This is a genomic window from Thermoanaerobacterales bacterium, assembly GCA_030019475.1.
GTDB lineage: Bacteria > Bacillota > Desulfotomaculia > Desulfotomaculales > JASEER01 > JASEER01.
This window is the reverse complement of record JASEER010000002.1, coordinates 1-107,345: the sequence shown is the minus strand read 5'-3', so window position 1 is coordinate 107,345 and position 107,345 is coordinate 1. Positions and strand designations below refer to the sequence as shown.

97 protein-coding genes and 2 pseudogenes are annotated in these 107,345 nt (G+C 64.0%); 28 read left to right on the top strand and 71 right to left on the bottom strand.

The window, feature by feature from the left end; all coding sequences use genetic code 11:
- On the bottom strand, window positions 1-548 hold a 548-nt coding region (locus tag QMC81_01040; protein ID MDI6906057.1), incomplete at its 3' end, for a hypothetical protein.
- A 284-nt stretch (window positions 549-832) separates the two neighbouring features.
- On the opposite strand from QMC81_01040, the gene yedE reads away from it, so the two are divergent.
- Together yedE and QMC81_01030 are read left to right on the top strand one after the other, a co-directional pair.
- Window positions 833-1,921 (top strand): YedE family putative selenium transporter, encoded by a 1,089-nt coding sequence (yedE, locus tag QMC81_01035; protein MDI6906056.1) that lies wholly within the window; start codon window positions 833-835, stop codon window positions 1,919-1,921.
- Window positions 1,902-2,120 carry a sulfurtransferase TusA family protein gene (locus tag QMC81_01030; protein MDI6906055.1) on the top strand — a complete coding sequence of 73 codons (219 nt, stop codon included), beginning with the start codon at window positions 1,902-1,904 and terminating at the stop codon, window positions 2,118-2,120. Before yedE ends, QMC81_01030 begins: the two co-directional genes overlap by 20 nt.
- A gap of 125 nt (window positions 2,121-2,245) precedes the next feature.
- Here QMC81_01030 and QMC81_01025 read toward each other — a convergent pair whose 3' ends face one another.
- The 13 genes from QMC81_01025 to QMC81_00965 form a co-directional block, all read right to left on the bottom strand.
- Window positions 2,246-3,412 carry an amidohydrolase gene (locus QMC81_01025; GenBank protein MDI6906054.1) on the bottom strand — a complete coding sequence of 389 codons (1,167 nt, stop codon included), beginning with the start codon at window positions 3,410-3,412 and terminating at the stop codon, window positions 2,246-2,248.
- A 31-nt stretch (window positions 3,413-3,443) separates the two neighbouring features.
- The gene (locus QMC81_01020) at window positions 3,444-4,178 is read right to left on the bottom strand and encodes a gamma-glutamyl-gamma-aminobutyrate hydrolase family protein (protein ID MDI6906053.1); all 735 of its coding nucleotides are present in this window, start codon (window positions 4,176-4,178) and stop codon (window positions 3,444-3,446) included.
- 156 nt (window positions 4,179-4,334) lie between these two features.
- Complete coding sequence (gene glnA, locus QMC81_01015; protein MDI6906052.1) at window positions 4,335-5,669, bottom strand: type I glutamate--ammonia ligase; 1,335 nt, start codon at window positions 5,667-5,669, stop codon at window positions 4,335-4,337.
- 89 nt (window positions 5,670-5,758) lie between these two features.
- Window positions 5,759-6,496, bottom strand: a complete 738-nt coding sequence (locus QMC81_01010) for a hypothetical protein (protein ID MDI6906051.1) — start codon at window positions 6,494-6,496, stop codon at window positions 5,759-5,761.
- A 201-nt stretch (window positions 6,497-6,697) separates the two neighbouring features.
- A complete protein-coding gene (locus QMC81_01005; GenBank protein MDI6906050.1) occupies window positions 6,698-8,296 on the bottom strand; it encodes a glutamate synthase-related protein in 1,599 nt (532 codons plus the stop codon).
- Window positions 8,293-9,396, bottom strand: a complete 1,104-nt coding sequence (locus QMC81_01000; GenBank protein ID MDI6906049.1) for a glutamine amidotransferase family protein — start codon at window positions 9,394-9,396, stop codon at window positions 8,293-8,295. Before QMC81_01000 ends, QMC81_01005 begins: the two co-directional genes overlap by 4 nt.
- Before the next feature lie 23 nt (window positions 9,397-9,419).
- Window positions 9,420-10,748 carry a glutamine synthetase family protein gene (locus QMC81_00995; GenBank protein MDI6906048.1) on the bottom strand — a complete coding sequence of 443 codons (1,329 nt, stop codon included), beginning with the start codon at window positions 10,746-10,748 and terminating at the stop codon, window positions 9,420-9,422.
- 132 nt (window positions 10,749-10,880) lie between these two features.
- Complete coding sequence (gene glnA / locus QMC81_00990; protein MDI6906047.1) at window positions 10,881-12,212, bottom strand: type I glutamate--ammonia ligase; 1,332 nt, start codon at window positions 12,210-12,212, stop codon at window positions 10,881-10,883.
- Between the two features lie 161 nt (window positions 12,213-12,373).
- The gene (locus tag QMC81_00985) at window positions 12,374-12,958 is read right to left on the bottom strand and encodes an ANTAR domain-containing protein (protein MDI6906046.1); all 585 of its coding nucleotides are present in this window, start codon (window positions 12,956-12,958) and stop codon (window positions 12,374-12,376) included.
- A gap of 235 nt (window positions 12,959-13,193) precedes the next feature.
- Window positions 13,194-14,774 (bottom strand): FMN-binding glutamate synthase family protein, encoded by a 1,581-nt coding sequence (locus tag QMC81_00980; protein MDI6906045.1) that lies wholly within the window; start codon window positions 14,772-14,774, stop codon window positions 13,194-13,196.
- A gap of 175 nt (window positions 14,775-14,949) precedes the next feature.
- Window positions 14,950-16,275 (bottom strand): type I glutamate--ammonia ligase, encoded by a 1,326-nt coding sequence (glnA, locus tag QMC81_00975; GenBank protein MDI6906044.1) that lies wholly within the window; start codon window positions 16,273-16,275, stop codon window positions 14,950-14,952.
- Window positions 16,276-16,451: 176 nt separating this feature from the next.
- A complete protein-coding gene (locus QMC81_00970) occupies window positions 16,452-17,030 on the bottom strand; it encodes an ANTAR domain-containing protein (protein MDI6906043.1) in 579 nt (192 codons plus the stop codon).
- 175 nt (window positions 17,031-17,205) lie between these two features.
- On the bottom strand, window positions 17,206-18,318 hold the full coding sequence (locus QMC81_00965) for a transposase (protein ID MDI6906042.1): 1,113 nt from the start codon (window positions 18,316-18,318) through the stop codon (window positions 17,206-17,208).
- Window positions 18,319-18,507: 189 nt separating this feature from the next.
- On the opposite strand from QMC81_00965, the gene QMC81_00960 reads away from it, so the two are divergent.
- The gene (locus QMC81_00960) at window positions 18,508-19,779 is read left to right on the top strand and encodes an MFS transporter (protein MDI6906041.1); all 1,272 of its coding nucleotides are present in this window, start codon (window positions 18,508-18,510) and stop codon (window positions 19,777-19,779) included.
- On the opposite strand, the gene QMC81_00955 is transcribed toward QMC81_00960, so the two are convergent.
- From QMC81_00955 to QMC81_00880, 16 genes are all read right to left on the bottom strand, one after another.
- The gene (locus QMC81_00955) at window positions 19,776-21,419 is read right to left on the bottom strand and encodes an NAD+ synthase (GenBank protein ID MDI6906040.1); all 1,644 of its coding nucleotides are present in this window, start codon (window positions 21,417-21,419) and stop codon (window positions 19,776-19,778) included. The two genes, QMC81_00960 and QMC81_00955, sit on opposite strands and share 4 nt — an antisense overlap.
- A gap of 112 nt (window positions 21,420-21,531) precedes the next feature.
- A complete protein-coding gene (gene glnA, locus QMC81_00950) occupies window positions 21,532-22,956 on the bottom strand; it encodes a type I glutamate--ammonia ligase (protein ID MDI6906039.1) in 1,425 nt (474 codons plus the stop codon).
- A gap of 319 nt (window positions 22,957-23,275) precedes the next feature.
- Window positions 23,276-24,031: a type 1 glutamine amidotransferase gene (locus tag QMC81_00945; GenBank protein ID MDI6906038.1), complete on the bottom strand. Its 756-nt coding sequence runs from the start codon at window positions 24,029-24,031 to the stop codon at window positions 23,276-23,278.
- A gap of 327 nt (window positions 24,032-24,358) precedes the next feature.
- Entirely contained in the window at window positions 24,359-25,018 is a 660-nt protein-coding gene (locus tag QMC81_00940; GenBank protein ID MDI6906037.1) for an ATP-binding cassette domain-containing protein, read from the bottom strand.
- Between the two features lie 3 nt (window positions 25,019-25,021).
- Entirely contained in the window at window positions 25,022-25,702 is a 681-nt protein-coding gene (gene modB / locus QMC81_00935) for a molybdate ABC transporter permease subunit (GenBank protein MDI6906036.1), read from the bottom strand.
- Window positions 25,703-25,769: 67 nt separating this feature from the next.
- Entirely contained in the window at window positions 25,770-26,570 is an 801-nt protein-coding gene (modA, locus tag QMC81_00930; GenBank protein MDI6906035.1) for a molybdate ABC transporter substrate-binding protein, read from the bottom strand.
- On the bottom strand, window positions 26,543-27,421 hold the full coding sequence (locus QMC81_00925; protein ID MDI6906034.1) for a homocitrate synthase: 879 nt from the start codon (window positions 27,419-27,421) through the stop codon (window positions 26,543-26,545). The genes modA and QMC81_00925 overlap by 28 nt, the downstream gene beginning before the upstream one ends.
- Window positions 27,422-27,435: 14 nt before the next feature.
- The gene (locus QMC81_00920) at window positions 27,436-28,257 is read right to left on the bottom strand and encodes a radical SAM protein (GenBank protein MDI6906033.1); all 822 of its coding nucleotides are present in this window, start codon (window positions 28,255-28,257) and stop codon (window positions 27,436-27,438) included.
- Window positions 28,241-29,527, bottom strand: coding sequence for a nitrogenase component 1 (locus QMC81_00915; GenBank protein MDI6906032.1), 1,287 nt, complete (start codon window positions 29,525-29,527; stop codon window positions 28,241-28,243). The genes QMC81_00920 and QMC81_00915 overlap by 17 nt, the downstream gene beginning before the upstream one ends.
- A gap of 73 nt (window positions 29,528-29,600) precedes the next feature.
- Window positions 29,601-31,082, bottom strand: coding sequence for a nitrogenase component 1 (locus tag QMC81_00910; GenBank protein ID MDI6906031.1), 1,482 nt, complete (start codon window positions 31,080-31,082; stop codon window positions 29,601-29,603).
- Window positions 31,073-32,527, bottom strand: coding sequence for a nitrogenase component I subunit alpha (locus tag QMC81_00905; GenBank protein MDI6906030.1), 1,455 nt, complete (start codon window positions 32,525-32,527; stop codon window positions 31,073-31,075). The genes QMC81_00910 and QMC81_00905 overlap by 10 nt, the downstream gene beginning before the upstream one ends.
- A complete protein-coding gene (locus QMC81_00900) occupies window positions 32,514-32,921 on the bottom strand; it encodes a P-II family nitrogen regulator (protein ID MDI6906029.1) in 408 nt (135 codons plus the stop codon). Before QMC81_00900 ends, QMC81_00905 begins: the two co-directional genes overlap by 14 nt.
- Before the next feature lie 22 nt (window positions 32,922-32,943).
- Window positions 32,944-33,255 (bottom strand): P-II family nitrogen regulator, encoded by a 312-nt coding sequence (locus tag QMC81_00895; protein ID MDI6906028.1) that lies wholly within the window; start codon window positions 33,253-33,255, stop codon window positions 32,944-32,946.
- 55 nt (window positions 33,256-33,310) lie between these two features.
- Window positions 33,311-34,135, bottom strand: a complete 825-nt coding sequence (gene nifH, locus QMC81_00890) for a nitrogenase iron protein (GenBank protein MDI6906027.1) — start codon at window positions 34,133-34,135, stop codon at window positions 33,311-33,313.
- Window positions 34,136-34,311: 176 nt separating this feature from the next.
- A complete protein-coding gene (locus QMC81_00885; GenBank protein MDI6906026.1) occupies window positions 34,312-35,724 on the bottom strand; it encodes an ammonium transporter in 1,413 nt (470 codons plus the stop codon).
- 144 nt (window positions 35,725-35,868) lie between these two features.
- Window positions 35,869-36,204 carry a P-II family nitrogen regulator gene (locus QMC81_00880; GenBank protein MDI6906025.1) on the bottom strand — a complete coding sequence of 112 codons (336 nt, stop codon included), beginning with the start codon at window positions 36,202-36,204 and terminating at the stop codon, window positions 35,869-35,871.
- 355 nt (window positions 36,205-36,559) lie between these two features.
- Between QMC81_00880 and asnB the strand changes: the two genes are divergently transcribed.
- Window positions 36,560-38,404, top strand: coding sequence for an asparagine synthase (glutamine-hydrolyzing) (asnB, locus tag QMC81_00875; GenBank protein ID MDI6906024.1), 1,845 nt, complete (start codon window positions 36,560-36,562; stop codon window positions 38,402-38,404).
- A gap of 144 nt (window positions 38,405-38,548) precedes the next feature.
- Window positions 38,549-39,694 (top strand): PRK06851 family protein, encoded by a 1,146-nt coding sequence (locus QMC81_00870; GenBank protein MDI6906023.1) that lies wholly within the window; start codon window positions 38,549-38,551, stop codon window positions 39,692-39,694.
- A 73-nt stretch (window positions 39,695-39,767) separates the two neighbouring features.
- On the opposite strand, the gene QMC81_00865 is transcribed toward QMC81_00870, so the two are convergent.
- Window positions 39,768-40,760 (bottom strand): NADH:flavin oxidoreductase, encoded by a 993-nt coding sequence (locus QMC81_00865; protein MDI6906022.1) that lies wholly within the window; start codon window positions 40,758-40,760, stop codon window positions 39,768-39,770.
- Between the two features lie 299 nt (window positions 40,761-41,059).
- Between QMC81_00865 and QMC81_00860 the strand changes: the two genes are divergently transcribed.
- Window positions 41,060-41,659 (top strand): VTT domain-containing protein, encoded by a 600-nt coding sequence (locus QMC81_00860; protein MDI6906021.1) that lies wholly within the window; start codon window positions 41,060-41,062, stop codon window positions 41,657-41,659.
- Between the two features lie 38 nt (window positions 41,660-41,697).
- Here the strand turns inward: QMC81_00860 and QMC81_00855 are convergent, their stop codons facing one another.
- The 9 genes from QMC81_00855 to QMC81_00815 all read right to left on the bottom strand — a co-directional run bounded on the left by QMC81_00855 (window position 41,698) and on the right by QMC81_00815 (window position 51,299).
- Complete coding sequence (locus tag QMC81_00855; GenBank protein ID MDI6906020.1) at window positions 41,698-42,729, bottom strand: hypothetical protein; 1,032 nt, start codon at window positions 42,727-42,729, stop codon at window positions 41,698-41,700.
- The gene (locus QMC81_00850; protein MDI6906019.1) at window positions 42,713-44,923 is read right to left on the bottom strand and encodes a DUF1156 domain-containing protein; all 2,211 of its coding nucleotides are present in this window, start codon (window positions 44,921-44,923) and stop codon (window positions 42,713-42,715) included. The genes QMC81_00855 and QMC81_00850 overlap by 17 nt, the downstream gene beginning before the upstream one ends.
- An 8-nt stretch (window positions 44,924-44,931) precedes the next feature.
- On the bottom strand, window positions 44,932-45,609 hold the full coding sequence (locus tag QMC81_00845) for a hypothetical protein (GenBank protein MDI6906018.1): 678 nt from the start codon (window positions 45,607-45,609) through the stop codon (window positions 44,932-44,934).
- A gap of 71 nt (window positions 45,610-45,680) precedes the next feature.
- A complete protein-coding gene (locus tag QMC81_00840; protein ID MDI6906017.1) occupies window positions 45,681-46,007 on the bottom strand; it encodes a metalloregulator ArsR/SmtB family transcription factor in 327 nt (108 codons plus the stop codon).
- Window positions 46,008-46,068: 61 nt separating this feature from the next.
- Complete coding sequence (locus tag QMC81_00835) at window positions 46,069-46,521, bottom strand: cytidine/deoxycytidylate deaminase family protein (GenBank protein MDI6906016.1); 453 nt, start codon at window positions 46,519-46,521, stop codon at window positions 46,069-46,071.
- 63 nt (window positions 46,522-46,584) lie between these two features.
- The gene (locus QMC81_00830; GenBank protein ID MDI6906015.1) at window positions 46,585-47,517 is read right to left on the bottom strand and encodes an ABC transporter permease; all 933 of its coding nucleotides are present in this window, start codon (window positions 47,515-47,517) and stop codon (window positions 46,585-46,587) included.
- Window positions 47,514-48,596: an ABC transporter permease gene (locus QMC81_00825; protein MDI6906014.1), complete on the bottom strand. Its 1,083-nt coding sequence runs from the start codon at window positions 48,594-48,596 to the stop codon at window positions 47,514-47,516. The genes QMC81_00830 and QMC81_00825 overlap by 4 nt, the downstream gene beginning before the upstream one ends.
- Window positions 48,593-50,122 (bottom strand): ABC transporter ATP-binding protein, encoded by a 1,530-nt coding sequence (locus QMC81_00820; GenBank protein MDI6906013.1) that lies wholly within the window; start codon window positions 50,120-50,122, stop codon window positions 48,593-48,595. The genes QMC81_00825 and QMC81_00820 overlap by 4 nt, the downstream gene beginning before the upstream one ends.
- A 61-nt stretch (window positions 50,123-50,183) precedes the next feature.
- Window positions 50,184-51,299 carry a BMP family ABC transporter substrate-binding protein gene (locus QMC81_00815; GenBank protein MDI6906012.1) on the bottom strand — a complete coding sequence of 372 codons (1,116 nt, stop codon included), beginning with the start codon at window positions 51,297-51,299 and terminating at the stop codon, window positions 50,184-50,186.
- Window positions 51,300-51,642: 343 nt separating this feature from the next.
- Here QMC81_00815 and QMC81_00810 point away from each other — a divergent pair.
- Window positions 51,643-51,837, top strand: a pseudogene (locus QMC81_00810) (DUF1540 domain-containing protein).
- A 65-nt stretch (window positions 51,838-51,902) separates the two neighbouring features.
- On the opposite strand, the gene QMC81_00805 reads toward QMC81_00810, so the two are convergent.
- Window positions 51,903-52,757, bottom strand: coding sequence for a LysR family transcriptional regulator (locus tag QMC81_00805; GenBank protein ID MDI6906011.1), 855 nt, complete (start codon window positions 52,755-52,757; stop codon window positions 51,903-51,905).
- A 139-nt stretch (window positions 52,758-52,896) separates the two neighbouring features.
- Between QMC81_00805 and selD the strand changes: the two genes are divergently transcribed.
- The 5 genes from selD (at window position 52,897) to QMC81_00780 (ending at window position 57,868) form a co-directional block, all read left to right on the top strand.
- Window positions 52,897-53,946 carry a selenide, water dikinase SelD gene (gene selD / locus QMC81_00800; GenBank protein ID MDI6906010.1) on the top strand — a complete coding sequence of 350 codons (1,050 nt, stop codon included), beginning with the start codon at window positions 52,897-52,899 and terminating at the stop codon, window positions 53,944-53,946.
- Window positions 53,947-54,004: 58 nt separating this feature from the next.
- A complete protein-coding gene (locus QMC81_00795; protein ID MDI6906009.1) occupies window positions 54,005-55,372 on the top strand; it encodes a radical SAM protein in 1,368 nt (455 codons plus the stop codon).
- Window positions 55,365-56,162, top strand: coding sequence for a methyltransferase domain-containing protein (locus QMC81_00790; protein MDI6906008.1), 798 nt, complete (start codon window positions 55,365-55,367; stop codon window positions 56,160-56,162). The genes QMC81_00795 and QMC81_00790 overlap by 8 nt, the downstream gene beginning before the upstream one ends.
- Window positions 56,155-57,276, top strand: coding sequence for a DUF2892 domain-containing protein (locus QMC81_00785; protein ID MDI6906007.1), 1,122 nt, complete (start codon window positions 56,155-56,157; stop codon window positions 57,274-57,276). Before QMC81_00790 ends, QMC81_00785 begins: the two co-directional genes overlap by 8 nt.
- Window positions 57,277-57,550: 274 nt before the next feature.
- The gene (locus QMC81_00780) at window positions 57,551-57,868 is read left to right on the top strand and encodes a DsrE family protein (GenBank protein ID MDI6906006.1); all 318 of its coding nucleotides are present in this window, start codon (window positions 57,551-57,553) and stop codon (window positions 57,866-57,868) included.
- Window positions 57,869-57,905: 37 nt separating this feature from the next.
- On the opposite strand, the gene QMC81_00775 is transcribed toward QMC81_00780, so the two are convergent.
- The 3 genes from QMC81_00775 to QMC81_00765 are packed head-to-tail and all read right to left on the bottom strand — an operon-like array spanning window position 57,906 to window position 60,121.
- Complete coding sequence (locus tag QMC81_00775; protein ID MDI6906005.1) at window positions 57,906-58,877, bottom strand: sulfite exporter TauE/SafE family protein; 972 nt, start codon at window positions 58,875-58,877, stop codon at window positions 57,906-57,908.
- Between the two features lie 18 nt (window positions 58,878-58,895).
- The gene (locus QMC81_00770) at window positions 58,896-59,714 is read right to left on the bottom strand and encodes an extracellular solute-binding protein (GenBank protein ID MDI6906004.1); all 819 of its coding nucleotides are present in this window, start codon (window positions 59,712-59,714) and stop codon (window positions 58,896-58,898) included.
- Window positions 59,711-60,121: a helix-turn-helix transcriptional regulator gene (locus QMC81_00765; protein MDI6906003.1), complete on the bottom strand. Its 411-nt coding sequence runs from the start codon at window positions 60,119-60,121 to the stop codon at window positions 59,711-59,713. Before QMC81_00765 ends, QMC81_00770 begins: the two co-directional genes overlap by 4 nt.
- Window positions 60,122-60,287: 166 nt before the next feature.
- Here QMC81_00765 and QMC81_00760 point away from each other — a divergent pair, with 166 nt between their 5' ends.
- Together QMC81_00760 and QMC81_00755 are read left to right on the top strand one after the other, a co-directional pair.
- Window positions 60,288-60,677, top strand: coding sequence for a helix-turn-helix transcriptional regulator (locus QMC81_00760; protein MDI6906002.1), 390 nt, complete (start codon window positions 60,288-60,290; stop codon window positions 60,675-60,677).
- Window positions 60,678-60,704: 27 nt separating this feature from the next.
- The gene (locus QMC81_00755) at window positions 60,705-60,896 is read left to right on the top strand and encodes a hypothetical protein (protein MDI6906001.1); all 192 of its coding nucleotides are present in this window, start codon (window positions 60,705-60,707) and stop codon (window positions 60,894-60,896) included.
- Between the two features lie 123 nt (window positions 60,897-61,019).
- On the opposite strand, the gene ccsB is transcribed toward QMC81_00755, so the two are convergent.
- Both ccsB and QMC81_00745 read right to left on the bottom strand, forming a co-directional pair.
- Complete coding sequence (gene ccsB / locus QMC81_00750; protein ID MDI6906000.1) at window positions 61,020-61,826, bottom strand: c-type cytochrome biogenesis protein CcsB; 807 nt, start codon at window positions 61,824-61,826, stop codon at window positions 61,020-61,022.
- Between the two features lie 16 nt (window positions 61,827-61,842).
- Window positions 61,843-62,037, bottom strand: coding sequence for a hypothetical protein (locus QMC81_00745; protein MDI6905999.1), 195 nt, complete (start codon window positions 62,035-62,037; stop codon window positions 61,843-61,845).
- Window positions 62,038-62,236: 199 nt separating this feature from the next.
- Between QMC81_00745 and QMC81_00740 the strand changes: the two genes are divergently transcribed.
- A complete protein-coding gene (locus QMC81_00740; protein MDI6905998.1) occupies window positions 62,237-62,926 on the top strand; it encodes a Crp/Fnr family transcriptional regulator in 690 nt (229 codons plus the stop codon).
- A gap of 174 nt (window positions 62,927-63,100) precedes the next feature.
- Here the strand turns inward: QMC81_00740 and QMC81_00735 are convergent, their stop codons facing one another.
- Together QMC81_00735 and QMC81_00730 are read right to left on the bottom strand one after the other, a co-directional pair.
- A complete protein-coding gene (locus QMC81_00735; protein MDI6905997.1) occupies window positions 63,101-63,490 on the bottom strand; it encodes a metallopeptidase family protein in 390 nt (129 codons plus the stop codon).
- Between the two features lie 241 nt (window positions 63,491-63,731).
- A complete protein-coding gene (locus QMC81_00730; protein ID MDI6905996.1) occupies window positions 63,732-64,895 on the bottom strand; it encodes a hypothetical protein in 1,164 nt (387 codons plus the stop codon).
- A gap of 118 nt (window positions 64,896-65,013) precedes the next feature.
- Between QMC81_00730 and QMC81_00725 the strand changes: the two genes are divergently transcribed.
- Window positions 65,014-66,348 (top strand): AAA family ATPase, encoded by a 1,335-nt coding sequence (locus QMC81_00725; GenBank protein ID MDI6905995.1) that lies wholly within the window; start codon window positions 65,014-65,016, stop codon window positions 66,346-66,348.
- A gap of 88 nt (window positions 66,349-66,436) precedes the next feature.
- Here the strand turns inward: QMC81_00725 and QMC81_00720 are convergent, their stop codons facing one another.
- Window positions 66,437-67,453, bottom strand: coding sequence for a VanW family protein (locus QMC81_00720; GenBank protein ID MDI6905994.1), 1,017 nt, complete (start codon window positions 67,451-67,453; stop codon window positions 66,437-66,439).
- Between the two features lie 889 nt (window positions 67,454-68,342).
- Here QMC81_00720 and QMC81_00715 point away from each other — a divergent pair.
- The 6 genes and pseudogenes from QMC81_00715 to adhE all read left to right on the top strand — a co-directional run bounded on the left by QMC81_00715 (window position 68,343) and on the right by adhE (window position 76,689).
- Window positions 68,343-68,777 carry a hydrogenase iron-sulfur subunit gene (locus QMC81_00715; protein MDI6905993.1) on the top strand — a complete coding sequence of 145 codons (435 nt, stop codon included), beginning with the start codon at window positions 68,343-68,345 and terminating at the stop codon, window positions 68,775-68,777.
- Window positions 68,774-69,763 (top strand): 4Fe-4S dicluster domain-containing protein, encoded by a 990-nt coding sequence (locus QMC81_00710; GenBank protein ID MDI6905992.1) that lies wholly within the window; start codon window positions 68,774-68,776, stop codon window positions 69,761-69,763. Before QMC81_00715 ends, QMC81_00710 begins: the two co-directional genes overlap by 4 nt.
- 6 nt (window positions 69,764-69,769) lie before the next feature.
- Window positions 69,770-71,797, top strand: a complete 2,028-nt coding sequence (fdhF, locus tag QMC81_00705) for a formate dehydrogenase subunit alpha (protein ID MDI6905991.1) — start codon at window positions 69,770-69,772, stop codon at window positions 71,795-71,797.
- A 28-nt stretch (window positions 71,798-71,825) separates the two neighbouring features.
- On the top strand, window positions 71,826-72,725 hold the full coding sequence (locus QMC81_00700; protein MDI6905990.1) for a formate/nitrite transporter family protein: 900 nt from the start codon (window positions 71,826-71,828) through the stop codon (window positions 72,723-72,725).
- A 36-nt stretch (window positions 72,726-72,761) separates the two neighbouring features.
- A complete protein-coding gene (locus QMC81_00695; GenBank protein MDI6905989.1) occupies window positions 72,762-73,322 on the top strand; it encodes a hypothetical protein in 561 nt (186 codons plus the stop codon).
- Between the two features lie 691 nt (window positions 73,323-74,013).
- Window positions 74,014-76,689, top strand: a pseudogene (adhE, locus tag QMC81_00690) (bifunctional acetaldehyde-CoA/alcohol dehydrogenase).
- On the opposite strand, the gene era reads toward adhE, so the two are convergent.
- The 13 genes from era to cooS all read right to left on the bottom strand — a co-directional run bounded on the left by era (window position 76,679) and on the right by cooS (window position 89,035).
- Window positions 76,679-77,599: a GTPase Era gene (gene era / locus QMC81_00685; protein ID MDI6905988.1), complete on the bottom strand. Its 921-nt coding sequence runs from the start codon at window positions 77,597-77,599 to the stop codon at window positions 76,679-76,681. The pseudogene adhE and the gene era overlap by 11 nt on opposite strands.
- Window positions 77,600-77,658: 59 nt before the next feature.
- Window positions 77,659-78,048 carry a cytidine deaminase gene (gene cdd / locus QMC81_00680; GenBank protein MDI6905987.1) on the bottom strand — a complete coding sequence of 130 codons (390 nt, stop codon included), beginning with the start codon at window positions 78,046-78,048 and terminating at the stop codon, window positions 77,659-77,661.
- A complete protein-coding gene (gene ybeY, locus QMC81_00675) occupies window positions 78,045-78,521 on the bottom strand; it encodes an rRNA maturation RNase YbeY (protein MDI6905986.1) in 477 nt (158 codons plus the stop codon). Before ybeY ends, cdd begins: the two co-directional genes overlap by 4 nt.
- Window positions 78,502-80,655 (bottom strand): HDIG domain-containing protein, encoded by a 2,154-nt coding sequence (locus QMC81_00670; GenBank protein MDI6905985.1) that lies wholly within the window; start codon window positions 80,653-80,655, stop codon window positions 78,502-78,504. Before QMC81_00670 ends, ybeY begins: the two co-directional genes overlap by 20 nt.
- A 9-nt stretch (window positions 80,656-80,664) precedes the next feature.
- Window positions 80,665-81,636 (bottom strand): PhoH family protein, encoded by a 972-nt coding sequence (locus tag QMC81_00665; GenBank protein ID MDI6905984.1) that lies wholly within the window; start codon window positions 81,634-81,636, stop codon window positions 80,665-80,667.
- Window positions 81,637-81,663: 27 nt separating this feature from the next.
- Complete coding sequence (yqfD, locus tag QMC81_00660; protein MDI6905983.1) at window positions 81,664-82,890, bottom strand: sporulation protein YqfD; 1,227 nt, start codon at window positions 82,888-82,890, stop codon at window positions 81,664-81,666.
- A gap of 35 nt (window positions 82,891-82,925) precedes the next feature.
- Entirely contained in the window at window positions 82,926-83,207 is a 282-nt protein-coding gene (gene yqfC / locus QMC81_00655) for a sporulation protein YqfC (protein ID MDI6905982.1), read from the bottom strand.
- A gap of 108 nt (window positions 83,208-83,315) precedes the next feature.
- The gene (gene rpsU, locus QMC81_00650) at window positions 83,316-83,492 is read right to left on the bottom strand and encodes a 30S ribosomal protein S21 (GenBank protein ID MDI6905981.1); all 177 of its coding nucleotides are present in this window, start codon (window positions 83,490-83,492) and stop codon (window positions 83,316-83,318) included.
- An 89-nt stretch (window positions 83,493-83,581) separates the two neighbouring features.
- The gene (locus QMC81_00645; GenBank protein MDI6905980.1) at window positions 83,582-83,926 is read right to left on the bottom strand and encodes a histidine triad nucleotide-binding protein; all 345 of its coding nucleotides are present in this window, start codon (window positions 83,924-83,926) and stop codon (window positions 83,582-83,584) included.
- Between the two features lie 130 nt (window positions 83,927-84,056).
- Window positions 84,057-85,400: a tRNA (N(6)-L-threonylcarbamoyladenosine(37)-C(2))-methylthiotransferase MtaB gene (gene mtaB, locus QMC81_00640; protein MDI6905979.1), complete on the bottom strand. Its 1,344-nt coding sequence runs from the start codon at window positions 85,398-85,400 to the stop codon at window positions 84,057-84,059.
- 81 nt (window positions 85,401-85,481) lie between these two features.
- Window positions 85,482-86,231, bottom strand: coding sequence for a 16S rRNA (uracil(1498)-N(3))-methyltransferase (locus QMC81_00635; GenBank protein MDI6905978.1), 750 nt, complete (start codon window positions 86,229-86,231; stop codon window positions 85,482-85,484).
- A 2-nt stretch (window positions 86,232-86,233) separates the two neighbouring features.
- Complete coding sequence (gene prmA, locus QMC81_00630) at window positions 86,234-87,094, bottom strand: 50S ribosomal protein L11 methyltransferase (GenBank protein ID MDI6905977.1); 861 nt, start codon at window positions 87,092-87,094, stop codon at window positions 86,234-86,236.
- A gap of 84 nt (window positions 87,095-87,178) precedes the next feature.
- On the bottom strand, window positions 87,179-89,035 hold the full coding sequence (gene cooS, locus QMC81_00625; GenBank protein ID MDI6905976.1) for an anaerobic carbon-monoxide dehydrogenase catalytic subunit: 1,857 nt from the start codon (window positions 89,033-89,035) through the stop codon (window positions 87,179-87,181).
- Between the two features lie 160 nt (window positions 89,036-89,195).
- Between cooS and QMC81_00620 the strand changes: the two genes are divergently transcribed.
- Entirely contained in the window at window positions 89,196-89,966 is a 771-nt protein-coding gene (locus QMC81_00620; GenBank protein ID MDI6905975.1) for a carbon monoxide dehydrogenase, read from the top strand.
- On the opposite strand, the gene dnaJ is transcribed toward QMC81_00620, so the two are convergent.
- The 5 genes from dnaJ to hrcA all read right to left on the bottom strand — a co-directional run bounded on the left by dnaJ (window position 89,956) and on the right by hrcA (window position 96,341).
- Window positions 89,956-91,092, bottom strand: coding sequence for a molecular chaperone DnaJ (gene dnaJ / locus QMC81_00615; GenBank protein MDI6905974.1), 1,137 nt, complete (start codon window positions 91,090-91,092; stop codon window positions 89,956-89,958). The two genes, QMC81_00620 and dnaJ, sit on opposite strands and share 11 nt — an antisense overlap.
- A gap of 126 nt (window positions 91,093-91,218) precedes the next feature.
- Window positions 91,219-93,066 carry a molecular chaperone DnaK gene (gene dnaK / locus QMC81_00610; protein MDI6905973.1) on the bottom strand — a complete coding sequence of 616 codons (1,848 nt, stop codon included), beginning with the start codon at window positions 93,064-93,066 and terminating at the stop codon, window positions 91,219-91,221.
- A complete protein-coding gene (grpE, locus tag QMC81_00605) occupies window positions 93,066-93,728 on the bottom strand; it encodes a nucleotide exchange factor GrpE (protein MDI6905972.1) in 663 nt (220 codons plus the stop codon). Before grpE ends, dnaK begins: the two co-directional genes overlap by 1 nt.
- Window positions 93,721-95,292, bottom strand: a complete 1,572-nt coding sequence (locus tag QMC81_00600) for a TCP-1/cpn60 chaperonin family protein (protein MDI6905971.1) — start codon at window positions 95,290-95,292, stop codon at window positions 93,721-93,723. Before QMC81_00600 ends, grpE begins: the two co-directional genes overlap by 8 nt.
- A gap of 20 nt (window positions 95,293-95,312) precedes the next feature.
- Window positions 95,313-96,341, bottom strand: a complete 1,029-nt coding sequence (gene hrcA, locus QMC81_00595; GenBank protein MDI6905970.1) for a heat-inducible transcriptional repressor HrcA — start codon at window positions 96,339-96,341, stop codon at window positions 95,313-95,315.
- A 219-nt stretch (window positions 96,342-96,560) separates the two neighbouring features.
- Between hrcA and QMC81_00590 the strand changes: the two genes are divergently transcribed.
- Window positions 96,561-97,577 carry a response regulator gene (locus tag QMC81_00590; protein MDI6905969.1) on the top strand — a complete coding sequence of 339 codons (1,017 nt, stop codon included), beginning with the start codon at window positions 96,561-96,563 and terminating at the stop codon, window positions 97,575-97,577.
- Here QMC81_00590 and QMC81_00585 read toward each other — a convergent pair.
- Window positions 97,547-97,900 (bottom strand): Hpt domain-containing protein, encoded by a 354-nt coding sequence (locus QMC81_00585; protein MDI6905968.1) that lies wholly within the window; start codon window positions 97,898-97,900, stop codon window positions 97,547-97,549. The genes QMC81_00590 and QMC81_00585 overlap by 31 nt on opposite strands.
- Window positions 97,901-97,951: 51 nt before the next feature.
- Between QMC81_00585 and QMC81_00580 the strand changes: the two genes are divergently transcribed.
- The gene (locus tag QMC81_00580; GenBank protein MDI6905967.1) at window positions 97,952-100,207 is read left to right on the top strand and encodes a CHASE4 domain-containing protein; all 2,256 of its coding nucleotides are present in this window, start codon (window positions 97,952-97,954) and stop codon (window positions 100,205-100,207) included.
- 4 nt (window positions 100,208-100,211) lie between these two features.
- On the opposite strand, the gene hemW is transcribed toward QMC81_00580, so the two are convergent.
- Together hemW and lepA are read right to left on the bottom strand one after the other, a co-directional pair.
- Complete coding sequence (gene hemW / locus QMC81_00575) at window positions 100,212-101,345, bottom strand: radical SAM family heme chaperone HemW (protein ID MDI6905966.1); 1,134 nt, start codon at window positions 101,343-101,345, stop codon at window positions 100,212-100,214.
- Between the two features lie 5 nt (window positions 101,346-101,350).
- Window positions 101,351-103,159 (bottom strand): translation elongation factor 4, encoded by a 1,809-nt coding sequence (lepA, locus tag QMC81_00570; GenBank protein MDI6905965.1) that lies wholly within the window; start codon window positions 103,157-103,159, stop codon window positions 101,351-101,353.
- Between the two features lie 267 nt (window positions 103,160-103,426).
- Here lepA and QMC81_00565 point away from each other — a divergent pair, with 267 nt between their 5' ends.
- The 3 genes from QMC81_00565 to QMC81_00555 all read left to right on the top strand — a co-directional run bounded on the left by QMC81_00565 (window position 103,427) and on the right by QMC81_00555 (window position 105,712).
- The gene (locus tag QMC81_00565; GenBank protein ID MDI6905964.1) at window positions 103,427-104,350 is read left to right on the top strand and encodes a hypothetical protein; all 924 of its coding nucleotides are present in this window, start codon (window positions 103,427-103,429) and stop codon (window positions 104,348-104,350) included.
- Between the two features lie 57 nt (window positions 104,351-104,407).
- The gene (locus QMC81_00560; GenBank protein MDI6905963.1) at window positions 104,408-105,256 is read left to right on the top strand and encodes an HIRAN domain-containing protein; all 849 of its coding nucleotides are present in this window, start codon (window positions 104,408-104,410) and stop codon (window positions 105,254-105,256) included.
- 174 nt (window positions 105,257-105,430) lie between these two features.
- A complete protein-coding gene (locus tag QMC81_00555; protein MDI6905962.1) occupies window positions 105,431-105,712 on the top strand; it encodes a hypothetical protein in 282 nt (93 codons plus the stop codon).
- A 1,218-nt stretch (window positions 105,713-106,930) separates the two neighbouring features.
- Here QMC81_00555 and QMC81_00550 read toward each other — a convergent pair.
- A partial coding sequence (locus QMC81_00550) for a PD-(D/E)XK motif protein (protein MDI6905961.1) occupies window positions 106,931-107,345 on the bottom strand: 415 nt, incomplete at its 5' end.

The window sequence follows — 107,345 nt, the reverse complement described above, 5'->3', positions numbered from 1 at the left end:
TGAAAGATGGACGCTCCTCCGGCCGCCGCGGCGCGCACGGCGGCGGCCAGCGGGCGGCCGGCGGTGTCCCCCGCCCCGCCGATGACGTAAAGCGCCGGGGCCGACAGGCGCGCGGCGATGCTCCGCCCCGCGTCCCGCCCGGCGTAATCCCGCTCCAGGCCGTATACGGCAAAACGCAGGGACTTCAGGTCATGCGCCAGGGCCGCGTCAAAGCACCGCGCCAGTTCCTCGAGGACGCGCAACGCTTCCTGGACGCGCTTGAAGTTTGCTCCTTCCAGGTCATCGCGCGGTTCACCCTCCCGGGCCGGCGCCCCCGGGTCGGCGGCGACGTCCCGCGCCTGCAACAATGCCGGGCGCCCGCCGGGAAGGCGGGCTTCCAGCCGCGCCACCCGGTGGCGGAGGTCCTTCACCGCCCGGGCCAGGTCCGCATCGCCGAACGTGAAGCGGGCCGTCTCCTCCAGGACCCGCAGGCCCTCGCGGGCCCGGTTCAGGTTGGCGTCGGCGATGCGGAGCAGTTCTTTTTGCTCTGCCAGGGAAATAAAAATCACCCCTCTGTAGGGGTCTGGTTCAAAACCCGGCCGCCGTTATCTTTATCCTACCATCTATCCGCAAGTTTTTTCGCTGGCGCCCCAAGATTCTCCTGCCAACCCGGGTGTGCAAGAGGCAAATGCCTGGTGGGCCCTCCCTTCATAACAAAATTTAATCGATCGGATGAAGGATTGTCATTATTGATAGCTAAAGGAAGACTTATTCAGCCCTCCCCGGGAGGTGGTCAAGAGGCGGATATATTTCGGAGGCAATTTAAAGTGTAAGCACGAAAGGAGACTTTAGGATGCGTGGGAAAGCGGCAATTGTGGTCACGGGCCTGGTCGTCGGGGCGCTGGCGATCATCCTGATGGTGGCCGGCAACCCCGCGAATATGGGGGTCTGTATCGCCTGTTTCCTCCGGGATATCGCCGGGGGCCTGGGCCTCCACCAGGCGGCGAAGGTGCAGTACATAAGGCCCGAAATCCTGGGCATCGTCCTGGGCGCCTTCCTCACCGCCCTCGCCACGAGGGAGTTTAAAGTCCTGGGCGGGGCCAGCGCCCTGACGCGCTTTGTCCTGGGGTTCGCGGCGATGATCGGTTTCTTGATTTTCCTCGGCTGCCCCCTGAGAATGGTCATCCGTCTCGCCGCAGGCGATCTCAACGCCCTGGTGGGCTTCGTCGGGCTCGCCGCCGGCATCGCTCTGGGGGTCTTCTTCATCGGCCGGGGCTTCACCCTCGGACGGGCCAGGGCCCAGGCGCCCAGCAACGGCTACGTGTTTCCCCTCCTGGTGGCGGGGTTGTTGGTCCTCTTCCTCGCCGTACCGTCCCTTTTCTTCTTGAGCAAGGAAGGGCCCGGCGCCCAGCACGCCCCTCTGCTTCTTTCCCTGGCTGCGGGCCTGCTTGTGGGGGCACTGGCCCAACGGTCACGGCTTTGCTTTGTGGGCGGCATCCGCGACTTCCTGATGTTCCGTGATACCTACCTTCTCACCGGAATGATCACCATCTTTCTTACCGCCCTCGTCGGCATGCTGATCATCGGCAAGTTCCACCTTGGCTTCACCGGGCAGCCCATCGCCCATAACGACGGGCTTTACAACTTCCTCGGCATGGCCCTGGCCGGGCTGGCTTCCACCTTGCTGGGGGGCTGCCCTCTGCGCCAGCTCGTCTCGGCGGCCGAGGGCAACACCGACTCCGCCATAACGGTCCTCGGCCTGATAGCCGGGGCGGCCTTCGCCCATAACTTTAAGATCGCGGCGGGACCCACGGGGGTACCGGTGGCCGGGCAGTACACGGTTTTCATCGCCCTGGCCGCGGTCCTCATCATCGCTTTCGGCTTCAGTGTGGTCAAGGCCAGCGTACAAGGGAGGGTAGCCGGTGAACAAGCCTCTCGTTGATACCCGGGGCCTTGTATGCCCCGAACCGATGCTGATGGTGAAAAGGGTACTGGATGGAATGAACAGCGGAGTTATGGAGGTCCTGGCCGACACCGCGGCCGCGCGGGAGAACATTAAGCGCCTGGCGCAGTCCCGCGGCTGGCGGGTCGAGATCGGTCAGCAGGGAGAGGACATCCTGTTGACCCTGAGCCGGGACTGAAACCAGCCGGCGCTCCTTACGCAGGATGCTAAAGGGCGGGTTGCACAGCGACCCGCCCTTTGCACTCCGGTGCCGGTCGATGGACATTCGGCGGCGGCATGGCACCGCCCTTCACACGGCTCGCCTTAACGCGGCTCCCACGCCACGCGGCCACAGATGAAGACCTTCTCGACCCTCGTGCGTACGTCGAACGGGTCGCCGCTCAGGATAACCAGGTCGGCCTGCTTGCCGGGGGCAACGCTCCCCAGGCGGTCATCGAGCCCCAGGATGCGGGCGGCGTTCAGCGTAACGGCCCGCAGGGCGGTCTCCTCGTCCAGCCCGCCGCGCACGGTCAGCATTGCCGCCAGGCCCAGGTACTGGATGGGCACCACCGGGTGGTCGGTCATGATGGCGAAGGTCACCCCCGCCTCGGCCATAATGCGCGCCGTCTCAAGGGATAGCCCGGCCATCTCCGGCTTGGCGCGCTGGGTAATGATCGGCCCGAGGACCACGGGGACGCCCTCTTTGGCCAGCAGGTCGGCGATCCGCCAGCCCTCGGTGGCGTGTTCGATGACCATTGAAAAGCCGAACTCCCGCCGGATGCGCAGTGCGGTGGCGATGTCGTCGGCGCGGTGGGCGTGCAGCCGCAGGGGGATTTCCCCCCGCAGGACACGGGCCACCGCCTCATGTTTGAGGTCAGGAGCGGGCGGCTCCCCTTGCCCGGCGGCCGCCCGCTCCTGTTTGTGCAGGTACTCCCGCGCCTGGACCAAGGCCGCGCGCAGGAGAGCCGCGCTGGCCATGCGGGTGCGGGGCATCTTCTTCTCCGTACCGTAGACGCGCTTCGGATTTTCCCCCAGGGCGGCCTTCAGCCCCGCGGGCTGGCGGAGAACCATCTCGTCCACCACCCGTCCCGCCGTTTGCAGCACGGCCATCTCGCCACCGATGATGTTCGCGCTGCCGGGGGCGACGCAGGCGGCGGTCACCCCGCCGGAGAGGGCGTCGGTGAAACCCAGGTCGGCCGGGTTGACGGCGTCGATGGCCCGCAGCTGGGGCGTGAGCGGGTCGGTGCTCTCGTTCGTATCATTGCCCTCGTCCCGGAAAATTTCCTCGTGCACTCCGAGGTGACAGTGGGCGTCGATCAGCCCGGGCATGACCACCCGCCCCGCGGCGTCGATGACCTCCGCCCCCGGGGGGACAGGCAGGTCCGGCCCGACGGCGGCGATCCGCTCGCCGTCGACCATTACGGTGCCCCGGTCGAGGGTTGTCCCCTCCATCGTTAAGACTCGTCCATTTATGATCGCCAGCGGGGACATCGCTTTCTCTCCTCCTTCTCACGTTGCCATCCTAGTTTTCCCCGCCGTTTCCCGTATTCCTCCTTTTGCGGGCGGCGTCTGCAAAAGCCACGAAGAGGGCCCGCTGCGCCGGTTCCTTTTCCCACATAGCCTCGGGATGCCACTGCACCCCGAGCACAAAAGCGAGGCCTGGAGCCTCAAGGCCTTCAATAACCCCGTCCGGGGCCACGGCGCTGACGGTCAGACCCGGCGCAGTGTCGCGCACGGCCTGGTGGTGGAAGCTGTTGACCCGCTGAGCGGTTGTCCCGAGGATACGGGCCAGCAGGGTCTGCGGCCGGATCTCCACCCCGTGGGTGGGGTACCAGCGCGGGGCGTCCTGGCTGTGCTTGAGCGGGGCGGGCACACCCTCCGCGATGTCCTGTAATAGGGTGCCCCCGGCGGCGACATTGAGCACTTGCATCCCCCGGCAGATGCCGAGGACCGGGATCCCCCGCGCCAGTGCCAGCCGGGTCAGGTCCAGTTCGAAGCGGTCGCGCTCCGGCGCAATCGTCCCCAGGCCGGGGCGCGGCTCCTCACCGAAGTGCCACGGGTCCGGATCCCCGCCGCCGGAAAGGAGCAGCCCGTCCAGCCTGCCGGCCAGGTTATCGACCGCGGCGCTCGCCGGAGGCAGGAGGACCGGCGTCCCGCCGGCGGCGGCCACGGCCCGCCAGTAGGCGTGGGGCAGGAAGAGGCGCCCCGCGGTCTCGTCCTCGGGGCAGGTGATCCCGATGAGGGGCAAGAAAAGCACCCCCTTGTCTTGTTGTAGTTGTTCACCGACCTTCTCAAAAATAAATACACACCCCGGCAAGAGGTGTGCACTAAAACCCCGATCAATTTCGCGCCCGCAGGGCGCTGATTTCGGCCGCGAAGCGGCCTGGTTTCGGCGGCGCCGGCCGCCTGATTTCTAAAACTTCGTCAGATACTCCTCCAGTTCCCAGGGGTGAACCTGCACCCGGTAGCGGTCCCACTCGATCCTCTTCGCCTCCAGGTAGCGGGTAAAGACGTGCTCCCCGAGGGCGCGGTGCAGGAGTTCGTCCCGCTCCAGCTCGTCGAGCGACTCCCTCAGGTCCTCCGGCAGGTTCCCGATACCGTTCGCCCGGCGCTCACCTTCGTTCATGTGGTAGATGTTACGGTCACAGGGCGGCGGCGGTGCGATCCGGTTCTTGATCCCGTCGAGGCCGGCCTGCAGGCAGACCGCCAGGGCAAGGTAAGGATTGCAGGACGGGTCCGGGCTGCGCAGCTCGATCCGCGTCGACGACCCGCGCTTGGCCGGGATGCGGATCAGCGGGCTGCGGTTGCGGTAGGACCAGGCGATGTAAACCGGGGCCTCATAGCCGGAGACCAGCCGCTTGTAAGAGTTGACCGTCGGGTTGAGGATGGCCGCCATCCCCCGGGCGTGTTGCAGGATACCACCGATATAGGAGAGGCATTCAGCCGAGAGGCCGCTTTCGGTGGCCGGATCATAGAAGGCGTTCTGCCCGTGGCGGGCGAGCGACTGGTTGAGGTGCATCCCCGAGCCGGCCGTACCGAACAGGGGCTTGGCCATGAAGGTGGCGTGCAGCCCGTGGCGCTGAGCCACCGTGCGGACCACCGACTTGAAGGTCACGATCTTGTCGGCGATATCCAGGGCATCGTCGTATTTGAAGTCGATCTCGTGCTGCCCGGGGGCGACCTCGTGGTGTGAAGCCTCGATTTCGAACCCCAGCTGCTCCAGGGTCAGGATTATGTCCCGCCGGGCTTCCTCCCCAAGGTCCACGGGCGCCAGGTCGAAGTAGCCGGCGCGGTCGTGGGTATGGGTGGTCGGGTTTCCGTCCCGGTCGACGTGGAAGAGGAAGAACTCCGCCTCCGGGCCCACGTACATGGTGTAGCCCAGGGCCTCGGCCTCGGCGATGGCACGGCGCAGAACGTAGCGCGGGTCGCCTTCAAAGGGCGTGCCGTCGGGATTGTAGATGTCGCAGATCAGCCGCGCCACCGTCCCCCTTCCGTTGCCGCCCTCCGGGAAGATCACGAAGGTGTTGGGGTCGGGGCGCAGGTACATGTCCGACTCCTCGATGCGGACGAAGCCCTCGATCGACGAGCCGTCGAACATCAACTCGTTGTTCAGGCACTTGTCCAGTTGCTCGACCGTGATGGCGACGTTCTTCAGCACCCCGAAGATGTCGGTGAACTGCAGGCGAATGAACTTGACCCCGTGCTCCCGGGCCAGCGCACGCACATCGTCCGGCGTGAGATTGTTCACGGTTCCATCTCCTCTTCCCGTAGAATTGGCATCGCGCCAGGATGGTCCAGGCTTTTCCCGTTTATTCCGTACGTACTATAACATGATTATCAGGTGGCGTACAGACGTCCGTATGGACGGTGGGATACGGGCAGCAGCTTGACGAACTGCTCCGCGCGAAATGGGGCCGGGTCGACGCCGAAACGCCGGCCGAACTCTTCCAGGAGGCCTTTCAGGCGGGCTTCGTCCCCCTGGTCCAGGTCAAAGACTTTCACCTCGCGGCCCAGCCCGTGTTCCTGGACCTCGCCGCGCAAATAGATGACCCCGCCGTGCATCCCCGTGGCCAGGTAGCGCCCGGCCGGCGGCTCCCCGGGGCGGCGGTCCAGCCCGAGGACGACAATGATCCCGCCGGCCATGTACTCCCCCAGGAAGTCTCCCGCGGTGTTCCCGATGACGATCGCCGGCACATGTTTGCCGAAGGCCTTCATGTGGATCCCGACACGGTAGCCGACCCGCCCCCGGACCAGGAGAAGGCCGCCGCGCATGCCGTAGCCCAGTACGTCCCCGGCGTCGCCGTTGACCGCGATGAGCCCCCCGTTCATAGTGTTGGCGATCCCGTCCTGGCCGTTGCCTTCCACCAGGATTTCCGGGCCGTTCATAAAGGCCCCGAGGTCGTTGCCGGGGACACCACGGATACGGATGGTGATATCCCCTTCAAGGCCGGCGCCGATGTAGCGCTGGCCGCATACGTTCTCAAGGATAAACTCCCTTTTCCCCTCCGCCACGCCCCGCCGGATGAGTTCGTTTAAAAGGCGGTAGTGCATCCCGGCGGCGTCGATGTGTTCCACGGTCGACGTCCCCTTGTTCCGGGGTGCCGGCGAGGGCGCTTTATTAGATGTCGCCGTTAAGGAAACCGGCATGGTCCATCACTCCCTCCTCGATCGGCCATTAACCACTATCCGTTTCGGCCCCGCAGGTGCGCTGACCACGGCGTGCAGCGGCGAATGTTGCCCGGCCGCCCGACAGCGGGCGCGGGCGGCTCTGCGCCCCTACTGTGTCCCGGCGGCCTTGACGCCCAGGACACTCATCTCATGCTCGTGCAAATTGATCGCCCGCAGGCGCAGGCGGTTGCCGCGCAGGCTCTCGATGGCGTTCAGGCCCAGGGCTCCGAGGATCTCCTTCAGTTCCAGGGACCAGCCGCGGAGCAGGTTGGCCAGTCTCTCCCCGGCCTCCTCCGGGTCCAGGTGGGTGGTCAGCTCGGGACGCTGGGTGGCGATCCCCCAGCTGCAATTGCCGGTGTAGCACTTCTGGCAGACGTGGCAGCCCATGGCCACCAGGGCGGCCGTGCCGATGGCCACGGCGTCGGCCCCCAGGGCGATGGCCTTGGCCACGTCGCCGCTGTGGCGGAAGCCGCCGGCCGCCACCAGGGAAACGCGGTTGCGGATCCCCTCCTGGCGCAGCCGTTCGTCGACCGCCGCCAGGGCCAGTTCAATCGGGATGCCCACATGGTCGCGGATAACCATCGGGGCCGCCCCGGTACCGCCGCGAAAGCCGTCGATGGTGATGATGTCGGCTCCCGCCCGGGCGATGCCGCTGGCGATGGCGGCCACGTTGTGCACAGCGGCGATCTTCACCGAGACCGGCTTGGTGTAGGCTGTGGCCTCCTTCAGGGCGTAGATGAGCTGCGCCAGGTCCTCGATGGAGTAGATGTCGTGGTGCGGCGCCGGCGAGAGGGCGTCGCTGCCCACGGGGATCATACGTGTCGCGGAGACGTCGGCGGTGACCTTTTCGCCGGGCAGGTGCCCGCCGATGCCCGGCTTGGCGCCCTGGCCGATCTTGATTTCCAGGTAGGCGGCGCGCCGGAGGTAATCGGCGCTCACCCCGAACCGGCCCGAGGCGACCTGGACAATGATGTGGTCCTGGTAGGGATACAGGTCCTCGTGCAGGCCGCCCTCGCCGGTATTCATCAACGTGCCGCAGGCCTTGGCCGCCCGCGCCAGGGCCTTCTGGGCGTTCAGGCTGATGGCCCCGAAGGACATGGCCGAGAAAATGATCGGCGTGTCGATCTGTACCTGGGGACCCACCGACGTTTCCAGGCCGATCTTTCCGTCGGGACCCTCGCGTACGGTCAGGGCGTCCGGCCGCCCGCCCAGGTAGGTTCGCAGTTCCATCGGCTCACGCAGGGGGTCGATGGAGGGATTGGTCACCTGGCAGGCGTCGAGAAGCAGGTGGTCAAAGTAATTAAAGTAGGCCTTGTCGTTGCCGCTCCCGGTGAGGACCATCCCCCCGGTCTCGGCCTGCAGCCAGATGTTCTTCAGGTGATGCGGCTCCCAGTGATGGTTGGGCTTGTAAGCCAGGGGGTTCGGCTCGACGCTGATCGCTCCCTCGGGGCAGCCGGCCACACACCAGTGGCAGTAGACGCACCTCCTGCTGTCGGCGACCACGTGGTCGGCGGCGTACTCCGAAACCCGTGCAAAGACCTGCGCCAGTTCCTCGGCGCTCTCCTTGAAGAGTTCGGCCGAGCGCGCCCAGATGCTTGAGGCCATGGAGAGGACCCCGAAGCCACAGCCCTTCACGCAGCGGCCGCAGCGCCGGCAGCGCGCATGGTCGATCTTCACCAGGTACTCGGGGGGTGTGTAGCTCCTCATTGAGCAACGCCTCCTTGCAGTTCAACGATAATCGGTTCTCCGCCCCACACGGCGCGGACCTCGTCCGGCTCTCCCAGGATGTCGCACAGGGCGCTTTGCTCGCTGGCCATCAGCACGAAATCACCCTTCCGCGCGTATATCAGGGGGCGAAGCTTGATGCGGTCGTTCAGCCCGATCATCCCCCGGCTGTGCGAGACGATGAAACTGAAAGGGCCGTTGATCAGGGCCGGACCGTAGACCTGCCGCAGCGCGGTGAAGAGTTCCCTCTCGTCCGGGGGCATGCGGTCAATTTCCTGCCAGAAGGGAGAGGCCAGAGCACGGCATACCAGGGACAACGGCAGGCCCTGCCGCCGGTGCAGGAGGTCGAAGAGATAAGCCACGACCTCGGTGTCGGTCTGCAGTTCCAGGCGGTAGCCGAACATCTCCACGTAGCGCCGGTTGGTCCCGTAGGACGAAACCTCTCCGTTGTGCACCACCGACCAGTCCAGGAGATTGAAGGGATGGGCGCCGCCCCACCAGCCGGGTGTGTTGGTCGGGAAGCGTCCGTGCGCCGTCCACATGTAGGCTTCATATTCATTCAGGCGGTAGAAACGGGCTATGTCCTCCGGGAAGCCGACGCCCTTGAAAACGCCCATGTTCTTACCCGAGGACACGATGAAGGCGCCCGGCACCCGGTTGTTAACCCGCATCACGAAGCGGGCCACAAAGTCCCGGTCGTCCGCCGCCCCTTCCTGTTCCACGCGGCCTTCCTTTGCCGCCACGAAATAGCGCCACAGAATCGGCGGGTCGGTAATGGCCGGCACCTGCCGGGTGGGGATGGGTTCCGCCCGGTGGACTTCAAAGTCGCGGTTAATGTAAGTTTCCGCCTCAAGCCGCGCCTGCTCCGTTTCGCACAGGACGTGCAGGGCATACAGGTCCGCGAACTCGGGGTAGATGCCGTAGGCCGCGAACCCCCCGCCCAGGCCGTTGGAGCGCTCATGCATGCAGGCGATGGAGCGGGCGATGGCTTCGCCGTTGATCCGTTGTCCCTGTACGTTCAGGATGGCGCTGACCGCGCAGCCTGACGGGATACGGACCTTCCCTTCGCGCAGTGTCTGCATAAATCTCTTCTCTCCCCCCACCCTTAGAATTTGGTAAGATACTCCCGCTGCTCCCAGGGATGAACCTGTATCCGGTAACGGTTCCATTCCGCCTCCCGGGCGGCTAGAAACCGGCTGTAGATATGTTCGCCGAGGACGTCACGGACCAGGGGATCCTGCCGCATCAGATCCAGTGCCTCCCGGAGGTCTTCCGGCAGGCGTTCGATCCCCCGTTCCCGGAGCGCGGCGTCATTGAAAGCGCATAGGTTTTCTTCACAGGGCGGCGGCATCGTCTCCCCGTTCAGACCATCAAGCCCGGCGGCAAGGACAACGGCCAGCGCCAGGTAGGGGTTGCAGCACGGGTCGGGACTGCGAAGTTCCAGCCTGGTCAATTCGCCCCGTGGGGCCGGCACCCGCACCAGGGGACTCCGGTTTTCGAAGGCCCAGGTGACACACGTGGGGGCCTCGAACTCCGGCACCAGCCTCTTATACGAGTTAGTCAGCGGGTTAGTGACCGCCGTGAATCCACGGGCGTGCCGGAGAAGGCCTCCCAGGTAGTGCAGGGCTTGACGGCTCAACTCATCCGGCGCGTAAGGATCGTGGAAAACGTTTTGCCCGCCCCGGAACAGAGACTGGCTGATGTGCATGCCGGAACCCGCCGCGCCGGAGAGAGGTTTCGGCATAAAGGTGGCATGCAGGCCGTGCCGCTGGGCGACCGCCCGGACCACCAGGCGGAAGGTGACGATCTTGTCGGCCATGGCCAGGGCCTCATCGTAACGGATACGGATCTCGTGCTGGCCCGGGGCAACCTCGTGGTGGGACGCCTCAACCTCAAAACCCATCTGTTCCAGGGTAATGATGATCTCCCGGCGGGCGTTTTCACCCAGGTCCGCCGGGGTAAGGTCAAAGTAGCCGGCCCCGTCGTGCGTGGTCAGGGTCGGTCGCCCGGCAGCGTCCAGGTGAAAAAGGAAGAACTCCGCCTCCGCCCCGACCATGAACCGGTAACCCAACTCCGCGGCCTGGGCCGTCATCCGCCGCAACACCTGCCGCGGATCGCCGGGGAAGGGTTTGCCGTCCGGAAGGTAAACATCACAGATCAGGCGGGCCACCCCTCCGTTACGCGGGCGCCAGGGGAAGACGGCGAAAGTGGCCGGATCCGGTACAAGGTACATATCCGACTCCTCGATGCGGGCGAAACCCTCGATGGACGAACCGTCGAACATGAACTCGCCGCCCAGGGCCTTTTCCAGCTGCTCGGCGGTGATGGCCACGTTCTTCAGCACGCCGTCCGGATCGGTGAATTGCAGCCGGATGAACTTTATCCCCAGATCCTTTACAAGCTCTTGCACATCCTCGGCCTTTTGGGGCTTCATCGGCACTTGACATCGCCTCCTCAAAGGCTGGCCGTCTTCACGGGTGAAGAAGAGTCCTCACCGGGGACCACCGTCCCCGGCGAGGACCAGGAGGATGGTAATGCGGGGTTCCCCGCCACCATCTCTTTGAACCTAGAATCTCTCCAGATACTCCGCTATCTCCCATGGGTGGACCTGGACCCGGTAGGCGTCCCACTCTTGCCGCTTCAGTTCTATAAACTTCGTATAGATGTGTTCGCCCAGAGCGGCCTTGATCACCTCGTCCCGGCTCAGTTCATCGAGGGCCTCGGCCAGGCTGCCCGGCAGGCTGGCCACCCCCATCGCGGCGCGCTGCTCGGGCGTCAGGTGATAGATGTCCACCCCCAACTTCTCCGGCGGCTCGATCTTGTTCTTGATCCCATCGAGCCCGGCGGCCAGGGCGGCGGCAAAGGCCAGGTAGGGATTGCAGGCCGGGTCGGGATTGCGCAGCTCGACCCGGGTGGAACCGCCGCGCTTGGCGGGAATACGGATCAAGGCGCTCCGGTTGCCCTGCGCCCAGGCCAGGTAAACCGGGGCCTCGTAGCCGGGTACCAGGCGCTTGTACGAGTTCACGGTGGAGTTCGTCAGCGCAGCCATGCCGCGCGCGTGCTTCAACAAACCGCCCACGAAGTAAAGCAGATCCTTGCTCAACTGGTCGGGCGCCCCCGGATCGAAGAAGGCGTTCCGCCCCCCTTTGGCCAACGACATGTTGACGTGCATTCCCGAGCCGTTGATACCGAAGATCGGCTTCGGCATGAAGGTGGCATGCAGCCCGTGCCGCTGGGCGAGAGTGCGCACGACGAACTTGAAGGTCACCACTTTGTCCGCCACGTCGATGGCGTCGGAGTGTTTGAAGTCGATCTCATGCTGGCCCGGCGCCACTTCGTGGTGGGAGGCCTCGATCTCAAAACCCATTTCTTCCAGAGACATCACCATTTCCCGGCGGGCGTTTTCGCCCCTGTCCACCGGGGAAAGATCGAAATAACCGGCCTTATCCTGGGTTTCAAGCAGCGGGCGCCCATCCGGGTCCACGTGGAAGAGGAAGAACTCCATCTCCGGACCGACCTGCATCGAGTAACCCATCTTCCGCGCCTCGGCCAGGATCCGCCGCAGGCACTGCCGGGGACAGCCCGCGAAGGGACTGCCGTCCGGGTTATAGACGTCACAGATCAAGCGCGCCACCGCGCCGTCCCTGGGACGCCAGGGGAAGATGGCGAAGGACCGGGGGTCGGGCCGCAGGTACATGTCCGACTCCTCGATCCGGGCGAACCCGTGGATCGACGAGCCGTCGAACATCAACTCCCCGTCCAGGGCCTTGTCGAGCTGTTCCAGGGGGATGGCCACGTTCTTCAGGACACCCATAATGTCCGTGAACTGCAGGCGGATGAACTTGACCCCAAGCTGGCGGCATTTCTCCAGGATCTCCTGTTTGGTCGTCTGTTCCATAGCCGCAAAACCCCTCTTTCTTACTTGATTTCGCCTCCTGAAAGCGCCCCGGGAAAAGGCAGGCCTTCAAAGGGGTATACACTACCCGCTTCAAAGGCCCCATTGCCATCCTGGAGGATACGTCCTTGTGTCCGCCAGGGTTACTGTATAGGTTTGTGATCCTAGAATCCGATATTGTGGGCGAGGATGATGGCCTCGGCCACGGCGCGCATCGAGATGCGTTTGTTCATGCTTTGTTTCTGCATCCGGCGGAAGGCTTCGTTCTCCGAGAGCCCCATGGTCTGCATCAGGATGCCCTTGGCCCGCTCGATAATCTTCCGCGTCTCGAGGCTGTCCTTCAGGGCGCTGACCTCGGCCTCCAGGCGCATCCGTTCCCTGTAGTTGGCCAGCGCGATTTCCACCGCCGGGATGACGGTGGCCTCGTCGAGTGGCTTGACCAGAAACCCCTGCGCCTGGGCCTCGACCGCTTTTCCCAAGGTGGACTGGTCGTAGGTCGCGCAGGTGATGACCACCGGTGCCAGCTTATCGTCGTGAACAATGCGCGCCAGTTCCAGGCCGCCCATCCCGGACAGAAAGGCCTCGGTCACCACCAGGTCGGGCTGTCGGGAGCGGATGAGCTTCAAGGCGGTGATGCCGTCCTCCGCTTCCCCGATGACCAGGAAATCGGCCTTGACAAGCATTGCCTTCACGTGCTGGCGCCAGTGTGCGTCAGGGTCAATAACGACTACTCGCTGCTGCCTCGGCACAAGGCCTACCTCCTGTTCAGAGTATAGACGGCCGCGGTGCCGTTCAAGCAAAAATGCCCCCGCCGGCCTGTGAAGGCCGAAGAGGGCACCATTGCCGCTCCGGACACACCGTTGTGTCCAGCTTTTGTGAGTTACTTTTACAGTATACGTGTCAACTGACCAAAGAGCAAGGGGTTTTGCCTTGCACCAATAAAAGTATACATTATGCAAGCACTAGCCACTGTTATGGGCGCTTTTAGCCCAGGATTTCGTCGACTTCCTCGCTGTCGACATCCATTATGTAAGGAATGCCGGTGATCCGCGCCGCTTCCGGCGTCAGGGCCGCGAGGTCCTCGCGCTCGATGTGGCGCAGCGCGAACTTGCGCGCCCCGCACATAAGCTGCTTCAGGCCCTGGGACAGGCGCTCCATGTAGGTGTAAACGCCGACCGCGCCCACCGGCAGGCGGTCAAAGTCGGCACCGAGCTTGCTCTTGAGATCGGCGGCCCCGAAGAAGATCTGCTCCACCTGGTCGCCGTACTTCTGGTACTCGGCCGGCACCTTCCCCGCCCGCACCGAACGGCCGACGGTCTTGCCGACCATGGCCGCCGCCAGCGGCGAGCGGGCCATGCCGATGGCCTTGACGTACGGGGCGCTCAGGGCAAAGCCTTTGAACATGTGGTCCTCCAGGGTCAGGCCGCCCGCGATGGCCACCGGCGGAACGTAGGCGCCCTTCACCGCCAGGCGGTCGCAGTACTGCGTCAGGAGGGCCTGGATGTAAAGGGTCGGCAGACCCCATTCGTTCATCATCCGCCACGGGCTCATCCCGGTGCCCCCGCCGGCACCGTCCACCGTCAGGAGGTCCAGCCGGGCGTCGGAGGCGTACTTCACGGCACGGGCCAGGTCGGCCGGCCGGTAGGCGCCGGTCTTCAGGAAGACGTACTTCGCTCCTGCCCGGCGGAGCTGCTCCACCCGCTCCATAAAGGATTCATAGTCGACCATCCCGATCCGGGAGTGGCGCTCGAACTCGTTGAAAGCTCCGGCCTTAAAGGCCTCCTGCACAGCCGGGTCCTCCGGGTCGGGGAGGACAATGTAGCCGCGGCTCTTTAACTGCAAAGCCCGCTCCAGGGAGTCGAGCTTGACTTCCCCGCCGATGTCCTTGGCGCCCTGGCCCCACTTCAGCTCGACGGCCTCAATGCCGAAACGCTCCATGCAGTACTCCTGGACTCCCAGGCGGGTGTCCTCGACGTTGGCCTGAACGGCGATGAAACCTTCCTTGCCGTTATACCAGTCGGTGAAAGCCCGGATCCGGGCCTCCATCGCCGGCGAGTGAACAATGCGTTCGTCCTTGATCTCGGCGTTGGGGTCCATGGCGCAGACATTCTCGCCGATGACAATGCCCAGGCCGCAGACCGCCGCGCCCGCGGCGAGGTGCTCCCAGTTGTTGGCCGCCACGTTGGTGGAGCCCATGGCCGCGATGACCACCGGGAGCCGCAGCTTAAGTTCCTTGTCCGCCCCCAGCACCGTCGTAATGTCCACAGCCGGGAAAATGGCCTTGTCGGGATCGGCCTCAATGCCGTGCGCGCCCACGGCGGTGCCCATGATACTGAAATGAGAATAGTCCACCGGGTAGTTCTTCTGGGCCGCCGAGGTCGTCTTGCCGAAGGGCTGGGGATAAAGGACCTCCTTGCCCCGGACGGCGGACTTGCCGACCTCGCAGAACCCGACGCAGCCGTCCAGGCAGGTCACGCACATCCCACTCATGGGGCACTGGCTGCTGCCGGTGCGCAGCTTGGTCTGCGTCGCCGCAGTGGCATTGGTGCCAACGCTGAAGTTCATGATTCTACCATCCTCCTGAAAAAACATGGAATAGAAAAAAGAAACTCTATATTTCTTCTCTTCTTAACTATTTGACCAGGCAGTCAGCTAAGCGAAGAACACCCCCTTTCCGTATAACTCGTTCTTCCAGGCAGGGCTTCCCGGAACGTGCCACCGGACGCCCCGGGTCTCGCCTCTAGAACCTCGTCAGGTATTCTTCGATCTCCCAGGCATGTACCTGGCGCTGGAAGCGCTCCCACTCATCCCGCTTGTGGGTGGTGTATCTTTGGTAGATCGTCTCCCCCAGGACCCCGCGGATCACCTCATCGGACGCCAGGGAGTCCAGGGCCTCGCCCAGGTTGCGCGGCAGGCCGTAGTCCCTGATCTGCGCGGCCAGGGTGGCGCCGTCCCCATCGGGCAGGGGCTCCGGCGCCGGGATGGCGTTTGTTATCCCGTCGAGGCCGGCGGCCGTGATGGCGGCAAGCGCCAGGTAGAAGTTGGCCGTCGAATCCGGACTGCGCAGGAGAATCCGGGCCCCCCCGGTTTGGTGCACGGGCACGCGCAACATGGTGCAGCGGTTATCGTCGGACCAGCCGGCCAGCAACGGGGACATGCGGCCCGGGAGCATCCGTTTATAGGAGTTGACCAGCGGGTTGGTGATCGCCGTCAGGGCCGGCGCATGCCGCACCAGTCCCCCGATGAAGTTGTAGGCCAGCGGGCTCAAGCACCGCGGGGCGTCGGGGTCATAAAACATGTTCTTCCCGTTGGACCAGAGGGACAGGCTGAGGGACATCCCCGACCCGGCCTGGCCGGTCAGGGGTTTGGGCATAAAGGTCGCGTGAAGGCCATGGCGCTGGGCCACGGTGCGCACGACAAAGCGGAAAGTGCTCACTTTGTCGGCCATAGCCAGGACGGTGTCGTCCTTCAGGCCGATCTCGTGCTGGCCCGGGGCGATCTCGTGGTGCGAGGACTTGACCTCGATCCCCATCTCCTCCAGGGTAAGGACCATGTCCCGGCGGGCGTTCTCCCCGAGGTCCAGCGGGGTAAGGGCGCAGTACCCGGCCTGGTCATGGGTGCGGGTTTCCGGCCGCCCCTGCCCGTCGGTATGGAAGAGGAAGAACTCGCTTTCCACCCCGACCAGCAGCCGCCAGCCGCGCTCCTGCAAGGGCGCGAGGGCACGCTTGAGGACGGAGCGCGAACAGCCCTCGAAGGGTTCCCCGCTCGCCGTACGGGCCTCGCAGATGAGGCGCGCCACCGCCCCGTCGCGCGGGCGCCAGGGGAAAATGACAAAGGTGGACGGGTCCGGATGAAGCAGAATATCGGCTTCCCGGTGGCCGTCAAAGCCTTCTACGGCGGCGCTGTCGAAGGGAATCGCGCCTTCCAGGGCCCGCTCCAACTCCTCGACGGTGATGGCCACGTTCTTGAAGTCGCCCAGGACGTCTGTAAACTGCAGGCGGACGAATTTTACACGGTATTCCTGGGCCAGTTCCCGGACCTCTTGCGCAGTCAAGAGCTTCTTCACCTGACCTGCCCGACCTCCCAAAAAATAAAAACGCCCTCTAAGACCTAAAGATACAGGTCTTAAAGGGACGCCGTTGCCCCGTAACCGCAGTATTTACACTAACTGCCCCCAATTATAAGACCTGGCGGGGCAAAAATCAATTCCTTAATGAAGAAATTTGTCAGTCCACCGTGCACTCAGCCCTGCCGCTCCAGCTCAATGATAATCTCCCGCGCTACCCGGGTCAGGCTGCGCGCGGAGTCCATGCTCTGCCGCTGAAGGAAGCGGTAGGCCTCCTTTTCGGACCAGCCGTGGTACTCCATCAATAAACCCTTCGCCCGTTCAATGAGTTTACGGCCCTCCAGCTGGCGTTTCATCCGGATGTTCTCCTGCTCCAACGGAACCAGGCGCTGGAAGTTGGCCAGGGCGACCTCCACCGCCAGCAGCAGGTCCTCATCGGTGTAAGGACGCAACACGTAGCCGAACACCCATTGATGCCGGGCATAGCGAAGAACATCTTGAGGGTCGGAAACAAGAAACACCAGCGGGGCGACGCGGTGTTCCTCAACAACCTGGGGGACGGCCAGACCGCCGAAATCCGGCAGGTCGACGTCAAAGAGAAGGAGGTCGGGGTGAAATTCAAAAGTGACCCGCAATGCCTCCTTGGCTTCGCCGACCTGGGCGATAACCAGGTAACCGGCCTTAACCAGCTTGTCACGCAGCGACTTGCGTTCTGTCTCGTCGGCCACGGCGACGGCGACGCGGGTCTGCAGCATCCTCGGTGCTCCCTGGGCGTGTTAAAGTGATTGTTATTGTGACATCCTCCCCCGAGTAATTCGGGGGCAACCCATCGTGGGACGGCGGCTTCGCCGCAGGTTAGCCAGCGTTCCCCGGCTGATCCGGATCATCACCTTGGCCTTAAGGGGTGTCACGTTCCCTTTTCTCTCAGGGTCATGCCCCAAGAGCATCGAGCGCTTTGGCGGCGATGTTTAAGGCTCCCACCCTGTCCGCATCGGACTGGTAGCTGCATCGGGTGCATTTAAACCAGCCCTGGGCTTTTCGGTTGTAGCGGGAAACATTCCCACACTTCGGACAGGTCTTGGATGTCTCTTTGGGATCGACGTAGACCACGGGCACTCCAGCAAGGGCGGCCTTGTACTCGATGAACGAAGCTAGCTCCCGGAAGTTCCAACCGGACATCATCCGGTTGAACTTTTTGGAGCCTTTGGCCCGGTCGCGAATACCCAGCAGGTTCTCCATCGCGATGATCTTGCCCTCAGCTGTTGCTATTCTCACGATGTGCTTGGAAAGGCAGTGGTTGATGTGGTGCATCCACCTGCGCTCGCGTCCGGCTTCCCTCTTGACACGGGAAAGCCTGCCTGCCTGCTGGAGCGCTCTTCGCCTTCCTGCCCAACGCTCTTTGCGCCACCTTACCTGGCGGCCATCGAAAAACACGTTATTGGACAGCACGGCCAGCTTGACAATGCCAAAGTCGACCCCGATTACGCCGCCCGGCTCGTTAAGACTGGTTTGGTAAACAAGGGATATGCTAACGTACCACTCGCCGTTTTTGTTCTGCCAGATCTCCATGGACCCCTGGCGGCAGGAACCTCCTGCCAAGTCCTGGAGCTTCCTGGCGTGGTATTCAGAAACGGCAAGGGGCACGGCTATCTGGCTTCTGCCGGAGGAGACGGGAAACTTGACAACCCAAGTCCCGGAGGGAAGCTGATAGAAAGAGTAGCAGTCCTGCCGCACCATTACCGGAACTACCCTCTCAAATTTTGGCAGACTGGCCTTCTTGCCCCTCAGTTTGCGGGAAAGGTGGGAACGCCTGGCGGACAACGCTTTGAGCATGGCGCACTGGAGCGTGCCACGGTTGAGGTCGAATAGCCCGCATGCTTGCCAGTAGGTTTTACGGTTTAGATGCGCCCGACTGGTAGTGTTCAAAGTTTCGGCTTGCTCCAGGAACCAGGAGCATGCCCGGCGGTATGTCTCCAGCATGCGAGCGATTTTCTCCAGCTTGCCTTTGTTAGGATGCAGGAGCTTTATTTTGAGTGTTACCATTTGCACTTAACATCTCCTCCAGCCTGCTTAAATTGTAGCACAGCTGGATGAAAAAGCCAAGCGCATTCATCCCCTGGTTGAAACCGGGGGGCATTCTGGTGAAAACTTTGTAACGTGCAAAGGTGACACCGGAAAACGGCGTATGATAAACTGGGAACGTTAAGTGGCCCGGGGGAGGCAGTGAACGGCTTGCGATTCTTGCCGAAAGCCTATGCGGCTATCTTTCGCTGTTATCCCGTCCTCGGCCTGATCGGGGCGGTATCCTTCCTGGCCACCGCCGGCTGGGCCCTGGTCATCCCTGTCCTGCCCCTCTACCTGGCGGTGGAACTCGGCATCGCCCCCGGCACGATCGGCTTTATCTTCGGGGCCTACGCCGCTAGCGAAACCCTTTCTAAGACGCCCTTCGGAATCATCGGGGATCACCTGGGCCGCAAGCCGGTGGCTCTTACCGGGCTGGCGCTGGCCCTCTGCGTCCCGGTGCTGATGTTCTGTGCCCGCCACCCCCTGCACTTTGTCATCTTACAGATCATCAACGGTTTGTCGATCGCCGCCTTTTGGCCCACCATGGCCGCCCTGACGGCCGACCGCGTGGCCCCGGAACACCGCGCCACCGCCCTGACCATCTACAACACGTCCTATCTCATCGCCCTCGGATTGGGCCCGCCCGCCGGCATCTTCTTAAGCCACCTGGCGGGAAGCAACCGCGCGGCCCTGCTGGCCGCGGCGGCGGTGACGGGGCTGGGCCTGCTGCTGGCCGTAATGCTGCCCGACCGCCGGGACCGGCGGGAAAGCCCCCCCGTTGACCGGCGGCGGGTGCTGGTCGCGGCCTTTGCCGGAGGCATCCCGGCCCAACTGCGCTTTATCCGCGCCAGCCGCCCCCTGGGCGCCCTGCTCGCCGTCTCGGTCCTGCAGATGTTCGCCGTCGGGTTTCTCGGCCCCGTCTTCGTCCTGTTCATCAGACAGCACCTCGGGTTTGATGAAGCCGACATTTCGCGGGCTATCCTGGTTCCAGTGATTCTAGTCGCTCTGTCATCCATCCCCCTGGGCCGGCTCGCCGACCGCATCGGCTATACCAGGGCGGCACGCCTGGCCTTCCTGGCGGGAGCGGCCGGCATCCTTCTCCTGCCCGTTGCGGAGAACCTCTGGCTGTTAACAGCTTTTATCGGGCTTCTCGGCCTGGCCTACGTCTTCGGCGCCCCGGCATGGACGGCCATCGCCTCCGCCCTCGCCCCGACCGCCAGCCGCGGCACGGCCATCGCCGCCCTGAGCACGATGCAGAGCCTGGGGTTCATCCTGGGCTCCCCGGCCGGCGGCTACCTCTACCAGATAGCCGGCCCCACCGCGCCCTTCTACGCGTGCGGGGCCCTGCTCATACTCTGCGTCCTGCTGATCGCCGTCCTGATCCGTCTGCCGCGGGCCGCGGCGGCGGACGCCGAAACGGGGGAGCAGCAGACGGCCTAAGACCTCCCGTCCCAGCCCTGGGCGATGGGCATCCGCCGCCCCCAGCCGAAGGCCTTCGACGTCACCCGCAGGCCCGGCGCGGCCTGCCGCCGCTTGTACTCCGCCCGATCGACCATGCGGATCACCCGCCGGACCAGCTCCCGGGAATAGCCCAGGACGGCGATGATTTCCTCCTCCGAGCACTGCTCCTCAACGTAGGCGCGCAGGATCGGGTCCAGGACGGCATACGGCGGCAGGCTGTCCTCGTCCCGCTGGTCAGGCCGGAGTTCGGCCGAAGGGGGTTTGACGAGCGTGTTTTCGGGAATGACCACCCTTTCCCGGTTAATATAGTACGCCAGTTCATACACCATGGTCTTGGGCACGTCGGCCAGAACGGCCAGTCCCCCCGACATATCGCCGTAAAGGGTGCAGTAACCCACCGCCAGTTCCGACTTGTTGCCGGTACTCAGCACCAGGGCCCCCTCCCGGTTGGAAACAAACATCAGGATGTTCCCCCGGATGCGCGCCTGCACGTTCTCCTCGGCCACGTCGAGCCGCGGTTCTTCCCCCTGGTTGAGGACATCCAGACAGCGGGCAAAGATCCCGTCAATCGGATAGACACGGTATTCGATCCCCAGGTTCCGGGCCAGGGCCCTGGCGTCTTCCAGGCTGCCCGGCGACGAGTAGCGGGACGGCATCGAGATCCCGACCACGTTCTCCGGTCCAAGGGCGGCCGCAGCCAGAGCCGCTGTGAGCGCCGAGTCGATCCCTCCGGAGAGCCCGACCACCGCCCGGCGGAAGCCGGTCTTCCGCAGGTAGTCGCCTAGACCAAGGACAAGGGCGCGGAAGATGTCGCCGACTGACTCCTGCACGGCAGGGAGCGGTTCGGCGTGCCGTTCGCCGGGGGCCGGGTCCGCGACGAGCAAGGCCTCCTCGAAAGACGGCGCCCTGGCGATCACCCGCCCCCGGGGGTCGGCGACGAAGCTGCCGCCGTCAAAGATGAGTTCGTCGTTCGCCCCGACCTGGTTGGCGTAAACCACCGGACGGGCGTATTTGCCGGCGATGGCGCAGACCATGTCCTCGCGCAGGCGCCGCTTGCCGTGGTGATACGGGGAGGCCGACAGGTTGACGATCATGTCAATCCCCTGGGAGGCCAGCTCGGCCACCGGATCGACGGGGTAGTTGGGGCGCGGCCAGAAGTCCTTGTCGTTCCAGATGTCCTCGCAGACCGTGACCCCCAGGCGCAGCCCGTTGAGCGCAAGGGGGACGTGTTCCCTGGCGGGTGCGAAGTAGCGGCTTTCGTCGAACACGTCGTAATCCGGCAGCAGCGTCTTCGCCGCCCAGCCGAGGACTCTCCCCCGATGGATCAGCAGCGCTCGGTTCTGCAGGCGACCGTCCCCGTCCCGCAGCGGTGCGCCGACCAGCGCCGCCGTTTCCCCGACGGCGGGAACGATCCGCTCGTATACCATGCGTTCGACCGCCGTAACGAAATCCGTACGGCAGAGCAGGTCGCGCGCCGGGTAACCGGTCACCGCCAGTTCCGGGAAGACGGCCAGGGCGGCCCCCTGGGTCCCGGCCCGCGCCAGGTTCTCCAGGATACGCTCCGTGTTGCCCCGCAGATCCCCGACCGTGGGGTTGAGCTGGGCAATGGCAACCTTCATCGTGCTGACCCCCAGTCTGTTTAACAACGTTAGCGGCCTTACCATTAGTAAAACACAAAAGGGGGCGGGAGAAAAACCGTCTTCCCCCGCCCCGGTGTTCACGCCGATAACGCTATACGTCGTAGTAAAGAACGAACTCGTAGGGGTGCGGACGCAGCCGCAGGCCGTCCACTTCGCGCTTCATCTTGTAGTCGATCCAGGCCTCGAGGATGTCCTCGTCAAAAACGTCGCCTTTCAACAGGAAGGCGTGATCATCCCTCAGGGCCGCCAGCGCTCCGTCCAGAGTGGCCGGGAGCGACCTGATCGCGGCCGCTTCTTCCGACGGAAGCTCGTAGAGGTCCTTCTCCAGGGGCTCCCCGGGGTGGATGCGGTTTTCAATGCCGTCCAGGCCGGCCATCAACAGGGCGGCGAAGGCCAGGTAGGGGTTGCAGGACGGGTCCGGCGGGCGGTACTCGATGCGCTTCGTCGCCGGGTTCTGCGAGTACATGGGGATACGCACGGCGGCGCTGCGGTTGCGCTTGGAATAGACCAGGTTCACCGGCGCCTCAAAGCCGGGCACCAGGCGCTTGAAGGAGTTGGTGGTCGGGCTGCACAGGGCGGCGAGGGCCGGGCCATGCTTCAGCAGACCGCCGATGTAGTAGAGAGCGGTTTCGCTTAGGCCCGCGTAGCCCTTTTCGTCGTAGAAGAGCGGCCGGCCGTCCTTCCAGAGGCTCTGGTGGACGTGCATTCCGGAGCCGTTGTCCTGGAAGATGGGCTTGGGCATGAAGGTCGCCGTCTTGCCGTGCCTTATGGCCGTGTTCTTAATGATGTACTTGAACAGCAGGAGCTGGTCGGCCATTTTCGTCAGGGGGGCGAACTTCATATCGATTTCGGCTTGGCCGGCGGTGGCCACCTCGTGGTGCTGGCACTCGACCGCGATCCCGGATTCCTGCATCAGGAGCACCATTTCGGTGCGCAGGTTCTGCATGGTGTCGGTCGGCGGAACAGGGAAGTAGCCCTCCTTGTAACGGGGACGGTACCCCAGGTTGGGGCTCCCGTTGTTCCGGCCGCAGTTCCAGAAGCCCTCGTCGGAGTCAATGAAGTAGTAACCGGCGTACTGGCTCTGGTCGAAGCGGATGTCGTCCAGGATGAAAAACTCGGCCTCCGGCCCCCAGTAACTCACGTCCGCGATCCCGCTCTGCTTCAGGTAGGCCTCGGCCTTCCGGGCGATGAACCGCGGGTCGCGGTTGTAGTTCTCGCCCGTCACCGGGTCGTAGACGTTGCAGACCAGGCTCAGCGTCGGGACCTCGCAGAAGGGGTCGAGACAGGCCGTCTCCGGGTCCGGCAGCAGGATCATGTCACTCTCGTTGATCGTTTTGAAGCCGCGGATGCTGGAGCCGTCGAAGCCGAGCCCGTTGGCAAAGGCGCCCTCATCGATTTCGGACAGCGGCACCGAGAAGTGCTGCCAGGTACCGGGCAGGTCGACGAACTTCAGGTCGACCATTTTCACGTCCTTTTCCCTGGCCCAGGCCAGGACCTCCTGCGGCGACTTGGACATTGCATGCACTCTCCCTTCAAAAAACTTGTGAGTGATCAAACCTTCGCCCTATGGGGCGTCAGGGACGTGTGACCGGTTCCGCTTTCACCCCGCTTCCCGGGAAGAAAAGAGAAAAGGGCGCCCAGGGGGGAACTGGCCCCCGGGGCACCCTCGCCCAAGCGTCCGGCGGCGCCGCCGCGCGTCTCCGGGTCATCCAAAAGAGAAACGCCCTGCCAAAACAGGGCGTCAACGGCCTGCACCAGGGTACCACACTGTACCCTTGCTTTTCAAAGTATACTTGCGATTCGCCTTTTTGGCAACCGTTTTTTCGAGGAAATCATTAGGAGCTAAAGCAGCACCCGCATCCGGATTCCGAACCGCCGGTGATATCCAGCCAGTTGCCGACGAAACGCCCCGCGAGCCAGCGGCACATCGTGTCTTTCTTTTTGGTTTGTTCCAGGATGCGGTCACCCATGCCGTAACCGCCGGCGCGCCGCACGTCGTCGGCGTAAGCCCGCAGCCACTCCTCGATCATCCCCGGCGTGACCTCCAGGTGGAACTGCAGGCCGTAAACCCGGTTTCCGAAGCGGAAGGCTTGATTCCAGCACCCGGCGTCTCCATAGACCAGTAACTCGGCTCCGGGCGGCGGTTCGAAGGCATCCTCGTGCCACTGGAAAACCGGAAAGCTCTCCGGGAAACGCGCGAAGAGCGGCGATTCCTGCCCGGCTCCGGTCAGGCTGACCCTGTACCAGCCAAGCTCAGCCCGCTGGCTCTTCGCCACCCGTCCTCCGAGCGCCTTGGCGATGAGCTGCCCGCCGAGGCAGATGCCGAGCGTCGGCAGATCGCGTTGGGCTGCGTCCCGGATGAGGCGCATAACCTTGCCCAGGTAAGGAAAACGGTCCTCGTCGTTGGCACCCATCGGCCCGCCCAGAATAATCAACGCTTGGTAGCCGTCCAGGGTGGCCGGCAGGGTACTCCGCGCCCGGTCCATCCGCCTCAGGTCCAGCTCCCACCCGGCCTCGGCCATCCCCGGGCCCAGGAATCCCGGTCCCTCCAGGGATACGTTCTGAACGATCAGGACACGTTTCGGCTCCATCCCTCTGTTCACCTTCCCTGTGCCGGATCCGCGGGACGCCGCCCGCGGCCATCCGGAAAAAACATAAGGCGCCCTTTCGGGACGCCTCCGTCGGCCTTCGATACGACGCTGTATCCTATGGGTTCTATTATATGGGGAGCGGCTGATCTGTCAACCGTGCGCGGAGGACTCCATCAGGGCGAAGGCCCCGCGCGCCGAGGCGATGAGGTTGATCCGTCCCCCGCCCGGCCCCCCGAAGGAATCGCCCCGTTGCTCCGTCTTCCGGTAAGGTTAAGGTTAACCGGGAGAACTCTGTTCCGCACAGCTTATCCGCCACGTTCAAGATTGTCAGGCCGTCCAGCAGACGGCACCGTTGGACCTGACCGGGCGCAGGACTCTGGACGCCAGTCGTTCTTCGCAACAGCAGTGGGTCACCATAACCACGGGGATCCGCCATTCCGCCGGCAATTCCTTTATCTCATGCCGCAACTGCTCCCGCAGCCCCCGGTCCAACGCCGCCAAAGGCTCATCGAGAAGCAGCACCGCCGGATCACGCACCAGCGCCCTGATCAGGGCCACCCGCTGGCGTTCACCGCCTGAGAGCTGGGCGGGAAAGCGCTCCCGCAAATGGCCGATACCGAAGCGCGTCATAAGCCCCGCCGCCCGGCGGAGCCCGGCCTTCTTCTCGTCCCCGCGCAGGCCCCGCAGCCCGTAGAGCACGTTTCCCCAAACCGTCAGGTGCTCGAAGAGGGCATAGGCCTGGAAGACGAACCCCACCCTTCGCCTGGCGGCCGGCAGGTTTATCCCCGCCGCGCCGGCGAAGAACGGCCGCCCTTCCAGAACGATGCGGCCGGCGTCCGGCCGCTGCAAACCGGCCAGGCACTCGAGGATGGTGGTCTTCCCCGAGCCCGAAGGCCCGGCCAGGGCCAGGAGTTCGCCGGCCGGGACAGCGAAAGCGGCCTTCAGAGTAAAGTCAGGCAACCTCTTCTCGATTTCCACCGCCAGCATTTATCAGCCCCTCCTCCGCCCGGCATAGCGGGCGATGTGACGCCCCGACCAGCGGTGCAGTCCGAAGATCACCCCAAAAGAGAACAGCAACACGATCGCCACCAGGGGGAGTGCCGTGTGGTAGTCTCCCGCTTCCACCGCGAAATAGATCGCCATCGGCACGGTCTGGGTCTTGCCGGGGATATTCCCGGCTACCATCAGCGTGGCACCGAATTCTCCCAGCGCCCGGGCAAAGGCGAGGACTAAGCCCGACAGGATACCCGGCCAGGCGAGGGGGATGGTCACGGTGAAAAAGACCAGCAACTCTCCCGCCCCCAGGGTCCGGGCGGCGTTTTCCTGATCTGGATCGACCTGCGCCAAGGCGGCCCGGGCGTTCTGGTACACCAGGGGGAAGGCCGCCACCGCCGCGGCGATTACCGCCGCCGGCCAGGTGAAAAGCAACCCGCCCGGGACGAGCCAGCCTACCGGGCCGCTATTGCCAAGTAGTAGAAGCAGGCCGAACCCGACCACTGTAGGCGGAAGAACGAGGGGGAGGAGCAAAACCGCCTCCACCGCTTCCTTTCCCGGAAAGCGGGCGCGGGCGAGCAGGCGGGCACACGCCACCCCGCCCACGGCCGCCACCGCCGTAGCCAGAAGCGCCACCCGAAGCGACAGAAGCAGAGCACGTACCGCCTCTTCCGGCATCGCCGCTTTCCCCCTTTCCGTGCGCCATCCATGACCGCAGGAAACGGTCGATTGTCGCTTGGGCCGTTCAGGACGCCGTCGCCAGGGGCGTAAAACCGTATCTGGCGAAAACCCCGGCCGCTTCCGGCCCGGCAAGGTAGTTAAGAAAATCAAGGGCCGCTTCTTTTTCCTTGCTGCCGCCGACTACGGCCCCGGTGAAGAAGATCGGGCGATGGGTCTTTGCCGGCGCTTCGGCCGCGATCCCGACCTTTGGCGAAACCGCGGCGGTGGACCGCCACACCAGGCCCGCGTCGACGTTCCCTGTTTCCACGTAAGTACGGACCTGCTGCACATCCTTGGCCAGAACGAGCTTCGGTTGTACCTTGTCCCAGAGCCCCAGGTTGACCAGCGCCTCCTTCGCCCATTCTCCCGCCGGCACGATGGCCGGATCGCCGATACTCACCCTACCGACGTCCGGTGAAGCAAGGTCGGCAAAGCCCTTCACCTTTTGCCCATCCTCCGGCGTGATGAGCACCAGCTTATCGGCCAGGATTCTCTTACGGGTGGCCTTGTCGATCAACCCCTCCTTTTCTAAGGCATTCATCTGCTTCTCGCCGGGGAAGATGACAATGTCACCCGGCGCTCCCTGCTCGACCTGCTTCTGCAACGTACCGGCGCCGGCGAAGTTAAAGGAGACCTTGGTCCCCGGATGCTGCCGGCGGTACAGGTCCGCCACTTCCGGCAGCGCGTCTCTCAGCCCCGCGCCGGCGTAAACCGCGATTTCCCTGGCCGGCGCGGCCTCCCGGGCGGTCCGGGGCGTTCCGCACCCGACAAGCAGGCCCGCCAGCAAACCGGCGAGACTTACGAAAAACCAGGCTCTCTTTCGCATTCCGCTTCCTCCTTTTGCCTGTGCGGCCGGTCCCCGATCGCCGTGTCGCTTATGACCTTTTTCCTCTCCCGGCCGGCCGCCCTGGCCACCACGCGGCTCAAGATGCTGAGCCGGCGGCGGTCGAGGCCCGCCGGGAGGCCGTAAAGGTGCTCCAGCGCCGCCACCACCTCTTCCAGAGGCACGTTTCCCGCCCGCTCGCCCAGCCCCCCCACGGTAACGTCCACGTACCGGCACCCGGCCTTGACCGCCGCCAGCGCGTTGGCGGTGGCCATGCCGAAATCGTTGTGTCCGTGAAATTCAAGCGGGATGGCCACCTTTTCCCGCAGGCGGGTGAGACGTTCAAGGGTCGTGAAAGGGTCGAGCACCCCCACCGTGTCGCAGTAGCGCAGGCGTTCGACTCCCATCTCTTGCGCCAGCAGCGCGAACTCCACCAGAAAGGCATCCTCCGCCCGGGAGGCGTCCTCCGTCCCCACCGTTACGCGGCAGCCGTAGGCCAAAGCGTAGGCGATCGTTTTCCGCAGTTGCGCCAGGACCCAGCGGCGCGACCGGCCCAGCTTGTACCGGAGGTGGATCTCGGAAACGGGGGCGGAGAGGTGCACGTCCCGCACCCCGCAGGCGAGCGAAGCCCGGATGTCTTCCGGCAGTATCCGGTTCCAGGTGCTGACCCGGCTGCGCAGGTCCAGGGCGGCGATGCGCCTTATCGCTTCCTGCTCCACCTCGCCCATCGCCGGAATGCCCGCCTCGATCTGGTACACACCCGCGCGGTCCAGCAGCCGGGCCATAAGGACCTTTTCCCTCGTGCTGAAAGCCACCCCCGGCGCCTGTTCCCCGTCGCGCAGGGTGGTATCCACCAGAAAGACCCCCTTCATATCCGGCCGCACTCGCCCAGGAGCCCGGCGGCGTCGGCGCGGCACTGCCGGCACCAGTCCATCTGGGGCGTGAAGGCGCCCGCCGCCGTCCGCGCCGCCCGCATCATAGCCGCGCCGGGCGCCGGGAGGTCACGAAAACCGGCACGGGGCACCAGGGGCATGACGTTCATCAGCCTCACGCCCAGGCCCTTCACCACGCGGGAGATCTCCGCCACGTGCCCCTCGTTGACACCGGGGATCAGGACGGTGTTCACCTTGACCGCCAGGCCCAGGCGCACCGCCCGCCAGATCCCCTCGAGCTGGTTGAGGACCAGGCGCGCGGCGGCCTGGCGGCCGCGATAGGTCTCGTCCCGGTAACGCACCCATTCGTAGACGGGCTCGGCTACCCGGGGATCGACGGCGTTGACGGTCACGGTCACCGATTTGACTCCCAGTGCCTTGAGCATCGGTACGCGGTCCGACAGCAGAAGGCCGTTGGTGCTCAGGCACTTGATCAACTCCGGGAACTCCCGGTGCACCAGGTCCAGGGTGTGAAAGGTCTCCTCGTTGGCCAGGGGGTCGCCCGGCCCGGCCACGGCCGCCACCCGGATGCGCTGATCGCGCGCCATGAGGCGCTTAAGTTCGGCTAACGCCTCATCCGGGCACAGCACCCGGCTGGCGGCGCCGGGGCCGCTCTCGTTCGGGCAGTCCCCGCGGCGGTCGCAGTAGCGGCACTTGACGTTGCAGCGGGGCGCCACCGGCAGGTGCACCCGGCCGTAACGTGTAGAGGCGCTTCGGTTAAAGCAGGGGTGTCCCTTCAAGTCAGTCTCCCAAGACATGCGCCCACCTCCCCGGAATGAATTGCCAAACCGGCGCTCGCAGAGCTTTTACGATGTCCCGGGCGAAATTGACGAAACCGTTAAAGCCGGCATAGGGCTTGCCCTTCTGGGGGAAAACCATGAACGGTACGCCGTATTTATGGGCCAAAAAGCGCTCCCGGGTGCCCCCGACGAAAAGATCCGGCCTTTCCCGCAGCAAAAAATCTTCCAACTGCCACTGGGAGGCGTCGTCTTTAAGCCTGCCGCCAACCGTCATGTGCGCTCCGGCGGCGGCATAATCCTCAGCCAGGCCGAATTGCGCCCCGGCAAACACGACATCCATCCCCAGTTCGCGGAACGCGGCGGCCATCATTCCCACGCGCGAGGCCCCGAAGTAGAGACCCACGCGTAACCCGGTCACATGCCGGCGCACGCTCTCCAACACCGGAGCCGCCTCTGTGGTGGCTGCACGGATTATCTCTTCCGCCATCCGCTCCCGGCCGAACCGGGCGGCCGTTTCCCGCAGGGAGGCCGCGGTGGCGGCGAGCCCGAAGAAGTTGACGGGCAGGTGCGGGATGCCGTACTCTTTCGCCATCGCTTCCGCCAATGGTCCGCCGGTGCGGCGGCAGTGCACCAGGTTCAGGCGGGCGTGGTGGGCACCGGCCAGAGCGGTGATGTCCGCCTTCCCCGTGAAGGCACAGCGTACCCGCAGGCCGAGCCGCCCGAGCAAATCTTCAATCTCCCCCAGATCGCCACCATTGTTAAATTCGCCCAGGACATTAACGTCGTACGGCGCGGCCGTGTCCGGAGGGGCACGGCCCACCAGGAACCTGACCAGCGCCGCCGCCGCAATGGCGTGACCGTCGCCCTGGCTGGTGCCGGCGAAGCCCGCACAGCCCACCGGTACCACCGGCCGCCCGGTACGGCGGCGGGCGGCGGTGCAGATGCCGTCTATGTCCGTACCGGTGAGCCCCGCAGCGCAGCAGCCGTACACGAAGATGGCCCCGGCCTCCGGGAAAAGACGGACCGCTTCGCGGATCGCCCGCGCCAGCTTGGCCTCGCTTCCGAAAATAATCTCCTTTTCATCCAGGGCGGTGGAGAGCATCCGGTACGCCTTCCCGCGCACGGACCCGCCGTAATAGGCGCATCCCACCGGGGCGTGCACAAGGTGCAGCGCGCCCTTGACCAGTGCCAGCAGCCAGCGCGCCCCGTAGTACGGGCACGCCCGGCTGGATACCTCCCCGGGGATGGTGGGCGCGCCGCAGCCCGGCAAGCAGGGCAGCGCTTCCACCCGCCGGCGGCCTGAGCATTTGCATCCGGATGATCCTCCCCGTCCAGTATCCATTTTCCGCCCCTCCGGTCTGTTAAAGTTGCTGCGTCCGGTCATCGGGGTAGCGGTGATCCAGCATGGCGTTCACGATTTCGTAGAGCAGCAACTCCGCCCCGCGGTAACCCACGATCGGCCGCTTCTGGTATCCAAAACGGTCGTAAACCGGAAAGCCGACTCTCACCAAGGGGACATCAAGTTCCCGGGCGATGTCCACCCCTTTGGAATTACCGATAATCAGGTCCAGGCGCGGCAGCGTTTTAAGGTATTCCTCGAATTCGAAGAGATCGCCCCCGTTGAAAACCTTCGGCGTGTCAAGGAAGAGCTCCCGGTACGCCGCAAATGCCGCCTCGACCTCCTGTGCGAACCTCTTGCTGGCGGTCCCCGCCGCCACTGCTACCGGGGTCATGCCCAGCTCGCAGACAAACCGCGTCACCCCCGCCACGGTGTCCGGGTCACCGAAGACGGCCACCCGCTTCATCATCGTGTGGTGGAAGGTGTCGGCCATGGCGTCCACCAGGCGGCCGCGCTCGGCGCGGAGCGCGGCCGGGACATCCCGCCCCGTGAACCGGCTGAGATGCTGCAGGAGATCGTCCGTGGCGGCCACCCCTACCGGCACCGGCCCCGCCACCGCCGGGATGCCGAATTTCCGCTCCAACCACCGGGCGCCGCTGCCGCCGGCGTCGGCCTGCAGGGCGAAGGTGGCGCAGGCATTGCCCATCTCCCTGATCTCGGCCAGCCGCGTGCCTCCCGGCGGGTAGTAAGGAATCTGCTGCGGCGGCTCCAGGGGCGCATCCAAGGTGTCCGAAATATCGAAAAGAATTGTCGCTTCGATCCCCATCTCCCGCAGGAGGTGCTTGATCTCCCGGATGTCGCCCGGATAGAGCAGGCCGGGAATGATGTTTACCCGGTTACTTGAGGTGTTCCTGGCCATGGCCAGCGTTTCCACGAAGGCCCTGGCCGCCCGGTTGTACCCCTCGACGTGCGAGCCGGCAAAGCTCGGAGTGTTGATCAGGACGACGGCGATCCGGTCCGCCGCTTCGGCCCCGAGTTCCTCGCGCAGGTTCTGCCGCGCCGCCTTAATGAAGCTCACCATATCGTCCCCGATGATCTCGCTGGAGCAGGTTGTGACCACACCGATCACCTCGGGCCGGTACCGCACCGCCAGGTTGCGGAGCCCTTCCACCAGGTTGCGGCGGCCGCCGAAGACCGCGGCGTCCTCGTGAAACGAGGCCGTTGCGATCGTCGCCGGCTCCTTGAAGATGCGGCAGAAGGTGTACCGTACATAGGTGGTGCACCCCTGCGCCCCCTGGACGAAGGGAATCGCCCGGTGCACTCCCAAAACGGCCCACATCGCCCCCAGCGGCATGCACGTGCGGTCCGGGTTTACCACCAGCGCTCGGTCGGCCGCCGCCACCAACTCCGGGTCACGCGGCGCATAGGCCGGCGCGGCCGGTATCTTTTCCACCTTTAACTGGTCGTAGGGGATGCCCTCGACCGGGATTTCCGTTACCCGCATACCGCTTCCTCCCCCCGTTGTTCCGCCGGCAGGCCGTCCTGGAACCGCCAGACCGGGGCGTAGATGCCCTGGTAAATGTCCCGGGCGAAATTCACCATCCCGGCGAACCCCGCGTAAGGCCCCTTTTCGTAAGAGTGGGAGTTCACCGTGGGGATGCCCATCTTGCGCCCCAGGTACTTCTCCTTGAGCCCCGTAAGGAAAAGGTCGGGCTTTAAAGTAACCAGCATCTCCTCGAGCTCAAACTCGTTGGGAGCATCGATGACCAGGATGCCTCCCTTGTGCCGGGCGTTGATCTTCTCGTAGTCGTCCTCGTGGGCGAAGGTACAGGCGCCGGCGATCACTTCCATACCGAGTTCCTCCATCAGCCTGATCCAGTGCCAGACCCGTGGCCCCCCCACGTAGATGGCGATGCGCTTCCCGGTGAGCTTCTCGCGGTAGAAGGCCAGCGCCTTTTCGACCCGCGCCACTTCTTCGGCAATCACCTTTTCCGCCCGCTCCTCCAGCCCGAAAAAGGCCGCCGTCTTCCGCAGCGCCTCCGCCGTCTGCTCGATGCCGTAGAGCGAGACCCGGATGAACGGAATATCATACCCGTCCTTGATCATGTGCGCGATGTACTCCGCGGAACGCTGGCAGTGCACCACGTTCAGCTTTACGTCGATCATCTTGATCAGGTTCTCGATCCGCTCGTTTCCGGAAAAAACCGCCACGATGCGCACGCCGATCTTCTCAAACAGCGGGCGGATTACCTTCAGGTCCCAGTCCATGTTGTAATCTCCGATCAGGCAGATGTCGTACGGCGTTTTCTCCTCTTCCCGCATCTTCAGTTCCGGGCGGCGCTCCCGCAGGGCCTTCACCTGGCGGTAGAATTGCATATTGAAATCGTGATGGCCCTTGGACTGGCTCACGCCCGAGCAACCGGGCGATTCCGCCGTGAAGACCGGCTTGCCGACCTCCTTTTCCACCTGGCGGGCCACCGCCTGCACGTCGTCGCCGATCAGACCCGTGGTGCAGGTGGTAAAGATGACCATCGCCCGCGCCTCTGGGAAAAGCCGGAAGGCTTCCAGACAGGCCTGCCTGAGCTTTTTCACGCCGCCGAAGACCACGTCCTTCTCCTGCATATCGGTCACCACGCAGTAGCGCCGGTTAAAGGCGGTGTTAGCGAGCTTTGTCGGCGTAGCCCAGGGATAAAGGTCGGACAGGTGCCGCCGCGTCGCCCAGGTATACCAGGCACACCCCACCGGGGCATGCACCATCGCAATAATGTCGGCGATCGGGCCGCCGATCACCCCGCGGGCGCCGGCGAAGGCGCAGCCCCGTTCGGTCATATCCCCCGGCACCGTATTGATGTTGCAGGCCGGAATCACCGGCTGCCGGGGGTCGTGGATGTAGATGTGCTTTTCCCGCTCCGGGATCGTCGCGTTGCACTTCAGGTTAATCAAGGGCATTCCGGTATTCCCCCTCGCTTTCCGTTTCGTTGGCAATCGCCGCGTCGTCGCGTTCCCCCGTGCGCACCCGCACGACCTCTTCGACCGGGCAGACGAAGACCCGGCCGTCGCCGACGGCCCCCGTCCGGTTGACCTTCATAATCGCCTCCACCACCAGCCGGGCGTCCGCATCAGGAACCACGACGGAAATCATCCGCTTGGGGACGTAGCGCATCGTTCCCTCCTCACCGGTGAGTTCCGGCCGCAGACCGAAGGCGACCTCGCCCGCCAGTCCCTTTTGTTTGCCGCGCCCCAGGACCTTGCAGGCCGTCAGCGCCGGAAAACCCAGCGCGGCCAGCACTTCTTTGGTCCTGGTCATCTTTTTCGGGCGGATGATGGCCACGATCTCCTTCACCGCCGCGCACCCCCTTTGCTCGTTATAATCCTTTGCTCCCGGTCCGCACCGTGTAGGCCTCCTCGACCGGGCTGACGAAGACCTTCCCGTCGCCGAAATTGCCCGTATGCGCCGCCCGGCTGATGATTTCGATCACCTCCGCGACGTTTTCAGCACCGGTGACGAGGAGGAGCATCACCTTCGGAAGCTCATCGTAGTAGATGTCACCTATCTGGATCCCCTTTTGTTTGCCGCGCCCGACCACGTCCAATTTGGTAAGCGCCACGTACCCGGCCGCAGCCAGGGCATCGACCACCTCTTCCGCCTTTTCCGGTCGTACGACGGCACGGATCATTTTCAATGGCTTCGACCTCCTCAACCCAAAATGTTAAAGTGTCGTCCTACTCGCCCTAATCCAAAAGCCCGTATTTTACCACCAACTCCTCCATTTCGTCCATGCTCATCGGCTGCGGGATAACAAACCGCTCGTTTTCGATGATCCTCCGCGCCAGTTCCCGGTACTCCCGGGCCTGATTGCAATCCGGGTCGAACTGGACCACGGTCTGACGATTGAACTCCGCCTTCTGCACGATGTTATCCCGGGGTACGAAGTGGATCATCTGCGTACCGATTCTGGCGCAGAACTCCTCCACCAGTTCCCTTTCCCCGTCCACGTTCCGGCTGTTGCAGATGATGCCACCCAGGCGCACGCCGCTCTGCTCGGCGTATTTGACCATCCCGCGGCAGATGTTGTTGGCCGCGTACAGGGCCATCATTTCGCCGGAGGCAACGATGTAAATCTCCTGCGCCTTGCCTTCCCGCACCGGCATCGCAAAACCGCCGCAAACCACGTCGCCCAAAACGTCGAAGAAGATGAAGTCCAGGTCAGAAGAATAGGCTCCCACTTCTTCCATTATATTGATGGCGGTGATTACGCCGCGTCCGGCACACCCCACACCCGGTTCGGGCCCTCCTGATTCGACGCACCTGATCCCGCCGAACCCGGTCTTGACGACCCGCTCCACGGTCACCGCCTCCTGTCCCAGTTCCCGGAGGGTGTCCATCACCGTCACCTGCGGCTTACCCCCCAGGACGAGGCGGGTGCAGTCGGCCTTGGGGTCGCACCCGTGGATGAACATCCTTTTGCCGAAGAAGTGGGCCATAGCCGCCGCCGTGTTCTGCTGGGTGGTCGACTTGCCGATGCCCCCCTTGCCGTAGATGGCCACCTTGCGCATCATAACGCTCCTCCTTTGTGGTGGGATTTGGGCCAGGGAAAAGAAAGGCCCCTGCCGGGGGATGAGAGAGGGGTCTCTGTTCCCCGGCAAGGGCCCCTTCGCCCTGTTGGGAGCGGAGCAGGCCTTGCTCCGCCGTCTACATTGGTATATCAGACACCAGGCGCGGCACCGGAGCCTCAGGCCTTTTGCGGCACCGATGCCCCGGAAGTAACCGCCGCGCTCGCCTTGACGGCGCCGGCCGCCAGGGCGGAGCCGAGGGCGAAGTCGTCCGAGTAACCGCTCTCGCCGTGCTGCGTGACATCCAGCCCGGTCTCTTCGTCCTCCTCGGACACCCGCAGCGGGACGATCAGGCCGACGATCTTCAAGATCACGAAGGTCGCCAGGGCGACGAAGGCCCAACTGGCCACGACGGCGATGAGCTGCGTCACCAGTTGCCCGGGGTTGCCGTCGAGGAGGCCGCTGCCCAGCTCATTGACCGCCTTGACGGCGAAGACGCCGGTGGCCAGGGCGCCCAGAGTGCCACCGATACCGTGGATGCCGAAGGCGTCCAGGGCGTCGTCATAGCCCAGCGCCCGCTTCAGGACACTGACCGCCAGGTAGCAGAGGACCCCGGCCGCCAGGCCGATGATCACCGCCGGGACGACGCTGACGAAGCCGGCGGCGGGGGTGATGGCCACCAGGCCGGCCACGCAGCCGCTGGCCGCGCCGAGGACGGTCGGCTTGCCCTGCCGCAGCCATTCCGTGACCACCCAGCCCAGGGCGGCGGCCGCCGCGGCGGTGTTGGTGACGACGAAGGCGCTGGCCGCCAGGCCGTTGGCCGCCACGGCGCTGCCGGCGTTGAAGCCGAACCAGCCGAACCACAGGAGCGCCGCGCCGAGGACGGTCAGCGGCAGGTTATGCGGGGGCATGGGCCGCTTGCCGTAGCCCTTGCGCTTCCCGAGCACCAGGGCGGTCACCAGGCCGGCCACGCCGGACGCGATGTGGACCACCGTGCCGCCCGCGAAGTCCAGGGCGCCCAGGTTGCACAGCCAGCCGTCGGCGGCCCAGACCCAGTGGCACAGCGGGTCGTAAACGAAGGTCGCCCAAAGGACCAGGAAGAGCAGGAAGGCCGAAAAGCGCATTCTCTCCGCCAGCGCCCCGGTAATCAGGGCCGGCGTCAGGATGGCGAACATCATCTGGAAGGCCATGAAGGCCTGGTGAGGAACCGTCGTGGCGTAGGTGTCGCTGGGCGCCTGGCCGACCCCCTGCAGGCCGAGCCAGTCGAGGGAGCCGATAATATGCCCCACGTCCGGCCCGAAGGCCAGGGAGTAGCCCCACAGCACCCACTGGACGGAAATGACGCACAGGGCAATGAAGCTCAGCATGACCGTGTTCAGGACGTTCTTGCGGGAGACCATCCCGCCGTAGAAGAGGGCCAGCCCGGGGGTCATCAGCATGACCAGGGCCGCCGAGACCAGGACCCATGTCGTGTCGCCGGTGTCGATCGCCGGGCCCTCCTCCGCCGCCCAGGCCGCCAGCGGGGTCGCCAATAGCAGCAGGACCGCCGGGAGGCCGCGGCGCAACCCGCGCCTCAAGAGGGTATGCAGCATCTCACTCGCTCTCCTTCCTTAAGCAAATGCCGCCAGGGCAGATAATGAGCAGGAAAAGTGCGTTCTGCAGTTCAACAGAAAAGCGCCCTGCGGGGAGAGAGCCTTCGGCCTCTCTCTTTCCACAGGGCGCCCTCGCCCGGGTGACTAAATCGCTTTGTCACCAGACTCACCTGTACGAATGCGGACCGCCGTTTCCACCGGGTAGATGAAGATCTTGCCGTCTCCCACCTCACCGGTGCGCGCGGCGGCGATAATGGTTTCTACGACCTTGTCGGCCGCGCTGTCCTGGAGAACGATCTCGATCTTAACCTTGGGCAGCAGCTTGATGTACTCGGCGCCCCGGTAGATCTCCCGGTGCCCCTTCTGCAACCCGCAGCCCAGGACATCGGTCACCGTCATCCCCTGGATGCCGAACCTGTTCAGGGCCTCGGTGACCGCCTCCAGTCTGCTGGCCCGGATGATGGCCTCCACCTTTTTCAAAGAGCGTTCCCTCCTTCCGCCGCTTTCGGAGGGGGGTCGCGACCTCCCAGTGTCCCGGGAAAAGAGAAGGCGCCCTGTTCGCTCAGGACGCCTTCATCGGCCTTTGATACAGCGTTGTATCTTTATGCTCTGATTATACTCGGACGGCGGGATCTGTCAACCACTTTTTTCTCCGGCATCGGAAAGGAAATATTTGGCCCGTGGGAATATCCGCCGTTTATGCGCAAGAGGGGCGCCCGCCTTCATAGGATGTGAGTAACGACGGAGTCAAGCGATGACCCATGGCAAGGGCGCCATGAGTGTACCCCACTCATGGCGCCTCTTGTTTTCCGGAGCAATGGAGGGATGGAGCGTAATGTGCGGGATCGCGGGTTGGATCGACTGGGAACTGGACCTTACACAGGAGAGGGATGTCGTGGAGGCCATGGGCGCGACCCTGGCCTGCCGCGGGCCGGATGACGGTGGGATCTGGCTTTCGCCCCATGCCGGCCTGGCCCACCGGCGGCTGGTGGTGGTCGACCCGGCCGGCGGGGGCCAGCCGATGGTCCGCCGCCGGGGTAAAGACGCTTTTGTCATCGTCTATAACGGTGAGCTTTATAACACACCCGACCTGCGACGGGAACTGGACGTGCGGGGGTATACCTTCCAGGGACACTCGGATACCGAAGTACTCCTCACCGCCTATATCGAATGGGGACCGGGATGCGTCGAACGGCTGAACGGGATCTTCGCCTTCGGCGTCTGGAGTGAGAAGAGCCAAAGCCTGTTTCTGGCCCGCGACCGGCTGGGCGTGAAACCCCTTTTCTATGCGAAGCGAGGCCATGGCCTGCTCTTCGGTTCCGAGCTGAAGGCCCTCCTCGCCCACCCGGCGGTCGAGCCGGCGGTGGACGCCGAAGGGCTGGCCGAGATCTTCGTCATGGGCCCGGGGCGTACACCGGGACACGGTGTCTTTCAGAACGTCGCGGAGGTCAAGCCGGGGTGCTGGCTTCTTTTTGACCGGAAGGGCCTGCACCACCACCGCTACTGGACCCTTGAGAGCCGGCCCCACGGGGACGGTCTGGAAGCCACCGTCGCCCATGTCCGGGATCTACTCCGGGACACGGTGGAACGGCAGCTCGTCGCCGATGTCCCGGTCTGCGTCTTGCTCTCCGGGGGACTGGACTCCAGCGCCGTCACCGCCTTCGCCGCCGAAGCCTTCACCCGGGCCGGTTTCGGAGCGGTCCACACCTACTCCGTCGACTATGCCGAGAACGACCGTTACTTCGCCCCCAACGAGTTCCAGCCGGACGCCGACGCTCCCTGGACACGCCGGGTCTCGGCCTTTCTTGGTACACGCCACCGGACGGTCCTGATCGATACCCCCGAACTGGCCGAGGCCTTAAAGGTGGTGGTCCGCGCCCGGGACCTGCCCGGGATGGCCGACGTCGACTCTTCGCTGTATCTCTTCTGCCGGGAGGTGAAGCGGGAGGCCACCGTCGCCCTCTCCGGCGAGGCCGCCGACGAGGTCTTCGGCGGCTACCCCTGGTTCCGCCGGGAGGAAGACCTGAATGCTGACAGCGCTTTCCCCTGGGCACGGATGACGCGGGAGCGGGCGCGCCTGCTCTCGCCCGAGCTGGCCGCCCTTATCCGCCCGGAGGAGTATATGGCCGAACGCTACCATGAGGCCTTGTCCGAGGTGCCCCGCCTCCCGGGGGAGGACCCCCGCGAGGCGCGCATTCGCGAGATTTCCTACCTGAGCCTGACCAGGTTTATGCCCACGCTCCTCGACCGCAAGGACCGCATGAGCATGGCCGTCGGGCTGGAGGTCCGGGTGCCTTACTGCGACCACCGCCTGGTCCAGTATGTCTGGAATGTCCCGTGGGTGATAAAAAGCTGTGACGGAAGGGCCAAGGGTCTCCTGCGGCGGGCGCTGGCCGGCGTCCTCCCCAACGACGTTCTGGGGCGACGCAAGAGCCCCTACCCGAAGACGCATCATCCGGCCTACCTGGACGCTGTCCGCAACTGGGTCCTGCGCATCCTCGAAGACCCCGCCTCGCCCCTGCGGTCTCTGGTCAACGTGGAGGCCGTACGGGATGTCGCCCGCTTGGCGGAAAGCCTTAACATCCCCTGGTACGGCCAGCTCATGACCGGCCCGCAGCTGCTGGCCTACCTGGCCCAGGTCGACTTATGGCTCCGGGAGTACGGGGTGGTCATTCGATGAGTCGCCCAAGGAAGTATCATCCATGACCCTATCTTCCTTTCCGGTGAAAGGTTCGGCAACGTTCCTCATAGGAATTAAGTACCTACTACTACCCGGATGGAGATAAAGATACGAACGGCGGACACCGTAAAGGAGGATTATGCAATGCCGAGAGGCGGGTTAAAGAAAGTTTTCCCGGGCGGCAACACCTGCAAGGGTTTCTACTCGTATTACGACCACATCATCACCCCCGACGCCACCCGCATCCTGGTCATCAAGGGCGGGCCGGGCGTGGGCAAGTCGACCTTCATGCACTGGATCGGCGAGGAAATGCTCCAGCGCGGGTACGACATCGAGCATCACTGCTGCTCATCCGATAACGGCTCCCTGGACGGAGTGGTTATCCCGGCCATCGGCGTCGCGCTCATCGACGGCACCGCCCCGCACATCGTCGACCCGAAGAACCCCGGAGCGGTGGACGAGATCATCCATCTTGGGGACTACTGGGACGAAGGGAAGCTGAGAGCCGACAAGGAACATATCCTGGCCGCCAACCGGCGGGTGGCGCGCCTTTTCCGCACGGCCTACAGCCAGCTCGCCGAAGCCAAGGTCATCCGCGACGAGATGGAGAGCTACATCTCCGAATGCACCGCTTTCGCCAAGGTCAACCGGGCCGTCGCCAAGCTGGAACGCGAGGTCTTAGACGCCGCCCCGGCACAATACGAGCGTTTCCCGACGGTCCGGCACCTCTTCGCGACGGCCATCTCCCCCGAGGGGGTGGTCCACCACATCGAGACCCTGCTGCCCGAAAACGGGCGGCTCTTCCTGTTCAAGGGCTCACCCGGCAGCGGCCGGGCAACGGCTCTCGCCCGCTTGGCCCAATACGCCCAAGGGCGGGGGCTGGACACCGAGGTCTATCACTGCGCCTTCATCCCGGAGGAGATCGAGCTGCTGGTGGTCCCGGAGGTCCGCGCCGCCTTCCTGAAGCAGACCGAAGAGGTGGACTTCAAACCGCCGGGGAACGGCCCGGCGGTAACCGAAATCGACTTCGACCGCTGGGTGGACCGTCAGGCCCTGGAGATCTATATCGCGGCCCTGATGGACGCCGGAAGCCGCTTCCGTGCCGCCCTGGCGCGCGGCATCGACTACATCCGCCAGGCCAAGCTGACCCACGACTATATGGAGGGCTTTTACGTGCCGGCGATGGACTTCAAGGCCATCGAAGCCCGGCGTGCAGAGACCCTGCGCCGCATCCTGAAATGGGCCGAGGAGACGAAGGTGAACCACCTGCCGCGCGTGAGCGCGCGGTAGAAAGAATATCAGGTTAAAGGGGCCGCCAAAGGCGGCCCCCTGTGATCTGCGGTGGCACCCGGGACGGATGGCGCTACCCGTTGACAACCGTTTTCGCCTTCAGGGCCCACTCCGGGTCCGCCAGCAGGGCGCGCCCGATGCCCACCAGGTCGGCGATACCTTCTTCAATGACACGGTTGGCCTGCCGCGGGTCGCCCAACCCACCGGTGACCATCACCGGGACATTAACCACCGGCTTGACGGCCTCGGCCAAATAGTTGAAAAAGCCGGTACCCGTCTTCGACGATGCGCCGCACATGCCCCCCGAGAGGTCCAGGACATCCACCCCCGCTTCGACCAGCAGGGGAGCGGCCCTGCGGGCGTCATCGGTCGTTATGCCGCCCGCCATCTGATCATCCGCGCCGAAGCGGTAAAAGATACAGAAAGTCTCCCCCACAGCCTGCCGCACCGCCGCGACCACTTCCCGCGGAAAGCGCAGCCGGTTCTCAAACGAGCCTCCGTATTCGTCGTCGCGCCGGTTGGTCAAGGGAGAGAAGAACTGGTTGAGCAGGTACCCGTGGGCCCCGTGGATCTCCACCATGTCAAAGCCGGCCTCCTTGGCGCGCCGGGCGGCGGCGGCGAAGGACTCCCTTATCGTACCCAGCTCATCCTTGGAAAGTTCCTTCGGTACCTCGTTATACCGCTTGCTCGGGTGAGGCACCGGTGATGGGGCCAGCGGCTGATGGCCGAGCACCTCGCTGCTGGTATTGCTGCCGGCGTGGGTAATCTGGATGCCGATCTTTGCCCCCCGCCGGTGCACCTCGTCGACCAGTCTCCTTAGCCCCGCGACCAGCGCATCATCATGAATGCCCAGTTGTTTTCTGCCGGCGCGCCCCGAAGGAAGCACATAGCTGTGCTCCACGATCAGCAGGGCCACTTCGGCCTCCGCCCGCCGTTGGTAGTGGGCGATCAGGATGTCGTTGACGGCCCCGTTTTCCGCACAAAGGTTGTTGGCCATCGGCGGCATAACGATGCGGTTCTTTAAGCTCAGCTTGGGCGTTTCCAATGCGCTGAACAGGTTTGGCATGCCCGAACCTCCTCTGTGATCGCTATTGTTCCCCGGCAATTAAATCTCCACTTAAGGATAAAGGACAAGTATCCTCTTCAATCCCAAAGGATCGCCCTTCCTCCGGCCGTCATCGGCCTGCCGCATTGCGGGTAGGGAGGGTTCCCTAAGGTCCATTTCTCTGCCGACCAGGTTTTTCCTCCTGACGGGCGCCGCAACGGTGGCCGAGATAATTCTGGATGCAGAGAGGTTACCGGGCTTTTCGCCAGAAAGGGTATATAGTAGTAAAAACGTACTCGGCTCCCAAGATGTCAAGGCGGGTGTTTGGTACGGAGTTCCTGTCCGCGGGCTTGGTTCAGGATATCACCGATTTCCTTGCGGCTTACGGCCTGTGGGGCTTGATTGCCCTGACCTTCGCCGAGGCGTCCTTTTTACCCGTGTTCCCGGAGGTTCTCTTCATACCGATGGCCCTCATCAACCCCACCCTCGCCCTCTTTTACGCTTTGGCGGCCACGCTGTCGTCAACCGCCGGGGGGCTTTTCGGGCGCTGGATAGGTTTGAAGGCCGGCCGGCCCTTGCTGGAGCGGCTGGCGTCGGGCCGTAAAGCCCAGCTGTTGGAAAACTGGTTCCAGCGCTACGGCGGGTGGGCCGTCGGCCTTGCCGCCCTCACGCCGGCTCCCTACAAGTTCTTCACCATTGCCTCCGGCGTCTTCGGAGTCGCCGCCCGCCCGGTGATCCTGGGTTCCCTCTTCGGCCGGGGAACGCGCTTTATCGCCGAAGCCCTGGTCATCATGCTGGCGGGGGAACAAGCGGAGGAGTTTCTGGCGCGATACGCGGACGAACTGCTTCTGGCCGGCGGTCTTCTGTTGCTGGCCTGGGTACTGTGGCGGCAGTACCTGAAAAACAGCAAGACAGGATAGAAACCCGGCGGCCGACGTTGTCATCAACCATAAAAAATCTAGGGTTCCCTGGTCCTGAATTCCTTCAGCCCGGTATAATCGACCAGGCGGTCAAGTGTTTCGAGGGTGAAGACTTTTCCGTGCGTTGCTAACAGGAGCTTCCTCATGTCCTCGCGCCGTACCCCAAACCCCCGTCCACCAATACACGCTACGACTTCGAACCGGGGCGAACCGGCTGGCCGCCCCTTAAGGCTGAGTTCCGCCAGGTGTTGGATGCGCGTAACCTTGTCTCGGGCTGTACCATCGTCCTCGCAAATCTTGGCCTCAATGACAACCCGGGGGTTGAATTCGCTGGGTACAATGAAATCCGGTGCCTGGTCGAAACCCTCTATGCGTTCCGCCCTTTTTGTTTTACGGTAGCTGACACCCGCTTTCGACAAAAGATTTTCAATTACCGTTTCCAGCCCATCGCCGATCAATTCCGATACCGAGTCACGATGTCCGGCAAACGGTCGCCCAAGAAAACGTTCGTACAATAACATTGCGTAGGGAACGCCCAACTCTGCCGCCGCCCGAATCCCCTCCGGTCCATTTTTGGTATCCACCTTTTCCAGGCGGTGAATGTGGTTAGGCCCAACCGTAGGGATTTTAGAACTAAGCAGGGCACAGGCAGCGTCAACCATGGCTCTGGCCCACCGTAATCTATTCTTACCTCGGATCGGGTTTTTGGGATCCATACGCACCGCCCGATCTAGAGCCCGGGCGGAACTTTGGGAAACTGCAACATTCGTCCGCTGTGTAGTAAGGTAAGCCCACTCAGAAGGAGTGATACCAATGATGGCCCTTAAGACAATGAGAGCAACAGGTTTCTCCAGAACGGCACTGAACACTCTCTCAGCGGTCAATACACGAAATCCGGACGTAACACGTTTGAGCTTCTCATATGCCTCTTCGAACACGGGATAGTCGATGAATCCGACACCCCGTGGAAGCACCAGAAACTCGGACTCAAGGGTAGAAAAGACCACTGACACAAAGGTATCCAGGTTATCTTTAAGTTCTTGAGGGGAAACCTCAAAAGGGTATTTCATCGGTATCGACCTCGTAAATGGTTGTCGCTTCGTGAGCGGTTGCACGACGGTTTCGCGGAAGTGAGGATAAGGCATCCGAGAGATAGCTCTGTACACCGCCAGGCCCGCCGAGATCGGCAATGGCCTTTGCAATTAAGGTTAACTTCTCCGGTGTCGTGCCATCTTTTTGCCACAAGGCACGCAAGTGCCAGATCGCCAATCGAACCAAGTGGCCGTACGTGATACAACGGATGTCGCCGTGAGTAGGCTTGACGTCACCAGCCTGTAGCTGCTCAAGATCTGCAAGAACCAACCGGGCCAGATCCTCCGGCTTGGTGACAATCGTCCGCCGGGGAACGGAACCGGTCGACCGACAGATAAAGACCGTATCGACGATAGAAGACGCTGTCCCGTTGATATGTATCGAGGCGCCCATTTCGGCCGGGCAGGGGAGGCAAGCAGAGCAGGTCAGGCCTGCGTCCAGAATGGCGACGGCAATAGGGTAATAGGCATCTATTGCGTTATGGTGATAAGTAAACACTAAGGGCGCACCGGGCTTCAGGGCTTGTGCCATGCGGCGGAAAACGGTGCTCATTCCCTCCGTGAAATGGTTTAAGTCCCGCCCCAGGGTCGCATTCCCGGTTAGTTCGTTAGGATCACGCGTTGACATCCTCCGGAAAGCGTCTCCGACGTCTATCGCCAGGCGACGTAACCAAACATAGCAAAAGTCCATCAACTCCGCGTACTGCACATTAGCAAAATACGGAGGGTCCGTAACTACAGCATCAAGAGATGCGGGAGGAATCTCAGCAAGGGTTGAACTCCCGCAATGTAGCCTGACTTCCCGCCTTTCCGCGGGGATGGTTGAATCCCGGTAATCGCCGATCCATTCCCCGGGAATTTTATCCAGTATCTTTCGCCCGTTTTGGTAGCGGATTTCGTAGGGATTTTCGCAATAAGCCTTGGCCCGGGCATACTTGTCTACGATGTTTGACCATCCTCCGCTGCCCACATTGGTGCCCGGTAACCCGTTGGGGATACCCAGCAGATTGGATTCACACGGGATCAAACCCACTGGAAAGCCGTGGACTGAGAAAATGTCCAAGGACTTCAGGGCCATAGTATCGTAGCGGCAGAGCATGTTCTGGTAGCGCAACAGGTCGGATAGGTTAGTCGCCAGGGCATTTCTAACCCGCTCATCGTGTACCTTGGCGATTAACCGGCAACTCAATTCCAAACCCAATAACTGACGCCCGTTAAACATCTCCCGGTACCGCCGGTAACCCCACCGGTGGAGGCGGTCCGTTTCATCACCCGCCGGGATTTCTTCGTCCGGCGTGTACAACGGGGTGGTTTGTGTCCACATAGCTTCTACTTCAGCGTACCGGGATAAATCATCCCCGTCAGGTTTTTTAAAGAATCGCCCTCGATGGTGGGGTTTGCAGGACGGACAATGATATTCAATGGCTACCATACGGTGGGTGGGCGGACCGGCCGCCGGGTTAGGATATGAGTTGATGTGACCGCAATGTGGACAGGTACAACGGTTGTGGCGTGCGGGGCCGCTAACTTGCAACGGTTGCGTGCAGACACGACAGTCACCGGGAGCCTTGCGGTCCGGCACTTCGTTTAACTCCCCACAGTTCCTGCAAATGATTACATTGAGGGGATGCCGCCTGTTTTCAGCCAGCAGGTATCCGGGAAAAAGTTCAAATTCCCGGCCGCATTTTACACAGTGTTGGGTCTTGACCCAGATAAAGTACTTGACATACGCCTCGGGAGAACCGCATTCGAGACAACGGGTCCGATAGAACCTTCCAACCTGTTTTTCAAGCTCCTGGCGAAGTTGCGCCGCCGCCAAGCGGTAGGCGTCAAGATCCAGGCGTTCGATTTCCTGACGGACAATCCAATAGGCCATTGGGTTAATGTCGTAGCCGATGATACCGCAGCCGATGCGGTTAGCCTCAATGAGAGGGGTGCCTCCGCCCATAAAAGGATCTGCCACCCTGATTCCCTCAAGGCGGTGGGGTTGAAAGTAGGTTTCCCTTAATGGTCCCTGGGTGAATTCAGCCAGGAGAAGCGCGCGGAAAAGTGTGCCCGGTCGCCGGGCGAACCACTTGTGGACGGCGATAACCGGGCGGTAATTCTGCTGAATCTGTTTTTCCCGAAGAGCCATAGCGGCTACGAAGGGGATATCAAAGTTCCGTTCAATCATTAGCAGTTCTACAAAAGGGATTGAACACCCTTTAGGTAGTCCTCCAGGGCTTCGATCAGACTCTCGAATTCCTGCGGGTGGTTTTCCGGGTCGCGGAAGCGCTTGTTGATCTCCAGTTGCAGGGCCGGGACGCAAAGCACCTCGCTGGCGAAGCGGGTGACGGTGGCCTGGCCGCAGCCGGAAAATACGCTGTCCACGAAGACCCCGTTGATCTCGTGGCGGCGGAAGGCGTCCAGGAGAGGCGGCAGGATGTCACCCCGCCCGAGGAGGGCGGCGCCCTTGCAGCTGCCGATGTCGATGTCAAAGGATCGCCAGGCGGCGGCGCCGTGGATATCGAGGACCAGCTTGATCCCCCGCTCTATCACCAGGCTTCGCAAGCCTTCCTTATAAGGGCAGTCATCATAGAAGTTGGCGTCCTGGTCGGCATAGGCGGCATGAATGATGGAGCAGCCCGTCAGGTCGTGCAGCAGGCGCACGATCGCCCCGGTGAACTCGTCCTCTTCCTTGGGCTCGTCGTTCGCCCGGCGGAAGTGCTTGACGGCGTGGGGGGCGGAGAGAAGGATGGGCAAGCTGCCCGGAAGAACGCTGTAGGACGGGGTCTGTTCAATCCCGCGGTAACCGTTTGCCTGGAAAAGCTCATCCTCGATCTTGATCGCACCGGCGACGTGCTGGCATCCGTCCGGCATCAGCCCTCGACCTCACAAGCTCGGAATTACATGAGTTTTCGATGACGGGAATCCATATTCCTGTATAAAACCTATTTTCCCCCTGCCTCTTTGAGAACGGCCAGGGTTTCCCGGGCGCGGGCGGCAATCATGGTCTTCAAAAGGTCGAGGATGGTGAATACCTGGGGGTGCCGGACGCGGTACATCATCTTCAGGCCGTCCTTCCGCGAGGCCAGGATATCGAGCTTCTTCAGGACGGCCAGGTGCTGTGACACATTGGACTGCTCCAGGGCCAGTTCTTCCATAATCTCGCAGACACAGCGTTCGCCCCCGCGGAGGGTCTCAATGATGCGCACCCGGGTCGGGTGTCCGAGACCCTTAAGGATCTGGGCCTGCCAGTCGGTAAGACCGCGTTGCATTGCCTCGTTCACCTGCCTTACCCTCGATTACGGGATGTATGATGATATTATTATATATCATTTACTCCGTTCTTGCGAAGGGACGACAGACCACCCCCGCCTCTTCTAGGATGTCCCGGCTGAAATCGTCGGGGTAGCCCTCGGCGTAGACCACCTCCCGCACCCCGAGCTGGACAAGCATCTTGGCGCAGGTAAAACAGGGGAAATGGGTGACATACAGGGTGGTGTCCCGCCCGGACAGACCGGTGATAGCGAGCTGCAGGACGACGTTCTGCTCGGCGTGCAGGGCGCGGCAGATCTCCTGGCGGTGGCCGGACGGGACCCCGAGCTGCTCGCGCAGGCAGCCTCCTCGCTCCGCGCAGTGTAGAAGCCCCGACGGCGGGCCGTTATAGCCCGAAGCGATGGCCCGGTGGTCGCGCACCAGGACCGCCCCGACCTGCCGCCGCAGGCAGGTGGAGCGGCGAGCCATCAGGCGGGCCAGGTCCATAAAGACTTCGTCCCAGGTCGGGCGCATCGATGCTATCACTCCTTGGGGGTATACATAGTTTTAAGTTTGGTGTCTGACCCTTTACTTAAGTCAGCGTTCTTCGCGGTCGTAGGGCAGCCCGAGGGCCCGCGGGGCGCCGATGCGGATCAGGAACCTCTTGCGGGTCACAAGGACCAGGACCCCCACGGTGAAGAGGTACGGCAACATTTTGAGGAAGTAGGGTGCCACGCTGACGTTGAGTGCCTGCAGGCGGAACCCCAGGGCGTCGATACCGCCGAAGAAGTAGGAGCCGGCCAGGGCGTACAATGGGTTCCAGGTGGCGAAGATGACCAGGGCCAGAGCGATCCAGCCCCGGCCGGCGGTCATGTTTTCCATCCAGGTCGGGACGTAGGCCAGGGAGATGTAAGCCCCCCCGACGCCGGCCAGCATCCCGCCGAGGACGACATAGAGGTAACGGGTGGCGAAGACGTTAACCCCCAGGGAGTCGGCGGCCGCCGGGTTTTCACCCACGGCGCGCAGGTGGAGCCCCGCGCGGGTGCGAAAGACCAGGAACCAGAGCAGAGGTGCCAGGAGGTAGCTTAACAGGACCAGGGGGTCCTGGCGGAACAGGATGGGCCCCAAAAACGGGATCTCGGACAGCCCGGGCAGGGCGACCGGCTTAAAGGCCTCCGGCAAAGGTAGGCCGACCAGCGGTTTTCCCAGGTAGCCGGACAGCCCGGTCCCGAAAAGGGTTAACGCCAGGCCGCTGACGACCTGGTTGGCCCGCAGGGTAACGGTCAGGCAGGCATGGATGAACGCCAGGGCCCCCCCGGCGAGGGTGGCGGTCAGCACCCCGGCCCAGGGGTTGCCGGAATACAGGGCCACGGCGAAACCCGCCACCGCCCCCACCAGCATCATCCCCTCGACGCCCAGGTTGAGCACCCCGGCCCGCTCGGCCAGGACCTCGCCCAGGGCGGCGTAGAGGAGCGGCGTCCCCGCCGTCACGGCGGTGGCCAGGAGCGCCACCCAGAAATCTCCGCTCACGTTGCCATCCCTCCCCGGACCAGCCGGAACCGGTAACGCAGCAGGATTTCCCCGCCCAACACGAAGAACAGGACGGCTCCGGTAAGCATGGCCACGATGGCCGCCGGCACGCCGGCGGTTTGGACCATATAGCCGCCGACCTGCAGGCCCCCGAAAAGAAAGGCTACCGGCAGGACCGCCAGCGGGTTCAGGCGGGCCAGGACGGCGACGATGATCGCGGTGTAGCCGTACCCGGGAGAGAAACCGGGCTGCAGACGGTGCGCGAGCCCGGAAACCTCGCTCATCCCGGCGAGGCCGCACAGGGCCCCGCTGACGAGCATAACGAGCAGGATATTCCGCGTGATCTTCATCCCGGCGTAGCGCGCCGCCCGCTCGCTTTCCCCGATGACCCGGATCTCAAACCCCCAGCGGGTATGCTCAAGAATAACATAAAGAATGAGGACGGCCAGCAGCGCGAAGAGCAAACCGGCATGGATGCGGGTGTCCCCCAGGCTCGGGAGGACGGCCCCCTCCGTGAAGGTCGCCGTCAGGGGAAAGTTGAAGCCCGCCGGGTCGCGCCAGGGCCCGTAGACCAGGTAATCGACCCAGAGGATGGCCACGTAATTGAGCATCAGGGAGGTGATGATCTCGTTGACGCCGAGGTAGGCCCGGGGCAGGGCCGTCAGCAGGGCCCACACGCCCCCGGCCGCCAGCCCGGCCAGGACCATCAGGGGCAGCAGCACCCAGGCCGGCTGGCCCGCCAGGGCCAGGGCCACCCCGGTGGCGGCGCAGGCCCCCATGTAGAGCTGGCCCTCACCCCCGATGTTCCAGAGCTGCATCCGGAAGGCGAGGCTCAATCCCAGCCCGGCCAGGCTCAGGGGGATGGCCTTGACTACGGTTTCACTCAGGCCGTAACCGGAACCGAAAGCGCCGCTGAACATCTCTCGGTAGAGGGCAAGCGGCTCCCGGCCGGAAAGGATGAGGAACACCGCTCCCACGGCCAGGGCCAGGACAACGGCCAGCGCCGGCACGAGGACGACCGCCCACGGGGAGGGGGTCAGCTTCTTGTCCCACCGCAAGCGCCACCCGAGGGTGCTCATCCCGCCGCCACCTCCCGCATCGTGCCCCCGGTCATCAAGAGCCCGACCTGCTCATGGCCGGTCGCGGAGGCCTGGAGCACCGGCCCCGCCAGGCGTCCGCTATACAGGACGGCGATCCGGTCGCTTACCCTGAAGATCTCGTCCAGGTCCTCGGAAATCAGGAGGATGGCCGCGCCCCGGCCCCGCTGTTCCTCAAGGATGCTGTAGACACTTTCCGTGGCGGCGATGTCCAGCCCCCGGGCCGGATAGGCGGCGACAATGACCCGTGGACGTGAGGATATCTCGCGTGCGAGTAGCAGGCGCTGCAGGTTGCCGCCCGACAGGAGCCTTACCGGCGCGTCGATGCTCGCCAGGCGGACGTCGAAGTCGGCCACCAGCTGCTCGGCGCGCCGTCGTGCCTCCTTGCGGTTGAGAAAAATGCCGTGGCCCGGCCCCCGGGCACGGTACTCTTTTAAGATCAGGTTGTCCACCGCGGAGAGTCCGGCGGCCAAACCGGTGTGTAACCTGTCTTCCGGAATATGGGCTACCCCGGCGGCGATGAAGGCCCTGGGGCCCTGGTTGGTTACGTCCCGGCCCCCGACAAGAATCCGCCCGGAAACCGCCGGCCGCAGGCCGGTGACGACCTCCGCCAGCTCCCGCTGCCCGTTCCCGGTGACGCCCGCCACTCCGAGGATTTCCCCGGCCGAGAGCGTCAGGTTAAGGTCCTGGAGGCCGGGAAGGCCGGCGTCGTTCAGCACGCGGACGTCCCGCAGTTCCAGCACGGTCTCCCCCCGCGCGGGCAGCGCGCGGACCGCAGGCGGCTTAAGGTCGCGGCCGACCATCGCCCGGGCGAGGTCCCGCTCGTTAAACTCCCCGCGCTTGAAGCCATTGGCCACACGCCCGTGGCGCAAAACCGTGACGCGGTCGGCCAGGTCCATTACCTCCTGCAGCTTGTGGGTGATGATGACCACGGCATGCCCGTTCTTGGCCATCCGCCGCAGGGTAGCGAACAGCTCCCTGGTCTCCTGGGGCGTGAGCACGGCCGTGGGCTCGTCCAGCACCAGCATGCGGCAGCCCCGGAACAGCATCTTCACAACCTCCACCCGCTGCCGCTCTCCGACTGAAAGCTGCCAGACCCGTGCCCGGGGGTTCACCGCCAGGCCGTAGGACGCCGAGAGGCGGGCGATCTGCTCCTCAATGTCCCGCATGCGGGGGACGAAGGGCGTGCGGTCGTCGCCCAGGACAATGTTCTCGGCGGCGGTGAAAGTCTCCACCAGCTTGAAGTGCTGGTGCACCATCCCGATGCCGGCCAGGATGGCGTCCCGCGGGGAACGGAACACAGCCGGCCGCCCGGCGACCAGGATCCGTCCCTCGTCGGGACGGTAGAGGCCGGCCAGGATGGACATCAGGGTGCTCTTGCCGGACCCGTTCTCCCCCAGGAGGGCATGGATCTCCCCCGCCCGCACCGTGAAGTCGACGGCATCGTTCGCGGTTACCCCGGGGAAGCGCTTGGTGATTCCTCGCATCTCGACCAGAAACTTGTCCACGTCACGCCCGTCCCTTACAGTTTCAGGCGCCGGCGGTTCCCCACCGGCGCCTCTCCATCCCTTAGCTCTGGGGAATGGTACCTTCCACACCTTCCACAAACCAGCTGAACTCCAGGAGTTCCTTATCGCTCATCCTCTGGCCGGCGGCCACCCGCTCCTTGCCGGTCTGGTCCTTAATCGGGCCGGTGAAGACGTCCCATTCACCGCTGAGGATCTTCTTCTTCTCGGCCTCGACCATTTGCTTCACGTCAGCGGGGACCATGGGCCCGAAGGGCGTGATGTCCACGATGCCGTCACTCATCGCTCCCCAGTACTGGCCGGACTTCCAGGTGCCGGCCTTGATCTCCTCGACGGTCTTGACGTAGTAAGGACCCCAGTTCCAGACGGCCGAAGTCAGGACGGCCTTCGGCGCCAGGGGAGCCATGTCGCTGTTGAAGCCGACGGAGTATTTGCCGCGGGCCTCGGCGGCCTGCTGCGGGCTGGGAGTATCCTGGTGCTGCGCGATGACGTCGGCGCCGGCGTCCAGCAGGGTGTTGGCCACGTCCTTAGGGGCGACCGGGTCGGTCCAACTGTTGGTCCATATGACCTTGACCTTCGCCTCGGGGTTAACCTGGCGGACGCCGAGGGTGAAGGCGTTGATCTGGCGGACGACCTCCGGGATCGGAAAGGCGGCGACATAACCGATCAGGTTGGTCTTCGTCATCTTGCCCGCCACAAGCCCGGTCAGGTAGCGCGCCTGGTACATCCGGCCGAAGTAGGTCCCCATGTTGTCGTTGGTCTTGTAGCCCGAACAGTGTAGGAAAGTGATATCGGGATACTTCTTGGCGACGTTGAGCGTCGGGTCCATAAAACCGAAGCTGGTGGTGAAGATAACCCGGCAGCCTTTCTCAGCGAGCTGGGTGATGACCCGCTCGGCGTCGGCGTCGGTCACGTTCTCCACGACCTCGGTTTCCACATACGGCAACTGTTCAACAAGATACTTGCGCCCCTGTTCGTGGGCGTAGGTGAAACCGGCGTCACCCGGAGTGCCGATATACACAAAGCCGACCTTCATCTTGTCTTCTCCCGCCGGGGCGGGGGTCTTGGCCTCATCCTTCTTCTGCCCGCAGCCGGCCACGAATACCGCGGCAAGAAGGAGGAGGACCAGGAGCGGGATTAAACGGCGCCATTTAAGCAAGGCTGTCTTCCACCTCTCGTCATAAGTCTCCAGTCGCTAAACGCCTGCCATCTTCAGGTAAAAGGGTTTAAAAGCTTCCGGCGGCACCCCCTCCCTGACGTTCGGAGTCCGGCCAAATCCGTTTGCTTTTGCACACCTAAACTATGTTCACTGTCCCAGCCGGATTTCCTGCCGCCAATTTCGACAAGAAACGTTCCCGCGGGGCGGATTGTTGGCGAAAAACCCCGGTTTGTGGATAATGGCGGGTCTGGAAGGATATAATAGCCCATCATCAATGCGGGGAGGTTCAGGTATGGCTGCTCGTATACGCTGTTCGGTCAACAACTGAAACTACTGGTCGCAGGACAACCTCTGCGTGGCAGAGGAGATCATTGTGACCTCAGACACCCTGGGCGCGCAAAAGCCCGACTCCTTCGACGCCCCGGACGCCGGCCGGGCCCCCGTGACGCCCGTTAAGACCTGCATGGAGACCTGCTGCAAGACCTTCGTCGAACGCGGCTCGGACCAGGTCACGGCGGACGGCGTCAAACGCCTCTAAGCTTTCCTTTATTGAAACCGCATCAAGGCAGCGGGGGCTTGACAGCGAGCCCCCGTTCTTACGTGCTAAGAGAATGGTTGAGTGCCGCGCCGCACATCAGCGAAGTATTTCTGTAAGAAGCTGGCCAGGACCAGCGTTGCCGGATTGTTATACCGGTTCTTCGGCCACACCAGGTTAATATCAAAGGGGATGTCACAGGCACCCTTCGGGGAGACAAAACCGGAATCGGACCCTACGGCGAAACCGGGCACGTAACCCTTACCCAGCCCGGCGGCAACCATGGCTTTAAGCGTTTCCACGTGGTCTACGACCTCGATCCTGTTCCCGCTCGATGCCTCGCGTTCACGGACCAGCCTGCCGACCGCGGTGTCGGGACCAAGGGTGAAAACGACCGGGGGCGAGGCCCCGGCCGGGGCCACCACTACCAGCCTGTCGCGCAGCACAGGCTCCAGATGAAGGCCGGGGGCCGGCATTCCGCCGGCGATGACGCCCAGGTCGATCTCTCCGGCCCCGACCATCCGGCACACCCGGCTCTCCCCGGCAAACATCAGGCTAACCTGGATACCGGGGTGGCTTTGGCTAAAGCGCGCCAGGACGCGCGGCAGGATATACGTCCCGACCAGACCGCAAACCCCCACGGCCACTCGCCCATGTTCCAGATCGGCCATCTGCGAGATCAACTTCTTCGCCTGCTCCACCAGGTCCATCATCTGGTCGACGTGCCGGTAGAGGCACTCCCCCGCATCGGTAAGGGCGATGGACCGGGAGTTCCGCACGAAGAGCTTCACGCCCAGGTCGGCCTCCAGGTTGGCGACCTGCCGCGAGACGGCCGGCTGCGAGAGGTGCATCTCTTCGGCGGCGCGGGAGAAGCTTTGGCGCCGGGCGACCAGGTAGAAGTAGTAAAGGGGTTCGAGGCGGATAAAATCACCTTCCGCTCGCCTTTGTTATAATCTCAGTGCATAGGTAATATGCAAACTATATATTTGCATTATAGCGGCCGCAAGGCTACGATGTAAATGACCACCGTCAGGCTCCGGAAGATGGAAGAAGTGGATGAACATGAACGATATCCTTACGAACATCAACCTCACTTCGTACTCCCCCGGTTCCGGCTGAGCATGCAAGATGGGTCCGGCGGACCTGGAACGCGTACTCAAAGTCCTGCCCTCCATCAGTGATCCGCGCATCCTTACCAACCTCCGGGACGACGCCGCCGTCTTACGGTTATCGGAAGATCTGGCCGTAATCCAGACGGTGGACTATATCACACCCGTAGTGAACGACCCCTACGTCTTCGGGCAGGTCGCCGCGGCCAACGCCCTCAGCGACGTCTACGCCATGGGGGGCAGGCCGGTTATGGCGCTAAACCTCGTGGGCTTTCCCAATCAATCCCTCCCTCTCTCGGTTCTGGAGACCATCCTCAAGGGCGGGGCGAACAAGGCCGCCGAGGCCGGGGTCACCATCGCCGGCGGCCACTCGATTGCCGATAACGCCCCCAAGTACGGTCTGGCCGTCACCGGGACCGTCGACCCGCGACGCCTCGTCCGGCGCACCGGAGCTCGGCCCGGGGACCTGCTGGTCCTGACCAAGCCGTTGGGGACGGGAGCCATCACCACCGGTATCGACAGACAGATGGCGGAGCCGGGTTTGGTTGACCGTGTCGTCCGGATAATGACCGCCCTGAATGACAAGGCCGCCGCAGTCATGACCCGCGTCGGGGTCCACGCCTGCACCGACGTCACCGGTTTCGGGCTGCTCGGCCACCTGCGGGAGATGCTGGGCGGGGGGGAGGTCGGCGTACGTCTCTGGGCCTCCCGTGTCCCGGTCATCGAAGGCGCCTCTGCCCTGATCGAGGCCGGCGTGGTGCCGGCGGGGACGCACCACAACCTCCGCTACCTGCGCGACCGCATGGAGTGGGATGACGGACTGGAGCGGGAAATGAAGCTGCTCCTCTGCGACCCGCAGACCTCGGGCGGGCTCTTGATGGCGATCGGCGAAGAGAAGGCCGACAGGCTGCTGGCGGCGCTGCGCGCGGAGGGAGTGCCGGCGGCGGTGATCGGCGTTTTCACCTCTGAGAAGGGCCGCCTGCAGGTTACCGGGCGGGAGTGACCGGGTCAGCCTTAAGGCTCGCCGGTTAGTTCTCAAAGAATTGGGGGGAGAGGAAGCGATGAGGCAAAACCGGTCCGAGGTTTTCCTGGAGGTGGCCCGGAGCCTCTGTCCCGTCTGCGGGCGGTTGGTCGACGCCGACGTCCTGGTACGGGACAACCGCGTTTTCTTCCGCAAGTTTTGCCCCGATCATGGCCATTCGGAGGCCCTGGTGTCGTCCGACCTGGAGCATTACCGGTTCAGCCTGATGTTTAACAAGCCGGGGGCCGTCCCGGCCGGGTTCCATTCCCGCACGGCCCGGGGCTGCCCGCACGACTGCGGCCTTTGCCCCGAACACCAGCAGCACACCTGCCTGGCGCTGGTCGAAATCACCAACGCCTGCGACCTGGAATGCCCCGTCTGTTTCGCCGCGGCCGGCGCCGCCCCGGTGCGCCACGTGCCGTTGGCCACGGTGCGTGAAATGCTCTCCCGGTACCGTACGGCCGAGGGTTCACCCGAGGTCGTCCAGATCAGCGGCGGCGAACCCACATTGCACCCGGAACTGTTCGCCGTCATCACAGCCGCGCGGGACATGGGCATCGGGACCGTGCAGTTGAACACCAACGGCCTGCGCATCGCCCGCGACCCGGACTTCGTCGAGCGTCTGGCCGAACTCAAGCCGAGCGTCTACCTGCAATTCGACGGCTTCCGGCCGGCGACCTACGAACTGATCCGCGGGCGCGACCTCGCCGCCGACAAGATGAAGGCCGTGGACCGCCTGGCCTCTCACGGCTTCACCATCGTACTCGCCGTAACCGTCGTGGAGGGGGTCAACGACGGCGAGATCGGAGAAATCACCCGCTTCGCCATCGAGCACCCCCGGATCAGGGGTGTGATCTTCCAGCCGGCGGCCTGCACGGGGCGTTATCTTCCGCCGTTCACGCCGACCCAAAGGATCACCCTTCCGGATGTGCTCCGGGCCGTCGAGGAGCAAACCGGAGGCCTGCTCACCCGGAGGGACTTCATTCCCGTTCCCTGCCCGTTCCCGACCTGTTTCAGCGTCACTTACGTTTACAACAGCGATGACGGGGTCACAACCCTGCCCCGGCTGATCAACGTCGACGACTACCTTGATTACTTCAAGAACCGGATCATCACCAACCTCGACCCCCTGACGCAGGCGGCTCTCGAAAACCTCTGGTCGGCCGGCGCCACCCCCGGGTCGGACCGGACACTGAAAGACTTCGCCTGCTGTTGCGGGGTCGCCCCCGAAGTGTTGAAAGAGCTGGAGGATGCGATCACGATGGTCGGTGTGCACGCCTTGATGGACCGCCACAGTTTCGACCTCAAGCGGGCAAAGAAGTGCTGCATCCACCAGCTCCTGCCCGACGGCCGCATCGTCCCCTTTTGCGTCTATAACAATCTTGAACGGGGTAGGTCGGATGGATAATTTCAAGTGCGCCTGCGTGAACCTCTACGAGCATGACCTGGCGCGGATGCTCCTGGGAGAAAGCTTCCATCCCGGAGGACTCGGCCTCACGAGGGAACTCGGCGAACTGCTCGGCCTGACCGGCGGGCGCACCGTTCTCGACGTGGCCTGCGGCAACGGCGCCACCGCCCTTTACCTGGCCCGGGCTTTCGGCTGCCGGGTCATCGGCGTCGACCTGGGAGCGGAAAACATCGCCCGGGCCAGGCGCAAAGCGGCCGCTGAAGGGCTTGACGGGCGGGTCGAGTTCGTCCGGGGGGACGCGGAAAAACTGCCGGTCCCTGGTGGATCCTGCGACGCCGTGATCTCCGAGTGCGCCTTCTGCACCTTCCCCGATAAGCCCGCGGCGGCCGCGGAGATGTACCGGGCGCTTCGCCCCGGCGGGGTCCTGGGCATCAGCGATATGACCGTCGACCAGGACCGCCTGCCCGGCGACATGAAGGGGCTGCTCTTTCGCGCGGCCTGCATCGCCGACGCCCTTCCCGTCCCCGCCTACCTCGAGATCCTCGGCGCAGCCGGTTTTTCCGGGTTCACCGTCCTGGACCGCCATGACGCCCTGCATGCACTGTTGGCCTCCATCCGGGCCAGGTTTCTCCTTCTGGAACTGGGCAAGGCCTTCAAGAAGCTTGACCTCGATATCGACCTGGAACAGACAAAGGCTTTGCTCAACCGCGGCCGGCAACTTGTGGACGACGGCGTGGTCGGATACGTGCTGCTTACGGCCTTCAAGGGAAGGGGGAGAAACAATGGCTAAGGCGAAAACCAGCCGGCCGGCGAAGGCCGTCTCCCTGGCCGCTCTCATCTGGCTGGCGTCAAGTTACCTTTACCCTCTGCACATCGGGTCCGTGCAGGTTAACGCCTACCCTGAACTATACCTGATTCCCCTCTTCGGGCTCTGGCGGCTGCGCACAGAGCAGGACGCCTACCAGAGAAAACGTGTCCTGGTGATGATCGGCCTTTTCTTCCTCTACTGGGTCCTCATTCCCGCCTTCTACCCCACAATGCCCTTTATCGACGGGACTACCGCCAGGACCGTGCTCGCGGTGCACATGGTGGGCTCGCTCCCGTTCTTCCTGTTGCTGACCGCCGTCTTCTTCCTCGGCAAAAGGGTGGACTGCGGCTGGAACTGCCCCTGCGTGTTCGACCGCGAGACGATCGGCTTCGCCTTCCGGGACGCCACCCTGAAGGGGGATTTCTGGTGGGGCCTGCGCCATCTCAAATGGATTCTCTTCGTCGCGGTCTGGGCCTATTTCGTCCTGATGCTGGCCGACCCCGCCCACGCCTACGACCGGGTCGGCCGCCGCCTGTACGACTGGATACTGGTCCTCTATTACGCCAGTTTTCTCATCATCCCGTTTACCGGTCACCGCAGTTTCTGCCGCTGGGGCTGTCCCTGGTCGGCCACCTGGGGTGTCCTCAACCTGGTGGGCTTCTACAGGATTAAGGCGGCCGTGGAAAAGTGCAAGGACTGCGGGGTCTGTGAGGCCGAGTGCGACATGGGCGTGCCCATCCGCCGGTTGATCCGGATGAAGGGCGAGCTGCGGACGACCGAATGCATGGGCTGCGCGCGCTGCGTGAACGTCTGCCCGCAGAAGGTATTGACCCTGCTGGACGTCCGCCATGCCATTCCGACCCGCAACCTGAGCCCTTTGGAAAGGACCGTCCGTATCGCCGGAGGACTCACGGTGGCGGGCCTTGTCATCCTGGACCCGCACTCGCCCTGGGGTTACCTGGGCCTGGCGTTCTTCCTGACCGGGATCTTCGGCTTTTGCCCCACCTATGCCCTCGTCGGCAAGGTTTTCGGCCGCCGCAGGTGCGGGCGGGCGCCGGGCGCCGCCGATAGTCGGGAACACAAGGGGGTGAGCTAGGTGCTCAAGGTAGTGGTCTACAGTAACCGGCCCGCGGGCGGCAGGTGAAGGCACCTGATGGCCTTGGCCGGGCGAGCTAAGGAAGAGTTCGGAGAGTTGATTTCCGTGGAAACGGTCTACAAGGGTTTTCTCACTATCGGAGGAAGAAAAGACATCCCCGACCCGCCGCAGCTGCAGGTCGGGACGGAGTTTTTGGGACCGAAGCCCACTTACGACGAAGTCCGCCGGGCGATTAGGCGTCAATCAGCAGGAGATTAAGAGGGGGGTACAGGCAATGCTGATCGGGGTCATGCTTCAAAGCGCCGATGAACAGAAGGCTTACGACTGTTTCCGCTTCGGCAACGCCGCCCTGGCCGACGGTCACGCGGTGGAAGTCTTCCTGATCGGGGACGGCGTCAAGATCGAAGAGATTGAGAGTGACAGCTACGACGTTTTCGGGCAGGCGGCGGAGTTTGTCAAGAACGGCGGCCGGATCATCGCCTGCGGCAAGTGCCTTCAACGCCATAACGTAACCTGCGAGCTGGCTCCGTTATCCAATATGAAGGAGTTTCTCAACCTTATTGCCCGCGCCGACAGGATGCTGACCTTCTAGGTTGCATCCCGCCGGCGCATAGCCCTTTCAGGGTTTATCATCTAAAGAAGAACTGCGTTATGTACTGCACCGCCAGGCCGACGATCAGGAGGCCCAGAAAGACGCGGATCCACTTCTCCGGGAGGTATTTTTGGAAACGGGCGCCGACGTAGGTGCCCAGCAGACCGCCGACGCCGAAGAGAGCCCCCAGCGCCCAGTCCGGCCGGATCACCGCCTCCGCGCCCAAGGGAGTCAGGGCCAGGGCTTCAAAGAAGGTCACGCCGGCGATGGACGTCAGAAAAGTCCCGGCCAGGGCGGCCCCGGCTACCGTATAGACCGGCAGGCCCAGGACGGACACAACGAACGGGGAAATGATCGCCCCACCGCCGATACCGTAAACACCGCCGATCAACCCGACGACCAGGGCCAGCACAAAGATCGTTACAGTGCTGAAGGAGAAGGTCTCGCCCCAGAATTCGTACTCGATGCGCGACAGGGATACCGACTTCGTCTTGACCACCGCCTCGGCGGGAAGCCCGGCGGCCAGGCGCCCCTTCAGATCATCCTTTTGTTGCCGGACCCGCTCCCGGAACTTCTTCTCCAGGGCCCTCTGCTGTTCTTTCCCCTTACGGTAGCGCCCCGTGGCCTCGTAGAGGAGCCGCCCGCCCAGGTAAAGCAGGACCAGGCCGACGAAGAGCTTGAAGTTTCGCGGGTCGGGGAAATACTTGATGCGCACCAGCGCGCCGGCGAAAACACCCGGAAGGGTGCCGATGATGATCACCCAGGTGAGGGGCCAGGCCATGCGCCCTTCCTTAATATAACGGTAGAGCCCTCCGGGGATGGCCACGATGTTGTAGATCAGGTTCGTGGGACTGACGGCCGGGCTGACGAAGCCCAGGACGCTGACCTGGAAGGGCAGGAGCAGGAAGGCGCCCGAGACGCCGGCCGGGGCCGTCAGTGAGGATATGACAAAGGCGATCAGCGGAGGAATCAAAGGGAAAACGTCCACACCCGAAACGGGGAAATGCATCTGTTCCCCTCTCCTTTCTTAGCAAGGGATCAGCCCGCAGTTCTCCAGGATTTCCTGTCCGATGCGCCCGTAGACCAGGTCCAGGAAGGCCTGGGCGAGATCGGGGTCGGCCGACCTGCGGTGTATCCCGATGGCGAACTCGATCGGCGCTCCCCGGACGGTCACCGTTTCTCCGGCGTGCCGCCCCTCCACCCGGACTGCGGCCTGCGCATAGCGTTCGGCAAATGCCGGGCTTGAAAGGTCGATCTCCCGCGGCAGAACCAGGTGCCGCAGGCCGAACTGCGCAGCCACTGAGGAATAGACGAAGGCGTAATCGACGCGGCCCTGGGCGACCAGTTCCACCAGGTCGATGGACTTCGGCGTGATCCGGGCGGCCGGGCACCCTCTCCGCAGCCGTTCGTAAAGACCGGGCCGGCCGTAAAACTCCTCCGCCAGCTGCCAGACCATCAGCGTCCGGTAGCCGCAGGGGTCCAGGTTCTCGTCCGAGCGGGCGTAGGTCACCCCTTCGGTCAGGAGAACGTCCGGCCACTTCTGAACGTCGATTTCATCCCGTCTGCGTGAATAGTCGTCAAAGGCGATGACAATCCGGTCGGTGGCGAAAACGAAGTACCTATCGACAATGTCCGGCTCCAGGAGTTCCGCGAAGACGGCCGGGTCGGCCAGGGCGACAACGTCCGCGTGTTCCCCTTCCCGGAGCCGGCGCGCGCCTTCCCGCGAGCCGGCCGCCCGCAGCGTCACAACCGTGCCGGGGTGAGCCTCTTCGAAGACCCGGGCACACTCCTTCAGGGGCCCGCGGAGCGCCCCGGCGTGCAGGATGCTCAGGCTCTCCCCGCTCATTCACTCCCATCCCCCTTCGCGGCGTCCGTCGCACGGACGTCCTCGTATGATGCCAGGAAGGCCTCAAGCTGCTTACGGCGGCGGCGGGCATTGGCCGCCATCAGGTCCAACAGTTCTCTCCCGTCGGCTGTCAGGTGGTATACCCTCCGTGCCGGGCCGGACTCGCCCGCCCGCCATTCGGAGCGTACCAGGCCGTCGTCCTCCATCCGGCGCAGGTTACGGTATACCGTGGCCGGATCGCATTCTTCCCGGGTAAAGGACAGCTGGTTCAGCCACTGGATGAGTTCGTAGCCATGCATGGGACGCCGGGCGAGAAGCAGCAGCAACCCGGGCTGGAGCAGCCTCTCCGCCCGAAGATAAGCAGCATATTCCGTATGCTCATTGATCAGCGCATCCCACTCCGGCATAGTAGCACAATTCCCCTATTTGCATGGTGCAAATACCGTTGTGAAAATCATAACACACTGCGGAAGAACTGACAAGAGAGTCATTTCCCCACAAAAATAATCTTGACCCTTGCCCTACCTCTGGTTACTATCTATATAGGCATCATGCATATATGGGTGATCTCCGATGTGCAGCCATTCCGGACCTGGCAACCGCCGCGACCACTGCCGTTGCACGAGCGCCCCGATGGAGCGCTTTATGCAACCCTGCCTGCTGCTTCTGCTGCAGCGACGATCGACCCACGGGTACGAACTGATCCAGAATCTGGATGAGTTCGGCTTCTCCGAGGGGGAGGCCGATCCCGGATCGGTCTACCGCCACCTGCGGCGGCTGGAGGATGACGGGCTGGTGACCTCGGAGTGGCAGACCCAGGAGTCGGGGCCGGCCAAACGGCTTTACCGGCTGACCCCGGAGGGCGAGGAGGTCCTCTCGGCTTGGGCACGGACCATCGCCAGGAACAAGGCACGGCTTGAAAACTTCCTGGCCCGCTACCAGGAGCAGGCCGGGAGAGATTAAATAACCTTTTCAAGGGAGGGATGTAGGATGTGCGGTCCGAGCAACTGCCGTGACGGAGGGCATGGCCACGCCCGCCGGCACGGGTGCTGCTGCGGCCGGGGCTTCCGCCGCTTCTTCACGAAACAGGAGCGGCTGGCCCGGCTCGAGGCCTACCTGAAAGATCTTGAGGCAGAAGCTACGGCGGTAAGGCAGTATATCGAAGAACTCAAAAGGGACTAGCCTGCCCAAGGAATGGTCCGGCCCGTTCGGGGCCGGACCATTCCTTATGACGGAAACCCCGCGTCTTACTCGTGTTTAAAAGCAGTAAGACATCAGTCTTGATACCTGGCAAAAAATCTTAAACTAGTAGCTATGCAGGCCGGGAATCAGCAGGCTGACCCCAAGTAAGGTAAAGAGGACGGCGGCGAAGCCCGCCACGGCCAGCCAGGCCGCCCTGCGCCCTTTCCAGCCGCGGGCGGTGCGGGCATGCAGGTACAGGGCGTAGATCAGCCAGGTGACAAGCGCCCATGTCTCCTTGGGGTCCCAACTCCACCAGGCGCCCCAGACCTCCTCCGCCCAGACAGCCCCCGTAATCAGGAGCAGGGTCTGGAAGGCGAAACCGAAGGCCACACTACTGTGGGTATACCGGTCCAGGACCTCGGCCGGCGGCAGACCCGGCAGCCGGCTGTCCGCCCGCCGCTCGCTCAGCAGGTAGAGCACCGCCAGGGCAAAGGAGATCGTAAAGGCCGCGTAGGCCAGGATGGCCGCGGCCACGTGCAGTTGCAGCCAGACGCTCTGCAGAGCGGGAGCCAGGGACCGCACCTCGGACGGTAGCAGGGACGCCACGCCCAGGAGGCCCACGGCCAGCGGCAGGGTAAAAGCGGCCGTCACTGTCATTCGCCAGCGCCAGACGGTGAGCAGGGTGGCGCCGCCCAGCCCCCAGGCGAACAGGGTCAGGAACTCGTAAAGGCTGGTGAACGGCCAGTGCCCGGCGGCCGCCCACCGTACGCCAAGGGCGGCCGTATGCAGGGCCAGCCCCAGCCCCGTCAGGACCGGGATGGCCCGGGCCAAAAGGCCATGCCTGGTCCAGAGATAGATAAGGGCCGCCGCGGCGCCGGTCAGGTAGGCGACGAAGGCCGGAGCGATCAGGTTTGCTTCCGCGCTGGGCATAGATCGAGGTCCTCCTTTATACCGGACCCGGCGGCGCCGAGTCACCGGCCTGTTCCCCTCCCCCGGCGGGCGCGTCCGGCGGGGAAAGGCCCGGCGGGTCGTTCACCATCCGGGCACGGCGGGCCCGGAACCCGTAGTGTAACGCCAGCCCCAGGGCGGCCAGAGCAAACCCGCCCAGGGGCACCGGCAGAACCGGGTTTCCCTTGGCCATCAGCCCCGTATAGCGGCGGCGGTAGCCGTCAAAGACCGGCCGCCCGCCGGCATAATAATCAGTTCAGCCCGATCCTGCCTCTACGCATGCCGATCCCCCCGGGAAATTTCTATTGCTTTACCATTTACCACTACTATAAAATCATGGTTCCGCGGGATACAATAGGGAGCAAAGGAACTGAGAAGGGCGGGGGGAAGCGTTGACCGAGAAAGACGATCTCACCAACCAGCTCAAACGTGTGCCGCTCTTCGCCGACCTTCCGCCGGAGGCCCTGGCGGCCGTCGCCTCTCTCACCCGTGAGCGGCCGTACCGCAAGGGGCACATCATCTTCCTGGAGGGCGAGCCGGGAGAAGCCGTTTTCCTGCTGCGCCGGGGAAGGGTGAAGCTCACGCGCCGGACCGCCGACGGCCGGGAGCACACCTTGCACCTGGTCAACCCGGGAGAGGTCTTCGCCGAGGTGGTCATCTTCGATGGCGGGCCCTACCCTGCAACCGCGGAGGTCATTGAAGACGCCGTGGTAGGGATGATCGCCAACCGCGACCTGGACCGGCTGACGCTGGAGCAGCCTTCGCTCGCTCTGGCCTTCCTGAAGATTATGGCCCGGCGGCTGCGGCAGGCGCAGGATAAGGTGATGAGCCTGGCCCTGCACGACGTCACCCGCCGCGTCATAACGGGGCTCCTCATGCTGGCCGAGGACTACGGAGTCCCCGAGGCCGGCGGGACGCGCATCAACCTTGACCTGACCAACCAGGAACTGGGGAACCTGGTGGGGGCCTCCCGGGAGTCGGTGAACCGGACGCTCAGCGAGCTGCGCCAGGCCGGCCTGATCGAGCTGGACCGCCAGCGGATCGTCATCCGCAACCGGCGGGAGCTTCTGGAAATGCTCTAGGAATTTCAACGGGCTTCGGCGCGTTGGACCATCCGCCGCACGTCTGTTTCTGCCCTCGAGCTTCGCCTAAAGCAAATGCACCGCCCGGTGGTCGTCATAGAACCTGTAAACCAGGACATTACCCACACCTCCTCGCCTCTTCCCGCTCTCGGTCTCGACGCACGCAGCGGGAACTCAGCCTTGGCGTTCCTGCTCCTCGCGCCAGCGCGCCAGTTCGGCCAGTTCCGCACGGGCCAGGTCGTCCACCCCGGCCATCGTCTCCAGATGGTGCTGTAACTCGTGCAGGATAGTCTCCCACAGCTCGTCCTCCCACACCTCGCGGGTCTCGTCCTCCAACACCGCGACAAAGGAGCCATAATGCAGGACGATATATGAGCCCATCACGGGGTCCTCGACGTATTCGCCCATAATGTAGAATTCCTCGTCCGGCCTGGCTTCCGGCAGGATGAGGAAGCCTCCGTTCAAGTCACGGCAAAAGCGCGCGGGAACCATGTCGACCAGCCGGCCGGCCAGCTCGGTGAACTCGTCCAGGGAGTAAGCCGGTTTCGTTGTTTTCTCCGCCACTTGGATTCCTCCACCGTTCATTATGCCGGATATTCGTCGGCCGACACATTTTCCCTGCCTTCGCCCCCGGTTAGCCGTCATCAGCGGGTCCGGCCCTGCATAAACATGGAGGATGTAGCGTGTTTTTATCAAAGAGAGGGGGTATGGGAGGATGCTGCGGAAGCGCTGGATGCTGAGGCAGTGCACCCACTGCAAGAGCGGTTGCCATAAGGGGTCCCGGGCATGACGTTAAACTGCCCCGTCACCTTGGGCCCAGGGCGATGGTCACCTTATCGTCGGCCGTCGTGATGGAGTGTACGGCGAACAGGGAGAAATGCCGATCCAGGGCGAAGAACAGGCCGCCTTCGCTGGCGATCTTGCGGAGCACCTCCGGCTGTACCGGCGTACCGTCAAGGGTCAGGGATTCGGGCATAAAGCGTACGGAGCGCCCGTCGCGGTCGGGAACCAGGCTTCCCGTAAGGCTGAACGATGTTGTTCCGTCGCTCACCCCGGCGATGGTAATCCCCTCCGGGGCCACCCGGATGCGCAGCGCCGACCTCTCGCCGATATCCATCCGCCCAAGAGCGGCGTTGATCGTCGCCTCGCTGACCTCCAACCGCACGTTCCGGCCCGCGAAGTAGACCCGGTCGGGCCGGAGCTCCTTGATAAACAGCCGGTCAAGCTGGCCCAGGAGGCTGTGCAGGGGGGTCAGCGAGGCGTACCATTGTTCTTCCAGGGCCGTGATCCGCCGGGCGAGGTCGGCCGATTCGGCCCGCAGCGCGCTGAGCATCTCTGTCTTCGTACGATGCAGTTCCTCCGTCTCGGCGATGCGGGCGGCCAGGGCCGTCTCCTTCCGCCCGATTTCCCGCTCCAGTGTCCGGGCCCGCGCCAGGTTTGCGGTCACGGCGTCACGGCGAGCCTGCACATCGCGGAACAGGTCGGCCTCGTAAACGGCCAGCCAACGTACCAACTCTAAACGGCGCAGCAGGTCACCGAAGCTGGAGGCGTCGAGGAGGATGCCCAGCAACGTTAACCGGCCGTTTTCATAGAGGTAGCGCAACCACCTTCCCAGCCGCGCCCTGGACGCCGCCAGGCGTTCCCCGGCCGCCGCCAGCTCTTCCTGCGCCGCCGCAGCATCCCTCTCCAGGGCTTCCAGGCGATCCTGCAACCTGCGCTGCTCATCCCGCATGTCGTCCAGCTGCAGGTCAAGGGCCAGCAACTCGGAGGCCAGGGACTTCTCCCGCGCGGTATAGGCCGACATCAATGCGGCGTCCCGCCCGCGCTGATCCGCTCCCGGAACGCCGGCGGGGTCCGCCAGGCCCGGCCCGGGCCATAATGCAAGGACGAGACACAGCAGGGCCAGCCCCCGCCGCCCGGTTAACGAGACGAGCCTCACGACTCCCCGCCCGCCTTTCACCCTTAGCAATGCAATACTTACCTCCCCGGATGCCAAAACCCTTTTGTTCCCGGGCGCCTCCCGTCCAATTCTTGCAAAAAATACGCCCCCTGGGTACACTCATCTTACCCGGGAGGAGGGAAGCGACGTGAGCGACCTTTTCGACCGCCAGCCCCGCCTCAAAGAGAGCACACCCCTGGCCGACCGTATGCGCCCCCGGACCCTCGATGAGTTCGTCGGCCAGGAGCACATCCTCGGCCCGGGCAGACTCCTGCGCCGGGCGATCGAGACCGACCGGCTGACCTCCCTTATCCTCTACGGTCCGCCGGGCAGCGGCAAAACCACCCTGGCATACGTCATCGCCAACGCCACGAAGGCCGTCTTCGTTCCGGTAAGCGCCGTGGCCGCAGGGGTTAAGGAGTTGCGCAAGATTATCCAGGAGGCCGAAGACCGGCGCAAGTTCTACCATCAGCGCACCATTGTCTTCGTCGATGAATGCCACGCCTTCAACAAGTCCCAGCAGGACGTGCTGCTGCCGGCCGTCGAGAAAGGGACGATCATCTTCATCGGGGCCACCACCGAAAACCCCTTCTTTGAGATGACGGGCGCCCTGCTCAGCCGCTCCCGGATCTTTCAGCTGCGGGCCCTGGAGGAGAAAGACATCCGGGTGATCCTGGAGAGGGCGTTGCGCGATAAGGAACGGGGGCTCGGACACTTCGCGGTCCAGGTGGAAGAAGAGGCCCTCGCCCACCTGGCCGACTTGGCCAACGGCGATGCCCGTACGGCCCTGAACGCCCTCGAGCTGGCCGTCCTCTCCACCCCGCCGGGAGCGGACGGGGTGCGGCGGATCACCCTGGAGGCCGCCGAGGACTCGATTCAGCGTCGCGCCATCCGCTACGACAAGGCCGGGGACCAGCATTACGACGTCATCTCGGCCTTCATCAAGAGCATCCGCGGATCCGACCCCGACGCCGCGCTGTACTGGTACGCCCGGATGACCCAGGCCGGGGAAGACCAGCGCTTCATCGTCCGCCGGCTGATCGTACACGCCTCCGAGGACATCGGCCTGGCCGACCCGCTGGCCATGCTCATGGCCCACGCCGCCGCCCACGCCCTCGAGCATGTCGGCATGCCCGAGGCACGCATCCCCATCGCCCAGTGCATCATCTATCTGGCCACAGCCCCCAAGTCCAACAGCGTCGTCATGGCCATCGACGCCGCCATGCACGCCGCCGAGGAAACCCGCGCCGAACCGGTCCCGCCGCACCTGCGGGACACGTCCTACCGCGGGGCGAAGAAGCTCGGCCATACCGGGTACAAGTACCCGCACGAATATCCCGGCCACTGGGTGGAACAGCAATACCTCCCGGACAACCTCGCCGGCCGCCGCTTCTACGTCCCGTCAGACCAGGGCCGGGAGAAGGGCCGGTGGCCGCGAAGACCGGAGGGCGGCACCGGGCCCGGAGAAAGGGACGAGTCCTGAACCCTGCAGCGGATCGGATTACACACCGTCAACCGTCGGACGGGCCCGCCTTAAGAGAGGTGAGAAGTGACCACATCCCATAGCCCCCCTACGCCGGTGCGGGCCAGGAGGGTTCCGGGACCGGCCCCGGGGGCGGCAGGCCCCGCAGTTCCCACAACGTAACGGTGATCCGCCGCACAGTCCCCCCCGCTTCGATCAGCAGCGGATAAGGGCGGTCATTACGGAACTTGAAGTCGGCCCCGCCGTAAGACACCGTCGCATCCCGCCCCGGGGGCACGTATCCCACCGGCAGGCTGTGCGGGTGGCGTTCCACCACCGGCAGGCCGGCATCCCGAACCGCTCCGTAAATTATCGTGGAAAGACGGCAGACCCCGCCCCCCAGGGCCTTGATGTGCTTTTTGTCTTCAAAGGCGAAGCCCACGACATATCCCTTTTCCGCCGTCCGCGGCCCCAGGGTGCGGTTGAAGGAGAAAACGGCCCCTGGCGGAACCACCGTCCCGTTCAAATAACCGGCCGCCTTCACAGCGTTAAGCATGTTGTTGTAGGCGCCCTGTGGATTGAAGTTAATCGTACAGTTCCCCGCCCGGCGCATGGTCGGCAGCGTCGCGGTTTCCAGGCAGGCCGCCAGGGCCAGCCGAAAAGTTCGTTCCGCGTCCGGTTGCAGTTTTTGCGCGCCGCCGGTCGCCTCCTGGAGTTCACGGTCGACCCTGCCCAAGAGCCCTTTCACCAGGTGGTCCTCCAGGGCCGGCAGAAACCATGCCGTCTCTCCCGGGGGCACCGTCTCCGGGAGGGCGGGGATGATTCCCGGGGTACCCATCAGGCCGGCCCACCAGGTCCGGTCCCCGGCCCAGAACCTCGTTACAGGGACCGGCTCCGTCCCGCCCTGGACGGGGAACAGGTCCGCTACGAAAGAGGCAGGGATGAAGGTCACCCCGTTGATGGAGACCGCCGGCGCTTCCAGGGGCACGGGCGTCCCATCCCGCCAGGCGCGGTCCGTACCGGGAATGACCTGCAGGGTGTGACCCGGCCAGGACCCGCTCACCCCCTCCCCGTCCCACCAGAGGCGAACGCCGCTCGTTTCCAGAACCGGCCTCAGGGGTACCATCGCCGCCGCCTCCGCTCGGGCAGGGAGCCCAAACCAGATCGACGCCGCCAACAGTAGCCCCGCCAAATACCGGACCCCCAAAACCTATTTCCTCCCCTGCTCTTGGTTAAAGTAGTAAGTGATGGTATTATATGGTTTTCCACGCTCCCCTTCCCCCTTCCTTCCGGAAAGGTGTCTTCTTCTGTCGGGGATGGAAAAGCATAACGATTCTTTATACTAAATTTGGTTCTGAAAGCAGGGAATCCACCCTAGGTATCGAACTATCCTGGACAAAGCGATGCCGTAGAATTTGCTTGTGCTTGGAAGGTACAAGGAGCTATTTGACACTATTTGCACAAGCACCATAACGGCACAGGCATAACAAGGGTCGTTCCTCTCCGCGACACACCGGATTTCGAGGGGCGGTAGAAAAAAGAAGTACGTCCTCTCCCGGTCGTGTTTCGGCACACCTCTTCCTTTCGGGGCCCTGCCCCATATCGCGGCGTCTTGAACACCGGTCATCCCTCTCCCCTGCTCACGGCATACGGGGAGGGTTGACGGAGTCGTCGGCGGTATGGGTCACAAAAAGAAAGCCCTCCTTGCACCGCCTGCGTTTCTCCGCGTTTGACTTCCGTTTCATTTCATCTGTCACGGCGTAGACACGTGAATCCCGCTGTCACTGTCGAAGGGGGAAGCAATCGAATGCTGCCTGACGCCGTGCATCCTGCGCTCTTTTCCCCTCAACCGAATCGCGTTCTCACTTCCGGTACGGCGCCGGGGGCGGGCCCCTGCACGCCCCCCTGGCGCATTTTCAAACCACCCGGGGGCCGTCGGAGGGAGGTGAGGAAAGCACCGTAGTAAGAAACGGGCCTGGATTACCGGTGGAATACGCTAAGGAGGGTTGCAGGTAATGGCACAAGACGGGTTCGAACCCCAGATCCTCGGTTTCCTGTGTAACTGGTGCAGTTATGCCGGGGCCGACTTGGCCGGGGTATCCCGGCTTCAATACCCGCCGAACGTAAAGATCATCCGGCTGATGTGCTCCGGCCGGGTGGACCCCATCTTCATCCTGAAGGCCCTGGTGGACGGCGCCGACGGGGTCCTCGTCAGCGGGTGACACCCCGGAGAATGCCACTATGTCAGTGGCAACATGTTCGCCCGGCGGCGCTACAACATGCTCCGCGCTCTGCTCGACGCCGTGGGGATGGACCCCGAGCGGGTGCGCCTGACCTTCATCTCGGCGTCGGAGGGCGCGCAGTTCGCCCAGACGATCAAAGAGTTCGTGGAAGAGATCCGGGCCATGGGGCCCAACCCACTGAAGATGAGAGAAGTGAGAGAAGCGTGAAGCAATACCGCAGATCAATCGATGAACGCGAGGCCGCCCTGCCCGGGGGAGGCGTGATCCAGGCCCTCGCCCGGGGTATCCTGGAGGCGGGCGTTGCCGAGGGGGTTTTCGGTTACTCCGGGGGATACGGTGACGACGATGCACGCCCCGTCTTTCTCACCGAAGTCAAAGGCACAGTCGGTTTAACCGTTTCCGGAGGAGCACCCTACAGTCTGGCCCGGCTTGTCCGGGACTACCTCCGGGACCGCCGCGTGGCGATATTCGGCCGTACCTGCGACATCCGGGCCGTTGCGGAACTCGTGAAGAGGAACAGCCTCGACCCGGACCGTGTAATCACCGTCGGCATTAACTGTGACACGGTCCCCGGCGGCAGCGCACGGTCCAGTTGCCGCCGCTGCGAATACCCGCGGGCCGTAATGGCCGACCTGGAGATCTCGGTCGGCGGCCGGGCCTGCGCGGTGGAGGTCCATAGCGAACGGGGCGAGGCGGTCCTGCAGGCGGCCGGCCTGGCCGAGGCGCCCCCCTTCGCCCTGCACGGCGGCTGGGAGGAGACGGCCGCCGCCGCCCGGGCCGGCGACTTTGCCATCCAGGAGGCCGGCCGGGAGGAACGCCTCGCCTACTGGTTTTCCCAGTTTGACAAGTGCATCAAGTGCTACGGCTGCCGCAACGCCTGTCCCCTCTGCTACTGCAAGGACTGCTACCTGGACGCCGGGCGCGGCCTGGTTCCGGGCGGGCAGCTTGCTCCGGCGCGCCTCTTCCACCTCACGCGGCTGGCGCACGTGGCGGACTCCTGCCTCAATTGCGGGCAGTGCGAGGCCGCCTGCCCGATGGAGATCCCGCTCACCAGGCTGTACCACATGCTCCACAAAGAACTCTCCGCGATCTTCGGCTACCGGCCGGGTATCGACCCCACCCCGCCGCCGCTCATCATCTTCGACGAGAGCGAAAAAACCAGGGCGGAGAGCGCCTTTACACCGGGGAGGTGAAACCCTGTGCAACTTGTACCGACCATCTGCCCCTATTGCGGCGTGGGCTGCGGCATGTACCTGGTCGTTAACGGCGGCCGTGTCGTGGGCACCGAACCCTGGGTCCGTCACCCGATCAGCGAGGGAAAGCTCTGCATCAAGGGCTGGCGCGCCCACGAGTTCATCAACCACCCGGACCGGCTCAAGAGCCCGCTGGTGCGCCGTGACGGCGCTTTGACGCCGGTATCCTGGGACGAGGCCCTGGATTACGCCGCCGGGCGGCTCACCGCCATCGCTGGCGAGCACGGCCCGGACGCCGTGGGTTTTCTTGCCTCGGCCAAGTGCACCAACGAGGAAAACTATCTGCTCCAAAAGCTGGCCCGGGTCTTCGGCAGCCCCCATATCGACCATTGCGCCCGCCTGTGACACAGCTCCACCGTCGCCGGTCTGGCGGCAACCTTCGGCAGCGGCGCAATGACCAACTCCATCCGGGACATCGAAGAAGCGGGCTGCGTCTTCATCGTCGGGTCAAATACCACGGAGAACCACCCGCTCATCGCCCGCCGCGTGATGCGGGCGCGGGAACAGGGGGCGAAGCTCATCGTCGCCGATCCCCGGCGGATTCAGCTCGCGGGCTTCGCCGACATCATGATGCGGCAGCGGCCGGGCACCGACGTGGCCCTTCTGAACGGCATGATGCACGTCATCATTAAAGAAGGGCTGCACGACGAGGCCTTCATCGCCTCCCGCACGGAAGGATTCGAGGACCTGAAGCGGGAGGTCGAGCAATACCCGCCGGAAAGGGCGGCCGGGATCACCGGCGTGCCGGCTGCGGACATCATCGCCGCGGCGCGCCTTTATGCCACCGCCCCCGCCTCCGCGATCCTCTACTGCATGGGCATTACCCAGCACACCACCGGGGTGGACAACGTCATCTCCTGCGCTAACCTGGCAATGCTCACCGGCAACATCGGGCGCCCCGGCACCGGGGTAAACCCCCTGCGCGGCCAGAACAACGTCCAGGGCGCGTGCGACGTCGGGGCCCTGGCCAACGTCCTGCCCGGTTACCAGCCGGTGGTCGACGACGGCAAGCGGGGCAACGTCGAGAAGGTCTGGGGAAGCCTGGTCCCCGGCCGCGTCGGCCTGACCGTGGTGGGGATGATCGACGCCGCCGGCGAGGGCCGGCTTAAGGGGCTGTACGTCATGGGCGAGAACCCGCTGGTCTCCGACCCGGACGTCAACCACGCCCGCGAGGCGCTGGGGCGCCTGGACCTGCTCATCGTCCAGGACATCTTCCTCTCGGAAACGGCCGCCATGGCCGATGTCGTCTTCCCGGCGGCCTGCTGGGCCGAGAAGGACGGCACGGTAACCAACACCGAGCGGCGCGTCCAGCTCCTGCGCCGGGCCGTCCCGCCGCCCGGGGAAGCGAAGGCGGACTGGGAGATTGTCTGTCTCCTGGCCCGCCGGCTCGGCCTGGACGGCTTCGACTTCGGGGATCCGGAGGCCGTCTTCGGCGAGATCCGGCGGGTGACGCCGCAGTACGCGGGTATGTCCTACGCCCGCCTTGGCGTCGACGGATTGCAGTGGCCTTGCCCGGCGGAGGACCACCCGGGGACGCCCATCCTGCATAGCAAGACCTTTACACGAGGGGAGGGGAGAATGCAGGCGGTGGGCTACAAGCCCCCGGCCGAAGAACCGGACGAGGAGTACCCGTTCGTCCTGACCACCGGGCGGGTCGCCTTCCACTACCACACCGGCACCATGACCAGGCGCTCGGCCACCCTGGCACGCGAGGTGCCGGAGGCCTTTGTGGAGGTCAACCCGGTCGACGCCCGGCACCTGGGCATCAGCGACGGCCGGCGGGTACGGGTCTCCTCGCGACGGGGATCGATCGAGGTCAGGGCCATGGTCACGCCGCGGGTGCCGGAAAGGACGCTGTTCATTCCGTTCCACTTCGCCGAGACGGCGGCCAACGTGCTGACCAACCCGGCCCTGGACCCGGTGGCCAAGATCCCGGAGTACAAGGTCTGCGCGGCTAAGATTCAGGTGTCTTAAAACACAAACCATAAGGGGGGTAAACCAGGTGAACTTCAACCCACCAGCCAAGATGACCCTGATGGCCGGCAACGCCGGCAAGTACAAGGCCGAACTGCCCATCTTCCAACTCCTGCTGCGCGGCTTCATGGCCGGCGCCTACATCGCCATCGGCGCTGCCCTCTGCACCGTCTGCTCCACCGCCGTCGCCAATTATCTCGGCCCCGGCGTCGGCAAGCTCATCGGGGGCGCAGTCTTCCCGGTCGGCCTCATTGCGATCGTCCTTACCGGCATGGAGCTGTTCACCGGTGACGCGATGCTCGCGCCGATGGCGGCCATGATGGGCAAGACCACCTGGGGCAAGGTCTTCAACAACTGGCTCTGGGTTTACATCGGCAACCTTCTGGGCTCCCTCTTCTACGCCTACATGATGGTCATCGGCCCCTTCACCCAGGGCAATCTGGGCGCAGCCGAACCCAACGCCTTCGGCATGAACGCCATCGCCATCGCGGTGGCCAAGACATTGACCTATAAGTCGGCCGGGTCCGTCGGCCTGTGGTCTGTCTTCTGGGCGGCCATCGGCTGTAACTTCCTCGTTAACATCGCCATTCTCCTCGGCATTACGGCCAACGACGTGATCGGTAAGTTCTTCGGCATCTGGTTCCCGATCATGGCCTTCGTCGCCACCGGCTTCGAGCACTGCGTGGCCAATATGTACTTTCTGCCCAGCGGCCTCTGGCTGACCAAATACTTCCCCGGCGTGGTCGACAAGATGGTGGACGGCAAGCCCTGGAACCCGCTCCTGCACGCCAACGGGGGCCTGTCATGGGGTGACGTGTGGCTCTGGAACCTGATCCCCGCCACCCTGGGCAATATCGTCGGGGGCTTCCTGCTGATCGGCGTGGTCTACTTCCTCGCCTTCCGGAAAGAGCTTCCGGCCGAAAGCTAGGAGCGGCCTTCCGGCCATATAAAGGGGGAGTCTTAGGTGAGAATGTCCCTGCCCGGGTACGCGGCCTTCGGGATCGCCGCCCTGATGGTCACCCTGGCCTTTATCCAGAGCCGTGACCTCCGGCTCTTCCTGACCATGCTCCCGATGCTGGCCGCCCTGCTGGTGATTCCGCTCCTTTTGACGCGGATGAACCAGAAGGCGATGGCGAACGTCGATTGCACCGGCGCCAGGCTTTGCCGCCTGGACCGGGTCGGGCGCGACGGGAGCGGGAAGCCGGTTCGGGTACGCGGAACGGTGGAACGGGTTTCTTTCGCCTGGATGAACCGGCCTCACATCACCATCAGCGAGGGCGGCGCCAGTGTCAAGGTGATCATGTTCACCGCCCCGCCGGAGAAAATAATGGTGGGGGACTACGTGGAGGCCGTGGGCGCGGTGCGAAATTTCGGCCTTACCAGAGAAAAAAAAATCTGGGGCGTGAGGGTCATGGCGATCCCCCGACGCACCCAGCATAACAAGGGTCATGTAAATCATAACACGGAGAAGAAACCAGAACCACAACCTTCTGAAGCGCACTCACGCAACCGGGCGGGGGCTTGAATCTTCCATTCCCTGTTCCAGTCCCAAAACCATAGGGCCGGGCGGGCGGCAATCAGGTGCCGCCCCCCGGCCCCCTTTTTGGGGTCCGTTCATCTCTCGGGCCCCTGACCGGTCCAGGAACGCCCGACAACATACAGTACAAGCCAAGCACCGAAGGCGATAAGGGCCATTTCCCCGTATACCAGGAGAACCTCCGCCAGTGAGGGCGATTCGGCCATAAATACCACCTCGCCCTTACGCTGTCCTTAAGCGGGCCCCGCCATCCCCCCCCCCAAAAAAAAAGGGGCCCCGATCGAGAGGGAGCGAGGCCATATCACGGCGTACCTTATTTTCGGTTGGATGGTCTCATTGTAACACTTTCGTAATAACTTGGCAAGGAGCTTGCAATAACTTTTTAATAATTCTGTAAGATGCCCATAAGGTTTGAAGATCAAAACAAAGGCTGGCATAAGAAAAGGCCTCGGTCCACGGGAGAGAGGGATGTCCGAGGCACACGGCAATCCTGATCTTGGTTTTTGATTACGCTCAGCATAGCATGAACGAAACATTTTGGCAATACTTTAGAAATCTTCTTGCAATATTTTTTTTGTAATTTAGAAAGTTCACCGGCGCCCCGCCGTCATCCGGCAATGCGCCTCCCGCCTTCCGGGTATACTAGGGCTGTCCTGAAAAGCATTCGTCACGGGAGGAGGTAACGAGTATCGTCAACGAGAGCTTCCCCGCCGTCGACCGCTTGGTGGAAAGGGCGGCGCGGGCCGGCGCGGGCTATCTGGAACTCGACCAGGAGGCCGTGGACCGGATCGTAAAGGCCGCCGCCCTGGCGGGCCTCGAGCAGCACATGGAACTCTCCCGCCTGGCCGTCGAAGAGACCGGCCGGGGCGTTTACGAGGACAAGGTCATCAAGAACATTTTCGCCACTGAATATATCTACCACGATATCAAGGACCTGCGGACGGTGGGGACGGTCCGGGAGGACGACACCGCCGGGTACGTGGAGATCGCCGAGCCGGCGGGGGTCATCGCCGCCTTTACCCCGGTCACCAACCCCACCTCCACGGTCCTCTTCAAGTCCCTCATCGTCCTCAAAACCCGCAACCCGGTCATCTTCAGTTTCCACCCCTCGGCGCAACGCTGCAGCGCCGCCGCGGCCCGGGCGGTACGGGAGGCGGCGGTGGCCGCCGGCGCCCCGCCGGACTGCATCCAGTGGATCGAGGAGCCGTCGGTGGAGACCGCGCGCTACCTGATGCGTCACCCCGGAGTTTCCCTCATCCTGGCCACCGGGGGCAGTGCTATGGTCGAGGCCGCGTACAGCGCCGGGCGCCCCGCGCTCGGCGTGGGGCCGGGAAACGTCCCCTGCTACATTGAGCGGACCGCCGACCTGCGCCGGGCGGTGACCGACCTCATCCTCAGCAAGACCTTCGACCATGGCATGATCTGCGCCTCCGAGCAGGCCCTGATCGTCGACCGGGAGGTGGCCGATCGGGTGCGCCGGCTGCTCCAGGAGTACGGCTGCGTCTTCCTGGACGCCGAGCGGACACGGCGGCTGGAGCGGCTGGCGACCCGGGACGGGGCCACCTCCCTGAACCCCGACATCGTCGGCCGTGACGCTTCCACCATCGCCGGCATGGCGGGGTTCGCCGTGCCCTCCGGGACGAAGATCCTCATCGCCGAGCAGGAGGGGGTCGGGCCGGACTACCCCCTTTCGCGGGAAAAGCTCTCCCCGATCCTGGCTTTCTACACCGTCGCCAGCCCGGAGGAGGGGCTGGACCTCGCCGAAGCCGTCGTCCATTTCGGCGGTCTGGGCCACTCGGCCGTCATCCATAGCGAGAACGAGGACGTCATCCAGGCCTTCGCCCGCCGTCTGCGGGCGGGGCGGGTCATCGTCAACGCCCCGGCCACGCACGGTGCGATCGGCGACCTGTACAACACTCTCACCCCGTCCTTGACTCTCGGCTGCGGCTATCCCGGCCACAACGCCACCACCGCCAACGTCAGCGCGGTGAACCTGTTGAACATCAAGCGCGTCGCCCGCCGCCGGGTGAACATGCAGTGGTTCAAGGTCCCGCCCAGGATCTACTTCGAGCCCGGAGCGCTGCAGTATCTGGCCAAGATGCCGGACCTCCGCCGGGCGGTAATCGTCACCGATCCCACCCTGCGCCGCCTGGGCTACGTCGAGCGGGTGACGCACCACCTGGAGCGGCGGCCCGCGCCCGTCGACATCGAGGTCTTCGACGAGGTGGAACCCAACCCCTCGGTGGCCACCGTCAAGAAGGGCGTGGAGCTCCTCAAGCGGTTTTCGCCCGATACGGTCATCGCCCTCGGCGGCGGGTCGGCCATCGACACCGCCAAAGGGATGTGGCTCTTTTACGAGCACCCGGAGGTCGAGTTCGAGTTCCTGCGCCTAAAGTTCCTCGACATCCGCAAGCGCACCTACAAGTACCCCCGGGCAAAACGCAAAACCCGCCTGGTGGCCGTCCCCACCACCAGCGGCAGCGGTTCGGAGGTCACCGCCTTCTGCGTTCTGACCGACCGCGGCACCGAGATTAAGTACCCCCTCGCCGACTACGAACTAACCCCGGACGTGGCCATCATCGACCCCGAGCTGGCCGCCGGGCAGCCCCCCGGGCTGACCGCCGATACCGGGATCGACGTCCTGACCCACGCCATCGAGGCCTACGTCTCGGTCATGGCCTCGGACTACACCGATGCCCTGGCTCTGAAGGCGATTGAACTCGTCTTCCGCTACCTGCCGCGGGCTTTCGCCGACCCGGCGGACCGCGAAGCGCGGGAGAAGATGCATAACGCCGCGACCATCGCCGGGATGGCCTTCACCAACGCCTTCCTGGGCGTGAACCACGCCCTGGCGCACAAACTCGGAGCGGAGTTCGACCTGTCCCACGGGCGGGCGAACGCCGTGCTGTTGCCCTACGTCATCGCCTACAACGCGGCGGTTCCGTCCAAGTTCACGGCCTGGCCGAAGTACAGGCACTACATCGCCGCCGCCCGTTACCAGGAAATCGCCCGCCACCTGGGCCTGCCGGCGGCCACACCCGCGGAGGGCGCGGCCAGCCTGACCGCCGCCGTACGGCGGCTCCTGCGCGAACTGGGCCTGCCGGAGACCATCGCCGCCTGCGGCATCCCGGAACGGGAATTCCTCGAGCGCCTGCCGCGGATCGCCGAACAGGCCTTCGCCGACCAGACCGTCGTCACCAACCCCCGGATGCCCCTGGTGACGGAACTGGAGGACATCCTGCGCAGGGCCTATTACGGGGAACTGGACCTGCCTCTTCCCGCCGGGGAAGGGGCGGGCCCTGCGTTACACTCGGTCGATATCGAGGCCCAAAGGCCGGAGGATTTCATCCATTAGACTGCCCGTAGCCGAATTCCCTCAGGTACCTTTCGTTCTGGCGCCACTTCGGCCGGACCTTGACCCACAGTTCAAGGAAGACCTTCATTCCCAGTTGCCCTTCGATCTCCTCTCGCGCCGCCTGGCCGATACGCTTTAACATCAGGCCCCCCTGGCCGATCAGGATCGCCTTCTGCGACTCCCGCTCGACGTAGACCGTCACGCGCACCAGGGTCACCCCGTTGGGGCGCTCGGCGATCTCCTCTACCACGACGGCCACGCTGTGGGGAACCTCCTGGGCCGTCAGGTGCAGGACCTTTTCCCTCACCAGTTCCGCCAGGAGTACCCGCTCGGGCTGGTCGGAAACCATGTCCTCGGGGAAATAGGGCGGCCCCTCCGGGAGGTAGCCGACCAGGGTCTCCACCAGGCGTTCCAGGTTATCGCCCTTCAAGGCCGAAACCGGCACGATTTCAGCGAAGGGATACTTCCGCCGCATCTCGTCGATCAGCGGTAGAAGTTTTGGCCTGGCCACCCGGTCCACCTTGTTGATGACCAGGATGACCGGCGTCGTCTTGATGCCCTTCAGCCGGTCGATGACGTCCTCGTCCCCCGGACCGGGCGCTTTGTCGGCCTCTATGACAAAAAGAACGACATCGACGTCGTTGAGGGTTTGCAGGGCGGCCTCGACCATTATTTCTCCCAGGCGGTGCTGCGGCCTGTGGATGCCGGGGGTGTCCACGAAGACGATCTGGGCCTCCGGCCGCGTCAGTACCGCCCGGAGGCGGTGCCGGGTGGTTTGCGGCTTGGGCGACATAATGGCCACCTTCCGGCCGACCAGGCTGTTCACCAGGGTGGACTTGCCGACGTTCGGGCGCCCGATCACGGTCACAAAACCCGACTTGAACGGCCTTTCGTCCTGCACCAACTTCATCACCCCAAAACAAAACTTAAAAAGGGGGCAGGCACTTAACTTAAAAAGGGCTGCCCTCTTTACGTGCTTCTCAGGCGGAAAGCCTCGGGCAAAAGCTCCGCCAGCCTCGTCTCCCGGAAATCGCCCCGGGCGTTGGCCATGAGAAGGCGCAGGTCGGGGGCGAACTCGGCCAGCACCTGGCGGCAGGCGCCGCACGGCCGGCAATAGTCGTCGCCGCCGCTGGCCACGGCCAGGGCCGTAAACTCCCGCCGTCCCTCGCTGACGGCCTTGAAGACGGCCACCCGCTCGGCACAGATCGAGAGCCCGTAAGAGGCGTTCTCGATGTTGGCTCCCGTGTAAACCGTGCCGTCGGCCGCCAGCAGGGCGGCGCCGACCTCAAAGCCGGAGTAGGGGGCGTAAGCCCCGGAACGTGCCGCCAGGGCCCGTTCCACCAGTTCCCGGTCCGTCATTCGCCCTGTTCTCCTCGCCGGGGCAGCGCGGCCAGGATCTCGGCCTCCAGCGCCTCCATCCTCGCTGCGTCCTCATCCCGCTGATGGTCGTAGCCCAAAAGGTGCAGCGTCCCGTGGACCGCCAACCGGGCCGCCTCCCGCGGCAGGTCCGTGCCGTATTCTCCGGCCTGGCGTACCGCCGTCGGCAGCGAGATGACGACATCCCCCAGCAGCAGGTAGGGCTCGTCCTCGTCCGCGTCGGGGTCTTCCTCTCCCATCGTGAAGGAGAGCACGTCGGTCGGGGCGTCAACCCCCCGGTATTCGCGGTTCAGTTCCCTGATGTACGCGTCGTCGACCAGGGCGACGCTGACCTCGGCCTCGGCCGTGGGGCGGCCCTCGTGGCGCAGTACGGCCTCCACGGCGGCACGGATCAGGTTCAACAAGGTCTCGTCCACGCTTACTGTCTCCTGCAGGTCACTGATGGCGACGGCCACTCCGCGCCCGCCTCCTTTCCATCTCTTTAGGGTCAGGATACTCGATTCGGGTATGGAAAATACCCGTCAGGACGCGCAGGAAGGCGCCGGCGATGAGATCGAGGTCCCGGAAGTTGAGGTCGCATTCGTCCAGCTGCCCGTCGGCCAGTTTCTCCTTAATCAACTTGCGGACGAGACCCTCCAGCTGGCCGGGGGAAGGCCGTTCCAGGGACCGGACGGCGGCCTCCACGGAGTCGGCCAGCATTACGATGGCCGCTTCCTTGGATTGCGGCTTCGGGCCTTCGTAGCGGAAGTCGTCCTCCTTGACCACGTCCTTGTCATCCTGCTCCAGCGCCTTGTGGTAAAAGTAAGAACACAGGCTGGTCCCGTGGTGTTGCTCAATGATGTCGACAATCCGCTGCGGGAGGCGCTGCTCCCGGGCGTACTCCACCCCGTCCTTGACGTGGGAGGTAAGGATCAGGGTCGACAGCGAAGGTGCGATCTTGTCGTGCGGGTTCTCCGCGCCCACCTGGTTTTCGATGAAGAAAGCCGGCCGGCGAACCTTACCCACGTCGTGGTAGTAGGCCCCGACACGGACCAGAACCGCGTCGCCGTTGACGGCGTCGGCTGCGGCCTCGGCCAGATTGCCGACGATGATACTGTGGTGGTAGGTGCCCGGGGCCTCGACCAGGAGCCGTTTCAGCAGGGGCTGCCCGGGGTTGGCCAGTTCGATCAGCTTCACCGAGGAGGTGATGCCGAAGGTGCTCTCCAGGAAGGGCAGGGCCCCGTTCGCGAGGACCGAGGACAGCAGCCCGTTGGCGGTACCCAGGACAAGGCTTGAGATGACCAGGAGGATCAGGGGCTGGTCCCCGAGCAGTTCGGTGGCACAGATGGCGGCCACCGTCACCGCGCCCACGTAGATCCCCGCCCGCGCCAGGTCGGTGCGCTGGCTGAGCTTGGACACGCTGTACACGCCGGCGATACCGCTCAAGAGGCCCACCAGGGCGAATTTAAGCTCGGCCCCGGTCATTGCGCCGACCAGGCCGGAAAGCGCCGCGACCACGACGATCGCCAGCCGGGAGTCGAGGAGGATGGCGATCAGCATGCCGGCGGCCGCGGTGGGCACGGTGTATCCCATCAGGTCGCCGAACTCGGGCCACTGGCTGACCTTGATGGCCACCAGGACCTTGGCGATGGTCGCCACCGTGGCCACAACGATCCCGATCAGGTACAGATGGTTGACCTGCTTGAAGATCTCCCGGTGCTGGCGGCGGAGATAAAGCAGTATCAGGCCCGTCGTAAGCGCCACCAGGAGGCCGGCGCCGATGATGCTCTTGACCGGGGACGACTGCTTCATCAGCCCGAGCTTCTCCAGCTTGACGGCGTGCTCCGCGGTGACGATCTCGCCCTTGCCGATGATTTTCTCGTCTTTCTTAATGGTGATCAAGACCGGGCGGACCTGCCGCGCCGCCGCCTCCTGCATCTCCCTCGTGCGGGCCGCGTTAAAGAAGGCATTGGGCCGCAGGAAATGGTTTGTCAGGCCCCGGGCCAGGATTTCGTGGGAGCGGGGCATTCCCAACTCGTTAAACCGGGTCGCCAGTTCCTTTTTGGTGTCGGGGAGGTTATCCTGGGTGACGCCCCCGCTGCGCTCCATCACGTGCGCCACGGCGTCGTTGACATCCTTGGCCATCGCCGTAAGGGCCTTCGGATCGCCCTGGGCCAGGGCGGTCAGGACATCGGCCGGAAGTGTGAAAGGTACCGCCTCCCGGACCCCTTCCACCTTGCCGTCCAGGTCCAGCTTGTCGTCGGCCTGAACGGCGGCGACCCGCGTCACCACGGCCGTGATGTCGTTCTGCACCGCTATCTTGACCTGCGGGTCGAAGTCGTACTGCTTCGGCACCCGCTGGCGCGCCTGCTCCTGGGCCTCTCTCGTCTTAATCGGGTCGGTGATGGTCTTCGTAAAGGGGGAGAGAATATCGCGCGGGGCCACCTCCCCCTCGGTGAGGAGGGGCTGGCCGCCGAAGAAATTAACGGTCACCAGGAAGGTCAGGTAAAGGAAAAAGGCGATGAGCGCTCCCACCCGGCGCGCTTTGGGGTTGCGCAGGACCAGGGTAACGCTTTGCCCGGTACGATGCAGAAAGGCGGGAAGACCCACCAAAACCCGTCACTCCTCCGCGGCATCACCCGCCCGTTCGTAAGCGCGGACGATCTCGATCACCAGGGGGTGCCTGATGGTGTCCGCGCCGGTGAAGTAGGCGAAGGCAATGCCTTCGACCCCGGTCAGGATACGCTGGGCGTCCACCAGGCCCGAGGCCTGTCCTTTGGGCAGGTCCACCTGGGTGACATCCCCGGTAACGACCGCCTTCGAGCCGAAACCCAGGCGCGTAAGGAACATCTTCATCTGCTCCGGCGTCGTGTTCTGGGCCTCGTCCAGGATGATGAAGGCGTCCTCCAGCGTCCGGCCCCGCATGTAGGCCAGGGGCGCGATTTCAATAATATGGCGGTCGAGGTACCGCTGCGTGTTTTCTAATCCCAGTATATCATAGAGGGCATCGTAAAGGGGGCGGAGGTAGGGGTCCACCTTCTCCTGGAGATCCCCCGGCAAAAAGCCCAGCTTCTCGCCGGCCTCGACCGCGGGACGGGTCAAGATCAGGCGGTTGATCTCCTTGTTGCGCAGGGCGCGGACCGCCATCACCACGGCCAGGTAGGTTTTGCCCGTGCCCGCCGGGCCGATGGCAAAAACGATATCCTTTTCGCGGATGGCCTGGACATACCGCATCTGCCCCAGGGTCTTCGGCCTGATTTTCTTGCCGCGGGGGGTGGTGATGATCACTTCCCGCGCCAGATCCCCGAGCCCCTCCCGGCCTTCGCGGACGCTGTGGATGACGTACCGGACGTCCTGAACGGTAAGGTTCCGGCGTTCCCGGTAGAAGGTGGTCAACTGTTCCAGGATCTCCTGCGCCTCGGCGACGCGGGGCGACGGGCCCATCAGGACCACTTCCCCGCCGCGCTGGACGATCCTGGTCCCCGTTTCGTCCTCCAGCAGGGAAAGATACTCGTCGTATTGGCCGAAGATCGCCGCCGCGGCCTGCGGGTCGTCAATCGCAAAACGCTTCTCTACCTGCTGTTCCGCCAAATCCGCCTTTCAACCTCCTCCAGGGTGTTAAGGTTCCACCAGCCTTTCCCGCCCGATATCCTCCAGCACTTCCATCGTCAGCCGGACCCGTACCAGACTCTCCTGCTTACCGGGGTTGATGATTTCCATCCGGCGGTCCAGGACCTTGACCTCGGTGCCGGCGAGGGCGGCGTCCAGTGTCTCCCGGGCTTCCCGGCGGGCCAGCCGGAGCGCCTCGGTGTAGGGGCGCGTCCGCCGGTAAGGCTTGATTTCACGGTACGTCCTACTGTAGAGTTCGACGGGCAGGGAGAAACTCCTCCAGGACGGAGCGCGGTAGGCGGCCACCGTCTGCTCGTAGTCCTTATACGGTGCGCGCCCGGGGCCCGAGATATGCATGACCCGTCCGCCCACCTTGACCTCCCAGGCCCGGGCCTGCCGTCCCGTCAGGCTTGTTCCCTCGTCCACCAGGGGGGCCTCGCCGTACTCCTCGTACCAGACGCGGGCCCGCACAATCCCCCGCGCCCGCACGCGGCGGGGCTCGCCGGGCAGGATCTCCCCTTCGGCGCTGATACCCTCGGGGGGCCAGATCTCACCCGAAATCAAAAGCTGCCCCGGGACGACGGTTTCACCCTCCTTGACGACGGCCTCCCCGCTCAGGACGAGCACCTCTTTGACCAGCCCGGCCTTGGCGGCGACGATATTCGAATGTATACCGGCGGGGTCGGGCGAGGGCAGTTTCTTCTCGGCCACCTCGATGACCGCCTGCGTACCGCGGAGGCGGACCCCGACCCAGGCCAGGGCCGGCAACTGCTCCCTGATCCGCGCCTCTACCCGGGAGGCCTCGACGCCCCACTTCGGCACACCCGGGTGGAGGCCGGCCTGCCGTGCGGCCCGGATGATCTGGGCCTCACTCACCGTCCGGTTGCCCTTGACGTCGATAAACCAGACAAAAGACGCCATCGTGTAAAGGCCCACCAGGAACAAAGCCAGGCCCATGGCCAGGGTTTTGCGACGCCAGAGCCGGGCGAGGACGAAGGGGAAGCCCACACGCTCGCTGATCTCAAAGCGGCTGCCCGTGCGCCTGGCAATGTGACGCAGAGGACACACGCCGCCGATCCTGGTCCGGATCATGATCCGTTCTTCATCAAGGCGCCGGATGTCCCAGAAAGAGATGCCCCTGCTCGTGGCCATATTGATGAAACGCTCCAGGGTCCGGCCTTTGACGATCAGGGTCACGTGACCGTAGAGCCAGGCCAGGATGCGCAGAATGGACAACGCTCACCCCTCCCTCTTCCCGGGGCTCGTGTTCTTTAATGAAAGTCCAGTCCCTCGATCCGCCCTTCAACGCAGATCTCGTCCGGAAGGATATTGCGGATCACCAGTTCCCGCCCCCGCACACTGACCTCGCCGTAAGAGACCGTGACCCGCACCCGCTCCCCGGTATATTCCACGATCCCCCGGTGATTCTCGATGAAGACCTGCACGTTGCCTACGAGGACGATCTTCGGCAGGTCAAGAGCCACCTCGCCCGGGATCTCCAGCATGTCGGCCAGGGTATGACGGAGCTTCTTACGCATGTCCCTCCAGGCCATAAACAACCCTCCCCATAGAATCTATGCGGGGAGGGCGCAGCTAAGTATCGCGGCGCACAAAACAAAGCCCGGTATTACTACCGGGCTCCGCCACCAGGGTTATTCTTCCTATGGACGCCGACGCCTGCGTGCAGCCTCCGACTTCTTCTTGCGGCGTACGCTTGGCTTCTCGTAGTGTTCATGCTTCCTGGCTTCGGCAAAGACACCCGCCCGCTGGCAGGTCCGCTTAAAGCGGCGCAAAGCGGCGTCCAGGCTTTCATTCTTCCCAACCTTGACTTCCGCCACCTTGTTATCCCTCCCTCCACCAGGCACGGCCCTTAATCAGTCACAGACGGTGTGAGTATAGCACCCCGCCAGGCAAAAGTCAATCAGGTTTAGCCGGGGGGCCAGCCCAGTTCCCGTCCGCCGAGCAGATGGTAGTGGATGTGGAACACAACCTGCCCCGCCCCTTCGAGGCAGTTGGCCACCAGGCGAAAGCCGCTTTCGCCGAGCCCGAGTTCGCGGGCCACCCGCGGCGCGGCCGCCTGTATCCGGCCGAGTATGACCTCGTCGCCGGGCTCCAGGTCAAAGAAGGTGGAGAGGTGTTTCTTCGGGATCAGCAGTACATGCACGGGGGCCTGGGGATTGATATCCTTAAACGCGAACACATGTTCGTCTTCGTAAACGACCGTAGCCGGGATCTCCCCCCGTACGATCCTGCAGAAGATACAGTCAGACATTCCAGCGTCTCCCTTTCCCTCTGTCGCCATAATTTATTAGACATATACCGGCCCAAATCCTGCCTCACCATAAATTATTCCCTCTCATCAAGACTGTGAGCAACCCATCCGGCTCCGCAGAACACCTTTTTTATTGATCCGTATCGGTATCCTTGCCTCCAGATGCTTCAGCCTGAGACTCGACCGCCCCGGTTAAGCTCCCTTCTTCCGTCCGCAGCAGCCTTACCTTTTGCAGGCGGCCGATCATCCCTTCGTTCCCCGGGAAGGAGACCCGCAGGTAGTTGCCTGTAAGTCCCGCGGCGCGCCCGCCGCGCACCTCCTCTACCAGTACCTCGACCGTCCGCCCGACGTACCGCGAGGCGAAGGCCTGCCGCAGGTCCCCATCCAGGGCGAGCAGGGCGTCGGAACGCTTCTCCTTCACCGCCGCCGGAACCTGCGCGGGAAAAGCGGCGGCCGGCGTCCCCCGCCGGGGGGAATACTTGAAGACGTGAAGCCCGGAGAAAGCCGTCCGGCGGACGAAGGCCAGGCTGCGAGCGAACTGCTCCTCGGTCTCCCCGGGGAAACCGACCATGACGTCGGTGGTCACGGCCAGGTCGCGGATGCGGCTGCGGGCATGCTCGACGAGCAGGGCGTATTCCCGGGTGGTGTAACGGCGGCCCATCCGGCGCAGGACCTCGTCGTCGCCGCTCTGCAGGGGGATGTGCAGGTGTGGACAGATGACCGCCGACGAGGCCATGAGGCCGACCAGGGCGGGGGTGATTTCCAGGGGTTCTATGGAACTGAGACGCAGGCGCAGAAGGCCCGGCACTTCGGCCACCCGGGACACCAGGTCCGCCAGGGGAGGGGTCCCCGCCAGGTCCCGGCCCCAGGCCCCGAGGTGCGTGCCGGTGAGGACGATCTCGACGTACCCGTGGGCCACCAGGCGCGCCGCCTCCTCCAGGACCCGCTCCGGCGGCCTGGAACGCAGAGGCCCGCGGGCGTGAGGGACGATGCAGTAAGTGCAGAAGTCACGGCATCCCTCCTGCACCTTGATGTAGGCCCGCGCCCGGCCCGCCGTACGGCTGATGGGCAGCTCCTCGAAGACGCAGGCCGCGTCAAACTCCGCCACGGCCCGCTGCGGCCCGTCCCTTCTTCCGAGCCGCTCGTCCACCAGCTCCCCCAGGTGCTCCCGTCCCCGGGTGCCGACCACCAGGTCGGCACCGACGGCCTCGACCTCATCCGGGGCGACCTGCGCGTAGCACCCGGTGGCCACGATAAAGGCCGCGGGATTGGCACGGCGGGCGCGGCGGATAAGCTGGCGGGACTTCTTGTCCCCGATGTGCGTCACGGTGCAGGTGTTGACGACGTACACGTCGGCGGGGCCGCCGAAGGGCACAATGTCGTAACCCCGGCGCGCGAACTGCTCGGCCAGGCCTTCCGTCTCGTACTGGTTGACCTTGCAACCAAGGGTGGCGAAGGCCACGGTTTTCGCCAAAACATACACTCCTCAAAGTTTTAAGTAAGGGGTCAGGCACTTTACTTAAAACTCAAGCATCTGGGAAACGGGTCCGGCCCCTTAAATCCTTCCCAGGTCACCCCAGGCGTAGAGCACCAGGGCAGCCGCCACCAGTCCCGCCGTCTCGGTGCGCAGGATGCGCGGCCCCAGCGACACCGGCCGCGCGCCGGCGGCCGTGCAGGCTTCCACCTCGTCCCCGGTGAACCCGCCCTCCGGCCCGACAAATACAAACACGTCCTTTGTACAAGGAACACTGTCCAGTATATCCTTCAGCCCGGTCGCCCGCTCCCCTTCCCACAGCAAGAAGGCCGTTACACCGGGACGGAGGAGGGACAAGGCGTCACCAAGCGCCTGCGGCGGCTCAACCACAGGCACCGCGCCCCGGCCGCATTGCTCGGCGGCTTCGACGGCAATCTTCTGCCACCGTTCCCGGCGCCGGCGCCCTCGCTCGTCATCGAGGCGGATAACCGTGCGGGCGCAGTCGGCGGGGATGATGCGCGCCACCCCGATCTCCACCGCCTTCTGGATGATGAGGTCCATCTTCTCGCCCCGCGCCAGTCCCTGTACCAGGGCCAGGCGCACCGGCGGCTCGGGGGCTGCCGCCCGCGCCCCGGTGACCCGCGCCCGGACGCCCTCTTTGTCCGCGGCCAGGATGCGCGCGCGCCAGGCCCGCCCCTCGCCGTCCAGGGCATCGATCTCCGCTCCCGGCCGCAGCCGCAGGACACGGGCCAGGTGCGCCGCCTCGGCCCCGGTGACAAGAACCTCATCGCCTTCCAGCCGGCACTCGGGGGAAAGGAAGATCCGCGGCACCCTCATCCCTGCTTCTCCCCCACCAGGGTCACCCACTCGCCGACCGCCCGCCGCGCGACAACGGCCAGGCCGGCGCGGCTGAAGGCGGCGATCACGCCGTCCGCCTTAGCGGCCGTGATCCCTCCGGCGATGAAGCGGCCTTCGGCCGAGAGCCTTTCCGCCGCCCGCGGGGCCAGAGGCCCGATCACTTCGGCCACGATGTTGGCGACGATGAGGTCGGCGGGTCCCGGCAGGCCGTTGAGGAGATCGCCCTCCCGTACATGCACTTGGCCGGCCGCCCCGTTCCGCTCAACGTTTTCCCGCGCCACGCGGACAGCAATCGGGTCCTCGTCCACCGCCCGGATCTCGCCGGCGCCCAGTTTCGCGGCGGCGATGGCCAGGATCCCCGAGCCCGTCCCCACGTCGTAGACCACCGCGCCCAGGGTGAGGTACCGCTCCAGCATCTCCAGGCAGGTGGCCGTCGTGGGATGGGTGCCGCAACCGAAGGCCAGGCCGGGGTCCATTTCAATCACCAGGTCCCCGGGACGTACCGGGTACGTCTCCCAGGTGGGCTTTATCACCAACCGTTTCCCCACCCTGAAGGTGTGGTAACCGGCCCGCCAGGCGGTGGCCCAGTCCTCGTCGGCCAGGGTGCCCACGGCCAGGGCGTCGGGGCCCAGCAGCCCGGTCACCGCCCGGCGCAGCGTTTCGAGCTTGGGCCGCGAGGCTTCTTCGTCCGGCAGGTAGCCCTTGACGGTTACCACCCCGTGGGATGCTGAAGCGGAGTCGTCCCAGACCACCCCGCTCCCGGTATCGAAGAAGAAGCTGCTCACCGCCTCAGCGTACGCCTCGGGCGAGCGGACCGTAATCTCCAACCAGCGCATTCTACACTCTCTTTCCGCCAAGAAGTCTCATCTACAACACTTCTATGATACCACAAAATGGGCGCTGTCTTCCCTTCCGCCCGGTTACAGCCCCAGGGCCGCCCGCTTCGCCGCTATGTGCGCCAGGGCGAGGCCGGCGGCCTTCTCGGGATCCTCCTCCACCGCGAAGGCCGCGCCCACGACGTCCTTCGCGCCCACGGTCAGCAGTTTGGTCACGTTCTCGCTGCCCAGCACGGGCGGAACGGTCCCGAGGATGGTGTGGATACCCGAAGCGACGGCGTAGGTGCCGATGGATACGGCCTTCTCGGACATCCATTCGGGTGCGGCGGCCACCACCGGCAGGTCGCTGATGTCCACGTCGAGGGCCTCGGCCAGGACGGCCGCCAGGCGGAGAATGCGGCTGATGTCAACGCAGGAACCCATGTGGAGAACGGGCGGCAAACCAAGAACCTCGCAGACCTTGCGCAGTCCCGGGCCCGCCTCGGTGATCGCGTCGCGCCGCAGGAGACCATCCTTGGCACAGGCGATCGCGGCGCACCCGGTCGTGACCACCAGCACGTCCTCGGCTATCAGGCGCCGCGCCAGGGTGAGGTGGCCGTAGTCGTGCCTGGTCTTCGGGTTGTTGCAGCCGACGACGGCGGCTATGCCCTTGATGCGCCCGGACTTGACCGCCTCGATAAGCGGCTCCGGGGAGCCGCCAAGCACCGTCAGGATGGCCTCCACCGAAAACCCGCCGATGTACTCGACGGCCTCGGAGGGGATGTTGACCCCCGCGGGCTGCCGGTTCGGGAAGTTCTCAACGGCCATGCGGACGATCCCCCTGGCGGCATCCATGGCGTTACGCTCATCGAACTCCAGGTGTTCGGCGCCCGGGAACTTCGCCTTCGGGGAGGTGGAGATAAGCTTCGTGTGGCGGCACCGCGCCACCTGCGACAGGCCGGGCATAATGCACTGGACGTCGACGACCATGGCCTCGACGGCGCCGGTGACGATGGCCAGTTCCTGCTGCAGGAAGTTGCCGGCGATGGGGATGCCGTAGCGCATCAGGATCTCGTTGCCGGTGCAGCACATTCCGCAGACGTTGATGCCCGTCGCGCCCAGGCTCCGGGCGAGGTCCAACAGCTCGGGGTCGCGGGCGGCGCCGACCACGACGTCGGAGAGCGTGGGCTCGTGCCCGTGCAGTACGATGTTCACCTGGTCCACGCGCAGGACGCCCAGGTTGCTCCGCCCCCTGACGGGGCGCGGCGTCCCGAACAGGATATCCGACAGTTCGGTGGCGATGGTCGAGCCGCCCCAGCCGTCACTGAGGGCGGTGCGCATCCCCTGGAGGAGGAGGCTCACGTAATCGTTGTCCACGCCCATGGTGACGCGGTGCATGCTCTCGACGATCTCCCTGTCGATCCCCCGCGGGGTTATGCCCAGCCGTGCCCAGAGTTCCCGGCGCCTTTTAGGGGCGCGCCTCACGAACGCCAGGCGGCCCTTGACGCACCCGTACTCATCCAGAAGGAGGCTGGAAACGTCCAGCGCGATGTCTGCCGCGGCGCGGTCCTCCACCGGTACGCCGAGTTCGGCGGCCAACGCCTTCAGCTTGGCGACGTCCTTAATCGGGTAGCCCTGGACCTCGCCCCGGGCGGCCCGGTACAAGGTCAGGGCGATATCGCGGCCGTGGTCGGAGTGGGCGGCCGCGCCGCCGGCGATGGTCCGCAAGAGGTTACGGGCGACGATCGTATCCCGGGTGGCGCCGCAGACACCCTCCTGGCTTCTCCCGGAGTGGTGGATGTGACACGGCCCCATATTGCAGTTACGACAGCAAACCCCCAGCCTCCCGAATTCGCACTGGGGTTCCTGCCCCTTCAGCCGGTCCCAGACCAGCTCGATATTTTCCGCCGACGCCTTCTCAACCATGGCCTGCGTGGCCACATCAACGCTCCTATCGCTCACGGGTAATCCCCCTTTCCTCTTGTTTGTTCCCATATTCACAATCCTATGGTAAGAGAATGATAGCTAAATGACGTATTTATTTCAAGGTTTTTACTGAAATCCATTGACAGTTGATAGTATCACAGTGGTTTGATAGGAAAAGGATGTGTAAAGCTTAAGAATGGAGTGGGTTACGGTGAAGATTGCGGTGGGCGGCAAAGGCGGGGTCGGCAAGACAAGCGTCGCGGCGGGACTGGTCAGGCTCCTGGCGGAACAAGGCCCGGTCTGGGCCGTGGACGCCGATCCCGACGCCTGCCTGGCCTGCGCTCTGGGGGTGCCGCAAAGGGAGGCGTCGACCCTGAAACCGTTCTCGGAGATGCGGTCCGTTATCAGGGAGCGCCTCGGCGGCGAGGGCGGTTATACCATCCTGAACCCGCGGGTGGACGACCTGTTGGAAAAACACGCCCTGGTGCGCGGGAACATACGGATGATCCGCATGGGGGCGCTGAAGAAGGGCGGGGCGGGCTGCTACTGCCGGGAAAACGCGTTCCTGAACGCGCTCATTTCCTCGGTCCTGTTAGACAAGGAGGAAATGGCCGTCATCGACCTCGCCGCCGGTATCGAGCAACTGTCGCGGGGATCGGCCAGAGGCGTGGACCGCCTGGTGGTGGTCTGCGACCCGACGAGGGCCGCGGTGTCCACGGCCCGGAACATTACCGCCATGGCCCGGGACCTCGGCATCGAAGAGGTCGGCTGGGTGGCGAACCGCGTCCGCGGTGGGGCCGAGAGGGACTTCATCGCCCGCTCGGCCGCGGGCATTCCCGTGTGGGGTTACCTGGGATGGCACGAGGAGTTCCTGGGCGAAACCGGCCGGGAGGACTGCATAACGGAAATGCCCCACGCCTTCCTCTCCGGACTCCGGGAAGTCGTGGGGCGCCTCATCAGACGCTGAAGGCGTCCTTCACCTTTTCGAAAAAGCTCTTTTCGCCCGGCGGCTGGGTCTTTTCCCCGCCCAGGCGGCCGAACTCGCGCAGGAGTTCCCGCTGTCTCTCGGTCAGCTTGGTCGGAGTGACCACCCGCACGCGCACGTGCTGGTCGCCCCGGCCGTGCCCGTTGAGGATGGCGATGCCCTTGCCGCGCAGGCGGAAAACCGTCCCCGTCTGCGTGCCCTCCGGGATCTTGAAGCGGGTCGTCCCCTCCAGCGTGGGCACCTCGACCTCGTCCCCCAGGGCGGCCTGGACGAAGCTGATCGGCAAGTCACAGGTTACATTATACCCGTCGCGGCTAAAGACCTTGTCCGGGAGGACGGTGATGTACACGTAAAGGTCCCCGGGCGGGCCCCCCCGGACCCCGCCTTCGCCCTCGCCGGCCAGCCGCAGGCGGGAGTCGTCGTCCACCCCGGCCGGGACCCGGACCTTGATCTTGCGCGTTTGGCGCACCTGCCCGGCGCCGCGGCAACGATGGCAGGGGTTGTCAATGACCCGCCCCGTGCCGTGGCAGACCTCACAGGGCCGCGTCTGGACAAACTGACCGAAGGCCGTCTGCTGCACGAAGCTCACCTGGCCGCGCCCGTGGCACTGCGGGCAGGTCCGGGGGTTGGTGCCCGGCGCCGCCCCCGAGCCGTGGCACTCGGGGCAGGACTCGGTGCGGGGGATCTCGATTTCTTTCTCCACCCCGAAGGCCGCCTCCCGGAAGGTGAGTTCCAGGTCCAGGCGCAGGTCCCGGCCGCGCTGCGGACCGGTGCGCGCCCGCCCGGCGCCGCCGAAGAACATGTCAAATATGTCGCCCAGTCCGAAGTCCCCGAAGCCGAAGTCCCGGGGGTCGAAGTTGGAGAAGTCGAAGCCCTGGCCCTGCGGCCCGGCGTGGCCGAAGCGGTCATACTGGGACCTCCGCTCGGAGTCACTCAGGACGGCGTAGGCCTCGGCGACCTCCTTGAACTTCGCCTCAGCCTGCGGGTCGTCCTTGTTGACGTCCGGGTGGAGCTGGCGCGCCAGCCGGCGGTAGGCCTTCTTTATCTCCTCGGGCGAGGCGTCGCGGGAGACGCCCAGCACCTCGTAGTAGTCGCGTTTCGCGCTCAAGACATATCACCCACATGACAAACATAGGGCACGGGCCGACGCGGAGGTCGGCCCCTACTATTCTACAACAGGCATATGGCTTTTGACCACAATCGGCCCCCACCGATTTAGCGAGGGGGAGGCGGGCTACTTCACTTCGTAGTCGGCGTCCACCGTCTTGTCGCCGCCGTCCCCCGGCGCGCCGGGTCCGGGCCCGCCCCCGGGCGGCGTGCCCTGGCCCTGCTGGGCCTGCTGCTGCGCCGCCTGCTGGTACATGGCCGCCGTCAACTCGTGCAGGGGCTTCATCATTTCCTCGCTCCCGGCCTTGATGCGCTCGATGTCCTCGCCCTTCAGGGCCTCGCGCAATTCAGCCATCGCCTTCTCCAGCCGCTCGACCTGGCCCGGGTCGGCCTTCCCGCGGTATTCCTTCAGGGTCTTCTCGGCCTGGTAGAGCAGGCTGTCGGCCTGGTTGCGGACCTCGACCTGCTCCTTGCGCTTGCGGTCCTCCTCGGCGTACTTCTCGGCTTCCTTCACCATCCGGTCGATCTCCTCGTCCTTCAGGCCGGTCGAGCCGGTGATGGTGATGCTCTGCGCTTTCCCGGTCCCCAGGTCCTTCGCCGAGACGTTGACGATGCCGTTGGCGTCGATGTCGAAGGTGACCTGGATCTGCGGCACGCCCCGCGGCGCCGGCGGGATGTCGCCGAGGACGAAGCGTCCCAGGGTCTTGTTCCCGGCCGCCATCTGGCGCTCGCCCTGCAGGACGTGGACCTCGACCGTGGTCTGGTTGTCGGCGGCGGTGGTGAAGATCTGGCTCTTCGAAGTGGGGATGGTCGTATTCCGCTCGATGATCTTCGTAAAGACGCCGCCCAGGGTCTCGATGCCCAGCGAGAGCGGGGTCACGTCGAGGAGGACGATGTCCTTGACCTCGCCGGAGAGGACGGCGGCCTGGATGGCGGCGCCTATGGCCACGCACTCGTCCGGGTTGATCCCCTTGTGCGGCTCCTTGCCGAAGAAGCGCCGCACGGCCTCCTGCACGGCCGGCATGCGGGTCGCCCCGCCGACGAGCAGGATCTTGTCGATGTCCTGGGGTTTGAGGCCCGCGTCGGCCATGGCCTGCCGCGTCGGCCCCATCGTCATCTCGATCAGGTCGGAGGTCAGTTCCTCGAACTTGGCCCGGGTCAGGGTCAGGTCCATGTGTTTCGGCCCGCCGGCGTCGGCGGTGATGAAGGGCAAGTTGATGGGTCGCGTGACGACGGTCGAGAGTTCGATCTTCGCCTTCTCGGCCTCCTCCTTCAGCCGCTGCATGGCCATGCGGTCGTTGCGGAGGTCGATCCCGGTGTCCTTCTTAAACTCCGCAACCATCCAGTCGATGATGCGCTGGTCGAAGTCGTCGCCGCCCAGGCGGTTGTTCCCGCTGGTGGCCTTGACCTCGAAGACGCCGTCGCCGAGTTCGAGGATCGAGACGTCGAAGGTGCCGCCCCCGAGGTCGAAGACCAGGATCGTCTGGTCCTCTCCCTTATCCAGGCCGTAGGCCAGGGCGGCCGCCGTCGGCTCGTTGATGATACGCATGACCTCCAGGCCCGCGATCCGCCCGGCGTCCTTGGTCGCCTGCCGCTGGGAATCGCTGAAGTAGGCGGGCACGGTGATGACCGCCTTGGTGACCGGGCCGCCCAGGTAGGCCTCGGCGTCGGCCTTCAGCTTCGCCAGGATCATGGCCGAGATCTCCTGCGGCGTGTACTGCTTGCCGTCAATTGTTACTTTATGATCGGTCCCCATGTGACGTTTAATGGAGGTGACCGTCCGTTCGGGGTTGGACACGGCCTGGCGCTTGGCCACCTGGCCGACCATCCGCTCGCCGGTCTTCGAGAAGCCGACGACCGACGGTGTGGTACGGCCGCCCTCAGCGTTCGGGATAACCGTTACCTCGCCGCCCTCCATCACGGCCACACAGGAGTTCGTCGTCCCCAGGTCGATACCGATGATCTTGGTTGTCATTACTCCGTATTACCTCCCGATTCTGAATCAGATTCGGATTTGGATTTCGCCACTCTAACCATCGCGGGGCGCAGTACGCGGCCCCGGAACAGGTATCCCCGCCGCAGTTCCTCGACCACGGTGTCGTCGGGATGCTCCGTCCCGGTCACCTGGCCCACGGCCTCGTGCCGGGCGGGATCAAAGGCTTGCCCGACGGACGTCAGGGGTTCCAACCCTTGAGCATTGAGGGTTTCCATCAGTTGGCGCCGGATCATGCGCATCCCGGTCAGAAACTGCTCCAGGTCGGCACCCGGGCTGGCCATCGCCAGATCGAAGTTATCCAAAACCGGCAGCAGCGCTTGTGCGAATTCCTCGGCCGCCAGCCGGAACCACTCTTCTTTCTCCTGGCGCGTCCGCCGCCGGAAGTTCTCAAAGTCGGCCTGCAGGCGGAGCATCCGCTGGTGGTACTCCTCGGCCCGCGCCTTTTCCGCGGCGCAGCAGGGCTTCTCCTCCGGCGGCCGTTCGGCCGTATCCCCGGGAGGCACTTCGGGGGCGGCATCCCCTTCGGCTGCCTGCTCCTCGGCCCCGTTCTTCACTTCGGCGTCGTCCGTGCGCTCCACGGCTTCGTTTTCCGGGTCGGGGTCGGCCACCCGCTCTTCCAGCTTATGCTTCTCGTCAGTCATTCGGCTTTACCCCCTTGCCCGCGCCATCTTCCTCTTCCCGCTTCTTGATGATGGTGTCGATGCGCAGGATGGCCTCGGCGATCTCCCCCGCCGCGCGCAATGCGTAAATCTTCACCGGCGCGGGGTCCACGACCCCGGCCTGGAGCATATCAACGACGGCTCCGGTATCGCAGTCGATCCCCATGGAATCGCTGTTGTTTTCCACCTGCGCGGCGATGACATCCCCGATCTTTTCCAGGGGGTTAAAGCCCGCGTTGGTGACAATCTGCGCCAGGGGCCGCTTCAAGGCCTCGACCACACAGTCCACCCCGTAGGCGGCCATGCCCCGGACGCTTTCCCGAACCTTCTCGACCTCACGGGCCGCCCACAGCTCCACGGCCCCGCCTCCCGGGACGATCCCGCCCCGGACCGCGGCCTGAACCGCGCCGGCGGCGTCCTTGGCGATACGCTCGCGCTCGCCGACCACTTCCGCCGTGGCCGCGCCCACCAGGACCGTAGCCATCGCCTTCCCGCCCCCCCGGCGTATCCAGAGGCGTTCCAGCTTCTCGTCATCCTCCACCAGTTTAGCCTTTCCCATGTAGGCCTCCAGATCCTGCGGGGGTTTCTTCAGCGCCGAGCGCTTGATCATCCGCGCCCCGGTATGCTCGGCGGCGCGCCGCAGCTCTTTGTTCAGCACCCGCTGGACGACCATCACCCCGGCGTCGGTGAGGATTTCTTCGGCGATATCGGCCACACCCCGGTCGACCAGGACCAGGCCGACGTCCATCGCCACCAGTTTGGCCAGGTTATCCTTAAACTCCTTCTGCAGCTCCAGGTAACGGGCGAAACCGGATTCGGTGGCCAGGGCCTCTTCCTCGATATCCTCGGGCTCCAGCGCATCGTCGATCACCAGCACCCGGACATTCTTCCTGACACGGGGCATCTGGCGGTTCATGCGCTCCTTGGAAACCATTACCCCGAGGAAGACCTCGTTCTCCGCCCCTTCCTCGGCGATGATCGTATCCGCCAGCTTAAAGTTCGGGTCCTTCAGCTTGGAGGCGCCGATGAGATGGGCGGCCTCGACCACGAGGTCGGCGATGTCGTCGTGCTCCCGCCCGGCCACCAGCGCCACCTGGCGGAGGCGGGGATCGTTCAAACCCGCGACCGGCCGCGCGGCTTGGCGTATGAGTTCCAGGGCGCGGCGCAGGCCCACGCGCAGCCCCTCGATGACCCGCGTCACGGGCACCCCCCGTGAGACCAGCTCTACGCCGGTGGCCACCATCTGCCCGGCCATCACCGTGGCCGTGGTCGTGCCGTCGCCGACCTCCTCTTCCTGGGCGCGGGCGATGTTGATCATCATCCGCGCCGCCGGGTGGTTGGCCTCCATGCGGGTCAGGATGGTCACGCCGTCGTTGGTGATCACCACGTCCCCGAAGCGGTCGACCAGCATCGTGTCCAGGCCCTTGGGGCCCAGAGTGCCCTCCACGCTGGCCGCGATGGCGCGGACGGCGTTGGCGTTCGTCATCAGGGCGCCCAGCCGTTCATTGACCTCGGCGCCCTGGTTGGCTTGCTGTTTAAGACTCAAAAACGATCCCCCTTAAAAGGTCACTCACTGCGGTAGATCCTTTCCAGAACATGGCTGAGCTGCCGGGAAAGGCAGTCAACGACGCTGACGGTCTTCGCGTAGTGCATGCGGGTCGGCCCCAGCACCGCCACCGCGCCCGCGGCGTCGCCCTCAATGGCGTATCCGGCGCAGACCATGCTGCACTCCTGGATGCCTTCGTGCCCGATCTCGTTCCCGATGTGCACCGAGACACCGTGTTCCTCGTGCCCGGCCAGAAGGCTGCAGAGCCGTTCCTCCTGCTCCAGGATGGAAAGCAGCGCCTTCACCTTCTCCACGCTGGAGAACTCGGGCTGGCCGAGCAGGTTTAAAATGCCGCCCAGATAAATTTTGTCCTCTTTTGAAACGCTGCTTTCCTCAATCAGCTCCATTATGGTGTTGACGAGCCCACGGTGGCGCAATAGCTCGACATAGATCTCCCGTAGAAGGGTCAGCCGGATGTCATGCATGTCCAGGCCCTTGATCTTGGCGTTGAAAATACGGGCGATCGTCGCCAGGTCGCACTCCATTACGTGCTCGGGAATTTCCATAAGTGTATGCTGCACCGCCCCGGACTCCAGGACCACGATCAGCAGGGCTTGGCCGGGGGCCATATGGATCAGCTGCACATTGTGGATCTTCGTCCGGCCCAGACGCGGCGTGCTGACCATGGCGGTGTAGTTTGTAAGCCGGGAAAGGAGTTGCCCCGTGTGCTGGATGACCTCGGCCATGCCCTTAACCTTATCCTGAAAACTGACCTGGATCAGGCGGCGCTCTTCCTCGCTAAGCTCCTCCGGCTGCATCAGGTAATCGACATAGTAACGGTAGCCGCGCACAGAGGGGATGCGGCCCGCGGACGTGTGGGGCTGCTCGAGGTAGCCCATCTCCTCCAGGTCCGCCATCTCGTTACGGATGGTCGCCGGGCTGACCCCCATGGAGTACTTGCGGGCAATAGTACGGGAACCCACCGGTTCGGCGGTGGCAATGTAGTCCTGGATGATGGCCCACAGGATCCGCTTCTTGCGCTCGTCCATCCATAACACCTTCTTCCGCTATTAGCACTCTCTCGCGTTGAGTGCTAAACTCCCCGGGAATAAGATAGCACCCCGGTAGGGTGATGTCAATAGTAGCCAGGCGTCGTCAATTTGATCGGCCGCTCCGAAAACACGGTCAATAATGAGAGGAAAAAGATAGCATATGTCGAAGTTAATAAGAAAAGTAAAGACAAACAGTGGATTTAGGGGATTATGCGCATGGAAAGACCCAAGGTACTGATCGTCGATGATCAACAATCCAGCCTTACCCTCCTCAAAGCTCAACTCCAGGAATACGACGTAATCGAGGCCGGCAGCGGAAGACAGGCCCTCAAGAAGATCGCCGAGGAGAAACCGGACCTGATACTCCTCGACGTAATGATGCCCGGCATGGACGGGCACTCAGTGCTTTCCATTGTCAGGAACGCGGAGGAGACACGGTTGACCCCCGTGCTGCTCGTCACCGCCCTGAGCGACCCGGAGGAAAAAGTGAAGTCCCTGGAAAAAGGGGCCGACGACTACATTACCAAACCTTTCAATCCCCTGGAACTGCGCGCCCGCATCAAGTCGCTGCTACGGATCAAGACCCTGCAGACCGAGCTTGAGAACGCCTGTAACACGCTCATCTCTATTGCCTTGGTTCTGGAAGCCAGGGACACATACAGCGTGGACCATTCCCGCCGGACGGCGTTTTACGCCGAAATGCTGGCCCATAAGATCTTCCCCGGAATAAAACCCGCCCACAGGCAGATGCGGATGGCCGGATTACTCCACGATATCGGCAGGGTGGCCATCAAGGACGGCGTCCTTTCGAAGCCTGGTAAACTTGACCCGGAGGAATTCGAGATCGTCAAGAGGCACCCCGTCGCCGGCGAAAGAATCTGTTCACATGTATCCAGCCTCAAGCCCATACTGCCCATCATCAGGCACCATCATGAGAATTTTGACGGCAGCGGCTACCCAGACGGCCTGGCCGGCAGGGAAATCCCCTTCGGCGCACGTATCCTGGCCATCGCCGACGCCTTTGACGCCCTGACCACCGACCGTCCCTACCGCCAGGCCTTTGAACGGCAGACGGCCCTGGAAATCCTGCAAAAGGGCGCCGGTTCGCAGTGGGACCCCCGCTTGGTGGAACAGTTCATTGAACTGGCTGTTAACGGAGCTTTAGCTGAGGAAAAGATGGCCGCCTTCTTCGCGAAGCACAACTACCCGAGCGCGCTTTCATTTAAGCCGTAAAAAATTCTTACCCGCTCCTCTATGTCATCAACGGCTTTTTGCAGGCCGGGCAACAGACTTGCGATCAGCTCCAGGTCCGCCGACCTGGCGCCGTCTTCAAGCGCCATCGCCAACTCGGTCACGGAGTGCATCCGCAGGTTGGCGGATGAGCCCTTTAAGGCGTGGAACCGGCCCCGCAGGGCGTCAAGGTCGGCTGTTTTCAGGGCTTGGTAACATTCCGAGAAGACTTGCGAAGCTTCCTCGAAAAAGGACACAAAGACCGGAACCAGGTCTTCCGGTTCAAGCATAAGCTCACGGGCCACTTCTTTGACACTGTATCCCATTGGTTACACCACCCGCCCCGGTGCTTAGAATTCTAAGGGCGGCCGGCCCCGGTGTCAATAAAACCCGGACAACAGAGAGAAGGTGCCACCCTGACCCTCCGCAGGAAAACACTGGCCATCATCGGCCTCACATTTCTCTGCCTTTTGGCCATCCTGTACGCCGTCGCGCGCGTGATCTTACTGGGCACATCCGCCCAAGTGGAGGCGCAAAACACGGAACTCGGCGTGCAACGGGTCCTTCACGCCCTATCCGACGACCTGTCTGGGTTGCACGGAGCCGCCGGGGACTGGGCCACCTGGGACGACACCTACCGCTTTATTCAAGACCTAAACCCCGGTTACATTAGATCAAACCTGACCTCCACCACCTTTACCGACCTGCGGGTCAACTTCATGCTGTTTGCCGACTCCTCGGGCCGCGTCGTGTGCGCCAAGTTCGCCGACTGGCGGAACAAGAAAGAGGTGCCTCCTCCGCCCACCTTGCCGGACGTGCTCTCTCCATCCAGCCCGCTGTTCAGGCATCCGGACCCCGAAAGCAGCTTGACGGGCTTTATTCTTCTCCCCCGGGGCCCGGTGCTTGTCGCCTCGCGCCCGGTTATCACCAGCGAAGGGGAGGGCCCGGTCCGCGGAGCCCTGGTCATGGGACGCTACCTGGACCGCCGGGAACTGGAGCGGATCGCCCGCGAAACACACGTCGCCCTCGATCTGCGGCGCTTAGACGACCCGTCCCTGCCGGCGGACTTTTCCGCCGCCCTCTCATCCCTCACCGAGGAATCGCCGGTCTGGACCAGGCCGGTCGATGAAGAATCCGTCGCCGGTTACACCGCCCTGAAGGACATCTACGGGAAACCGGTTCTTCTGCTGAAGGTAACCCTGCCCCGCACGATTTACAGACAGGGACAGGCCGGCGTAGGCTACCTCATTTACTCGCTTCTGGTAGTGGGTGTGGTGTTCGGCGTCGTGACAATGGCGCTCCTGGAGAGGACGGTCCTGGCCCGGCTGGCCCAGTTGAACGCCAGCGTCCGTAGGATCAGCGCCACGGGGGACCTTTCGGCGCGGCTGCCCGTCTCCGGCAAGGACGAACTGGCCCAGCTCTCAGGAGTCGTAAACGGCATGCTGGAGAAACTGGAGAGGTCGCACCGCGAACTGCAGAAGGCGAAAGAGGCCGCCGAGGCCGCGGACCGGGCGAAAAGCGCGTTCCTGGCCAACATGAGCCATGAGATCCGCACCCCGATGACCGCCGTAATCGGCATGACCGACCTGCTGCTTGACACCGGGCTTACGCCCGAGCAGAGGGAACTGGCCGCCGTCACACGGAGTTCCGCCCAATCACTGGTGACGATCATCGACGACATCCTGGATTTCTCCAAGATCGAAGCCGGGAAGCTGGCGCTCGAGAAGGTTGATTTTGAAATACGGCCGCTCCTTGAGAGCGCCGCCGGGCTGTTGTCGTGGAAGGCACGCGAAAAAGGGCTCTCCTTAAGGATCACCGTGGACCCCGATGTCCCGGAATGGCTGCGCGGGGACCCGGGTCGCCTGCGCCAGGTCCTGCTGAATCTTCTCGGCAACGCCGTCAAATTCACCGACCATGGCGGGGTAACGGCAAAGGCGGTCCTTGAGGCCGCCGATGAGAAGCAGGTCACGCTACGCTTCGAGGTGAGCGATACGGGCATCGGCCTGCCCGAAGCCGCCCGGGAGTACGTTTTCGAGCCCTTCACCCAGGCGGACGGTTCGACCACCCGCAAGTACGGGGGCACGGGTTTGGGCCTTTCGATCTGCAGGCGCCTGGTGGAGTTGATGGGCGGGACCATCGGCCTGGAAAGCGTGGAGGGGCAGGGCTCCACCTTCTGGTTCACGGTGCCCCTGGAGCGCTCCGAAGGGAAGCGGGAACATCCTGTCACGGCGCCGGCGGCGTCGCTCCCGCCGGTCCCACCCGGGAGCGGCCCGGTCCTCCTGGCGGAGGACAACCCGGCCAACCGGAGACTGATATCTTTACTGCTCGGGAAAATGGGGTTGGAGGTCCATGCCGTGGCCAACGGCCGGGAAGCGGTGGAGGCCGTTTCGTTAAAACCCTATGCACTGGTCCTGATGGACTGCCAAATGCCCGGGATGGACGGATTCGAGGCCACGGCGGCCATTCGTGAGCTGGAATCCGCCACCGGGCGCCGCGTGCCGATCATCGCCCTTACCGCGAACGCGTTAAAAGGCGACCGGGAGAAGTGCATCGCCGCCGGGATGGACGACTACCTGTCCAAGCCCGTCGACGCAGAAAAACTGCGCGCCGCCGTCCGGCCGTGGCTGTCTTGAAGGACTATATGAAAGCCGCGAACGCCTCGTTGGCCAGCGGCAGGCCGCGCCCGGTCAGGCGCAGGGCGTCCGGCGTCAGTTCCACCAGGCCCTTGGCCTCAAGCCCGGCGATCTCGGGCCCGAAGACCGCGGTAACGTCCCGCCCGAAGCGCGCCGCGAAGCGCGCCCGGGACAGGCCGGCGATCAGCCGCAGGCCGAGAAAGACGGTCTCGGCCATCCGCGCCCGCTCGTCCGGGACTTCGGTCTCCGCCGCCGGCAGTTCGCCGGCGAAGAGGCGCGACGCGTAGGCCAGCAGGTCCTTTTCGTTGGTCGTCCGCCGGCCGTCAAGGTGGGAGCAGGCCGCCGGGCCGTAACCGGCGTAGGGGCCGTTCGCCCAGTAGTTCAGATTGTGCCGGCACTCGTATCCGGGACGGGCGAAGTTCGAGATCTCGTAGTGCACAAAGCCGGCCCGGCGCAGGGCATCGCGCAGCGTCTGGTACATTTCCAGTTCCAGTTCCTCGTCGGCCGGGGCCAGTTCCCCCCGCGCCACGGCCTCGCCCAGGGGGGTTTCCGGGTGGATCTCCAGGGCGTAGGCGGCGATATGCTCCGGCGCCAGGTCCAGCGCCGTCTCCAGCGTCTCCTCCCAGTCGGCCGGGGTCTGCCCCGGGAGGCCGTAGATCAGGTCCAGGTTCAGGTTGGCGAAGCCCGCCGCCCGCGCCAGGCGCACGGCCTCCGCCACGTCCCGGGCGCGGTGCGCGCGCCCCAGCATGTCCAGGAGGCGGTCCTGGGCGGCCTGCATTCCCAGGCTCAGGCGGTTCACGCCCCCCTCCCGCAGCGCGGCCAGCTTCTCCCCGTCCACCGTCCCCGGGTTGGCCTCGACCGTCACCTCAACGTCATCGCCGAAGTGGTGGTGGCGCCGCAGTTCGTCCAGCATGCCGGCCAGCACCTGCCCCGGCAGGGTGGTCGGCGTTCCGCCGCCGAAGAACACCGTCCGCACCACCGGGTACTCCGCCCCCTCGGTACGCAGGGTGATTTCCCGCGCCAGCGCCCGCAGGTAGAGGTCGGCGTCGATGCGGTCGAACTGGGACGAGACGAAGTCGCAATAGTGGCACTTCCGCAGGCAGAAGGGGACATGGACGTACAGGCCGAAGCCTTCCATAATACTTATTTCTCCTCGATACTCAGCACGGCCATGAACGCCTCCTGCGGGATCTCGACGTTGCCGACCTGCTTCATGCGCTTCTTGCCTTCCTTCTGCTTCTCCAAAAGCTTGCGCTTGCGCGTCACATCACCGCCGTAGCACTTGGCCAGCACGTTCTTGCGCAGCGCCTTGATCGTCTCGCGGGCGATGACCCGCTGGCCGACGGCGGCCTGCACCGGGATCTCGAAGAGTTGCCGCGGAATGAGCTGCCGCAGCCGCTCCACCAGGCCCTTCGCCCGGTAATAGGCGCGGTCGCGGTGCACGATAAAGGAAAGGGCGTCCAGGGGCTCCCCGGCCACCAGGATGTCCACCCGCACCAGGTCGGCCTCCCGGAAGCCCTTGAACTCGTAGTCCAGCGAGGCGTAACCCCGCGTGGAAGACTTCAGGCGGTCGAAGAAGTCGTAAATGATCTCGGCCAGCGGCATGTCATAGGTCAGCATGACCCGCTGGGCGCTGATGTACTCCATATTGCGGAAGGTGCCCCGCCGGTCCTGGCAGAGTTCCATCACCGGCCCCACGAACTCCTTCGGCAGCATGATCGTTGCCTGCACATAGGGCTCGGACATCGCCGCGATCTCCCCCGCCGGCGGCAGGTCGGACGGGTTCTGGATCTCCAGTTCCTCCCCGTTCGTCTTCGTAACCCGGTAGACCACGCTCGGGGCGGTGGTGATCAGTTCCAGGCCGTATTCCCGCTCCAGCCGCTCCTGGATGATCTCCATGTGCAAAAGCCCCAGGAAGCCACAGCGGAACCCGAAACCCAGGGCGATCGAGGTCTCGGGCTCGAAGGCCAAAGCGGCGTCGTTCAGCGAGAGCTTCTCCAGGGCGTCGCGCAGGCGGTCGAATTCGTTCGTCTCCACCGGGTAGAGGCCGCAGTAGACCATCGGCTTCGCCGGACGGTAGCCCGGCAGGGGCGCCGCGGCCGGGCGCCGGGCGTCGGTCACCGTGTCCCCCACCCGGCAGTCCTTCACGTTCTTGATCCCCGCGGCGATGAAGCCCACCTCCCCGGCCGACAGCTCGTCCACGGCCACCGGCGCCGGGCGGAAGATGCCCACGTCCGAAACCTCGAAGTCCTTCCCGCTGCCCATCAGGCGGACCGGCATGCCCTTCCTGATCCGCCCCTCCATCACCCGCACGTAAGCGATGACCCCGCGGTAGGAGTCGTAGTGGGAGTCGAAGATCAGCGCCCGCAGGGGGTCCCCCGCGCCGCCCCGCGGCGGCGGGATCTCCCGCACGATGCGCTCCAGGATCTCCGGCACGCCGGCGCCGGTCTTCGCCGAGGCCGGGACGGCCATCTCGCCGTCCAGGCCGATGACGTCCTCCAGTTCCCGCCGGATGCGGTCCGGCTCGGCGCTCGGCAGGTCGATCTTATTGATCACCGGGATGATCGCCAGGTCGTGGTCCAGGGCCAGGTAAACGTTGGCCAGCGTCTGCGCCTCGATGCCCTGCGAGGCGTCGATAACCAGCAGCGCCCCCTCGCAGGCCGCCAGGCTGCGCGAGACCTCGTAGGAAAAGTCCACGTGCCCGGGGGTGTCGATGAGGTTCAACTGGTACTCCCTTCCGTCGGCGGCGCGGTAGGACAGGCGCACCGCCTGCAGCTTGATCGTGATCCCCCGCTCCCGCTCCAGGTCCATCTGGTCCAGGACCTGGTCCTGCATCTCCCGCGCCGAGAGGGCGCCGGTGTACTCCAGCAGGCGGTCGGCGAGGGTGGACTTCCCGTGGTCGATATGGGCGATGATACAGAAGTTCCGGATGCGTTCCTGCTCCATTTGCATAACACCCCACGTTATTATAGCACCGGCGCGGGGCGGGCAAAAGACGCAAACGCCCCGGACTCGGCCGTCGCCTGAATGGCGGTTTGTTTTGAGACGATGGTTTTTCCGGCATACCGCCAGCATATGACGGGGTATTCGTGCTACCCTCAGGCTGGACCCGAGGATTCGGGGGAGGCCCGGGCACCGGGGTCTGCAAGAGATAGGGCGATCGGCACGGGACGCGTGCCGTCCAAGGTGTGCGGACATCGTCGCGGGAGGGGGAAACCCATGCGAAGTTTCTTGACGAAAAGACGGCCTCTTCTGACGCTCCTGCTGATCCTGATACTGACTGCTCCGGTGAGGGCCTCGGCTTCCGCCGGCCCGGCGGCCCCGGATCCAGAACTCATTGTCAAAGACTACAGGTGGCACGACCAACAAGGCCGGGAATGGACATGGAAAGTGCCCATCTCCGCGGAAATGTACCGGTATTACGGCAACCAGCCGAGGATTCACGAACGTGTTCTGAACGAATATGTGGAGCAACTCAGGAATCTCAAGCAACAAACGGCCGAATTGCAGCGTTACACAGAGTTCTGGTATCGACAGTGCCAGATCCAGCCAGGGGATTCCTACCATACAGCACTGCAAAAGTACCAGACATACTTGAGTGCCTACAGGGAAGCTCAGCGCAATCTAACCAGGATTCAGCTGGAATACCTCACACTGAAGCAATCGTACCAAACAGCAGCTTACCGGCAGATGCTTGACGGATATGTGCCTTACGTGGCGGAAAACAGTGAACTGGTAAGAAGCTTAGCCGAAGCAATTGCCGAAAAGGCACCCCGGACTCCGAGAGGAGAAATAGAGTTTGCAGCCTGCTTCGTCCAGGAAGCGATACCCTACCGGAGTGAAAAAGGAGAGTATCCCAGGTATCCGGTCGAAACGCTGGTGGACGGCGGGGATTGCGAGGACAAGTCCGTCCTTCTTGCCGCAGTTCTCAGGGCGATGGGTTACAGGACGGCGCTTCTGCTTTTCAACGACAACCCCGGGCACATGGCCGTAGGAGTCGAGTGCGCGGGCTGTCCGGGCAGCTATTACCAGAAAGACGGGGTCAACTACTTTTACCTTGAATCGACACACCCCGGTTGGTCAGTCGGCGAGATACCACCGGAATTTCAGAAGAAAGGCGCGCTGGTCTATGTCATCCCGTGAAACCACGGGAAGTTCCTTAACGGCAACCAAATCAAAATCCGGGGAGGCGTTGTGCAGATGTTCAGTCTGGAGACGGTAATCGGAATGTCCAACCCGTTGGGACAAAGCGGTACCGTCCTGCGCAGCCGGCTGTCATTCCTGGGCGAGCGTGAATTTCACGCAGACATCGCGGAGGAACGGCTCAAGCCGCGGCTGCTGACCCCCGCGGACATGCAGCGCCACGCCCTGCGGGTGGCCGGCCGGGGAGAGCGGGCGGAGTACTGGCCCGAGGTCCAGGGCTTCTTCGTCGGCTGGCCGGACGGGAGTTGGGAGCACGCCGGCGCCTGCGCCCTGGCCGCCGGCCTGTCCGCCGCCGCGGCCCACGCCTTCGCCGGCGCCCCGGCCATGGCCCTAAGCCTGCTGGGCGACCTGGCACCCGGGCACAGCGCCTCCCTGCTGCTCCAGCGTCTTCTCGCGCCCGAAATGCGGGCCAACCTGCTGGCCGAGCACCTCTGCGGCAACATGCGCGGCGAGGACCGCGACGGCGGCGACGGACCGCCGGACACCCTGGCGAACCCCGCCTTCTGGGGGCTGCCGCCCCGCGACCCGCGGGAGATCTACGCCGGCCCGTCCTTCTACGTCCACCCGGCCGGACTCACCCACGGCCGCCGCGCCCTCGCCCTGCCCTTCTTGACCGTGGGCCAGGAGGTCGTCCTCGAAGCCGAACCCCACAACCCCCACGACCCGCAGGCCGTCCACCTCTGGACCGCTAACGGCGGCGACCTGGGCTACCTGCCCATGGCCATCGCCGCCACCGTGGCCTTCCACCTGCGCCGCGGCGCGGCCTACCGGGGGCGGATCGCCCTCGTCCGCCCCAACGACCCCGTAGCCTACCGCCGCCTGTCGCTGTGGATCGAGCGGGGGTAGCGGACGTGTCTTGTTTGAAGGAACTTGGAGAAGATTGGCGAATATAGCTGTAACACCCTGACGATTGATCAACGGTGAGGAGGCAGTAACAGTGAAGCAGGAGATCGATAATCATGGAGAGTTCCCCAATGCAGGTTAGATCCCCAGGACCGAGCTCTGCAGGGAGGGTTGGGAGTGGAAGGTATCAAAATAATCGAGCTGCTGGAGCAGCACGTTCTCAATATGATGCAAGAGCTGGATCAGTGCCAGCCTGGAGGGCCTGGAACCACTAATAAAGAGATAGAGCTGGTGGCTGGACTCGCGTTAAACTTACCTGACCAGGATGGCTGGCTAACCTGGTCTATCCTGCAGAGCCTCTTGAGGAAAGGACTTGTTGAGGCTGTTGCGACCCGGCACGGTAAGGTTACCCGCCACAGGTACCGCCTCTCATCGCCGTCAAGCGCTCTAGGTGAATGAACTTCAGCAGCCAGGCAGGCCAAGTGCCAAATTACACGGTAAGCGATAGGCTTTTGCCTTTCTAGTGTTGGCGTAACCTTATAAAGCTCAAGGACCAACGTCGCCTTATCCCCATTTCTCGGCAAAGAAAGCGTTACTATCAATGCCATCTTGTGTTCGGCTAGGAAGTCTAACACTCGCCATGACCTAGGACCAGATTTTTCTCTTTGGCTGATTGCACGAGGATGCTGGCCGCCTCGGTCTGAATCCAGCACTTCATCTGGCCAAGCGTCAAAGTCCAAGCGAGGCCTTGTAAGCCAACTTCGACCAATGGCTTGCGTCGTAGGTTGTCGCAACATAAGTGGCCGCCCAACTCATCACCCAGCATCCGGAGTACACAGAAGCCGAATCTTCCTTAATTAAGTGTTGTTGGGACGTCTAGCACACCAAATAGCTACTGGATTGCCAGACTTTTTAACTACCATCATTGTTTTCGGTATTCGCACAGGGAGCTTATCTCGCAACTACCGCAATCAGGGCGAACAGGTCGGCACACCTGGGCCGCGAAGTCCAAAAGACCATAAGAATACTCAATACAATAACTCGTAGGTACGTGTCTGGTCACGAGTTCAATAAACTGCTTCCGCCGGCGCGTTTCCGGGGTTGCTTGCAAACCGTATAGCCGGCACAGAATCCTGACTACGTTCGCGTCCACAATCACATCCGGTATGCCGAAACCAAATATCCTAATCGCGGCTGCGATGTACATTCCAATTCCCGGCACTGCCAGCAACTCTTTCCGGCCCGATGGGATTTCACCACAATACTTATTGACCAGATGTTCTAAACCAGCTTTAAAACATTGAAGACGACAATTTCGCCCCAGAGACCACATTGCCGATTTTGCTTCTTCAAAACACTCATTTAGTGTCTTAATGTCGGGATATTGGGACACAAGATAGCGGAACACCGGTTCAACCTGATCCGCACGGGTTCGTTGCAGAAGCATTTCGCATAGATAGACCCTGAACGGAGTCCGCTGTTGACGCCAGGGATAATCCCGTCCCCGGTTAACATAATACCAAATCAGGAATTGGACAATCTCTGTCACCTTGCCAGCGTGCACACCTGCTCTAATCCTTCTTCCTTCAAAGAGTTGGGTCCATCAGAAACCATCATGATGGTGGCGGAATGGACGCCAAGTCACTGTGGTGTCCTGTACGAGCGACCGTCACAATCTCACGGCTCCAAGTTGATACCTGGTTCGGTGGGAGACTTGCCAACACAGAGATGAGGGCATATTTCCAGGTTTATTTCATACTCTACCCTCTCGACACCTCGGGGCAGACCACCACTGAAGGACGACGTTGACAGGCGCGGGAATCCCGTTTCCACCAGGTAAAGTCGCTCACTGACCACCCTGAACCTTGTCTGCGAATAACGCTCAGCATAGAGGGGAGAATATCCAGCTTGAGCCAGTCGCTCCTCATACAAATCCAATAACTCCGGTTTATTGGTCAACAGGCCCCCGATACGCTGTATAAGTGACACCAAAGAGTTGGATGAAGCGGGTTCCTCTCGGATGCGAAGGCTATACAGGTAGAGCCTTCCGTTTTCTGGATGGTCAAGTTGATCCAGACCGTTAATATGATGC

Excerpts from the sequence above, each read along its gene's own strand:
- yedE (MDI6906056.1), top strand. The coding sequence starts at position 833 with ATGCGTGGGAAAGCGGCAATTGTGGTCACGGGCCTGGTCGTCGGGGCG.
- QMC81_01025 (MDI6906054.1), bottom strand. The coding sequence starts at position 3,412 with ATGTCCCCGCTGGCGATCATAAATGGACGAGTCTTAACGATGGAGGGG.
- QMC81_01005 (MDI6906050.1), bottom strand. The coding sequence starts at position 8,296 with ATGAGGAGCTACACACCCCCCGAGTACCTGGTGAAGATCGACCATGCG.
- QMC81_01000 (MDI6906049.1), bottom strand. The coding sequence starts at position 9,396 with ATGCAGACACTGCGCGAAGGGAAGGTCCGTATCCCGTCAGGCTGCGCG.
- QMC81_00995 (MDI6906048.1), bottom strand. The coding sequence starts at position 10,748 with ATGAAGCCCCAAAAGGCCGAGGATGTGCAAGAGCTTGTAAAGGATCTG.
- glnA (MDI6906047.1), bottom strand. The coding sequence starts at position 12,212 with ATGGAACAGACGACCAAACAGGAGATCCTGGAGAAATGCCGCCAGCTT.
- QMC81_00980 (MDI6906045.1), bottom strand. The coding sequence starts at position 14,774 with ATGAACTTCAGCGTTGGCACCAATGCCACTGCGGCGACGCAGACCAAG.
- QMC81_00970 (MDI6906043.1), bottom strand. The coding sequence starts at position 17,030 with ATGCTGCAGACCCGCGTCGCCGTCGCCGTGGCCGACGAGACAGAACGC.
- QMC81_00965 (MDI6906042.1), bottom strand. The coding sequence starts at position 18,318 with ATGGTAACACTCAAAATAAAGCTCCTGCATCCTAACAAAGGCAAGCTG.
- QMC81_00955 (MDI6906040.1), bottom strand. The coding sequence starts at position 21,419 with ATGAAGGTTGCCATTGCCCAGCTCAACCCCACGGTCGGGGATCTGCGG.
- glnA (MDI6906039.1), bottom strand. The coding sequence starts at position 22,956 with ATGTCCAAGTCGCCGCAGGAGGTCCTGGCCTGGGCCAGGGAAAAGGAC.
- QMC81_00945 (MDI6906038.1), bottom strand. The coding sequence starts at position 24,031 with ATGGAGCCGAAACGTGTCCTGATCGTTCAGAACGTATCCCTGGAGGGA.
- QMC81_00940 (MDI6906037.1), bottom strand. The coding sequence starts at position 25,018 with ATGCTGGCGGTGGAAATCGAGAAGAGGTTGCCTGACTTTACTCTGAAG.
- modB (MDI6906036.1), bottom strand. The coding sequence starts at position 25,702 with ATGCCGGAAGAGGCGGTACGTGCTCTGCTTCTGTCGCTTCGGGTGGCG.
- modA (MDI6906035.1), bottom strand. The coding sequence starts at position 26,570 with ATGCGAAAGAGAGCCTGGTTTTTCGTAAGTCTCGCCGGTTTGCTGGCG.
- QMC81_00920 (MDI6906033.1), bottom strand. The coding sequence starts at position 28,257 with ATGTCTTGGGAGACTGACTTGAAGGGACACCCCTGCTTTAACCGAAGC.
- QMC81_00910 (MDI6906031.1), bottom strand. The coding sequence starts at position 31,082 with ATGCGGGTAACGGAAATCCCGGTCGAGGGCATCCCCTACGACCAGTTA.
- QMC81_00905 (MDI6906030.1), bottom strand. The coding sequence starts at position 32,527 with ATGCCCTTGATTAACCTGAAGTGCAACGCGACGATCCCGGAGCGGGAA.
- QMC81_00895 (MDI6906028.1), bottom strand. The coding sequence starts at position 33,255 with ATGATCCGTGCCGTCGTACGACCGGAAAAGGCGGAAGAGGTGGTCGAT.
- nifH (MDI6906027.1), bottom strand. The coding sequence starts at position 34,135 with ATGCGCAAGGTGGCCATCTACGGCAAGGGGGGCATCGGCAAGTCGACC.
- QMC81_00885 (MDI6906026.1), bottom strand. The coding sequence starts at position 35,724 with ATGCTGCATACCCTCTTGAGGCGCGGGTTGCGCCGCGGCCTCCCGGCG.
- asnB (MDI6906024.1), top strand. The coding sequence starts at position 36,560 with ATGTGCGGGATCGCGGGTTGGATCGACTGGGAACTGGACCTTACACAG.
- QMC81_00870 (MDI6906023.1), top strand. The coding sequence starts at position 38,549 with ATGCCGAGAGGCGGGTTAAAGAAAGTTTTCCCGGGCGGCAACACCTGC.
- QMC81_00865 (MDI6906022.1), bottom strand. The coding sequence starts at position 40,760 with ATGCCAAACCTGTTCAGCGCATTGGAAACGCCCAAGCTGAGCTTAAAG.
- QMC81_00855 (MDI6906020.1), bottom strand. The coding sequence starts at position 42,729 with ATGAAATACCCTTTTGAGGTTTCCCCTCAAGAACTTAAAGATAACCTG.
- QMC81_00850 (MDI6906019.1), bottom strand. The coding sequence starts at position 44,923 with ATGATTGAACGGAACTTTGATATCCCCTTCGTAGCCGCTATGGCTCTT.
- QMC81_00845 (MDI6906018.1), bottom strand. The coding sequence starts at position 45,609 with ATGCCGGACGGATGCCAGCACGTCGCCGGTGCGATCAAGATCGAGGAT.
- QMC81_00840 (MDI6906017.1), bottom strand. The coding sequence starts at position 46,007 with ATGCAACGCGGTCTTACCGACTGGCAGGCCCAGATCCTTAAGGGTCTC.
- QMC81_00835 (MDI6906016.1), bottom strand. The coding sequence starts at position 46,521 with ATGCGCCCGACCTGGGACGAAGTCTTTATGGACCTGGCCCGCCTGATG.
- QMC81_00825 (MDI6906014.1), bottom strand. The coding sequence starts at position 48,596 with ATGAGCACCCTCGGGTGGCGCTTGCGGTGGGACAAGAAGCTGACCCCC.
- QMC81_00795 (MDI6906009.1), top strand. The coding sequence starts at position 54,005 with ATGAGGCAAAACCGGTCCGAGGTTTTCCTGGAGGTGGCCCGGAGCCTC.
- QMC81_00790 (MDI6906008.1), top strand. The coding sequence starts at position 55,365 with ATGGATAATTTCAAGTGCGCCTGCGTGAACCTCTACGAGCATGACCTG.
- QMC81_00785 (MDI6906007.1), top strand. The coding sequence starts at position 56,155 with ATGGCTAAGGCGAAAACCAGCCGGCCGGCGAAGGCCGTCTCCCTGGCC.
- QMC81_00780 (MDI6906006.1), top strand. The coding sequence starts at position 57,551 with ATGCTGATCGGGGTCATGCTTCAAAGCGCCGATGAACAGAAGGCTTAC.
- QMC81_00775 (MDI6906005.1), bottom strand. The coding sequence starts at position 58,877 with ATGCATTTCCCCGTTTCGGGTGTGGACGTTTTCCCTTTGATTCCTCCG.
- QMC81_00770 (MDI6906004.1), bottom strand. The coding sequence starts at position 59,714 with ATGAGCGGGGAGAGCCTGAGCATCCTGCACGCCGGGGCGCTCCGCGGG.
- QMC81_00765 (MDI6906003.1), bottom strand. The coding sequence starts at position 60,121 with ATGCCGGAGTGGGATGCGCTGATCAATGAGCATACGGAATATGCTGCT.
- QMC81_00760 (MDI6906002.1), top strand. The coding sequence starts at position 60,288 with ATGTGCAGCCATTCCGGACCTGGCAACCGCCGCGACCACTGCCGTTGC.
- QMC81_00755 (MDI6906001.1), top strand. The coding sequence starts at position 60,705 with ATGTGCGGTCCGAGCAACTGCCGTGACGGAGGGCATGGCCACGCCCGC.
- ccsB (MDI6906000.1), bottom strand. The coding sequence starts at position 61,826 with ATGCCCAGCGCGGAAGCAAACCTGATCGCTCCGGCCTTCGTCGCCTAC.
- QMC81_00745 (MDI6905999.1), bottom strand. The coding sequence starts at position 62,037 with ATGGCCAAGGGAAACCCGGTTCTGCCGGTGCCCCTGGGCGGGTTTGCT.
- QMC81_00720 (MDI6905994.1), bottom strand. The coding sequence starts at position 67,453 with ATGGTACCCCTGAGGCCGGTTCTGGAAACGAGCGGCGTTCGCCTCTGG.
- era (MDI6905988.1), bottom strand. The coding sequence starts at position 77,599 with ATGAAGTTGGTGCAGGACGAAAGGCCGTTCAAGTCGGGTTTTGTGACC.
- cdd (MDI6905987.1), bottom strand. The coding sequence starts at position 78,048 with ATGACGGACCGGGAACTGGTGGAACGGGCCCTGGCGGCACGTTCCGGG.
- yqfC (MDI6905982.1), bottom strand. The coding sequence starts at position 83,207 with ATGGCCTGGAGGGACATGCGTAAGAAGCTCCGTCATACCCTGGCCGAC.
- QMC81_00645 (MDI6905980.1), bottom strand. The coding sequence starts at position 83,926 with ATGTCTGACTGTATCTTCTGCAGGATCGTACGGGGGGAGATCCCGGCT.
- prmA (MDI6905977.1), bottom strand. The coding sequence starts at position 87,094 with ATGCGCTGGTTGGAGATTACGGTCCGCTCGCCCGAGGCGTACGCTGAG.
- QMC81_00620 (MDI6905975.1), top strand. The coding sequence starts at position 89,196 with ATGGAGTGGGTTACGGTGAAGATTGCGGTGGGCGGCAAAGGCGGGGTC.
- dnaK (MDI6905973.1), bottom strand. The coding sequence starts at position 93,066 with ATGACAACCAAGATCATCGGTATCGACCTGGGGACGACGAACTCCTGT.
- grpE (MDI6905972.1), bottom strand. The coding sequence starts at position 93,728 with ATGACTGACGAGAAGCATAAGCTGGAAGAGCGGGTGGCCGACCCCGAC.
- hrcA (MDI6905970.1), bottom strand. The coding sequence starts at position 96,341 with ATGGACGAGCGCAAGAAGCGGATCCTGTGGGCCATCATCCAGGACTAC.
- QMC81_00590 (MDI6905969.1), top strand. The coding sequence starts at position 96,561 with ATGGAAAGACCCAAGGTACTGATCGTCGATGATCAACAATCCAGCCTT.
- QMC81_00585 (MDI6905968.1), bottom strand. The coding sequence starts at position 97,900 with ATGGGATACAGTGTCAAAGAAGTGGCCCGTGAGCTTATGCTTGAACCG.
- hemW (MDI6905966.1), bottom strand. The coding sequence starts at position 101,345 with ATGGAAGGCTTCGGCCTGTACGTCCATGTCCCCTTCTGCCTGCGGAAG.
- lepA (MDI6905965.1), bottom strand. The coding sequence starts at position 103,159 with ATGCAAATGGAGCAGGAACGCATCCGGAACTTCTGTATCATCGCCCAT.
- QMC81_00565 (MDI6905964.1), top strand. The coding sequence starts at position 103,427 with ATGCGAAGTTTCTTGACGAAAAGACGGCCTCTTCTGACGCTCCTGCTG.
- QMC81_00560 (MDI6905963.1), top strand. The coding sequence starts at position 104,408 with ATGTTCAGTCTGGAGACGGTAATCGGAATGTCCAACCCGTTGGGACAA.